The 87,491-nt window shown below is 73.2% G+C and carries 75 protein-coding genes and 1 riboswitch (1 of these 76 running past the window's edge); of the genes, 44 read left to right on the forward strand and 31 right to left on the reverse strand.

From position 1 onward, the window contains the following. Positions 1–435, reverse strand: the start of a protein-coding gene (locus DEH69_RS28655; RefSeq protein ID WP_113689895.1) for a YifB family Mg chelatase-like AAA ATPase. Its footprint begins 1,176 nt before the window's first position; the window shows 435 of its 1,611 coding nt (coding positions 1–435); it begins with the start codon at positions 433–435; its stop codon lies off the left edge, out of view. Further along, positions 435–821, reverse strand: a complete 387-nt coding sequence (locus tag DEH69_RS28660; protein WP_113689896.1) for a YraN family protein — start codon at positions 819–821, stop codon at positions 435–437. Before DEH69_RS28660 ends, DEH69_RS28655 begins: the two co-directional genes overlap by 1 nt. 352 nt (positions 822–1,173) lie before the next feature. Between DEH69_RS28660 and rpsB the strand changes: the two genes are divergently transcribed. The 11 genes from rpsB to DEH69_RS28715 all read left to right on the forward strand — a co-directional run bounded on the left by rpsB (position 1,174) and on the right by DEH69_RS28715 (position 12,889). Next, positions 1,174–2,049 carry a 30S ribosomal protein S2 gene (gene rpsB / locus DEH69_RS28665; RefSeq protein WP_113689897.1) on the forward strand — a complete coding sequence of 292 codons (876 nt, stop codon included), beginning with the start codon at positions 1,174–1,176 and terminating at the stop codon, positions 2,047–2,049. 46 nt (positions 2,050–2,095) lie between these two features. Further along, the gene (gene tsf, locus DEH69_RS28670) at positions 2,096–2,932 is read left to right on the forward strand and encodes a translation elongation factor Ts (RefSeq protein ID WP_113689898.1); all 837 of its coding nucleotides are present in this window, start codon (positions 2,096–2,098) and stop codon (positions 2,930–2,932) included. Positions 2,933–3,133: 201 nt separating this feature from the next. Next, positions 3,134–3,871, forward strand: coding sequence for a UMP kinase (gene pyrH / locus DEH69_RS28675; protein ID WP_113689899.1), 738 nt, complete (start codon positions 3,134–3,136; stop codon positions 3,869–3,871). Between the two features lie 54 nt (positions 3,872–3,925). Further along, the gene (gene frr / locus DEH69_RS28680; RefSeq protein ID WP_113689900.1) at positions 3,926–4,483 is read left to right on the forward strand and encodes a ribosome recycling factor; all 558 of its coding nucleotides are present in this window, start codon (positions 3,926–3,928) and stop codon (positions 4,481–4,483) included. Positions 4,484–4,503: 20 nt separating this feature from the next. Beyond that, entirely contained in the window at positions 4,504–5,517 is a 1,014-nt protein-coding gene (locus DEH69_RS28685) for a phosphatidate cytidylyltransferase (protein WP_113689901.1), read from the forward strand. A gap of 29 nt (positions 5,518–5,546) precedes the next feature. Next, on the forward strand, positions 5,547–6,656 hold the full coding sequence (gene rlmN, locus DEH69_RS28690) for a 23S rRNA (adenine(2503)-C(2))-methyltransferase RlmN (protein WP_113689902.1): 1,110 nt from the start codon (positions 5,547–5,549) through the stop codon (positions 6,654–6,656). 91 nt (positions 6,657–6,747) lie between these two features. Beyond that, a riboswitch (TPP riboswitch) is annotated at positions 6,748–6,853 on the forward strand. Between the two features lie 38 nt (positions 6,854–6,891). After that, complete coding sequence (locus tag DEH69_RS28695; RefSeq protein WP_113689903.1) at positions 6,892–7,989, forward strand: thiamine ABC transporter substrate binding subunit; 1,098 nt, start codon at positions 6,892–6,894, stop codon at positions 7,987–7,989. After that, positions 7,986–9,656 (forward strand): iron ABC transporter permease, encoded by a 1,671-nt coding sequence (locus DEH69_RS28700; protein WP_258535031.1) that lies wholly within the window; start codon positions 7,986–7,988, stop codon positions 9,654–9,656. Before DEH69_RS28695 ends, DEH69_RS28700 begins: the two co-directional genes overlap by 4 nt. Continuing rightward, on the forward strand, positions 9,644–10,708 hold the full coding sequence (locus DEH69_RS28705; protein WP_181727644.1) for an ABC transporter ATP-binding protein: 1,065 nt from the start codon (positions 9,644–9,646) through the stop codon (positions 10,706–10,708). The genes DEH69_RS28700 and DEH69_RS28705 overlap by 13 nt, the downstream gene beginning before the upstream one ends. A gap of 212 nt (positions 10,709–10,920) precedes the next feature. After that, entirely contained in the window at positions 10,921–11,217 is a 297-nt protein-coding gene (locus tag DEH69_RS28710) for a hypothetical protein (RefSeq protein ID WP_147255904.1), read from the forward strand. A gap of 112 nt (positions 11,218–11,329) precedes the next feature. Further along, on the forward strand, positions 11,330–12,889 hold the full coding sequence (locus DEH69_RS28715; RefSeq protein WP_113689907.1) for a family 10 glycosylhydrolase: 1,560 nt from the start codon (positions 11,330–11,332) through the stop codon (positions 12,887–12,889). A gap of 67 nt (positions 12,890–12,956) precedes the next feature. Here the strand turns inward: DEH69_RS28715 and DEH69_RS28720 are convergent, their stop codons facing one another. Together DEH69_RS28720 and DEH69_RS28725 are read right to left on the reverse strand one after the other, a co-directional pair. Further along, positions 12,957–14,138 (reverse strand): hypothetical protein, encoded by a 1,182-nt coding sequence (locus DEH69_RS28720; RefSeq protein WP_113689908.1) that lies wholly within the window; start codon positions 14,136–14,138, stop codon positions 12,957–12,959. Continuing rightward, a complete protein-coding gene (locus DEH69_RS28725; RefSeq protein WP_113689909.1) occupies positions 14,120–14,827 on the reverse strand; it encodes an ABC transporter ATP-binding protein in 708 nt (235 codons plus the stop codon). Before DEH69_RS28725 ends, DEH69_RS28720 begins: the two co-directional genes overlap by 19 nt. A 308-nt stretch (positions 14,828–15,135) precedes the next feature. Here DEH69_RS28725 and DEH69_RS28730 point away from each other — a divergent pair, with 308 nt between their 5' ends. Further along, positions 15,136–16,569 carry a gamma-aminobutyraldehyde dehydrogenase gene (locus DEH69_RS28730; RefSeq protein ID WP_113689910.1) on the forward strand — a complete coding sequence of 478 codons (1,434 nt, stop codon included), beginning with the start codon at positions 15,136–15,138 and terminating at the stop codon, positions 16,567–16,569. Between the two features lie 16 nt (positions 16,570–16,585). Here the strand turns inward: DEH69_RS28730 and DEH69_RS28735 are convergent, their stop codons facing one another. After that, positions 16,586–17,278, reverse strand: coding sequence for a glycerophosphodiester phosphodiesterase (locus DEH69_RS28735; RefSeq protein ID WP_113689911.1), 693 nt, complete (start codon positions 17,276–17,278; stop codon positions 16,586–16,588). Beyond that, a complete protein-coding gene (locus DEH69_RS28740) occupies positions 17,266–18,288 on the reverse strand; it encodes an adenosine deaminase (RefSeq protein WP_113689912.1) in 1,023 nt (340 codons plus the stop codon). The genes DEH69_RS28735 and DEH69_RS28740 overlap by 13 nt, the downstream gene beginning before the upstream one ends. 97 nt (positions 18,289–18,385) lie before the next feature. Between DEH69_RS28740 and DEH69_RS28745 the strand changes: the two genes are divergently transcribed. After that, positions 18,386–19,174 (forward strand): hypothetical protein, encoded by a 789-nt coding sequence (locus DEH69_RS28745; RefSeq protein ID WP_113689913.1) that lies wholly within the window; start codon positions 18,386–18,388, stop codon positions 19,172–19,174. Positions 19,175–19,340: 166 nt separating this feature from the next. Further along, a complete protein-coding gene (locus DEH69_RS28750; RefSeq protein WP_113689914.1) occupies positions 19,341–19,799 on the forward strand; it encodes a hypothetical protein in 459 nt (152 codons plus the stop codon). 267 nt (positions 19,800–20,066) lie between these two features. Here the strand turns inward: DEH69_RS28750 and gabT are convergent, their stop codons facing one another. Beyond that, entirely contained in the window at positions 20,067–21,416 is a 1,350-nt protein-coding gene (gabT, locus tag DEH69_RS28755; protein WP_113689971.1) for a 4-aminobutyrate--2-oxoglutarate transaminase, read from the reverse strand. 189 nt (positions 21,417–21,605) lie between these two features. Continuing rightward, entirely contained in the window at positions 21,606–22,952 is a 1,347-nt protein-coding gene (locus DEH69_RS28760) for an ABC transporter ATP-binding protein (RefSeq protein WP_113689915.1), read from the reverse strand. Between the two features lie 181 nt (positions 22,953–23,133). Here DEH69_RS28760 and DEH69_RS28765 point away from each other — a divergent pair, with 181 nt between their 5' ends. The 3 genes from DEH69_RS28765 to DEH69_RS28775 all read left to right on the forward strand — a co-directional run bounded on the left by DEH69_RS28765 (position 23,134) and on the right by DEH69_RS28775 (position 28,894). Beyond that, complete coding sequence (locus tag DEH69_RS28765) at positions 23,134–25,569, forward strand: ATP-binding protein (RefSeq protein ID WP_258535032.1); 2,436 nt, start codon at positions 23,134–23,136, stop codon at positions 25,567–25,569. A gap of 159 nt (positions 25,570–25,728) precedes the next feature. Further along, positions 25,729–27,276: a PucR family transcriptional regulator gene (locus DEH69_RS28770; protein ID WP_113689917.1), complete on the forward strand. Its 1,548-nt coding sequence runs from the start codon at positions 25,729–25,731 to the stop codon at positions 27,274–27,276. A 163-nt stretch (positions 27,277–27,439) separates the two neighbouring features. Further along, complete coding sequence (locus tag DEH69_RS28775; protein ID WP_113689918.1) at positions 27,440–28,894, forward strand: aldehyde dehydrogenase family protein; 1,455 nt, start codon at positions 27,440–27,442, stop codon at positions 28,892–28,894. On the opposite strand, the gene DEH69_RS28780 is transcribed toward DEH69_RS28775, so the two are convergent. Continuing rightward, the gene (locus DEH69_RS28780) at positions 28,875–29,957 is read right to left on the reverse strand and encodes a TRM11 family methyltransferase (RefSeq protein WP_113689919.1); all 1,083 of its coding nucleotides are present in this window, start codon (positions 29,955–29,957) and stop codon (positions 28,875–28,877) included. The genes DEH69_RS28775 and DEH69_RS28780 overlap by 20 nt on opposite strands. A gap of 33 nt (positions 29,958–29,990) precedes the next feature. Further along, complete coding sequence (locus DEH69_RS28785; RefSeq protein ID WP_113689920.1) at positions 29,991–32,840, reverse strand: glycoside hydrolase family 3 C-terminal domain-containing protein; 2,850 nt, start codon at positions 32,838–32,840, stop codon at positions 29,991–29,993. 330 nt (positions 32,841–33,170) lie between these two features. On the opposite strand from DEH69_RS28785, the gene DEH69_RS28790 reads away from it, so the two are divergent. The 5 genes from DEH69_RS28790 to DEH69_RS28810 are packed head-to-tail and all read left to right on the forward strand — an operon-like array spanning position 33,171 to position 39,612. Beyond that, complete coding sequence (locus DEH69_RS28790; protein WP_113689921.1) at positions 33,171–34,844, forward strand: extracellular solute-binding protein; 1,674 nt, start codon at positions 33,171–33,173, stop codon at positions 34,842–34,844. Positions 34,845–34,846: 2 nt separating this feature from the next. Next, positions 34,847–35,899 carry a sugar ABC transporter permease gene (locus DEH69_RS28795; RefSeq protein ID WP_258535033.1) on the forward strand — a complete coding sequence of 351 codons (1,053 nt, stop codon included), beginning with the start codon at positions 34,847–34,849 and terminating at the stop codon, positions 35,897–35,899. Beyond that, a complete protein-coding gene (locus DEH69_RS28800) occupies positions 35,896–36,882 on the forward strand; it encodes a carbohydrate ABC transporter permease (RefSeq protein ID WP_113689922.1) in 987 nt (328 codons plus the stop codon). Before DEH69_RS28795 ends, DEH69_RS28800 begins: the two co-directional genes overlap by 4 nt. Positions 36,883–36,928: 46 nt before the next feature. Beyond that, positions 36,929–38,938 carry a beta-galactosidase gene (locus DEH69_RS28805; protein WP_113689923.1) on the forward strand — a complete coding sequence of 670 codons (2,010 nt, stop codon included), beginning with the start codon at positions 36,929–36,931 and terminating at the stop codon, positions 38,936–38,938. Further along, positions 38,935–39,612: a hypothetical protein gene (locus tag DEH69_RS28810; RefSeq protein ID WP_113689924.1), complete on the forward strand. Its 678-nt coding sequence runs from the start codon at positions 38,935–38,937 to the stop codon at positions 39,610–39,612. Before DEH69_RS28805 ends, DEH69_RS28810 begins: the two co-directional genes overlap by 4 nt. A gap of 128 nt (positions 39,613–39,740) precedes the next feature. Here the strand turns inward: DEH69_RS28810 and DEH69_RS28815 are convergent, their stop codons facing one another. After that, complete coding sequence (locus DEH69_RS28815; RefSeq protein ID WP_113689925.1) at positions 39,741–40,793, reverse strand: LacI family DNA-binding transcriptional regulator; 1,053 nt, start codon at positions 40,791–40,793, stop codon at positions 39,741–39,743. A 270-nt stretch (positions 40,794–41,063) separates the two neighbouring features. Between DEH69_RS28815 and DEH69_RS28820 the strand changes: the two genes are divergently transcribed. From DEH69_RS28820 to DEH69_RS28830, 3 genes are all read left to right on the forward strand, one after another. Continuing rightward, the gene (locus tag DEH69_RS28820; protein ID WP_113689973.1) at positions 41,064–42,983 is read left to right on the forward strand and encodes an acyl-CoA dehydrogenase family protein; all 1,920 of its coding nucleotides are present in this window, start codon (positions 41,064–41,066) and stop codon (positions 42,981–42,983) included. Positions 42,984–43,016: 33 nt separating this feature from the next. Then, the gene (locus DEH69_RS28825) at positions 43,017–43,292 is read left to right on the forward strand and encodes a hypothetical protein (protein WP_113689926.1); all 276 of its coding nucleotides are present in this window, start codon (positions 43,017–43,019) and stop codon (positions 43,290–43,292) included. A gap of 109 nt (positions 43,293–43,401) precedes the next feature. Next, on the forward strand, positions 43,402–43,689 hold the full coding sequence (locus tag DEH69_RS28830; RefSeq protein WP_113689927.1) for a DUF397 domain-containing protein: 288 nt from the start codon (positions 43,402–43,404) through the stop codon (positions 43,687–43,689). Between the two features lie 37 nt (positions 43,690–43,726). Here the strand turns inward: DEH69_RS28830 and DEH69_RS28835 are convergent, their stop codons facing one another. Further along, positions 43,727–44,422, reverse strand: coding sequence for a class I SAM-dependent methyltransferase (locus tag DEH69_RS28835; protein WP_220131357.1), 696 nt, complete (start codon positions 44,420–44,422; stop codon positions 43,727–43,729). Positions 44,423–44,740: 318 nt separating this feature from the next. On the opposite strand from DEH69_RS28835, the gene DEH69_RS33210 reads away from it, so the two are divergent. Next, positions 44,741–47,305, forward strand: a complete 2,565-nt coding sequence (locus DEH69_RS33210; RefSeq protein WP_258535034.1) for an SCO5717 family growth-regulating ATPase — start codon at positions 44,741–44,743, stop codon at positions 47,303–47,305. 40 nt (positions 47,306–47,345) lie between these two features. Here the strand turns inward: DEH69_RS33210 and DEH69_RS28845 are convergent, their stop codons facing one another. The 8 genes from DEH69_RS28845 to rimP all read right to left on the reverse strand — a co-directional run bounded on the left by DEH69_RS28845 (position 47,346) and on the right by rimP (position 55,333). After that, positions 47,346–48,290 (reverse strand): bifunctional riboflavin kinase/FAD synthetase, encoded by a 945-nt coding sequence (locus tag DEH69_RS28845; protein WP_113689928.1) that lies wholly within the window; start codon positions 48,288–48,290, stop codon positions 47,346–47,348. 94 nt (positions 48,291–48,384) lie between these two features. Continuing rightward, positions 48,385–49,278, reverse strand: coding sequence for a tRNA pseudouridine(55) synthase TruB (gene truB / locus DEH69_RS28850; protein ID WP_113689929.1), 894 nt, complete (start codon positions 49,276–49,278; stop codon positions 48,385–48,387). Positions 49,279–49,285: 7 nt separating this feature from the next. Beyond that, positions 49,286–49,774 (reverse strand): 30S ribosome-binding factor RbfA, encoded by a 489-nt coding sequence (gene rbfA / locus DEH69_RS28855; protein WP_113689930.1) that lies wholly within the window; start codon positions 49,772–49,774, stop codon positions 49,286–49,288. A 57-nt stretch (positions 49,775–49,831) separates the two neighbouring features. Continuing rightward, a complete protein-coding gene (locus DEH69_RS28860; RefSeq protein ID WP_113689931.1) occupies positions 49,832–50,128 on the reverse strand; it encodes a DUF503 domain-containing protein in 297 nt (98 codons plus the stop codon). Positions 50,129–50,202: 74 nt separating this feature from the next. Continuing rightward, the gene (gene infB / locus DEH69_RS28865; protein ID WP_113689932.1) at positions 50,203–53,220 is read right to left on the reverse strand and encodes a translation initiation factor IF-2; all 3,018 of its coding nucleotides are present in this window, start codon (positions 53,218–53,220) and stop codon (positions 50,203–50,205) included. Between the two features lie 152 nt (positions 53,221–53,372). Next, complete coding sequence (locus DEH69_RS28870) at positions 53,373–53,657, reverse strand: YlxR family protein (RefSeq protein ID WP_113689933.1); 285 nt, start codon at positions 53,655–53,657, stop codon at positions 53,373–53,375. 117 nt (positions 53,658–53,774) lie between these two features. After that, positions 53,775–54,824, reverse strand: a complete 1,050-nt coding sequence (gene nusA / locus DEH69_RS28875; RefSeq protein WP_113689934.1) for a transcription termination factor NusA — start codon at positions 54,822–54,824, stop codon at positions 53,775–53,777. A 2-nt stretch (positions 54,825–54,826) separates the two neighbouring features. Continuing rightward, entirely contained in the window at positions 54,827–55,333 is a 507-nt protein-coding gene (gene rimP / locus DEH69_RS28880) for a ribosome maturation factor RimP (RefSeq protein ID WP_113689935.1), read from the reverse strand. 304 nt (positions 55,334–55,637) lie between these two features. Between rimP and DEH69_RS28885 the strand changes: the two genes are divergently transcribed. The 3 genes from DEH69_RS28885 to DEH69_RS28895 are packed head-to-tail and all read left to right on the forward strand — an operon-like array spanning position 55,638 to position 57,452. Then, on the forward strand, positions 55,638–56,102 hold the full coding sequence (locus tag DEH69_RS28885; protein ID WP_258535035.1) for a hypothetical protein: 465 nt from the start codon (positions 55,638–55,640) through the stop codon (positions 56,100–56,102). Next, positions 56,099–56,545, forward strand: a complete 447-nt coding sequence (locus DEH69_RS28890; protein WP_113689937.1) for a ferritin-like domain-containing protein — start codon at positions 56,099–56,101, stop codon at positions 56,543–56,545. Before DEH69_RS28885 ends, DEH69_RS28890 begins: the two co-directional genes overlap by 4 nt. A gap of 1 nt (position 56,546) precedes the next feature. After that, positions 56,547–57,452 (forward strand): aminoglycoside phosphotransferase family protein, encoded by a 906-nt coding sequence (locus DEH69_RS28895; RefSeq protein ID WP_113689938.1) that lies wholly within the window; start codon positions 56,547–56,549, stop codon positions 57,450–57,452. A 10-nt stretch (positions 57,453–57,462) separates the two neighbouring features. Here DEH69_RS28895 and DEH69_RS28900 read toward each other — a convergent pair whose 3' ends face one another. From DEH69_RS28900 to eccE, 7 genes are all read right to left on the reverse strand, one after another. Then, complete coding sequence (locus DEH69_RS28900) at positions 57,463–58,029, reverse strand: GNAT family N-acetyltransferase (RefSeq protein WP_113689939.1); 567 nt, start codon at positions 58,027–58,029, stop codon at positions 57,463–57,465. Between the two features lie 74 nt (positions 58,030–58,103). Then, positions 58,104–58,952, reverse strand: coding sequence for a GNAT family N-acetyltransferase (locus DEH69_RS28905; protein WP_113689940.1), 849 nt, complete (start codon positions 58,950–58,952; stop codon positions 58,104–58,106). A 42-nt stretch (positions 58,953–58,994) separates the two neighbouring features. After that, a complete protein-coding gene (gene ispG / locus DEH69_RS28910; RefSeq protein WP_113689941.1) occupies positions 58,995–60,149 on the reverse strand; it encodes a flavodoxin-dependent (E)-4-hydroxy-3-methylbut-2-enyl-diphosphate synthase in 1,155 nt (384 codons plus the stop codon). Between the two features lie 61 nt (positions 60,150–60,210). Continuing rightward, a complete protein-coding gene (locus tag DEH69_RS28915; protein ID WP_113689942.1) occupies positions 60,211–61,515 on the reverse strand; it encodes an RIP metalloprotease in 1,305 nt (434 codons plus the stop codon). Next, the gene (dxr, locus tag DEH69_RS28920; protein WP_113689943.1) at positions 61,512–62,786 is read right to left on the reverse strand and encodes a 1-deoxy-D-xylulose-5-phosphate reductoisomerase; all 1,275 of its coding nucleotides are present in this window, start codon (positions 62,784–62,786) and stop codon (positions 61,512–61,514) included. The genes DEH69_RS28915 and dxr overlap by 4 nt, the downstream gene beginning before the upstream one ends. A 60-nt stretch (positions 62,787–62,846) precedes the next feature. Then, complete coding sequence (locus tag DEH69_RS28925; protein WP_113689944.1) at positions 62,847–63,530, reverse strand: hypothetical protein; 684 nt, start codon at positions 63,528–63,530, stop codon at positions 62,847–62,849. Then, positions 63,530–64,810: a type VII secretion protein EccE gene (eccE, locus tag DEH69_RS28930; RefSeq protein ID WP_113689945.1), complete on the reverse strand. Its 1,281-nt coding sequence runs from the start codon at positions 64,808–64,810 to the stop codon at positions 63,530–63,532. Before eccE ends, DEH69_RS28925 begins: the two co-directional genes overlap by 1 nt. Before the next feature lie 94 nt (positions 64,811–64,904). On the opposite strand from eccE, the gene eccB reads away from it, so the two are divergent. The 3 genes from eccB to DEH69_RS28945 are packed head-to-tail and all read left to right on the forward strand — an operon-like array spanning position 64,905 to position 68,074. Further along, positions 64,905–66,362: a type VII secretion protein EccB gene (gene eccB, locus DEH69_RS28935; RefSeq protein ID WP_113689946.1), complete on the forward strand. Its 1,458-nt coding sequence runs from the start codon at positions 64,905–64,907 to the stop codon at positions 66,360–66,362. Between the two features lies 1 nt (position 66,363). After that, on the forward strand, positions 66,364–67,629 hold the full coding sequence (gene mycP, locus DEH69_RS28940; protein WP_113689947.1) for a type VII secretion-associated serine protease mycosin: 1,266 nt from the start codon (positions 66,364–66,366) through the stop codon (positions 67,627–67,629). A 31-nt stretch (positions 67,630–67,660) separates the two neighbouring features. Next, positions 67,661–68,074: a hypothetical protein gene (locus tag DEH69_RS28945; protein ID WP_113689948.1), complete on the forward strand. Its 414-nt coding sequence runs from the start codon at positions 67,661–67,663 to the stop codon at positions 68,072–68,074. A gap of 215 nt (positions 68,075–68,289) precedes the next feature. On the opposite strand, the gene DEH69_RS31860 is transcribed toward DEH69_RS28945, so the two are convergent. Further along, entirely contained in the window at positions 68,290–68,454 is a 165-nt protein-coding gene (locus DEH69_RS31860; protein WP_181727645.1) for a hypothetical protein, read from the reverse strand. 1,154 nt (positions 68,455–69,608) lie between these two features. Here DEH69_RS31860 and DEH69_RS28955 point away from each other — a divergent pair. The 3 genes from DEH69_RS28955 to DEH69_RS28965 are packed head-to-tail and all read left to right on the forward strand — an operon-like array spanning position 69,609 to position 71,433. Continuing rightward, positions 69,609–70,727 (forward strand): S8 family serine peptidase, encoded by a 1,119-nt coding sequence (locus DEH69_RS28955; RefSeq protein WP_258535037.1) that lies wholly within the window; start codon positions 69,609–69,611, stop codon positions 70,725–70,727. Between the two features lie 43 nt (positions 70,728–70,770). Then, positions 70,771–71,130: a WXG100 family type VII secretion target gene (locus DEH69_RS28960; RefSeq protein ID WP_113689951.1), complete on the forward strand. Its 360-nt coding sequence runs from the start codon at positions 70,771–70,773 to the stop codon at positions 71,128–71,130. Between the two features lie 12 nt (positions 71,131–71,142). Next, the gene (locus DEH69_RS28965; protein ID WP_113689952.1) at positions 71,143–71,433 is read left to right on the forward strand and encodes a WXG100 family type VII secretion target; all 291 of its coding nucleotides are present in this window, start codon (positions 71,143–71,145) and stop codon (positions 71,431–71,433) included. A 100-nt stretch (positions 71,434–71,533) separates the two neighbouring features. Here DEH69_RS28965 and eccCa read toward each other — a convergent pair whose 3' ends face one another. After that, positions 71,534–75,493: a type VII secretion protein EccCa gene (gene eccCa, locus DEH69_RS28970; protein ID WP_113689953.1), complete on the reverse strand. Its 3,960-nt coding sequence runs from the start codon at positions 75,491–75,493 to the stop codon at positions 71,534–71,536. A gap of 112 nt (positions 75,494–75,605) precedes the next feature. Here eccCa and eccD point away from each other — a divergent pair, with 112 nt between their 5' ends. The 6 genes from eccD (at position 75,606) to DEH69_RS29000 (ending at position 82,688) form a co-directional block, all read left to right on the forward strand. Next, positions 75,606–77,048, forward strand: a complete 1,443-nt coding sequence (eccD, locus tag DEH69_RS28975; protein ID WP_113689954.1) for a type VII secretion integral membrane protein EccD — start codon at positions 75,606–75,608, stop codon at positions 77,046–77,048. Between the two features lie 184 nt (positions 77,049–77,232). After that, positions 77,233–77,523: a 30S ribosomal protein S15 gene (rpsO, locus tag DEH69_RS28980; RefSeq protein WP_113689955.1), complete on the forward strand. Its 291-nt coding sequence runs from the start codon at positions 77,233–77,235 to the stop codon at positions 77,521–77,523. Positions 77,524–77,808: 285 nt separating this feature from the next. Next, positions 77,809–80,040, forward strand: a complete 2,232-nt coding sequence (locus DEH69_RS28985; protein ID WP_113689956.1) for a polyribonucleotide nucleotidyltransferase — start codon at positions 77,809–77,811, stop codon at positions 80,038–80,040. Then, on the forward strand, positions 80,037–81,410 hold the full coding sequence (locus DEH69_RS28990; protein ID WP_113689957.1) for a pitrilysin family protein: 1,374 nt from the start codon (positions 80,037–80,039) through the stop codon (positions 81,408–81,410). The genes DEH69_RS28985 and DEH69_RS28990 overlap by 4 nt, the downstream gene beginning before the upstream one ends. Before the next feature lie 36 nt (positions 81,411–81,446). Further along, on the forward strand, positions 81,447–82,202 hold the full coding sequence (dapB, locus tag DEH69_RS28995) for a 4-hydroxy-tetrahydrodipicolinate reductase (protein ID WP_113689958.1): 756 nt from the start codon (positions 81,447–81,449) through the stop codon (positions 82,200–82,202). A gap of 3 nt (positions 82,203–82,205) precedes the next feature. Further along, a complete protein-coding gene (locus DEH69_RS29000; protein ID WP_113689959.1) occupies positions 82,206–82,688 on the forward strand; it encodes a hypothetical protein in 483 nt (160 codons plus the stop codon). A gap of 12 nt (positions 82,689–82,700) precedes the next feature. Here DEH69_RS29000 and DEH69_RS29005 read toward each other — a convergent pair whose 3' ends face one another. Together DEH69_RS29005 and DEH69_RS29010 are read right to left on the reverse strand one after the other, a co-directional pair. Next, complete coding sequence (locus tag DEH69_RS29005) at positions 82,701–83,186, reverse strand: hypothetical protein (RefSeq protein WP_258535038.1); 486 nt, start codon at positions 83,184–83,186, stop codon at positions 82,701–82,703. Positions 83,187–83,291: 105 nt separating this feature from the next. Further along, a complete protein-coding gene (locus tag DEH69_RS29010) occupies positions 83,292–83,498 on the reverse strand; it encodes a hypothetical protein (protein ID WP_113689961.1) in 207 nt (68 codons plus the stop codon). Positions 83,499–83,662: 164 nt separating this feature from the next. Here DEH69_RS29010 and thyX point away from each other — a divergent pair, with 164 nt between their 5' ends. The 3 genes from thyX to DEH69_RS29025 all read left to right on the forward strand — a co-directional run bounded on the left by thyX (position 83,663) and on the right by DEH69_RS29025 (position 87,308). Then, a complete protein-coding gene (gene thyX, locus DEH69_RS29015) occupies positions 83,663–84,385 on the forward strand; it encodes an FAD-dependent thymidylate synthase (protein ID WP_113689962.1) in 723 nt (240 codons plus the stop codon). Between the two features lie 197 nt (positions 84,386–84,582). Beyond that, positions 84,583–85,482, forward strand: coding sequence for a 4-hydroxy-tetrahydrodipicolinate synthase (gene dapA / locus DEH69_RS29020; RefSeq protein ID WP_113689963.1), 900 nt, complete (start codon positions 84,583–84,585; stop codon positions 85,480–85,482). A 140-nt stretch (positions 85,483–85,622) separates the two neighbouring features. Then, the gene (locus DEH69_RS29025) at positions 85,623–87,308 is read left to right on the forward strand and encodes a ribonuclease J (RefSeq protein ID WP_113689964.1); all 1,686 of its coding nucleotides are present in this window, start codon (positions 85,623–85,625) and stop codon (positions 87,306–87,308) included. The last annotated feature ends 183 nt before the right edge of the window (positions 87,309–87,491 follow it).

Here is an 87,491-nt window from a genome sequence, read left to right on the forward strand (position 1 = left end):
CGCCGCCGTCTGCTCGGGCACCACCACCTGGCGGTACCCGGCCTCGGCAGCGGTCAGCACCGCGGGCAGCACGCCCCTGACCGGGCGGACCCGCCCGTCGAGCCCCAACTCGCCGATCATCATCACGTCCTCGATGACCCTGGGGTCGATCCGCTCGGCCGCGGCCAGCACGCTGCACGCCACCGCCAGGTCGAACCCGCTGCCCGTCTTGGGCACCGCCGCCGGGTTCAGCCCGACCGTCAGCTTCTTCTGCGGCCACTGGGCCCCGGAGTTGATCACCGCGGCCCTGACCCGGTCCCTGCTCTCGCTCAGGGACTTGTCCACGAGCCCCACGAGGGAGAAGGTCGCGACGCCGGGCTCCAGATCGGCCTGGACCTCGACCACCACCCCCTCGACGCCGACCAGGGCCACCGCGCACGTGCGGGCGAACGCCATCACGCCACCCCCCTCACATGCTCGACCTGGGGCGCGCCCCGCTCCGGCAGCAGCACCCCCACCATGTCGATCCGCACCCCACCGGGCGGCGGCTCCCCGTGGACCGCGAGCCACCGCTCGCTCAACCACCAGTCCGCCAGCCTCCGCAGCCGCGCGATCTTGTCGGGCGTCACCGCCGCCATCGGATGCTGGAACGCGCCTCCCCGCCGGGTCTTCACCTCGCACACCGCCAGCGCGCCCCCGCGCTCCCGCGGGTCCTGCGCGACGATGTCGATCTCCCCGCCGCGACAGCGCCAGTTCCGCTCGATGACGGCCATGCCCGCCTCCCGCAGTCTGCGGACCGCGAGGTCCTCCCCGAAGCGGCCGAGCCCTCTGCGTCGATCCATCTGTGTGTCACCTCCGTCACCGAGGGTGCGGCAACGCCCGGACAGAAGTGGATCTTGGTGGAAAAACCTCCCCCTGTGGAAAACTCCCTCACTCCTTCGGGGAGATCGACGGCCTGTCGCCCGGGGATGTTCCGGTCCCGTACACTTCTGGTGGCGATCCGGGGTCCCGGATCGACCTCGCATGCCCCGCCGCTTCGGCGTTCCGGCCCGTCCGTGGCGCCGCGGTGGCCGCGTCTCTCGGTCCGTGGAGCGGCCTGTCACCAGGCGGTTCCACGGCGGGCGCGCCGGGGCGTCAGGGGCGCCCGCCCGCCCGGGCGGCGCCGACAACCGAGCGTGAACAAGGAGAACGGCCATGGCCGTCGTCACGATGCGGGAGCTGCTGGAGAGCGGCGTCCACTTCGGGCACCAGACCCGCCGCTGGAACCCCAAGATGAAGCGATTCATCTTCACGGAGCGCAACGGCATTTACATCATCGACCTGCTCCAGTCGCTGTCGTACATCGACCGCGCCTACGAGTTCGTCAAGGAGACCGTCGCCCACGGCGGCACCGTGATGTTCGTCGGCACCAAGAAGCAGGCCCAGCAGGCCATCGCGGAGCAGGCGGCCCGGGTCGGGATGCCCTACGTCAACCAGCGCTGGCTCGGCGGCATGCTGACCAACTTCTCGACCGTGCACAAGAGGCTCCAGCGTCTCAAGGAGCTGGAACAGATCGACTTCGACGACGTGGCCGCCTCGGGCCTCACGAAGAAGGAGCTGCTCGTCCTCTCCCGAGAGAAGGCCAAGCTGGAGAAGACCCTGGGCGGTATCCGCGACATGCAGAAGGTGCCGAGCGCCGTCTGGATCGTGGACACCAAGAAGGAGCACATCGCCGTCGGCGAGGCCCGCAAGCTCAACATCCCGGTCGTCGCGATCCTCGACACCAACTGCGACCCGGACGAGGTCGACTACAAGATCCCGGGCAACGACGACGCGATCCGCTCCGTCACCCTGCTGACCCGCGTGATCGCCGACGCCGTCGCCGAGGGCCTCATCGCCCGTTCCGGCGCCGCCGAGGCCAAGGGCGGCGAGAAGTCGGCCGGTGAGCCCCTGCCCGAGTGGGAGCGCGAGCTGCTCCAGGGCGCGGAGGCCAAGGCCGAAGAGAAGCCCGCCGACGAGCAGCAGCCCGCCGCCGCGACCGCCGAGGCCACCGCCCCGGCCGCGGCCGAGGCGCCCGCCGAGCAGAGCTGACCCCCGCCTTTTCGAACGACGACTTCCGGAAGAGAATCACGTAACCATGGCGAACTTCACCGCCGCCGACGTCAAGAAGCTCAGGGAGCTGACCGGCGCCGGCATGATGGACTGCAAGAAGGCTCTCGACGAGTCCGGGGGGGACGTGGCCAAGGCCGTCGAGATCCTCCGCGTCAAGGGCCAGAAGGGCGTGGCCAAGCGCGAGAGCCGCACGGCCGAGAACGGCGCGGTGGTGGCCCTGATCGCCGACGACCGGGCCTCGGGCGTGCTGGTCGAGCTGAAGTGCGAGACGGACTTCGTCGCCAAGGGCGAGAAGTTCCAAAAGGTCGCCCAGGCCATCGCCGAGCACGTCTTCGCGACCGCCCCGGCCGACCTGGCGACGCTGCTCACCTCGGAGATCGAGGCGGGCAAGTCCGTGAAGGACTACGTCGACGAGGCCAACGTGAGCCTGGGCGAGAAGATCGTCCTCGACCGCTACGCCCGCTTCGCCGGCACCTATGTGGGCTCCTACCTGCACCGCACCAGCCCCGACCTGCCGCCGCAGGTCGGCGTCCTGGTCGAGCTGGCCGAGGAGAACGCCGATGTCGCCAAGGACGTGGCGCAGCACATCGCGGCGTTCGCGCCGAAGTTCCTCACCCGTGAGGACGTCCCGGCCGACGTGGTGGAGAGCGAGCGCCGCATCGCCGAGGCGACGGCGCGCGAGGAGGGCAAGCCCGAGGGCGCGCTCCCGAGGATCGTGGAGGGCCGGGTCACCGGCTTCTACAAGGAGAACGTCCTCCTCGACCAGCCCTTCGCCAAGGACAACAAGAAGACCGTTCAGAAGGTGCTCACCGAGGCCGGCGCCACGGTGAAGGGCTTCGCCCGCTTCCGCGTCGGCGCCTGACCCGGCGCACGCACCGCGCCGCCGTGCCTCGGTCGGCGGCGGAACGGACGTTACCCGGCTATTGTCGGGCGGAAGGCCGTCCGGCCGGGGCCACCCGGTCGTGGCGACCGCAGTTGTGACGAGGAGGCCATTGCCCAGCAGGGGAGCCGCATGGATCCACTGGCAGTGGCCTCCTTGGCGTGTGTGCACGAGGAGACATCCATGAATCAGGACGACAAGCCCCGGCGTTTCCTGCTGAAACTGTCGGGTGAAGCCTTCGCGGGCGGCGGCGGGCTCGGTGTCGATCCCGATGTCGTGCACAAGATGGCGCGCGAGATCGCCGCGGTGGTGCGGGACGGCGCCCAGATCGCCGTCGTGATCGGCGGCGGCAACTTCTTCAGGGGCGCCGAGCTCCAGCAGCGCGGCATGGACCGGGCCCGCTCCGACTACATGGGCATGCTCGGCACCGTCATGAACTGCCTTGCCCTCCAGGATTTCCTGGAGAAGGAGGGCATCGACTCCCGCGTGCAGACCGCCATCACGATGGGCCAGGTCGCCGAGCCGTACATCCCGCTGCGCGCGGTGCGCCACCTGGAGAAGGGCCGGGTCGTCATCTTCGGCGCCGGCATGGGGATGCCGTACTTCTCCACCGACACCACCGCCGCCCAGCGCGCCCTCGAGATCGACGCCGAGGCGCTGCTGATGGGTAAGAACGGCGTCGACGGCGTCTACGACTCGGACCCCGCGAAGAACCCCGACGCCGTGAAGTTCGACGCGCTCGACTACGGCGAGGTCATCACGCGCGACCTCAAGGTGGCCGACTCCACGGCGATCACCCTGTGCCGGGACAACAAGCTGCCCATCCTCGTCTTCGAACTGCTGGCGGAGGGCAATATCGCCCGCGCCGTGAGGGGTGAGAAGATCGGCACACTCGTCAACAGCCAGGGTCGGCGGGCCTGAAGCCGCCAGCCCCCGCCCCGCATTCCGCTCACCCCATCGAACCAGGAGCACACGGTGATCGAAGAAGCCCTCCTCGAGGCTGAGGAGAAGATGGAGAAGGCCGTCCTGGTCGCCAAGGACGACCTGGCCGCCATCCGTACCGGCCGCGCGCACCCGGCGATGTTCAACAAGATCGTTGCCGAGTACTACGGCACCATGACCCCGATCAACCAGCTGGCGTCGTTCTCGGTGCCCGAGGCCCGCATGGCCGTGGTGACCCCGTTCGACAAGAGCTCCCTGCGCAACATCGAGCAGGCCATCAGGGACTCCGACCTCGGCGTCAACCCCACCAACGACGGGCACCTCATCCGCGTGGTCTTCCCCGAGCTGACCGAGGAGCGCCGCCGCGAGTACATCAAGGTGGCGCGCGCCAAGGGCGAGGACGCCAAGATCTCGATCCGCGGCGTCCGGCGCAAGGCCAAGGAGATCATGGACAAGGCCATCAAGGACGGCGAGGTCGGCGAGGACGAGGGCCGCCGCGGCGAGAAGGAGCTCGACGACACCACGGCCAAGTACGTCGCCCAGGTGGACGAGCTGCTGAAGCACAAGGAAGCCGAGCTGCTCGAAGTCTGACCGGAAAGACGCTGTCCGCTGTGAATGACTCATCCTGGGGGCTGCCCCCGGTCGCCGGCTACGTCGGTCCCCCCGCCGACCAGCCGCGCGCCGCCCCGGCGGGTCCCGTACGCGAATCGGGACCGGCGGCGCAGACTCGCCCTATGTCGAACGTGCCCGCCCCGAGCGGCGGGGAGCCTGAGAGGTGGGGCGAGAACGAGGGGCGGCAGCCGGGGAAGAAGCGGGCCGGCCGTAACCTCCGCGCCGCCGTCGGGGTCGGCCTCGGCCTCGGCGCCGTGGTCGTGGCGACGCTGTTCCTCTACAAGCCCGCGTTCCTGGCCGTGATAGTGGCGGCCGTCGTCGTGGGGTCGTGGGAGCTCTCCGCCCGGCTCGCCGAGCGCAAGCGCATCCATGTGCCGCTGCCGCCGCTCGCGGTGGGCGGCGCCGCCACGGTGGTGGCCGGATATCTCGGGGGACCCGAGGGCGCGTGGGTGGCGACGGCGTTCACCGCGCTCGCCATTCTCGTCTGGCGCATGATCCACCCCCCGGAGAACTACCTGCGGGACGTCACGGCGGGGGTGTTCACCGCCTTCTACGTGCCCTTCCTCGCCACGTTCGTCGCGCTCATGCTCGCCGCCGACGACGGCCACTGGCGCGTGCTCACCTTCCTGGTGCTGACCGTGGTGAGCGACACGGGCGCCTACGCCGTCGGCTGGCGCGTGGGGCGCCGCAAGCTCGCCCCGCGCATCAGCCCGGGCAAGACCCGTGAAGGGCTCGCCGGAGCCGTGGCGTTCGCGATGGCCGCGGGCGCGCTGTGCATGCACTTCCTGATCGACGGCGGCACCTGGTGGGAGGGTCTGGTCCTCGGCCTCGGCGTCGCGGCCAGCGCCACCCTGGGCGACCTGGGCGAGTCGATGATCAAACGGGACCTGGGCATCAAGGACATGGGAACGCTCCTCCCGGGCCACGGCGGGATCATGGACCGCCTCGACTCGCTCCTGCCCACCGCTCCCGTGGTGTGGCTGCTGCTGCTCGCCTTCGCGGGCGCGGGCTGACCGCGCGATCTGCGACACTTGGCCGCATCATGCCTGCACCAGGAGAGCTCACGTTCGTCGCGCCGCGCGGGGCGGCCAAGCCCCCGCGGCACCTTGCCGACCTCACCCCCGACGAGCGCCGCGCGGCGGTCGCCGAGCTGGGGGAGAAGCCGTTTCGCGCCCGGCAGCTGTCGCGGCACTACTTCGCGCGGCTGGCCGACGACCCCGCGGCCTGGACGGACATCCCGGCCGCGTCGCGCGAGCGGCTGGCGGGGGCGCTGCTGCCCCGGCTGATGACGCCGGTCCGCCACCTCAGCTGCGACGAGGGGGCCACGCGCAAGACACTGTGGCGCCTCCACGACGGGACGCTCGTGGAGTCCGTGCTGATGCGCTATCCGGACCGCGTGACGATGTGTGTCTCCTCACAGGCGGGCTGCGGGATGAACTGCCCGTTCTGCGCGACCGGTCAGGCCGGGCTCGACCGCAACCTCTCGACCGCCGAGATCGTGCACCAGATCGTGGACGGCATGCGCGCGCTGCGCGACGGCGAGGTCCCCGGCGGCCCGGCGCGGCTCTCCAACATCGTGTTCATGGGCATGGGCGAGCCGCTGGCCAACTACCGCAGGGTGACCGGCGCGATCCGCCGCCTCACCGACGCGGACCCGGACGGCGTGGGCCTGTCCCAGCGCGGGATCACCGTGTCCACCGTGGGCCTGGTGCCCGCGATGCTGCGCTTCGCCGACGAGGGCTTCTCGTGCCGCCTCGCGGTCTCGCTGCACGCCCCCGACGACGAGCTGCGCGACACCCTCGTCCCGGTGAACACCCGCTGGAAGGTGCGGGAGGTGCTTGACGCGGCATGGCGGTACGCCGACAGGTCGGGCCGCCGCGTCTCTATCGAGTACGCGCTGATCCGCGACATCAACGACCAGGCGTGGCGCGCCGATCTGCTGGGGCGGCTGCTCAAGGGCCATGGGGCGCACGTCAATCTGATCCCGCTCAACCCCACGCCCGGGTCGAAGTGGACCGCCTCGCGCCCCGAGGACGAGCGGGCGTTCGTCGCGGGGCTCGAGGCGCACGGCGTCCCGGTCACCGTGCGGGACACCAGGGGCCAGGAGATCGACGGCGCGTGCGGTCAGCTGGCCGCGGCGGAGCGGGAGTAGCCGGGGCCGGGGTGGCCGGGGCGAGGGGTGCCCTCGGGTGCCCGAGGGCACCCCCTGCTATCGTGACGCGGTACAACCATAAAACCGTCACACATTCCGACAGGGGAGCGCTCGCAGCGCTGAGAGTGCGGCACCGGCCGCAGACCCTCGAACCTCGCCCAGGTCATGCTGGGTAGGAAGTTCGGATCTTCTCTCGCGTGCTGCCGTCGTGTGTCCTGTCACGAAAGCGGCACCCATGAAGCGCACCCCCATAGCCGGTCCCCTCCTGCCGGGCCTCGCCCTGGTCGTCGGCGCCGGGCTGCTGACCGCCTGCGGGGACGACGGCGGGGACGACAACGGCTCGGGGAACGATGCGGGCCCCGGCGGGGGCACGGTCACGGTGGTCACCCATGACTCGTTCCTGGTCTCTGACGACGTGCTCGCCACGTTCACCGAGGAGACGGGCCACACGGTGGAGATCCTGCGTGGCGGCGACGCGGGCGTGATGGTCAACCAGGCGGTGCTCTCCGCGGGCAACCCCCAGGGCGATGTGATCTTCGGCCTCGACAACACCCTGCTCTCCCGCGCCCTCGACGCCGGGATCCTGACCCCGCACACCGCCCAGGGGCTCGACGCCGTCCCCGACGCGTACCAACTCGACCCGGACGAGCACCGGGTGACCCCCGTGGACACCGGGGACATCTGCGTCAACTACGACCGCGCGTGGTTCGCCGACGCGGGGCTCGCCCCGCCCGAGACGTTCGAGGACCTGGCCGACCCCGCCTACCGCGACCTGCTCGTGGTGCAGAACGCCGCCACCTCGTCGCCCGGCCTCGGCTTCCTGCTCGGCACCGTCGCCGCCTTCGGCGAGGACGGCTGGGCCGACTACTGGCAGAGGCTCGCGGACAACGGCGTGGAGGTCGTGGACGGCTGGGAGCAGGCGTACAACGAACGCTTCTCTGGCGCGGGGAACGGCGACCGCCCGCTGGTCGTCTCCTATGCCTCGTCGCCGCCCGCCGGGGTGGTCTACGGCGGCGAGGAGCGGCCCGACGAGGCGCCGACGGGCGTGGTCACCGGGACGTGCTTCCGGCAGGTCGAGTTCGCCGGGCTGCTCGAGGGGGCGGCCAACCCCGAGGGCGGGAGGGCGTTTCTCGACTTCCTGCTGACGCGGGACTTCCAGGAGGACATGCCGCTCCAGATGTTCGTCAACCCGGTGGTCGACGGGGCCGAGGTGCCCGAGGAGTTCACGCGGTACGGGGCGACGGTCGACGACCCGCTGACGATGGCGCCCGACGACATCACGGCGGGCCGCGAGCGGTGGATCGAGGAGTGGACCTCCCTGGTCGTCAGGTGAGGCGCGGCGCGGGGCGCGGAGCCGCCGCCCGGCTGGCGCTGCTGGCCGTGCCGCTGGCGTTTCTCGCGCTGTTCTTCGCCTACCCGGTCGCGGCCATCACCGGGCGCGGGCTGCGCGGCGACGGCGCGTGGCAGCTCTCGCGCGCCGTGGATGTGCTCACCGCGCCCGGGATCGGCGACGTGCTGTGGTTCACGCTGTGGCAGGCGGCGGCCTCCACCGCGCTCACGCTGGCCCTCGGCCTGCCGGGCGCCTACGTGTTCGCCCGCCTCGACTTCCCGGGCAAACGGCTCCTGCACGCCGTCGTCGCCGTGCCGTTCGTGCTGCCGACCGTGGTGACGGGCGCGGCGTTCCTCGCCCTGCTCGGGCGCGGCGGGCTGCTGGAGACGCGGTGGGGGATACGCCTCGACGACGGCGTCTGGGCGATCCTGCTGGCCCACGCCTTCTTCAACTACGCGGTCGTCGTGCGCACCGTCGGCGGGCTGTGGGCCCAGCTCGACCCGCGCCAGGAGGAGGCGGCGCGGGTGCTCGGCGCGGGCAGGTTCGCCGCGTGGCGCCGTGTGACGCTGCCCGCGCTCGGGCCCTCGGTGGCCGCGGCGGGGCTGCTGGTGTTCCTGTTCACCTTCACCTCGTTCGGCGTGATCCAGATCCTGGGCGGGCCCCGCTACGCCACGCTGGAGGTGGAGATCTACCGGCGGACCGCGCAACTGCTCGACCTGCCGACCGCCGCGGTGCTTACGCTGCTCCAACTCGCCCTCGTCGCCGCGCTGCTGGGGGCGCACGCGCTGATCACGCGCCGTGCGGAGTCCGCCCTGGCGCTCACCGACCCCGCGGGCAACGCCGCGCGCCCGCGCGGGGGAGCCCAGTGGGCGCTGCTCGGCGGCACCCTCGCGGTGATCGCCCTGCTGCTCCTGCTGCCGCTCGCCGTCCTGGTCGAGCGCTCCCTGTCGGTGAACGGCGGCTATGGCCTCGCGCACTACAGGGCGCTCGCGGGCACCGAGAGCGGAACGTTCGTCGTGGCCCCCTGGGAGGCCATCGGGACGTCGCTGCGCTACGCCGCCGTCGCCACCGCGATCGCGCTCGCCGTCGGGGGCCTGGCCGCGGCGGCGCTGACCCGGCGCGCGGGGCGTTTCACGCGCGGCTTCGACGCGCTGCTGATGCTGCCGCTTGGCACGTCGGCGGTCACGGTGGGCTTCGGCTTCCTGATCGCGCTCGACGAGCCGCCGCTCGACCTGCGCTCGTCGTGGGTCCTGGTGCCGCTGGCCCAGGCGCTGGTGGGCGTGCCCTTCGTGGTGCGGGTGCTGCTTCCCGTGCTGCGTGCGGTGGACGAGCGGCTGCGCGAGGCGGCCGCGGTGCTTGGCGCCTCGCCGCTGCGCGCGTGGCGCGAGGTGGACCTGCCGCTGGTGCGCAGGGCGCTGCTGGTCGCGGCGGGGTTCGCGTTCGCGGTGTCGCTCGGCGAGTTCGGGGCGACGGTGTTCATCGCGCGGGCCGACTCCCCGACGCTCCCGGTGGCCGTGGCGCGGCTGCTCGGCCGGGCGGGGGAGCTCAACTACGGGCAGGCGATGGCGCTTTCCACGGTGCTGATGCTGGTGTGCGCGCTGACCCTGCTCGCGCTGGAGAGTCTGCGCCCCGCGACAGGGCGCGGGGGACGAGGGGAGTGGGTGGTGTGAGCGCCCTTCTGAGGGTGTCCGCGGTGTCCGTGGCCTATGGCGGGCGCACCGCGCTCGACGCCGTGGACCTCGCGGTCGCCGAGCACGAGACCGTGTGCGTGCTCGGCCCCAGCGGCAGCGGCAAGTCCACGCTGCTGCGCGCGGTGGCGGGGCTCACCCAGGTGGACGCGGGAACGATCCTGCTCGAGGGCCGCGACCAGGCGGGGGTGCCGACGCACCGGCGCGGGGTGGGGCTGATGTTCCAGGACCACCAGCTGTTCCCGCAGCGGGACATCGCGGGCAACATCGCGTTCGGCCTGCGCATGCGCGGGGTCGCGCGCGCCGAGGCGCGCCGGCGCGTGGCCGAGCTGCTCGACCTCGTCGGGCTCCCGGGCGCCGAGCGCCGCGCCGTCTCCGCGCTCTCCGGGGGGGAGCAGCAACGGGTCGCGCTCGCCCGGGCGTTGGCGCCCCGGCCGCGGCTGCTGATGCTGGACGAGCCGCTGGGGCAGCTCGACCGGGACCTGCGCGAGCGGCTCGTCGTGGAGCTGCGCCAGCTGTTCAGGGCCCTGGGCACCACCGTGCTCGCCGTCACCCATGACCAGGGGGAGGCGTTCGCGCTGGCCGACCGCGTGGTGGTGATGCGCGAGGGCCGCGTGGCCCAGTCGGGCACCCCGGTGGAGGTGTGGCGGCGCCCCGCCGACGCGTTCGTGGCCCGCTTCCTCGGCTTCCGCAACGTGGCCGAGGCGACCGTGCGCGCCGCCGAGCCCGTCGCCGACACGCCCTGGGGCCCCGTGCCGGTCGCCCTCGGCACGCCGCCGGGGCCAGGGCGGCTGCTGATCCGCCCCTCGGGCGTGCGGCTCGCCGCGGCGGGGGCGGCTCGGGGGGCGCCTGCGGCGGCGCGCGCGGTGGTGCGGGGGCGCACCTTCCGCGGGGACCATGTTCTGCTGCTTCTCGAGCCGGAGCGCGGACCGGCGCTCGAAGCGGCGTGCGCGCTGGTGGACGCGCCGACGGAGGGCGCGAAGGTCGGCCTGGCCTTCGACGCGGCGGATGTCGTGACCCTGCCGGGCGACTGACCGCCGCGCGCCGGTCGCGGGCGCGGGCGAACGTTCCGCCCCGGTTCTCCGTCCTAGCGGGGTCGCGGGGAGAGCCGCGGGGGAACGACGAGGGGGCCGCGGACGAGGGGGCCGCGGACGACGGGACGGGTGACGGCACGGGCCTGACCCCGGCCGACGAGGCGCGGCTGCGGCTCGCACTCGCGCTGATCGCCGAGGGCGATGTGCCGGCCGTGCGGGACGCGCCCGAGCCGGGGCGGCTGCGCGTGACGTTCGCCGTCGACGACTGGATCAGGCCCGCGGAAGGCGGGGCGCGGGTCGATCTCGACGTGGCGGACCCGCGCGTGGACGGCCTCGGCGCGCCGTGGGACGAGGGCCCCCACGCGCTGATCGTGGTGCCCGCCAGGGAGGACCTGATCGTCGACGTCTTCGAGGCCCCCGAGCTGGCCGAGCGGCGCGCCGAGATCGAGGCCCTGCTCCCCGTGACCGGGGACGTCCCGTGCCCGCCGCCCTGGCGCGAGACGCCCTGAGCGCCCAACGCCGGGGAACGCGCCGGAGATTGATGAAAGTTTTCATCTAGGCGGGGTGGCGGCGGCGAAGTAAATTGTCGGCTCGCACCCCCAACTTCCGGGAGAAGCCCGCATGAGACGGATCCTGCCCACCCTGCTCGCGTGTCTCGGCCTGCTCTGCGGCGGCCTGGCCGCCGCGGGGCCCGCCGCGGCCGACGACGGCAACCCGCCCGAGCAGTGGCGCAGTTACTGGGTCGACGCCTTCAACGAGGGCATATACACGCCCGACCAGGTCGACGCGCTGATCGACGACGCCCTCGCCGTCAACGCCAACGCCCTCGTCGTGCAGACGGCCCGCCGTTACGACTGCTTCTGCAACCGTGCGCTCTACCCCCGCACGGACGCCGCCATCGACCCCGCGCCCTACGACCCGCTCGAGCACGTCATCGACCGGGCCCACGCCGTGGGCCTCGAGGTGCACGCCTGGGTCAACGTCAACACCATGTGGAACAGCGTCACTCCGCCCACGTCGCCCGACCACGTCTTCAACCAGCACGGCCCCACCGCCCAGGGCGCCGAGCGCTGGCTCAACAAGAAGGCCGACGGCACCGAACTCGTGGGTGCCAACGCCTACATCGACCCCGGCCACCCCGCGGCCGTCGAGTACATCGTCTCCGCGATCCAGAGCATCGTCGCCGAGTACGACGTGGACGGGATCAACCTCGACTACATCCGCTACCCCGACGGCAGCGCCCAGACCACCCACAGCGACTGGGGCTACAACGACGTCTCCGTGGCGCGCTTCCAGGCCGCCACGGGCCGCACCGACGTGCCCGACCCCGCCGACCAGCAGTGGGGCGACTGGCGCCGCGACCAGGTGACGGGCCTGGTGCGCCGCATCTACCTCGGCCTGTGGGAGACCGACCCGACCGCGCGCCTGTCGATGGACGCCATCACCTATGGCTACGGCCCGCAGTCCGTCGGCGGCTGGGAGGGCACGCGCACCTACGCGGAGGTGCTCCAGGACTGGGACGGCTGGCTGGACGAGGGCATCATGGACACCGTCGTCACCATGAACTACAAGCGGAACTGGCAGCCCGACCAGGCCAGGATGTTCAGCGAGTGGTCGGAGTACCTGGCCGACGCGCAGGGCGACCGACAGGCGGTCAACGGCCCCGCCCTCTACCTGAACTCGGTCGACGACAGCCTCGCCCAGGTCACCGAGGCCCTCGCCCCCACCGAGGCGGGCAACACGGCGGCGGGCTGGAGCGGCTACTCCTACGCGAGCCCCAGCCTTGACGCGGCCACCGCGGGCGCGGACGCCGAACGGCAGCGGCTGGCCGAGGCGTTGACGACCGGCCCCGACGCGCCGTTCGCCCAGGAGGCGGCGGTGCCGGGCATGGACTGGAAGGAGGCGCCCAGGGAGGGCCATGTCACCGGCGAGTTGACGCTGCGGAACGGCACCCCGCTCGATGGCGCCGAGGTCACCCTCACCCCGCTCGTGGGCGGCGGCGAGCTGACGCGGTCGGCGGACGGCTCGGGCTGGTTCGGCTTCGCCCATGTCGACCCCGGGCTCTACCTGGTCACCGCCGACCTGCCGCGCGGCGTGGTCGGCGCGCCGGTCACGGTGGTGAGGGTCACGCGGGGCGAGATCGCGGAGGCGGACTTCCCGCAGTTCATCGGCCTTCCCTGACGCGCGGCCAGGGCCCGCCGCGTCCCCGCGGGCCCTGGCCGTGGCGTTTCCCCTGGGCCCGGAGGGCTCAGCCGCCCGCGGGCAGCGTCAGCAGAAACGCCGTCAGCCACGCGAGCGGCAGCAGCAGCCCGAGCAGCGTGGCCGCGCGCAGCGCCGCGGCGCCCCGCAGCATCCCGCGCGGGGCGCCGAGCCGCAGCAGCGTCGCGGTCGCCGAGCGCCGCGCCGCCCGCGCGTCGTCGGCCACGGTCGCCACCGTGCCGAGCGCGCACGCCAGGACCACCCCGGTGCCGAGCGTGCCGAGCGGCCCGAACTCGGCCAGACCGTCCAGCTCCACGGCCGCGAGCAGCGCACCGGCCACGGCGGCCAGCGCGCCCAGCGGGCGGCCCAGCCGCCTCGACTCGTCCTGGAGCGTGCGCCCGGCCAGCAGCCGCATCACCCCCGGCCGCCCCGCGCACAGCAGCATCCCCGAGAGGTGGACGACCCCGGGCCCGGCCAGCACGATCCCGGCCGCGATCAGCAGCCAGCCCCCGACCACGCCCGCGGCCACGCCCCCCAGCTGCCCGGTGAGCGGCAGCCAGCCGTCCGCGGGCGCGTCGTCGCCGCCGTAGGCGCACAGCGCGATGCCCGCCGTGGCCAGCGCGGTGCCCCAGGGCAGCCCCGCGGGCGCGGGGGTCGGGGGAGTGGCGCGGGCGACGGCGGCCGGGTCGCCGACCGGGGGCAGGTCCCGGCGCGGCGGCGGCTCGGGGCGGCGCACGGCGAGCGCGCTGGCCGCCGCGGCCACCCCCGGCACCACGGCGAGCAGGGTGAGCATGCCGCCGAGCGGCAACGCCTCCCCCGCGGCCAGGGCCTCGGCCGCCGCCCCGTGCAGGGGCAGCCCGCCGAGGTCGCCGCGCAGGTGCAGGAAGACGAGCAGCGCGAGGCCCGTGCCGAGCAGCGCGGCCACCGCAGCGGACGCGGCGGCGAGCGCGGGCAGCCTGGCCGGGCCCATGCCCGCCACCGCGAGCCCGGCCCTCGGCCGCGCGGACGGGTCGGCCCTGGCCACCGCGACGGCCAGCTGGACGGTCGCGGCGAGCGGGACCGCGCACCACGCGAGCCGCAGCACCGAAGCCCGCCCGCCCGCGGGGTCGGCCGCGGCGTGGGCCAGCGCGGCGAGCAGCAGGAACGCGACGCACCCCGCCGCGCCTGTCAGCAGCAGCCTGCGGAACAGCGCGAGCGGGGCCGAGCCCCGGGCTAGGCGGAGAGCGAGCATGCGGCCTGGTCCGTCGCTCCGGCCTCCCGGCCGTCGACGACGGTGACGGTGCGGTCCGCGAGGGTGGCCACCTCGGCGTCGTGGGTGGCGAGCACCACGGTGATGCTGTGCGAGCGGCCCGCGGTGGTCAGGGTGCGCAGCACCTGCGCCCGGTCCGCGCAGTGCAGCGGCGCGGTCGGCTCGTCGGCGAACAGCACGTCGGGCTGATGCACCAGGGCGCGGGCGATGGCGACGCGCTGCCGCTGGGACTGGAGCAGCGCCGCGGGCCGCTTCCTGGCGCACTCGCCGACGTCCAGCCGTTCGAGCCACTCGAGCGCCGTGCGGCGGGCCTGACGGGGCGCGCCGCCCGCGAGCAGCAGCGGGAGCGCCGCGTTCTCCCACGCGGTCAGCTCCGGCACCAGCTGCGGGGAGTCGCCGATCCAGCCGAAGCGGTCGCGGCGCAGCCGCTCGCGTGAGGTGGCGGTGAGGGTGTGCACGGGCATGCTGTTGAACCACACCTCGCCCTCGTCGGGCACCAGCTGTCCCGAGAGGCAGCCGAGGAGGGTGGTCTTGCCGCAGCCGCGCGGGCCCGTCACGGCGAGGATCTCGCCCTGCCGCACGCCGAGGGTGACTCCGAGGAGGGCGGGTGAGCCGTTGTGTGCATAGTGCAGATCGCGTGTCCACAGCACGTCGTTGTCGGGTGGGGCCATGGGGGCGGCACCTCCGCTCGTTGTCGCTGCTATCGCTCGTCTCCCCCGTGACGCTGGCACAGGGCCGCCGACGGTCCGCGGGCGACTCGGCGAGTAGTCCGAAGAATCCTCCGGACGGTGCAGACGCCCGGCGCCATGGCGAAGAATCTCTCTCCAGCGGTGATTCCGGACGCCGTTTTTCCGTGTCTCACCCGCATAGGGCGGCGGATCTATGGTCCGTGCCGGTGTTGTGTGACCGGGCTGGGGGCATAGGCTGCCCAGGAGATCAGGGGGTCCCCAGCATCGGACCGGGAAGGCAGGAGGGTGCCGTGACGACCGAGCCACGCCGTTTGCGCAACTACATCGACGGGGAGTTCAGGGACGCCGCGGACGGGCGGACGATGGAGGTGGCGGATCCCACGACCGGCGAGGCGTACACCACCGCCCCGCTGTCGGGCGCCTCGGACGTGGACGCCGCGATGGAGGCCGCCGCGCGGGCGTTCCCCGCCTGGCGCGACACCACCCCCGCGGAACGCCAGCTGGCGCTGCTGCGGATCGCGGACGCGTTCGAGCGCCACGCCGACGAGCTGCTCGCCGTCGAGTGCGAGAACACCGGCAAGCCCTTGGAGGTGACCCGCCAGGAGGAGCTGCCGATGATGCTGGAGCAGATCCGGTTCTTTGCGGGCGCGGCCCGCATGCTCGAGGGCAAGTCGGCCGGCGAGTACATGGAGGGGCTGACGTCGTTCGTGCGCCGGGAGCCGGTCGGCGTGTGCGCGCAGGTCACGCCGTGGAACTACCCGGTGATGATGGCCGTGTGGAAGTTCGCCCCCGCGCTCGCGGCGGGGAACACCGTGGTCATCAAGCCGTCCGACACGACGCCCGCGTCCACGGTGTTCGTCGCGGGGCTGATGGGCGAGATCCTGCCGCCCGGTGTGTTCAACGTCGTGTGCGGGGACCGCGACACCGGGCGGCTCATGGTCGAGCACCCGGTCCCCGCGATGGCCTCCATCACCGGCTCGATCCGCGCGGGCGTCGAGGTGGCCGCCGCCGCGGCCAAGGACCTCAAGCGCGTCCACCTTGAGCTCGGCGGCAAGGCGCCCTGTCTGGTCTTCGAGGACGCCGACCTCGCCGCCGCCGCCGAGGGCATCAGGGACGCGGGGTTCTTCAACGCCGGGCAGGACTGCACCGCCGCCACCCGCGTGCTGGTGCACGCGTCGGTCCACGACGCGTTCGTCGCCGCGCTCACCAAGGCCACCGACGAGGTCAGGACCGGCGATGTGAGCGACCCCGACTGCACCTACGGCCCGCTGAGCAGCGCGGGGCACCTGGCCAAGGTCGAGGGGTTCATCGAACGCCTCCCGGCCCACGCGACCGTGGTGACGGGCGGCCACCGGGTGGGGGAGCGCGGCTGGTTCTACGCGCCCACCCTGGTCACGGGCTGCCGCCAGGACGACGAGATCGTCCAGCACGAGGTCTTCGGCCCGGTGATCACCGTGCAGAGCTTCGCCGACGACGACGAGGCGACCCGCTTCGCCAACGGCACCGACTACGGCCTCGCCTCCTCCGTGTGGACGAGGGACCACGGTCGCGCGATGCGGCTGTCCAAGGCGCTCGACTTCGGCTGCGTCTGGATCAACACGCACATCCCGCTGGTCGGGGAGATGCCGCACGGGGGGTTCAAGAAGTCCGGCTACGGCAAGGACCTCTCCGCCTACAGCCTGGAGGACTACACGCGCGTCAAGCACGTGATGACCCAGCTGTAGCGCGCGCCGCCCCCCGCTACCCGCGGGAGGGGCGGTCGAGCTCCCGGCGCAGCGCCGCGATCCTGTTGGTGGTGATCGCGGTGACGCCGAGGCCGGTCAGCCGCCGCATCGTGCGGCGGCTGTCGACCGTCCAGGCCGCGACCCGGTACCCCTCGGCCCACGCGGCCAGCACGGTGGCCCGGGTGACCAGGCCCCAGCGGTAGTTCAGCCAGCGGGGCCGCACCTCGGCCAGCAGGGAGGCGCGCGGGCGCGAGGCGCGTTTCCAGGTAAGCGCGATCTCCGCGTCGGCGTCCGCCGCCCGCACCGCGCGCAGCGCGCCCGGGTCGCCGCAGTAGTACACGCGCTCCTCCGCGCCCAGCTCCCGCACGGTCGCGACCGCCGCGCGCGCGGTCACGGGAAGTCGCTCGGGCAGGTCGATCAGCGTGCGCACGGGCGCGGTGACGGTCAGCGCCTCGGCGAGCGTCGGGACGCCACCGCCCGTTAGCCGGGCGACCTCGCGCGCGGTCAGCTCGGCCACCGCGGCGCGGTGGCCCCACAGGCGTTCGAGCGTGGCGTCGTGCACCACCACAGGGACGCCGTCCGCCGTGGCGCGCACATCCAGCTCGATCGCGTCGGCGCCCGCCGCGACGGCCGAGGCGAACGACGCCAGGGTGTTCTCGCGCGCCACGTACGGGTCGCCGCGGTGGGCGACCGCGATCACCCCCGCCACGCGGCCAGGTGCGCGTCGATCTCGCCCATGAGGCGCGCCTTGCCCGCCTCGTCGAGGAACGAGGCGGCCACGGCGTTCCTCGCGAGCGCCGCCACCCCGGCCTCGTCCAGGTCGAGCAGCCGGGCCGCGATGGCGTACTCGGCGTTGAGGTCGGTGGAGAACATCGGCGGGTCGTCGCTGTTGATCGTCACCAGCACCCCGGCCTCGACCATGCGCCGCAGCGGGTGCTCGTCGAGGGACGCCACGGCCTTGGTCGCGACGTTGGACGTCGGGCATACCTCCAGCGGGACGCGGCGCTCGGCCAGATAGGCGAGCAGCTCGGGGTCGTCGGCCGCGCTGGTGCCGTGCCCGACGCGCTCGGCGCGCAGCTCGCGGATCGCGTCCCACACCGTTTCCGGGCCCGTGGTCTCCCCCGCGTGCGGGACGCTGTGCAGACCGGCCGCGAAGGCCCGGTCGAAGTACGGCTTGAACTGCGGCCTCGGCCAGCCGATCTCGGGCCCGCCGAGGCCGAAGCCGATCAGTCCCTCGGGGCGCAGGTCGACGGCCATCCGCGCGGTCTCCTCAGCGGCGGGCAGGCCGAGCTCGCCGGGGATGTCGAAGATCCAGCGCAGCACGACGCCCAGGTCGCGCTCGGCGGCGGTCCTGGCGTCCTCGATGGCCTCCATGAACGCCTGGTCGGGGATGCCGCGCAGCACGGAGGTGTGCGGGGTGACGGTCAGCTCGGCGTAGCGGATGTTCTGCCTGGCCATGTCGCGCGCGACCTCGTAGGTGAGCAGCCTGACGTCCTCGGCGTCCCTGATCAGCTCGACCACGGCGATGTAGATCTCGATGAAGTGCGCGAAGTCGCGGAACGTGAAGAACTCGGCCAGCGTCTCCGGGTCCTTGGGCACGCGCGAGTCCGGGTGGCGCGCGGCGAGCTCGGCGACGATGCGGGGCGAGGCGGAGCCCACGTGGTGGACGTGCAGCTCGGCCTTGGGCAGCCCGGCGATGAAGGCGGTGAGATCGGTCAACGGAGCCTCCGGGGCGAGTCGGTGCCCGCACATCGTAGGCGGGCGCCGCGCGGCCGCGACACGGCCTTAAGGTATGGCCAACGATGGGGGAGGGACTGTGACCGCTGACCCGTACGCCGGGTGGCCGCCGCCGCAGGGGGCGTACCCCGCGCCGCCGCCCGCGCCCGCCCGGCCGCGCAACGGCGTCGGCACGGCCGCGCTGCTCATGGGCGGCGGGGGCGCGTGGCTCTGCTGGACGTTCGCGGCCAGCGCCCTCGGCCTCGCCTGCGGGCTGCTGGCCACCGCCCTCGGCGCGTGGGGCGTGGTGCGCGCCCGGCGCGGGATCGCGAGCAACGGGGGCGAGGCGCTGGGCGCGATGTGGCTCGGCATCGGCTCGACGGTCATCTCGGCCGTGCTGACCGTGCTGTTCGTGGCCTGGCTGCCCGGGACCACCGGGGTGGTCTCCGATGCGGGCGACGCCTACCTGGCCGCGGCGGGCGATGAGGTCGCCTTCGACGACGGGGTCACGGTCGTCATCGCCGAGCCGCTGCCCACGGGCGGCGCGGGCACCGTCTCCCTTGAGATCACGGTCGTCAACGGCGCCGATGGGCCGCTCGACATGGGCGAGGGCGCGCTGCGGGTGTTCACCGGCGACGAACGGGTGCCCAACGAGCTGCTCGAGCTGACCGCGCCCGCCCCCGCCGAGCTGGTGACCGGGGAGTCGGCGCGGCTCACGTACCGCGTCCCGCTGCCGGACCCCGGCGCGGGCTATCTGTCGGTGGACTTCGCGCCGGGCGAGGACCACGCGTTCGGCTACTGGGACCTCGCCCTGGGCGACGGCGGATCGCGGGACCCCGAGGAGCGCGAGGACGCGGACGACGCGGGGGGTCCCGAGATCTCCGTCTGAGCGCGGCGGGGCCCGGCGCGGGGCGCGGGGGCGTGGGGCACGGGGCGTGGGGCACGGGGCGTGGGAGAAAGCCCCGCGAAGTCGCGTAAGGATCCGGCCTCTTCCCCGTCCCTCACCCTGACCCGACCGGTTCGCGCCTGGGCCGGCGGGGGTGAGGAGGAGCGCGATGACCGCGAGTGGCCGGATCAGGTCGGCGATCGAGTGGCTGGCATCGGCGGCGCCCGAGCCCGAAGCCTGCCGCTGGGAGTGGGAGCGGCACCCGATGGGGGTGGCCCTCCTGCCAGCGGGCCGCATATGGGATGTGCTGATCCTGCCGGGAACGCTCGGCTACCCCACGTACGACGTGCTGAGCCGGGTGATCGAACGGCCGGGGCCCGTGCTCGCCGACCACGCCAACGCCAGGATCGGCTTCTTCGTGCCGCCCGGCACGGCGGGCCGGTGGCTCGGCACCGGGGTGCGCGCGGCGGGGCGGGGCAGCTGGGTGGTGGTGCCGCACCCGATGCGCACGGCCAACGGGGTGCGCTGGCTCGTGCCGCCCGACGGCTCGGGGGTGCTCACCGACCCGGCCGTGCTGGAGCTGGCCATGCACGAGGCCGCGGCGATCGTGGGGCGGGAGCCCCGCTGACGCACGACCGCCCCGGAGCCTTGGGGGAGCTCCGGGGCGTGGTGTCGTCGCCGCGCGGACGGCCGCTCGCCCCGGGGGGTGTGGGGCGGGCGGAACCGGTCCGAAGGAGTGCGGGAGTCTGGCTGCTCTCGCCACGGCTTCGACGGTACGGCAGGTCAGCGCCCCGGGAAGCCGCCCGCCGCGTATCCGCATCACATCCCCGCAGCTTCTCCATGGTGGAACGGCCGTGGGCACAGGGGCTTTCCTGATCCGCGCCCGTCCCCGCGCTCACGCGCCGGCGACGGCCTCGGCGACGATGTCGAGGCCCTCGCGCAGCAGGTCGTCGCCGATCACCAGGGGCGGCAGGAACCGCAGGACGTTGCCGTAGGTGCCCGTGGTGAGGACGACCAGGCCCGCGCGGTGGCAGGCCGCGGCGACGGCGGCGGTGGCGGCGGGGTCGGGGTCCTTGGTGCCGGGCTTCACGATCTCCACGGCGAGCATCGCGCCGCGCCCGCGCACGTCGCCGATCAGCGGGTGCTTCTCGGCCAGCGCGAGCAGCCGCGGCTTCATGATCTCCTCGATGTGCCTTGCCCTCGCCGCCAGGTCGAGCTCGCGCATCGTCTCGATGGCGCCGAGGGCCGCCGCGCACGCCACGGGGTTGCCTCCGTAGGTGCCGCCGAGGCCGCCGGAGTGGACGGCGTCCATGACCTCGGCGCGCCCGGTGACGGCGGCGAGCGGTAGGCCGCCCGCGATGCCCTTGGCCGTGGTGATCAGGTCGGGCACGATGCCCTCGTCCTCGCACGCGAACCACTGCCCCGTCCGGCAGAAGCCCGACTGGATCTCGTCGGCGATCAGCACGATCCCGTGCTCCTTCGCGAACGCGGCGACGCGCGGCAGGAAGCCCCGCGCGGGCACGATGAACCCGCCCTCGCCCAGCACCGGCTCGACGACGATCGCGGCGGTCTCCGAGGCCCCGATCTGCTTGGTGATCTGGTCGATGACCTGGGCCGCGGCCTCCTCGGCGCAGTGCTCGGGGCCGGTCGGCCAGCGGTACGGGTACGCCATCGGCACGCGGTAGATCTCGGGCGCGAACGGGCCGAAGCCGTGCTTGTAGGGCATGCTCTTGGCGGTCAGCGCCATCGTGAGGTTGGTGCGGCCGTGGTAGCCGTGCTCGAAGACGACGACCGCCTGGCGCTTGGTGTGGTAGCGGGCGATCTTGACGGCGTTCTCCACCGCCTCGGCGCCCGAGTTCAGCAGGATCGACTTCTTGGCGTGGTCGCCCGGGGTCAGCGCGGCCAGCTCCTCGCACACCTCGACATAGCCCTCGTAGGGCGTGACCATCGCACATGTGTGGGTGAAGCGCGCCAGCTGCTCGCCCGCGCGCCGCACCACGGCCTCTGCGCTGTTGCCGACGGAGGTGACGGCGATGCCAGAGCCGAAGTCGATCAGGCTGTTGCCGTCGACGTCCTCCACGACGCCGCCGCCGGCCCGCGCGGCGAAGACGGGCATCACCGTGCCCACGCCCGCGGCGACGGCGGCCTGCTTGCGCGCCATCAGCTCCCGCGAGAGCGGTCCCGGGATCTCGGTGACGAGCTTGCGCCGCTGGGGGAGGGAAGGGCCACCGGACAGTTCGGTCATGGCGGTCATGCGTGCACTCCTCGTCGCGAAAGGGCCTGTTGTGCTCACTCCTGGCAGGCCAGGCTAGGGCCCTTCCCCGCGCTCCGGCATGCTCCACCCCGGAGTGGTCGGGGCGTGGGGTTGTCCGCCGCGGAGGGCTCGGCGGCGGTGTCGACGGCGGAGTCGGGGGCGGTGTCGGCGGCGGAGCTGTCAGCGGTCGAGCTGCGGGACGCGGCCGCCCTGGGCCGGGGATATGCGGCGGCCCTCGCTGTCGAAGACATAGAGCTGGTCCAGGTCGAGCAGCAGCGGAACGCGCTCGCCGAGCCGGGGCTGCACATCCATCCCGGCCCGCACCACCAGGCCTTCGCTCACCCGGCCCGACGGCGTGGGCGACGGCGGCTCGGGCGCCCGCTCGGCCGCACCGCCCGCTCCGGGGCGCGCGCCGGACGCCGAGCGCCCCCCGCGGCCGAGCACCTGCCACACCCGGTGCTTCCTCGGCCGCCTGCCGTGGCCGCGCGCGACCGGCGGGCGTGGCGCCTCCAGGCCGTCCACCTCGGCGTGCCTGGCGCCGGTGCTCACATGGACCAGCGACTCGTGGCCCTGGTACTCGACGTGCTGCACCACCCCGTTGAGCAGCGCCTCGCTAGGGCGCATCTCGCCGGGGGCCGCGATCCGCACCGCCTCCGAGCGCACCCCCACCGTGATTGAGCGGCCCATCTGCACCCGCAGCAGCTGGTGGTCGTCGCTCAGCGGCTGGGGCAGCATGATCCGCTGGGTGCCGAAGTCGATCGACATGCGCCCGTCGAGCGGCGCGTACACGGTGGCGCGCAGCAGGTTGATGCGCGGGGTGCCGACGAACGCCGCCACGAAGACGTTGTCGGGAAGGCGGTAGACGTCCCGCGCGGTGCCGGTCTGCTGGAGCACCCCGTCGCGCATCACCGCGACCCGGTCGCCAAGGGACATCGCCTCGGACTGGTCGTGCGTCACATAGACCGTCGTCACGCCCAGGTGCCGGGTGAGGGTGGCGATCTCGGCGCGCAGCCGGTTGCGGAGCTTGGCGTCGAGGTTGGACAGCGGCTCGTCGAGCAGGAACGCCGTCGGCCTGCGCACGATCGCCCGGCCCATCGCCACGCGCTGCCGCTCGCCTCCGGAGAGCTGGGCGGGGTAGCGGTCCATCAGGTCCTCGATGCCCAGCAGGCGCGCCGCCTCGTTCACCCGCGGCCCGTCGTCGAGGCGCGGCGCCTCGATGCGCAGCGGGAAGCCGATGTTCTGGCGGCTGGTCATGTTGGGGTAGAGCGCGTAGTCCTGGAAGACCATGGCGAGCTGGCGCTGTCCTGGCGGCAGGTGGTTGGCGTACTCGCCGTCCAGCAGCAGCCTGCCCGAGGTGATGTCCTCGAGGCCCGCGATCATCCGCAGGACGGTGGATTTCCCGCAGCCCGAGGGGCCGAGCAGCACGACGAACTCCCCCGGGGCGATGTCCAGGTTGAGCCGGTGCACGGCGACGACGTTCCTGGGGAACGTCTTGGTGACGTCTCGGAGCGAGATGGCGCGAGTCATAGAGGGTTCAGCCCGGGGTCTTCGTTGAGCCAGCTGTGGTCCTGGAACGTAGCGCACCAGTTGTCCCAGCGGAACGGGTATGCACAGGTTGGCCCATCGCATATTCGACGGCTCGCCCTGCACTAGATTGGATCGACGACGCTCGGCCAGCCGGTGGCACTGTCAGGGGGCTCGGCACCGCATGAACAGCAACGGCGCGTGGAACGCGCGGCAGACGCCAGGGGGGGACCGCGAGGCCGTCCCCTTTGCCGGGGGTGCCCCGCCCGCGCCCCGGCGCCCGCCCGAGCCTGACGCCCCGCCGCTCGTGCGCTGGATGCGCACGCCACGCCCCGCGGCCAGGCCCGGGGTGTGGCGCCCCGGGCACGTGCCCAAGCCGCCCGAGGACCCGGGCAGGCTGAGCGACCGCGAGCTGCTGGGCTCGGCCCTGCTCGCGCTGGTCTGCGGCTGGACGCTCTACGCCCTGTGCCTGACCTATCTCGACTTCTACGCCTGGCCCGCGATCTGGGTGACGCCGCATCACTGGCGCGTGGCCCCCGAGCACCTCCCCGAGAACGCCACCGCCGACGACGTGCTGGTCGCCTGGCAGACGACCATGCAGATCTACGACATCCTCTTCGCCGTCGCGCTCATCTGCGTCTTCGGCAGGCTGGGCCACGGGCCCGAGGTGTGGCGCCGCTACGCCCCCGCGCCGATGCGCCGCGCGTGGTCCGCGCTGGTCTCCCCGTTCGGCTGGGTGTCCACCTACCGGCGCCAGCTGATCGCCGTGCTGATCGGCGGGGTGATCTGGACGGCGTGCTTCACCGGCAACTGGATGCTGTGGCTCGAGCCGCTGTTCCTCGCCGTGCCCGACACCTGGTGGGAGGACGGCGACACCCTCACCTACCGGGTGGTCTACAACGTCTACTACGTCCTGTTCACGCTGCTGCTGCTCACCGCCGTGTGGTCCCTGGGCAATCTGCGCGCCATCCCGCGGCGGATCCGCTTCGGCGTGCGCCCCGGCGAGCGCCGCGACCCGGGGGGCGGGGCGCCGGGCGTCACGGGCAGTGAGATCGTGCCGCGCGCCGGGCTGACCGAGTGGGCGGCGCTGCGCCGCGCCGGGGCCCCCGACGCCGCCGACCGGCTCGCCGACGACGCCAGGTCCGGCGTCATGTCTGACCTCGACTACGCCCGCATCGAGCACGCGTGGCGGGCCGTCAGGGCCAGGCCCACCGAGCTGCCCGCGTTCGCCGCCGCAGCCGAGGCCCAGGGCGCGGGCGCGTTCCCGCACGCCTCGGGCCGCCGCGACCTGACCGTCCGCACCGCGCGGCACGACCTGCTGACGCGTCAGGTCCGCATCGGCCACGCCCCCGACGAGGAGCGCAACCCCTACGACTACCGCGGCGAGGACGTCGCCCTCGACCCCGCGGTGCTGGGCACGTCGCTGCTCGCCGTTGGCCCGCCGGGCTCGGGCAAGACCGGACGCGTCATCAGGCCCGTCACCGAGTCGCTGTGCCTCCAGGCCCTCGCCAACCAGGCCACCGTCGTCGCCGTCGGTAGCGCGTCGAGCTCGCTCGGCCCCGACGACGCGTTCGACGTCATCCTGCGCATCGGCGACCCGGCGAGCGCCTACCGGCTCGACCTGTGGGGCGGCGCCACCGACATCGACGGGGCCGCGGCGCTGCTGGCCGAGGCCCTGGTGGGCGGCTCGCGCGTGGAGCCGAGGGACGCCGCCGCGGTGCTGAGCCAGCTCATCGGCCCCTACTACGCGGCGTTCGGGCGGCTGCCCGGGCTCGCCGAGCTGCGCGCCATGCTGGACGGCGCGCCCGCGCTGCTGCGCACGCTGGCCGAACGCCTCGACCACGCCCCCGACCAGCGCCGCGACCTTGAGGCACGGCAGCGGCAGGCGCGGCGGCCCGACGACATCGGCCCGTATCTCGCCGACTGGCTCGCCCTGGTGGACCGCGCGGGGCTCTCGCCCCGTCCCGCGCCGGGGGCGCGGGGGCCCGAGGTGTTCTCGCTCAGCGCCCTGACCAGGCCGCTGCGGGTGCGGATCGACCTGCCCGCCACCGGGCACGCCGAGGCGGGCCGGATCATCACGCGGCTGGTCCTCGCCCAGTTCACGGCGGCCGTGACCGCGCGCCCCGACCGCTCGCTCTTCGCGTGCCTCGTGCTGGACGACGCCACCGCCGCGATCACCCAGGGCGCGGTGCGCGGGCTGACGCATCTGCGCCCGGCCAACGCCGGCGTGGTGCTGGCGCTGCGCACGCTCGACGACGTTCCGGCCGACCTCCGGGCCGGGCTGCTCGGCGCGGTCGGCTGCCGCATGGCGTTCTCCGGCATCACCACGTGGGACGCCGAGCACTTCGCGCGCGCCTGGGGCACCGAGTGGCAGGAGGACGTGGAGACCACCCGCACCCCGGACCGCGCGGGCGGCGGGCTGCGCCGCCTGGTGCGCGGGGTGCGCAGGCTGGCCACGGGGCGCGACACCACGGTGGACGCGGTGACGGTGCGCCGCGTGGAACGCGAGCGCTGGTCCGCGTCCGAGCTGGCGCACCGCGTCCCGCCCCGGCACGCGGTGATCTCCCTGACCACCGTCTCGGGCGAGCCGGGCCCGCCCACCCTGGTGCGCCTGGGCTGACACCGGCCGCGCACTGGCCGCGCACTGGCCGCGCGGCGGTCGTTCATCGGCCGCAAACCGGTCGCGTACCGGCCGCATATGCCCCGGGCGGGATCGAGTGGCCGCGACCCCTGCCTGTACGGTGAGGTGACGTGTCGCTACACGCCCTCAAGGTGATCCATGCACCCGACGCTCGCCTCACTCGTCCAGCACACCTCGCTCAAGCTCGGCGTGCTCACGGGCGAGGACCGGCTGGACACCCCCGTGCGCTGGGCACACGCCAGTGAGCTCGCGGATCCCACCCCCTGGCTCGACGGCGGCGAGCTCCTGCTGACCACCGGGCCGCACCTGGCCGTGCACGACGAGGCCGAGACGCGCGCCTATGTCGCGCGGCTCGCCGACGCGGGCGTCGTCGGCCTGGCCTTCGGCGTCGGCGTCAACCACCCCGAGGTGCCGCCCGCACTGCTCGCCGCCGTGCGCGAGGCCGGGCTCCCGCTGCTCGAGGTGCCGCGGCGCACGCCGTTCATCGCGATCGGCAAGGCCGTCTCGGCCGCGATAGCCGCCGAGCAGTACCGGGCGGTCACCGCGGGGTTCGCCGCCCAGCGCGAGCTGACCAGGGCCGCGCTCTCCGGCGACCGGCCCGAGGCGCTGCTCGCCAGGCTGGCGGGGCACGTCGGCGGCTGGGTCGCCCTCTACGACCTGTCGGGCGCGGTCACCGCCGTCGCCCCCGGCTGGGCGATGCGCCGCGCCGCCCGGCTCACCGCCGAGGTGCGGCGCCTTGGCGACCGGCCCGCGCCCGCGAGCGTCGTCTGCGCCGCGGGGCCCGAGGACGACCGCGTCGAGCTCCAGACCGTCGGCACGGGGCAGGTGCCGCGCGCCGCGCTCGCGGTCGGCACCGACGCGCCGCTCGGCACGGCCGAGCGGTACGCCGTCCAGTCGGCCGTCGCCGTGCTGACCCTGCTGACCGAGCGTTCGAGGGCCTACCGCGGCGCCGAGGCCAGGCTGGGCGCGGCGGTGCTGCGCATGCTGCTCAGCGGGGAGCCCGACCACGCCAGGGCCGTGGCGGGACAGCTCTACGGCGGGCTGCTCGACGCCCCGCTGCGCGTGCTGGTCGCGTCAGGGGAGCCCAAGGCGCTCGAATCACTGGGCGCCGCGGCCGAGTCGGCCGCCATCCGCACCGGGGAGTCGGTGCTCTCGGCCCCCGACGGCGACGGCCTGGTGCTGCTCGCCTCGGACGGCGGCGGCGCGCTCGCCGCGTGCCGGGCGTTCGCCGCGGGGCACGACGCGGTGGCCCTCACCCTGGGGATGTCGGCGCCGACCGGGCCCGCATCGGCCGACGCCGCCTACCAGCAGGCGCGCGAGGCGCTGCTGGTCGCGCGCCGCCGAGGGCGCGCGCTGGTCGAGCACGAGGACGTGGCCACCGGCACGGTGCTCTCCCTGCTCAACGACGACGCCGTGCGCGCGTTCGCCGACGGCATGCTGCGCGCGCTGCGCCACCACGACGAGCACGGCAGGGGCGACCTGGTGGCGTCGCTGCGCGCGTGGCTGGCCCGGCACGGGCAGTGGGACGCCGCGGCGGCCGACCTCGGGGTGCACCGGCACACGCTGCGCTACCGGATGCGGCGCGTCGAGGAGATCCTGGAGCGCTCGCTCGACGACCCGGACGTCCGCATGGAGCTGTGGCTCGCGCTCAAGGCCACCGACCGCACCGCGCTGGACACGCCCTGAGGAGCGCCCTCCGGAGCGGCACCCCCTGAGCAACGGGGCCAGACGCCGGGGTGGCGCGCGGCGGGCGCGTTTTGCGACACCGCGGACAACATCGCCGCGGGCGCCCAGCGCCTACCGTGGAGGGCGCGAAGCGGAAGCGACAACCTCGGAAGGCGGCATCGCGATGACCACGACTGGATCCCCGCGCCCGTTCTGGCTCGCGGGCCGGGAGGCGACCGGCGAGAGCACCGTGGAGGTCACGTCGCCGTGGGACGGCTCGGCCGTCGGCGCGGTCAGCGTGCCCACCGCGGCGCAGACGGAGGAGGCGGTGGCCGCCGCGGCGGCCGTGGCCGACGCGTTCGCCGCGTCGCCCGCGCATGTGCGCGCCGCCGCGCTCGACCTGGTGTGCCGCCGGGTGGGCGAGCGGGCGGACGAGATCGCGCGGCTGATCTCGGCGGAGAACGGCAAGCCCATGAAGTGGGCGCGCCTCGAAGTGGCGCGCTGCGTCTCGGTGTTCCGCTGGGCGGCGGACGAGGCCAGGCGGTTCAACGGCGGGATCGCGCAGCGCCTCGACGCGGACGCCGGGGGCACGGGGCGGCTCGCGCTCACCCGCCGCGTCCCCTACGGCCCGGTGCTCGGCATCGCGCCGTTCAACTTCCCGCTGAACCTGTGCGCCCACAAGGTCGCGCCCGCCCTCGCGGCCGGGGTGCCGATCATCCTCAAGCCCGCGCCCGCGACCCCCCTCTCCGGGCTGCTGCTCGGCGACCTGCTCGCCGAGACGGACCTGCCCGCGGGGGCGTGGAGCGTGCTGCCCGTGCCCAACGACGCGATGCCCGCGCTCGTCCAGGACGAGCGGCTGCCGATCATCTCCTTCACCGGCTCGGTGCCCGTCGGCTGGTCTATCCGCGACGCGGTGCCGCGCAAGCGGGTCACGCTCGAACTCGGCGGCAACGGCGCGGCGATCGTGCTGGCCGACTACGCCTCGGACGCGGACCTCGACTGGGCGGCGCAGCGGATCGCGACGTTTTCCAACTACCAGGCGGGGCAGTCCTGCATCTCGGTCCAGCGCGTCATCGCCGACGACGCGGTGTACGACCGGCTCGTGCCCCGGCTGATCGCCGCCGTGGAGGCGCTGGTCACGGGCGACCCGTCGGACGAGGCCACCGACGTGGGCCCGCTGATCAACGAGGACGCCGCCCGGCGCGTGGAGTCCTGGGTGGACGAGGCGACCGCGGCGGGCGCCAAGGTGCTCACCGGGGGCGCCCGGGAGGGCGCGAGCTATGTGCCGACCGTGCTCGAAGGCGTGCCGACCGACGCCAAGGTGGCCACCGAGGAGGTGTTCGGGCCCGTCATGGCCCTCACCAGGGTGAGCGGCGAGAAGGCGGCCTACGCGGCGGCGAACGCCTCGCGGTTCGGCCTCCAGGCGGGCCTGTTCACGCACGACGTGCACGCGGCGTTCCGCGCCCACCGGGCCCTCGAGGTGGGCGGCGTGGTGGTGGGCGACGTGCCGTCCTACCGCGCCGACCAGATGCCCTACGGGGGCGCGAAGCAGTCGGGCGTGGGGCGCGAGGGCGTGCGGTTCGCGATGGAGGACTACACCTACGAGCGGGTGATGGTGCTCACCGGTCTCGATCTGTAGCCGCGGGCCCCACCGCACGGCCGCGGCCCGCCGGGAGGCGGGCCACCACGAGGTCGCGGACGATCGCCTGGTCCACCCGGTGCCGGAAGCCCTGGTGCGCCTCGCTGTCCGCGACCTCGAAGCCGTGGTCGGCGAGCAGCGAGGCCAGCTCGGAGCGGCGCGCGACCAGGGTGTTCCACGCGATGCCGATGGCCCCGCCAGGCCGCAGCAGCCGGGCCCACACCGGCAGCGCCGACGTCAGGAGCGGCATCGGGCTGCGCGAGACCTGGGCGCGCGCCGTCGCGCCGTGCTGCACGCCGTAGGGCGCGTCGGTGACGATCAGGTCGAACGACGCGGACCTGAAGAAGTCGCCGCTCGCGGCGGTGTCGGCGTTCACCATGGTGACGTCGATGGACTCGCCCCGCTTGTACGCCTCCTTGGTCGCGCCGAGCTCGCAGTGGAAGCGGCGGCCAAGCGACCTGCGGTCGCGGCGCACCGTGGTGGTCTGCGCGCGGTGCTTGATCCTGCTGTTCTTGAGCCACTGGCGCAGGAAGGCGGCGTAGGCGTCGAAGCTCTTGCCGTCGCGCTCGACGCCCGCCGCGTCGAGGCCGTACATCACCGCCTGGTTGAGCGTGGTGCCCCGGCCGCACAGCGGGTCGAGGACGCGCAGCTCGCGCCTGAGCAGCCGCTCGGGGTCGGCGCACGCCATCGCGGTCACATTGAGCAGGAGCTTGGTGAAGTCCTCGTTGGTCTTGCCCGCGTACTTCTGGATCGTGATCAGCTCGCTGCCGAACGTGTCGAGCCGCGTGAGCTCCACGGGCGCGAGGCGGCCGTCCTCGATCTCGAACAGGGCGTACAGCGACGACAGGTTGGCGAGGGCCGCCACCTCACCCTCGGTCAGCGGCTTCTCGGTCGCGAAGGTCACGTACGGCACCCCGGCGAGTGCCGTCTCGGCCACGTCCCTGATCCGGCCGCCGAGCAACGCGTCCCCGGTGACCAGGAGTTCCGCCCTGGCCAGGTCCACGGAGGCGCGGGCGTAGACCCGGTTGTGGGAGGGGAGCAGCAGCATTCCGTACGTTCTCATCGCGCCGGAGTGTAGTCGTTCACCTTTCAGCTTTCAGCCGAAATCCAGGCGGTCCACCCTGACCTGGCCCCTGAGGGTCAGGCGGACGTCGTGGACCCCCGCGGGCGGCCCTGGCAGCTCGGCGGTCACCGTCGTCCAGGCGTAGCGGTCGCCGGTGGACGGGACGCGCAGCGTGACGCGGCAGCCGGTGCCTGGGACGCGCAGCTCGACCGTGGCGCTCCCCGGCTCGGCGCGGGCCGCCCGCAGCCGCACCTCGCGCGCGCCCGCGCCGAAGTCGCAGCGCCTGAACAGCAGCTCGCCCGGCGCCTCGGCGCCAGCGGCGACGGCGTCGCCCGACACCCGCGTGGTGTCGACGAGTTCGGTGCCCTCGCTCTCGTCCCAGTCGGCGGCGGCGAGCCCCGCGGTCATCACGGGCCTTGGCCCAGGGCGTTCGCCCTCCACCGTCAGCCCGGCCACCACCCGCGGGTCGCCGCTGGACGCGCCGGCGGCCACGGTGTACGCGCCCGGCTCGACGCACCAGCGGCCGTGCGCGACGTCCCAGAAGCCCAGCGCCTCGTCCGCGGGCACGGCGAACGTCACCTCCCGGCTCTCCCCAGGCGCCAGATGGATCCTCCGGTGCCCGGCCAGCCAGCGGTGCGGGCGCGGCACGCTCGGCGCGACGGCGGAGAGATACAGCTGCGCCACCTCGTCGCCCGCCACCGCGCCCGTGTTGGTCACCCTCACCGTGGCGGTCAGCGTTCCGTCCACGACCTCGGCCGCGAGGTCCGCGTAGCCGAACGCCGTGTACGAAAGGCCGTGGCCGAACGGGTAGAGCGGCGCGCCGTCGTGGTACAGATACGTGGCGCGCGCCGTGATCAGGTCGTAGTCCAGCAGCCCCGGCAGGTCCTCGTCCCGCGCGTACCACGTCTGGGGCAGCCGCCCCCCGGGCGAGACGTCCCCGCACAGCACCCGCGCCAGCGCCTCGCCCGCGGCCTGCCCGCCGTGCGCGGTCCACAGCAGCGCGGGCAGCGCCGCGTCCGCCTCGGGCACGGCGTACGGGTACGACGAGACCAGCACGAGCGCGGTGCGCGGGTTGGCGGCGTGCGCGGCGCGCCACAGCGCCTCCTGGCGCGGCGGCAGGGCCAGCGTCGAACGGTCCTCGGTCTCCCGGCCGTTGATGTGCGGGTCGTTGCCCGCCACCACCAGGACGACATCGGCGGCCGCGGCAGCGGCGCGCACCGCGTCCTCGCCCCGCTCGACGGTCTCGACGTGGAAGGGCTCGCCCCGCCCGCCCACCGTCAGCTCCCCGTCGGCCACGCCCACCAGGCCGCCGGTGCCACGGTGCCGCAGCAGGTGCGCGTCGCCGCGCGGCTCGAGCGTGAACGTCTCCCGCACCACCCAGCCGCCAGGCCGCTCCGCCGAGGCCCGCACCAGGCCGTCCTCGGCGACCGACAGATACCGCCCGTCGGGCGCCCGCAGCGTGAGCACGCCATGGCCCCAGTCGGTCAGGGTGAACGGTGTGGCGCCCGGGGCGGGGCCCACGGTCAGCGGCGGCAGGTCGGTGCGGCCGCCAAGTAGCGCGGGGTCGAGCGCGGCGGCCTGGCCGCCCGCCCCGGTGTCCCCCTCCGCGGTCTCGGGCACGGTGACCCAGCCGCCGCCCGTCCGCAGCCGCACGACGTCCGCGCCCTCGGCGAACTCGGCCGAGGCGATGGCCGGGTGGGCCCGCAGCCCGGCCAGCGGGGTGGTGCGGCGCAGCAGCGCGCCGCTGTACCAGTCGAGCTTCACCTCGTCGGCCAGCGGCCCCACCACGGCGATCCGGGCGCCGGGGCGCAGCGGCAGCAGCCCGTCGTTCTTGAGCAGCACCACCGCCTGCTCGGCGGCGGTCAGCGCCAGCGCGCGGTGCTCGGGGGTGTCGAAGGCGGCCTCGTCGTCGAAGGGGTCGGGTCCGGGGTCGAACGCGCCGAGCCGGATGCGCATCGCCAGCAGCCGCGCGGCCGCGGCGTCGATGTCGGCCCGGGTGATCAGGCCGCGCTCCAGCGCCGCGGTCAGCCGCGCCACGGTGGGCGCCGCGTCGGTGCCGTGGTCGGTGAAGCTGTCCACGCCCGCGGTGAGTGCGGCCGCCAACCCCTGTACGTGGTCGGGGAGATAGCCCTGGGAACCGGCGATGTTGCTGGGCGCGTAGGCGTCGGAGCAGACCACGAGCGGCAGGTCGGTCCAGGTGCGCAGGGCGCTCGCCAGCAGGGGGGAGAGGTGGTTGGGGCGGCCGTTGACCAGGTTGTAGGCGGGCATCACCCCGGCGACGGCGCCCGCGCGCACGGGGCCGCGGAAGGCGGGCAGCTCGTACTCGTGCAGCACGCGGGGGCGCAGCGACGTGGAGGCGGTGTCGCGGTCGCGCTCGTGGTTGTGGGCCAGCCAGTGCTTGAGCACGGGCGCGGTGCGCCAGCGCTCGGGGTGGTCGCCGCGCAGGCCGCGCGTGTAGGCGGTGGCCAGCGCGGCGGTCAGCCGCGGGTCCTCGGAGTAGCCCTCCTCGTTCCTGCCCCACAGCGGGTGGCGCAGCGGATTGATCGTGGGGGCCCAGACATTGAGGCCCACCCGGGGGTCGGCGGCGCGCATCGCGCGGATCTCGCGGCCCACCGCCTCGCCGACGCGGCGCAGCAGGGCGTCGTTCCAGGTGGCGCCGAGGCCCACCGCCTGCGGGAAGACGGTGGCCGGCCCCATCCAGGCGACCCCGTGCAGCGCCTCCTGCCCCGTGCGGAACGCGGGCATGCCCAACCGCTCGACGGCGGGGGCGTGTTGGTGGAGCATCGAGATCCGCTCCGCGGGCGTGAGCCGCGCCAGCAGATCGGCGGTCCTCGCCTCGGCGCCGAGGCCGGGGTCGCGGAAGGGCGGGGGGCTTGCGGTCACGGGCGGTCCCGGAGTCGGCGGCGGCTGGCGGCGCTTGCGAAGGGCGCGGCGCCGCCCACGCGTCCCACGGTGGGAACGGGCCGCCTTCGAAGCGCTTCGATGCTGATTTCCCGTGCTCGTCCTGTCAAGGGACCGTCCGTCAACTGCGGGCGGATTCCCGGAATCTTCGGGGGCAACGCCGGGCCGACGGGCTCATGGGAGCGCGCCCATTTTTCTGTCGTCCCAGGGCTTGTGCCGCCCGCTGACCCGTCTTAGCCTCAGCGGACATCGAAGCGCTTCACCTAGGGGCGCTCCGGCCTGCGCCGTCGCGAGCCACGAAGGGTTGCCGCCATGCCCAACTCCCCGTCAGGACTGAGTCGCAGACGCTTTCTCGCCTCGTCGGCCGCGGTGGCGGCGGCGACCGCGGGCGGCCTTCCGCTGCTGACCGCCTGCGGCGGCGACGGGGGCGGCTCGGGCGGCGGCGAGGGCCGGGCCAGCGAGGAGCAACTGCGCGACATCCTGCCGACGTTCCGCGCCTCCGAGTCCGCCGTCGCGCCCGATATCCCCGGCGAGAACGGCGTGAGCCCCGGCTACACCACCTGGCTCCCCACCGGCGAGCTTGGCGTCTCGGTGCCCGAACCCCGCGGCGGCGGCGGCTCGTTCAGCGCCATGACCCCGCTGTGGGGCACCCCGCCCTCGCGCGGCAACGCGTTCTGGACCGCCATGGACGAGGCCATCGGCGTGAGCATCGACTGGCAGACGCAGGACGGCAACACCTATGGCGAGAAGCTCGGCGCCGTGCTCGCGGGCAGCGACATTCCCGACCTGGTGTGCGTACCGGGCTGGGAGCTGACGGGGCAGATACCGCAGGCCATCGCGAGCCGCTTCGCCGACCTCGGCCCCTACCTCTCGGGCGACGCCGTCCTCGACTACCCCAACCTCGCCGCGATCCCGACCCCCGCCTGGGAGTCCTCCGTCTTCGGCGGCGCGCTGCGCGGACTGCCGATGCCCGCGCCCACCATCGGCAGCGTGGTGCCCTACTACCGGCAGGACGTCTTCGACGCCAACGGCTGGCAACCGCCCACGTCGCCCGGCGAATTCCTCGACCTCTGCCGGGAGATCACCTCGGCCCGCAACCGGGTGTGGGCGTGCGAGGACATGAAGTGGTCCGCGTTCATCATCTTCGGCGTCCTGCCAGAGAAGCCCCGCTACTGGATGCGCGGCGACGACGGCAGGCTCGTCAACCGCTACGAGACCGACGCCTACCTCGAGGCCCTCGAGTGGACCAGGTCCCTCTACGCGGCCGAGGTCGTCCACCCCGACGCGGTCGCCGTCTCGGGCGACGCCGCCCAGCGCTTCACCGCGGGCGAATCGCTCATCTGGAACACCGGCGACGGCACATGGCACGTCACCACCGTCGAACAGCGCGCCACCAACCCCGACTTCCACATGAACGCCTTCGACTACTTCGGCGCGGGCGGCAACGACCCCGTGCTGTACGCGGCCAACGGCGCGGGGATCTGGACGTTCCTCAACAAGAACCTCTCCGAGGAGCGTATCCGCGAGGCGCTCCACATCGCCGACTTCACCGCCGCGCCCTACGGCACCCGCGAACAGCGCCTGCGCGCCTACGGGATCGAGGGCACCCACTGGACCGTCGAGAACGGCCTGCCCACCCGCACACCGCAGGGCGAGGAGGAGGTCGTCCCCGAGACCTACCCGTTCATCGCCACCGCGGGCCATGTCATCGCCCACCCCGACACCCCCGAGGTCGTCGAGGACTGGACGGGCTGGCAGGCCCGGCAGATGCCGTATGTCCAGGAGGGCCTTTTCCACGGCCGCCAGATCCAGGAGCCCGCCCGGCTCACCAACCTCAACGACGGCTTCGAGGACCTGGAGGACGACGTCGTCCGCGGCCGTCAGTCGATCGACGACCTGCGCGAAGCCGTCGCCGAGTGGCGCCGCAACGGCGGCGACGAACTGCGCGACTTCTACCAGGAGCTGCTCGACACGGAAGGCGCCTGACGGTGGCGCGCGACCAGCGCGTCGCGGAGCCGCCGGTGGAGCCGCCCACCGAGGCGCGGCCCGGCGCGTCAGGCCCGCAGGACCCGCCCGGCGCGCCAGGCCCGCGGGAGCGGCGGCGCGGCGGGATGCGCCTGACCCACCGGCTGCGCCGCGACGGCGCCCTGATCCTGATGACGCTGCCCGCGCTCGCGCTGCTCGTGGTCTTCGCGTACATCCCGATCGCGGGCAACGTCATCGCGTTCCAGTTCTACAGCCCCTACGCGGGCGACGGCTTCATCGACTCGATGGCCAACAGCGCCTGGACGGGGCTGGAGAACTTCGAACGCCTCCTGGACGACCGGGACTTCTGGAACGCCGTCCGCAACACCCTGATGTTCTCCTCGCTCCAGCTGCTGTTCTACTTCCCCGTCCCCATCGCCCTCGCCCTGCTCATCAACAGCGTGCTGCACAGCAAGGTCAGGGCCTGGTCCCAGGCCGTCCTGTACCTGCCGCACTTCTTCTCCTGGGTGCTGGTCATCACCGTCTTCCAGCAGATGTTCGGCGGCGCGGGCCTGGTCGCCCAGCTGCTGCGCGACTGGGGGCTCGCCGACAGCTTCGACCTCATGACCGACCCCGGCTTCTTCAAGTGGCTCATCACCGCCCAGGTGATGTGGAAGGACGCGGGCTGGGGCATCATCGTCTTCCTCGCCGCGCTCTCCACGGTCAACCAGGAGCTGTACGAGTCCGCCGCCGTGGACGGCGCGGGCCGCTGGCGCCGCATGTGGCACGTCACCCTGCCCGCCCTGCGCCCCGTGATCGCCCTGCTGCTGGTCCTCCAGGTCGGCAACATGCTGACCGTCGGCGGCGAGCAGTACCTCATCCAGCGCACGGCCGTGGGCCCGGGAGCCGCCGAGGTGCTCGACACCTATGTCTGGCACCGGGGCATCGAGGGCGGCGACTTCAGCTACGCGGCGGCCATCGGCATCGTCAAGGGCGTCTTCAGCCTGCTGCTCGTCCTGACCGCCAACCGAGTCGCCCACGCGATGGGCGAGCAGGGGGTGTACGCACGCCGATGAACGCCACCGCCACGCGCGCCACGGGGAAACGCGCCCTCCGCCGCCCCACCGCACCCGCGACCGGGGGACCGCCGGGAGGGCGCGGACCACGGAGCGGCAGGCGCCCCGTGTGGGAGGAGCCGCCCACCCGCGTGGGCCTCACCGCCAAGGGCGCCATCCTCGCCATCGCGCTGCTCGCGATCCTCTTCCCGCTGTGGATCGTGGTCGTCACCAGCGTCTCCGACGCCCGCACCATCGCCGAGACCGGGGGCCTGGTCGTCTGGCCGAGGGGCGTCACCCTCGACGCCTACCGCGAGCTCCTCAGCGGGGGCGAGGTCTCCCGCGCCATGGTCGTCTCGATCGGCGTGACGGTGGTCGGCACGGCGTTCAGCATGGCCGTCTCCGTGCTCGCGGCGTACGGCCTGTCGCGCCTGGGCTCGCTCTGGCACCGGCCGATCCTGTTCACGCTGCTCGCCACCATGTTCTTCGGCGGCGCCGGGATCATCCCCACCTATCTGCTGATCCAGAGCCTCGGCCTGATGAACACCTACGCGGCGCTCATCCTGCCCATGGCCGTCAACGTCTTCAACATCCTGGTGCTGAGGGCGTTCTTCATGAACGTCGGCCAGGAGATCATCGACAGCGCCCGCATCGACGGGGCGGGCGAGTTCCGCATCCTGTGGCAGATCGTCCTGCCGCTCTCGCGCGCGGTGCTCGCCGTGATCTCGCTCTTCTACGCCGTCGCCTACTGGGGCAACTGGTTCGCCGGGTTCATCTACATCACCGACCAGGAGAAGCTGCCGCTCCAGAACGTGCTCCAGCAGATCGTCATCGGCAACGAGCGCCCCGCGGGCATGGCCCAGGTCATCGGCACGGGCCAGATCCCCAGCATCGCCGTGCAGACCGCAGTGATGGTGCTGGCGCTGCTGCCGGTCGCGGTGCTCTCGCCGTTCGTCCAGCGCCATTTCAAGAAGGGCATGCTCATCGGCGCCGTCAAGGGCTGAGACACGGGACACCGAGGACGGGACACGGGGCCGGAAGGAGCGTGACATGGTCGGCCTGCACGACGCCACCAGAGGGCGGCTGCTCTACGGGGGCGACTACAACCCCGAGCAGTGGCCCGAGAGCGTCTGGGCCGATGACGTCAGGCTGATGCGCGAGGCGGGCGTCACCCTCGCCACGGTCGGCGTCTTCTCCTGGGCCACCATCGAACCGACCCCCGGCGCCTACGAGTTCGGCTGGCTCGACCGCGTGCTCGACCTCCTGCACGACGCGGGTATCGGCGTCTGCCTCGCCACCCCCACCGCCGCGCCCCCTCCCTGGCTCGCCGCCCGCCACCCCGGCACGCTGCCGCGCGACGAGAACGGCACGGTGCTGTGGTACGGCTCGCGCAACCAGTTCTGCGCGTCGTCGCCCGAGTACCGCGACCACGCCGCCCGCGTCACCGAGGCTCTGGCCCGACGCTGCGCCGCGCACCCGGCGTTGCGCCTGTGGCACATCAACAACGAGTACGCGACCGCCTGCTGGTGCGACGCCACCGCCGCCCACTTCCGCGTCTGGCTGCGCGCCAGGTACGGCACGCTCGACGCCCTGAACACCGCGTGGGGGACGGCGTTCTGGAGCCAGCGCTACGCGGGCTGGGACGAGATCCTGCCGCCCCGCCGCGCGCCCTATCTCGTCAACCCCGCCCAGCGCCTCGACTTCCGCCGCTTCACCAGCGACGCGCTGCTGGAGTGCTTCACCGCCGAGCGGGACATCGTCGCCGCCCACAGTCCGGGCGTCCCGGTCACCACCAACTTCATGCCGCTGTTCGTCGGCCAGGACGGCTGGCGCTGGGCCGCCGAGGAGGACGTCGTCTCCGTCGACATCTACCCCGACCCCGCCGCGCCCCACGACGACCCCGCGGGCCCCGCGCACGGCGCCCTCGTCCAGGACCTCACCCGCTCCCAGGCGGGCGGCCCCTGGGCGCTGATGGAGCAGGCCGCGTCCGCCGTCAGCTGGCGCCCCGTCAACCGTCCCAAGCCGCCAGGGCTGATGCGCCTGTGGTCCCTCCAGGCGGTGGCCCGCGGCGCCGACGCCCTGTGCTTCTTCCAGTGGCGCGCCTCGCGGCAGGGCAGCGAGAAGTTCCACTCGGCGATGCTCCCGCACAGCGGGCAACGCTCCCGGACCCACCGCGAGATACGCGCCCTCGGCGCCGAACTCCCGCGCCTGGCACCGGCCGTGGGCACCCGCACCCACGCGGACATCGCCGTGCTGCACGACTGGGACGCCTGGTGGTCCGCCGACCAGCCGGGGCGTCCCTCCGCCGAGGTCCGCTACCCCGAGCTGCTCGCCGCCTGGCACCACGCCCTGTGGCGCCGGAACCTCACGTGCGACCTCGCCCACCCCGAGGCCCCGCTCCAGGACTATCGGATGCTGGTTATCCCGCATCTGCCGCTCCTCACCGACGCCGCGCTCGACGGGCTCGACCGCTGGGTGCGCGACGGGGGGACTCTCGTGTGCGGCTTCTTCACCGGCGTCGTCGACGGCGACGACCGGGTGCGCGAGGGCGGCACCGACGCCCGGCTGCGCGCGGCGCTCGGCCTGGCGGCCGTCCACGAGTGGTGGCCGCTCGCCCCCGGCGCGACGGTCGGGCTCGACGACGGGACGGCGGGCTCGGTCTGGAGCGAGGACGTCGAGCCCTCGGGCGCCGTGACCGTCGCCGCCTATGCGGAGGGCGAGCTCGCGGGGCGCCCCGCCATCACCCGCCACCGCCATGGCGACGGCACCGCCTGGTATGTCTCGACCCTGCCCCAACCGGCCGCGCTCGCCGCGCTGCTGGCCGACGCCGCGCGGGGCGCGGGGGTCGCGCCCGCCCTGCCCGGCGCCCCCGAAGGGGTGGAGGCGGTGCGGCGCGGGGCGCTGCTCTTCGTCCTCAACCACACCCGCGCCCCCGCCGCCGTCCCCCTGTCCGCCCCCCACACGGACCTCCTGACCGGCACGACCCACCCGGCCACCCTCACGCTCGACGGCTTCGGGGTGGCCGTCCTGACCCCCCACACCCAAGGGAGCCGCACATGAACATCCTCGCCCCCCTCCTCACCGCCGCCCTCGCCGCGGGCCCGGCGACCCCGACCGCCGTCTGGGAGTCCTGCGACCAGTGGGGCAACTGGGAGCCAGGCGACGGCTACATCGTCTACAACAACATCTGGGGCTCGGGCGCGGGCTCCCAGTGCATCGAGGCCGACTCCGGCTCGCGGTGGTCCGTCACGGCCGACCACCCGAACACCGGCGGCATCAAGTCCTACCCGAACGCCAAGTGGATCGTCGGCGAGCCGATCTCCGCGATCGACTCCCTGTCCGCCACGTACGACGTCACGGTGCCTTCGACGGGCGCGTACAACACGACGTTCGACCTGTGGGACGACGACTACGACCACGAGATCATGCTGTGGCTCAACTGGACGGGCCCGGTCGGCCCCCTGGGCACCCAGGTCGGCACGGCCACCCTCGGCGGCCACACGTGGGACGTCTACACGGGCAGCAACGGCAGCAACAACGTCTACTCGTTCCTGCGCCACGGCGACTCAAGCCGGGGCGAGATCGACCTGGTCCCGATCCTCGACTGGATCACCGCGCAGGGCTGGATGAGCGCGTCGGAGGTGATCGGGGACGTCCAGTTCGGCTACGAGATCACGTCGTCGGCGGGCGGCCTGACGTTCACGACGAACAACTTCGAGGTCAACGAGGGCTGACCCCCACCCGCCCGCCCCCTGCCCCAGGGGGCGGGCCCCGCCCCCTGCCCCTCCTCGACCACAGCCGCGCCCCGGGCCGCCCCGCCCGCCGCGCCAGGCCGGGCGGCCCGGCCCGGCAGGGGCGCCGCTCAGCGGGCCGCAGGCCCACCGCGGGCCGCGGGCCCACCGCGGGCCGCGGGCCCCGTACTCGCCCGCGCCGTCAGGCGAGGCGGCAGCAACTCCACGCGTGCGGGCACGGCGCCAACGGCGCCGTCAAGCTTGGCCATCACGAGCTCCACCGCGCGCCGCCCCATCTCCTGCGCGGGGATGGCCACGGAGGTGAGCGCCACGGACTGGGAAGTGGCCACCTGCTCGGGGCACACGGCCACCACCGAGATGTCCTCGGGAACGGCCCTGCCCTGCTGGCGCAGCAGCCCGAGCAACGGCCCGATGGCCGCCTCGTTCTGCACGATCACCGCGCTCGTGGCGGGCCGTTCGCCGAAGACCCGCGCCAGCGTGCCCGCCACCGACTCGTAGCTGCCCTCGCACGGCCGGTGCAGCACCCGCGCGCCCAGCTCGGCGGCGCGCTCCCGCACGCCCTGGAGGGTGCGTTCGGCGAACCCGGTGCGCCGCTCGTACACCGCCGCCGCCTCGCCGACCACCGCCACGTCCCGGTGCCCAAGCCCGGCCAGGTGGTCCACGCACAGCCGCCCGGTGGCGGTGAAGTCCAGGTCCACACAGGTGAGTTCGCCGGTGTCGGCGGGCAGCCCTATGAGCACGGCTGGCCGCGGCGCCTCGCGCACCAGCGGCAGGCGGCGGTCCTCAAGCTCCACATCCATCAGGATCATCGCGTCCGCGAGCCCGCTGCCCACCACCCGCCGCACCGCCTCGGGGCCCTCGTGCCCCGTCAGCAGCAGCACGTCGTGGCCCCGCTCGCGCGCCGTCGTGGCCACCGCGATGGCGATCTCCATCATCACCGGCACATACATGTCGGTCCGCAGCGGCATCATGAGCGCGATGATGTTCGACCTGCTGCTGGCCAGGGCGCGGGCGCCCGCGTTGGGGTGGTAGCCCAGCTCCCTGATGCTGCGCTCGACGCGCTCCCTCGTCGGCGCCGAGATGGTCCGCTTGCCGCTGAGGACATAGCTCACCGTGCTGGCGGAGACGCCCGCGTGCCTGGCGACCTCGGCGAGGGTGACCATCGGCTCTCCCGTGCTGTGGTGAGGGGCGCCGCCGCCGGGGGGACAGCGCGCGCCGCGCGAGGGCGGAAGTGAAGCGCTTCGACAGCGGAGGATGACAGTGCGACCGCGTTGACCCTAGACCGAGCGGCGTGCCGTGTCCAGGGATGTGTTGAAGCGCTTCAATAGCCGTCAACAGGCCGTTGCCGCCCTGGACTTCACGACCCTGGACCACAGCCTGTCATCAGGGCGTCACCGCGCGGGAAAACGGGTACACACGCAGTGGAGTCCTTCATGGGGCGAGGTGTGATGATGACCGTCTCGGAACGGGAAGCCCGCCGGGTCCTCGAAGCCGCGAGGCCGCCCGACTGGTCGGGGCCCAGCTTCGCCAAGGAGCTGTACCTCGGCCGACTGCGCATCGACCTCCTCCACCCCCGCCCCGAGCCCGACCGCGCGGCCGAGCGCTCCGCCGCGCGATTCCTCGAGAGGCTGCGGGCGTTCTGCGCCACCGAGATCGACGGCGGCCTCGTCGAGCGCGAGGCCCGTATCCCCGACGAGGTCATCAACGGGCTGCGCCGCATCGGCGCGTTCGGCATGCGGATCCCCGAGGAGTACGGCGGCCTCGGCCTCGGGCACGTCCACTACCACCGCGCGCTCGCCCTCGTCGGCTCGGCCAGCCCCGCCGTCGGCGCGCTGCTCTCCGCGCACCAGTCGATCGGCGTGCCGCGGCCGTTGGAGCTCTTCGGCACCGACGAGCAGCGCCGCGCGTTCCTGCCGCGCTGCGCGGGGGGCGCGATCTCCGCGTTCCTGCTGGCCGAGCCGGACGTCGGCTCCGACGCCGCGCGCCTGGCCACCACCGCGGTGCGCGACGGCGACGACTACGTGCTCGACGGCGTCAAGCTCTGGACGACCAACGGCGTCATCGCCGAGCTGCTGCTCGTCATGGCCTCCGTGCCCGACCACGGCATCACCGCGTTCGTCGTCGAGGCCGCGTCCCCCGGCATCACGGTCGAGCACCGCAGCGCGTTCATGGGCCTGCGCGGCATCGAGAACGGCGTCACGCGCTTCCACCGCGTGCGCGTCCCAGCCGCCCACCGCATAGGCGCCGAGGGCGAGGGGCTGCGCATCGCCCTTGCCACGCTCACCACGGGGCGTCTCGCCCTGCCCGCGCTGGGCGTCGGCGCGGGCAAGTGGTGCCTGAAGATCGCCCGCGAGTGGTCGCGCGCCCGCGTGCAGTGGGGCAAGCCCATCGCCGAGCACGAGGCGGTCGGCGCCAAGGTCTCCTTCATCGCCGCCACCACGTTCGCCCTCGAGGCCGTCGTCGACCTGACCGGCGAGCTGGCCGACGAGGGCCGCGCCGACATCCGCATCGAGGCCGCCCTCGCCAAGCTTTACGGCGGCGAGATGGCCTGCCGTATGGCGGACGAGCTGGTCCAGCTGCGCGGCGGGCGCGGCTTCGAGACCGCGGCCTCGCTCGCCGCCAGGGGCGAACGCGGCGTCCCCGCCGAGCAGTTGCTGAGGGACCTGCGGATCAACCGCATCGTGGAGGGCGGCTCCGAGATCCTGCGGCTGCTCATCGCCCGCGAGGCCGTGGACGCCCATCTCAGGGTGGCGGGCGGCCTGGTCGACCCCGACGCCTCGCTCACCAGGAAGCGCAGGGCCGCGACGGCCGCTGGCTCGTTCTACGCCCGCTGGCTGCCCTCCCTCACCACGGGGCGCGGTCATCTCCCGCTCTCCTACGGCGACTTCCACATCTCCCGGCACCCCAACCTCGCCGCCCACCTGCGCTATGTCGAGCGCGGCGCCCGCAAGCTCGCCCGCGCCACCTTCTACGGCATGTCCCGCTGGCAGGGCCGCATGGACGCCAAGCAGCGCTTCCTCGGCCGCGTGGTCGACATAGGCGCCGAGCTGTTCGCGATGACCGCCGCGTGCGTCCACGCCGAACGCCTGCGCACCCGCGCCGACCACGGCCGCGAGGCGTACCAGCTCGCCGACGCCTTCTGCCGCCAGGCCAGGGTCCGCGTCGACGACCTCTTCCCGCTGCTGTGGCACAACACCGACGCGACCGACCACGCCGTGGCCGCTTCCGTCATCGCCGCCGACCACACATGGCTCGAGGAGGGCATCGTCGACCCCTCGACCGATGGCCCCTGGATCGCCGACGCCTCCCCGGGGCCCGCCGTGAAGGCCGACGTGCGCCGCACCGTTCCCTGACGCGCACGCGGGGCGAACGCCTATGCTGCTGTCGTGACTTCGACACAGGGGGGCCTCACCCCGCGCCAGGCGAGACGGCTGCGGATGGCCATCGCCGGGGTGGCGATGGTGGCCATGGCGGTCGTGCTCGTCATCCAGCTCGGCGACGGCTCGTCCCTGCGGTCCGTCGGCCTGTATGGCGCGGCGTTCATCCTCTCGGGCGCCGTCATCGAGATGAGCAGGCGCGGCAGGACGAGGCTCGGCATGGCCGTGCTGGTCACGGGGTTCGTGCTGCTGCTCGGCGCCGAGTGGTGGCTGCGCACCCGCTGACGCCCTCCGCCGCCCCGGCGTACCGGTGTCGGTGCGCTGCGTTACGATCCCGGCACGGGCACGCGTTCTTCAGGCCCGTCGACCCGACCGCATGAAGGGGGCCCCGCCGATGGCCGCGACCGAGACGCCGGACGAGATCGCCGCGCGCAAGGAGCGCGAGAAGAACGAGCTGTATTCCCGGGACATCTCGGGCGTCGAGTGGCTCAGCGCGCCCGGCGGCCCCGAGGACGAGAAGGTGGAGATCGCCTATCTCCCGGGCGGCGGCGTTGGGATGCGCAATTCCAAGGATCCCGACACCGTGCTGCGGTTCACCCCCGCCGAGTGGGAGGCGTTCGTGCTGGGCGCCAGGGACGGGGAGTTCGACATCGACCCCGCCCCGGGGCGCCCGGGGGAGTGAGGCGAGCCGGGCCCGTTCAGCGCCTGACGCACGTGGTTCAGCGCCTGACGCACGTGTACGCGCCGAAGACCTCCGCCGCGTAGTCGACGCGCACGATGTCGAACCCCGCGCGCTCCAGCATCGGTTCGAGCAGCCAGCGGTAGGTGCTGTGCTCGGTGCGGATGTGCTCGGCGTAGTCCTCAGCCGTGTAGCCCGCCGCCGGGTCCTCCGACGCCCCGTCCATCCACCGCCGGAAGACCTCGGCCGCCCGGGACGGCGGGAAGTCGTAGACCAGGTCCCGCAGGCGCAGCACCCCACCGGGCCGCAGCAGCCCGGCGATCCGCTCCAGGGCGACCGTCTTCCAGAAGTCCGGCAGCTGGTGCAGCGCGTGGCGCGTGAACACCGCGTCGGGCGGCGGCCCCACGTGCGCGTACGTCAGAAAGCCCGCCCGCACCGCCTCGACCCGGCTGGCCCCGGCCCGCGCCGCCCGCCCCCGGATCACCTCGACCATCGCGGGGGAGACGTCCACGGCCACCACACGGGCGAACGCCTCGGCCGCCGCGAGCGCGAACCTCCCCGTGCCCGCGCCCAGATCCACCACCGTGGAGTGGGGGCCGAGGCCGCGCGCGGTCAGCTCGGCGATGTCGTCGGCCGGATCGGGGAAGCCCTGCTTCCGGTCGAAGCCCGCGACGAAGTCGGGGTCGAGGTGCTCCGGCCCGGCGTGCGCCAGCTCGTCGGGCATCCAGGTGGGCATCAAGCCGGGTGTCCAGGGCGCGTCCATGGCCCGACCCTGGCACGCGCCGCGGCGCGGCGGCCACCTGATTCTCCGCGGGTGCCCGTTCGGCCACGGCGTTCCTTCATGCCATGGTTGAGCGTGATTTGGGGGGCGGTGCGCCCGGGGAGGGCTAGGGGAGTGCGGCGGCGACGATTAGGGTGAGGGTGGGCATGGCACAACTGCCGTAAGCAATGACCTGAGCCACATCGGGGGAACCGCCCGGGGGAGTCCGCCCGTCATCCGCCGCGCGGGCCGAAAGACGCGGTTCGGGAAGCAATATCACGAGCGGGAGGCGTCGTGAACAGCGATCGGGATGGGGTTCGCACCGCGGGGGAGACCGCCGGTGACGAACGCTCCGATGACGGACTCCTCGCGGAGGAGGAGTCGGAGAGCACCGGGCAGTTCACCGTCGACTACACACCGCCCGCCTGGTACTCCGGTGGCGCCCCCGCGCCCGGGGGCCAAGCGGCCGACGGGGACGAGCCCGCCGACGCCGCGCCCGGCGACGTGGTGAGCGGCGACACGATGCAGATCTCGGCCGCGGCCGTGCGCAAGGCCGCGGCTCCCGCCGAGCCACCGGCCCCTTCCCCGCAGCAGGGCGCTCCCGAGCCCGCGCGCGACGAGGGCCCCGAGCCCGTGCGGGACGCGGCGCCGCCGCCCGCCGCCCCGCCGCAGGCCCCGCCCGGCGCGGGCCTGCCGGGCGGACTGCCGCCGCTGCCCCCGGACTTCAGGCTGGAGCCACCGGCGCCCAGCGCGCCGCCCTCCGCGCCCCCCGGCTTCCCACCCGCGCCCTCGGCGCCCGCCGCCGAGCCAGCCGAGCCCGCGGACGCGGCGCCCGGGCAGCGCGAGGTCAAGGTCGAGTTCACCAGGCCCGCGTCCCCGCCCGAGATCGAGGTGGAGGACGAGGTGCTGGAGGCGCGGCCCGAGGACGAGCCGCGCGACGCCGCCCCCGAGGCCAAGGGACCGCCCGCGCCTCCGCTCGGCCTGTCCCTGCCCCCGGTGCCCTCGGCGCCCAAGTCCCCCGCGTCGCCCAAGTCCCCCGCGTCGTCCGCGCCGTCCGCGTCGCCCGCCGCGCAGGACCAGGACGCCCCCGAGCAGGCCACGGCACCGCCGCCCGTCGTGGGACCGCCCCCGGTCGTCGGGCCCCCGCCCGTGGTGCCCCCCCAGGCCGCGGCCCAGCCGTTCCCGCCGAAGGACGAGCCCTCCGCGGCCCAGCCCTCCGCGGCCCCGCCGCCCGCCGCGCCCTCTCCGGTGCAGTGGCCCGCCGCGCCGCCGCGGTCGCCCCAGCAGCACACGCAGATCGCGGGGCCGCCGACATCGGCGCCCTTCCCCTCGCCCGCCACGGGCACGCCGTTCACGCCGCCCCAGCAGCAGCCCCGGCAGCCCCGGCAGCCGCGGCCCCCGACCCCGCCGCAGGCCCCGCAGGGGCAGCAGCCGACGCCGTTCCCCGGGCAACAGCAGGCCGCGCCAGGCCCGTTCACCCCGCCGCAGCCGCCGCAGCCCGACCCCGCGCAGCCGCAGCCGTTCCCCCCGCCGCGGCAGGGCGCGGCGCTCCCCGCGCCGTACACGCCCCCGCAGCAGCAGCCACCCCAGCCGCACCAGCCACAGCCCCCGCAGCAGCCCGGCGGCTGGCAGGGCCAGCAACACCAGCAACAGCAGCAGTACGGCAACCAGATGCAGCCCGGCACCCTCGGCTACAGCGCCTCGGTCGACCTCTCGTCCGACCGGCTGCTCCAGGACAAGCGCCGCAACAAGGTGCGCTCCCAGCCCGCGAGCAGGCCGAGCGGCCGCTTCCGCATCGGCGGCAAGTCCGCCGACGCCGAGCGCCAGCGCAAGCTCGAGCTGATCCGCACCCCGGTGCTCTCGTGCTACCGCATCGCCGTCATCAGCCTCAAGGGAGGCGTCGGCAAGACCACCACGACCACCGCCCTCGGCGCCACGCTCGCCAGCGAGCGCCAGGACAAGGTCATCGCGATCGACGCCAACCCCGACGCGGGCACGCTCGGCCGCCGCGTGCGCCGCGAGACCGGCGCCACCATCCGCGACCTGGTGGGCGCGATCCCCTACCTCAACAGCTACATGGACATCCGCCGGTTCACCTCACAGGCCCCCTCGGGCCTGGAGATCCTGGCCAACGACGTGGACCCGGCGATCTCCACGACGTTCAACGACGAGGACTACCGCCGCGTCATCGACGTGCTCGGCAAGCAGTACCCCATCATCCTCACCGACTCGGGCACCGGCCTGCTCTACAGCGCCATGCGCGGCGTCCTCGACCTGGCCCACCAGCTGATCATCGTCTCCACCCCGTCCGTGGACGGCGCGAGCAGCGCGAGCACGACGCTCGACTGGCTGGCCGCGCACGGCTACGGCGACCTCGTCCAGCGCAGCGTCACCGTGATCTCAGGGGTGCGGGAGACCGGCAAGATGGTCAAGGTCGACGACATCGTGGCCCACTTCAGGACCCGCTGCCGCGGCGTCGTCGTCGCCCCCTTCGACGAACACCTCGCCGCGGGCGCCGAATTGGACCTCGACCTGATGCGGCCCAGGACCCGGCAGGCGTACTTCGACCTGGCCGCGCTGATCTCCGAGGACTTCGTCAGGGCTCAGCAGGAGCAGGGCCTGTGGACGCAGGACGGCGGGATGCCCCCGCACATGGCACCCCCGCTGCCCGGCCAGCAGGGCCACCCAGGCCAGCCGCCGCAGGGCTATGGCTATCCGCGGCAGCCCCAGCAGCCGCCGCCCCCGCAGCAGCCCAGCTACGGCTACCCGCAGCAGCCCTCTCAACAGCCCCCGCCCCAGCAGCCATACGGCGGCTACCCCCAGCAGCCAGGGCCCTGGCAGCCGCCGCCCCCGCAGTAGGAAGGACGCCGCACCCCCGCCCGGCCCCCGGGCGGGGGCCTCAGCCCTCGCCCGTCCGCTCGCGCACCACGCGCAGGTCGTCGGCGATCCGCTCGAGCAGCCCGTCAAGCGAGTCGAACGTCTCCTGGCCCCGCACGAACGACCCGAACTCGATCGCCGCCCACTGGCCGTACAGATCCAGGTCGTTCCGGTCGAGCGCGTGCCCCTCGACCGTCCGCACCGTGCCGTTGAAGTGGGGGTTCGTCCCGACCGAGACGGCCGCTGGCATCCGTTCCCCCGCCGCGATCAGCCAGCCCGCGTACACGCCGTCCGCGGGGATCGCCGAGTGCGGCACCGTGTCGATGTTCGCGGTGGGGATCCCCAACTCCCGCCCCCGGCGCGCCCCGTGCACCACCGTGCCCTCGACCCGGTGCGGGCGGCCCAGCACCTCGGCTGCGCCCGCCACGTCGCCCTCGCCGATCAGCCGCCGCGCCAGCGACGAGGAGAACGCCTCACCCCCGCCCGCCGCGCCCCGCTCGTACAGGTCGACGACCTCCACGTCGAAGCCATAGGTTCCGCCCAGCTCGGTCAGCGTCGCGACCGTCCCCGCCGCCTTGTTCCCGAAGCGGAACGTCGGCCCCTCCACCACCGCCCGCGCGTGCAGCGTCTCCACCAGCACCTTCACCACGAACTCGGCGGGCGACAGCTGCGAGAACTCCTTGGTGAACGACAGCACCAGCACCGCGTCCACGCCGAGCCCCTCGAAGAGCTCGGCCCGCCGCGGGTGCGGCGCGAGCAGCGGCGGGTGGGTCCCCGGCCTGGTGACCTCCTTGGGGTGCGGGTCGAAGGTGACCACGACCGAGGGCACCCCGCACTCCCTGGCGCGCGCCACCGCGCGCCCGATGATCGCCTGATGCCCCCGGTGCACGCCGTCGTACGAACCGATGGTGACGACGCTGCGCCCCCAGTCCTCGGGGATGTCCGCCATGTCACGCCAGCGCTGCACCGTTCGCTCCTCGCCGTCTCACTCTCGGCCACCTGCCGATCAACGGTACCCGCCGCAGCTCCCGCGGCAGGCGGGCGGTCGGCCCGCAGGCCGTTCAGGCGAAGACGGCCAGGCTGCGCGCCCGTTCGTCCGCCGCGTCGATCAGCGCGATGAACCGCTCCTCGGGCCCGAACACCGCCACAGGCCCTGGCGGCAGCGGGGGAGTGGGGATCCGCGCGCCATGGCCCAGCAGGGTCGCCTGCCGGTCGTCCACGTCCCAGCGGGGGAACGCCGCCGCCGCGGCCTCACCGAGCGGCAGCACCGCCAACTCCTCACGCAGCCGCTCGAGCGTGTGCGCCGCGCCCAGGTCATACGGGCCGACCCGGGTCCTGCGCAGCGCCGTCAGATGGCCACCGGTGCCGAGGGCCGCGCCCAGGTCGCGGGCCAGCGCCCTGATGTACGTGCCCGACGAGCACACGACCGACACGGACAGGTCGAGCACGGCCGCGCCGTCCCCCGCGGTCGCCGCGGCGATGTCGCCGACCGTGAACTCCCGCACGGTGACGGGCCGGGCGGGGATCTCCACGTCCTCGCCCGCCCGCACCCTGCGGTAGGAGCGCTTGCCGTCGATCTTCACCGCGCTGACCTTGGCGGGCACCTGCATGATGGCGCCCGTGAGACCGGCCACGGCGGTGTCGATCGCGGCCCGCTCGACGCCCGCGGCCCCCGCGCTCGCGGTGACCTCGCCCTCGGCGTCGTCGGTCACCGTGGTCTGGCCCAGCCGGATCGTGCCGGTGTACTCCTTCTCGGTCAGCGCCAGATGCCCGAGCAGCCGGGTGGCCCGGCCGAGGCCGAGCAGCAGCACCCCGGTGGCCATGGGGTCGAGCGTTCCCGCGTGCCCCACGCGGCGGGTGCGCGCGATGCCGCGCATCACGGCGACCACGTCGTGCGAGGTGAAACCGGCGGGCTTGTCGACCACCACAAGCCCGTCGGCGGTGCTCCCTGCCATCCCCCGATCAGTCCTTGTCCCGGCCGTCGCCGTCGGTGCCCGCGTCGGTGTCCTGGGCGTCCTCGTCCACGTCGTCCTCCCTGACGTGGTACGGGTCCGCGCCACCGGCGTACTCGGCGCCCGCCGAGGCCCGCCTGACCTCCTCGTCCCGCTCCCGCGCCCTGCTGAACAGGTCGTCCAGGTTCCGCGCGGTCTCGGGGAGCGCGTCGGGCACGAACTCCAGGCTCGGCGTGTGCTTCACGCCCGCAGCCGCGCCCACCGCCGAGCGCAGCACGCCCCTGGCGCTGCGCAGCCCGGCGGCCACCTCCTCGCGGTCGGACTCGTCGCCGTACACCGTGTAGAAGACGGTCGCCTCCCGCAGGTCCCCGGTGACCCGGGTGTCGGTGATGGTCACCCGCGTGCCGAGCCTGGGGTCCTTGATGTCCCGGTGCAGCTTCTCGGCGACCACCTCGCGGATGAGGTCCGCCAGCCTCTTGGCCCGTGCCTTGTCGGCCACTGGTCCGTCTCCTTGTTCGAGCTGTCGGTGCTGGGTTCCGTCGGCCTCGTCGCCGCGCTACTCGTCGTGCTCGCCGTGGATGCGGCGCCGCACGGACAGCAACTCCACCTCGGGGCGGGCGGCGACCCAGCGTTCGCACCGGTCCAGGATCTCGGTCAGGTGCCCGGCGTCCCCCGACACCAGGGCCAGCCCGATCTCGGTGCGCCGATGCAGGTCCTGCGCGCCCACCTCGGCGACGCTGACGGCGTATGTACGTTGCAGCTCCGCCACGATCGGCCGCACCACGGAGCGCTTCTGCTTGAGCGAGTGGACATCCCCGAGCAGCAGGTCGAAGGACAACGTCCCGGTATACATGCGGTGATCGTAACGGGAGCGGCCGGGGCCGATCGACGGGGTTTCCCCCGGCCGACCGGCCCCGGCCGGCTGTGTCACACGCGGGGCTTCTCCCGCATCTCGAAGGTCGCGATGACGTCGTCGACCTTGATGTCGTTGAAGTTCCCGAGGTTGATGCCGCCCTCGAACCCTTCGCGGATCTCGGTCACGTCGTCCTTGAAGCGGCGCAGCCCCTCGATCGTGAGGTTGTCCGCCACGACCTTGCCGTCGCGCAGCACGCGGGCCTTGGTGTTCCGCCTGACCTCGCCCGAGCGGATGAGCACACCCGCGATGTTCCCGAGCTTGGAGGAGCGGAAGACCTCGCGGATCTCCGCGGTGCCGAGCTCGACCTCCTCGTACTCCGGCTTCAGCAGGCCCTTCAGGGCCGCCTCGATCTCCTCGATCGCCTGGTAGATGACCGAGTAGTACCGGACGTCCACGCCCTCGCGCTCGGCCGCCTGCGTGGCACGCCCCTCGGCGCGCACGTTGAAGCCGATGACGATGGCGTCGGAGCCCGCCGCCAGGTCGATGTCGGTCTCGGTGACCGCGCCGACGCCGCGGTGCAGGACCCGCAGGTCGACGCCGTCGCCGACGTCGAGCTGGAGCAGCGAGGACTCCAGGGCCTCGACCGAGCCGGACGCGTCGCCCTTGAGGATGAGGTTGAGCTGCTGCACCTCGCCCGCCTTGAGCACCTTGTCCAGGTCCTCGAGCGAGACCCTGCGGGTCCGCTTGGCGAACGCGGCGTTCCGCTCGCGGGCGGCGCGCTTCTCGGCGATCTGCCGCGCGGTGCGGTCCTCGCCGACCACCAGGAAGTTGTCCCCGGCGCCCGGCACGTTGGTCAGACCCTGCACCAGGACGGGCGTCGAAGGCCCGGCCTCCGTGAGGTTTCGGCCAGCGTCGTCCAGCATCGCTCGCACGCGGCCGTGGGCGTCGCCCACCACCATCGTGTCGCCGACTCGCAGTGTGCCGCGCTGCACCAGCACGGTGGCCACGGCGCCGCGGCCGCGGTCGAGGTGCGCCTCGATCGCGATGCCCTGGGCGTCCTGGTGGGGGTTGGCCCGCAGGTCGAGCGAGGCGTCCGCGGTCAGGATGACGGCCTCGAGCAGCCCCTCGATGTTGGTGCCCTGGCGCGCGGAGATGTCGACGAACATCGTGTCGCCGCCGTACTCCTCGGCCACAAGACCGTACTCGGTGAGCTGGCCGCGCACCTTGGTCGGGTCGGCGCCCTCGACGTCGATCTTGTTGACGGCGACGACGATCGGCACGTCGGCGGCCTTGGCGTGGTTGAGCGCCTCGACCGTCTGCGGCATCACGCCGTCGTTGGCCGCCACCACGAGGATCGCGATGTCGGTCGACTTCGCACCGCGGGCCCGCATGGCGGTGAACGCCTGGTGACCCGGGGTGTCGATGAAGGTGATCGCGCGGTCCTCGCCGTTGACGTCGATCGACACCTGGTAGGCGCCGATGTGCTGGGTGATGCCGCCAGCCTCGCCCTCGATGACGTTGGTCTTGCGGATCGCGTCGAGCAGGCGCGTCTTGCCGTGGTCGACGTGGCCCATGACGGTGACGACCGGCGGCCGCGAGGCCAGGGCCTCCTCGCCGCCCTCGTCCTCGCCGAACTCGATGTCGAACGACTCGAGCAGCTCGCGGTCCTCCTCCTCGGGACTGACGATCTGAACCGTGTAGTTCATCTCGTCGCCCAGGAGCTGGAGCGTCTCGTCGGAGACCGACTGCGTCGCCGTGACCATCTCGCCCAGGTTGAACATCACCTGGACCAGCGAGGCCGGGTTGGCGTTGATCTTCTCGGCGAAGTCGGTCAGGGACGCGCCACGGGAGAGCCTGATGGTCTCGCCCTTGCCGCGCGGCAGCATCACGCCGCCGATCGACGGGGCCTGCATGGCCTCGTACTCCTGGCGCCGCTGCCGCTTCGACTTCCGCCCGCGCCGCGCGGGACCACCGGGACGCCCGAACGCGCCCTGCGTACCGCCGCGGCCACCGGGACCACCGGGACGGCCACCGCCACCGGGGCCGCCGCCGAAGCCGCCCGGGCGACCCGCGCCGCCGAAGCCGCCACCGCCACCGGGGCGCGTGCCGGTGCCGGGACGGCCACCGCCGCCGCCGAAGCCACCGCCGCCCCCACCGGGACGCGGGCCGCCGCGGCCGCTGAAGCCGCCGCCACCGCCGCCAGGACGCGGGCCGCCGCCCCCACCGGGACGGCCACCGGGGCCGCCTCCACCGGGGCGTCCGCCAGCCGGCGGACGCTGCGGCATCATGCCGGGGTTCGGGCGGTTACCACCGGGGCCGGGGCGCGGCCCCGCGGGACCGCCCTGCGGACGCGGCATGTTCCCCGGGGTGGCGCGGCCGCCACCGGGAGCCTGCGGACGGGGACCGGGGCGGTCCTGACCGCCACCGGGCCGGGGGCCCGGACGCTCCTGGCCACCGGGACGTGGCCCGGGGCCCGGGCGCGGCGCCTGCTGCGGGCGCGCCATGCCGGTCGAACCGCTGGTCGTGAAGGGGTTGTTGCCCGGACGAGGGCCCGCGGGCCTGCCGCCGGGCTTGGGGGCGTTCGGCTTGGCGGGCGCGGGCTTCGGCCCGCCGCCAGGCTTGGGCGCCCCGGAACGCGCGCCAGGGCGCGGCGCCTGCTGGCCCCCGCCGCCACCGGGCCGCGGGGCGGCCTGGCGCTGCGGAGCCGGTGCCTCGGCGGCGTCGGCGGGCGCGCTGAACTCGGGAGCCGCGGGAGCGGCGGGACCCGGCCTGGCGCCGGGCTTGGGGGTGGGACGGGGCGCGCCCGGCTTCGGGGCGACGCCACCGGGGCGCGGCGCGCCCGGCTTCGCGGTCACGGCGCCCGGCTTGGGCGCCGGGGGACGCGGCGAGGGGGCACCCGGCCTGGCGGACCTGCGGCCGCCACTGCCGTTCCCCGTGCTGAACGCGTCCGTCAGCTTGCGTACTACGGGCGCCTCGATCGTCGAGGACGCCGAACGGACGAATTCACCAAGCTCTTGGAGCTTGGCCATGACGACCTTGCTCTCGATTCCAAGCTCCTTGGCGAGCTCGTATACCCGGACCTTAGCCACTTCGCTCCTTTACGGTCCGGGGTCGGTCGTCCGCCGGACCTTCGCTACTTCACGGGCGTACTCATCGCGTACTCATCGAGTGCTCATCGCAATCTCGACCTACTTCCGACTCGCGAGGTACCTGGCCGCGCGGACCGTCCGCGCGGCGTTTCTTACGTCTTACGGTCTGCCTGGCCGACCACCTGTCGCAGCTCTCCGGTGTCAAGCGGCCCCTGGACCCGCAGGGCCCGGGGAAACGCCCGACGCCGTACCGCCAGCTCCAGGCAGGCCGGTGTGGGATGCAGATACGCACCCCGACCGGGCAGCGTACCCCGATGATCGGGGACACAGCGATCCTCGATCACCACCACACGCAGCAGCCCCGATCGGGCCGTGCGCTGGCGGCACCCCACACAGGTGCGCTCAGGGCAGGCCTGGGCCCGGGTCCGGCCAGACACTTGTGATTCTACCTCCCCGCGTGCCCTGCCCCGAGGGCGGGCTCACGCCACAGTTCCCCAACGCCACGCGCGCCGACGGCATTCCCGCGCCCGCGCGCCGCGCCCGCCGCGGGGGCCTCATCCGGTGGGCTGCTCGCTCGGCTCCGTGTCCGGCCTGATGTCGATGCGCCAGCCGGTGAGCCGGGCGGCGAGGCGGGCGTTCTGCCCCTCCTTGCCGATGGCGAGCGAGAGCTGGTAGTCGGGCACGGTCACCCGCGCCGACCTGGCCAGCTGGTCGACCACGTCCACCTTGGTGACCCGGGCGGGGGACAGCGCGTTGGCCACGAGCTCGGCCGGGTCGTCCGACCAGTCGACGATGTCGATCTTCTCGCCGTGCAGCTCCGCCATCACGCTGCGCACCCGGCCGCCCATGGGCCCGATGCAGGCGCCCTTCGCGTTGAGCCCGGGGCGCAGCGAGCGCACCGCGATCTTGGTCCTGTGCCCGGCCTCGCGGGCGATCGCCGCGATCTCCACGGACCCGTCCGCGATCTCGGGGACCTCGAGCTCGAACAGCTTCTTGACCAGATTGGGATGCGTGCGTGACAACGTGACCGAGGGGCCGCGCGCCCCCTTCACCACCCGCACCACGTACGAGCGCAGGCGCGCGCCGTGCGGATAGCTCTCGCCTGGCACCTGCTCCTGGGGCGGCAGGATGGCCTCCAGCCTGCCGATGTCCACCAGCACGCTCTTGGGGTCACGGCCCTGCTGCACGATCCCGGCGACCACGTCGCCCTCGCGCCCCGCGTACTCGCCGAAGGTGATGTCCTCCTCGGCGTCCCGCAGCCGCTGGAGGATCACCTGCTTCGCCGTGGTGGCGGCGATCCGCCCGAAGCCCTGCGGGGTGTCGTCGAACTCCCTGGGCTTCACGGGCTCTCCGGCCTCGCCCGAACCGTTCGGCTCGGCGCCCTCCGCGGGGGCGCGCAGCTCGGCCAGCTCGTCGGCGTCCTCGCGGGCCCACACCGTCACATGCCCGGTGGAGCGGTCGAGCACGACCCGCGCCTGGCGCCTGCTGCCCTCGGTGCGGTGGTACGCGATGAGCAGGGCCGACTCGATGGCCTCCACCAGCACGTCGAAGGAGATCTCCTTCTCCCGCACGAGCGCCTGAAGCGCCTTCATGTCGATGTCCACGGCTACGCCTCCTTGGTGCTCTCGTCGTCGGCGGGCCTGCGGCTGAACTCGACCTCGACGCGCGCCGACGCGACCTCGGCGAGGTCGACCCGGCGAGCCGTGCCCTTGCGGCCCTTCTCCCCGGGGATCTCCAGATCAAGCCCGGTGTCGTCCACGGCGACCAGCCGCGCGGCCAGCTCGCCGCCCCCGGTCAGCCGCAGCCGCACCAGCCGCCCCACCGAACGCCGGTAGTGCCGGGGCTCCGTCAGCGGGCGCTCCGCGCCCGGCGAGGTCACCTCGAGCACATAGGGGGCGCCGCCCATGAGGTCGCTCTCGTCCAGCGCCTCGGACGCGGCACGGCTCAGCTCGGCACAGGCGTCCAGGCCCACACCCTTGTCGGTGTCCACCACGACCTGGAGAACGCGCCGCCGCCCGGCCGGGGTGATCTTCACGCCCTCGAGGTCCATCCCGCGCTTGGCGGCCAGCGGCTCAAGCAGCTCCCGCAGCCTGTCGATCTGGGTGGTGCTCATCCGGGTGACTCCTCGGCCGCGTCTGCTGTTGTCTCGGTGCCTTTCGCGCGTGTCGGCGCGTCCGGCCAACAGCCTATCGCCTGTGGCACGGTACGCGGACCGACCGGAGGGGCGGGGCTGGCGCGCCGTGGACGGGGTGGCGCAGGGATGGGCGGAGCGCACGGGTACGCTCACGGGGCGGTGATCTCTTCCGACCGCCCGCGGCTCTCGGGGGCCCCGGGGCGCGGAGGCCGCCGCATACGCCCACGGCCCACCGCGAGAAGGGGAAGTGCGGGGAACCATGTCTCCTGCCGTGCCCTCTACCGTGTCCCGACGTTCCCTGCTGACCGGCATCGTCCTGGTCGGCGCCCTGACCGGATGCACCTCGGGCGGCGACGAGGCGGCCGGTCGTGCCGCCGCCGCGAGCGACAGAGGGCTACGCCGCCGCGTGGCGAGGGACAGCACCGCGCTCCTGGCGCGTTACGACGCCACCGTCTCGGCGCACCCCTCGCTCGCCGGCGCGCTGACGCCGTTCCGCGAGGTCGTCACCGCCCATGTCACCGCGCTCGACGAGCCCGGCGAGGCCACGACCGGCGTCGCGGGCGCCGCCCCCGAGGTGCCCGCGAGGCAGGACCGCGCGATCGCCGCGCTCGTCGACGCCGAGCGCCGCGCCGCCGAGGAGCGGCTTGCCGCGCTGGCCGACGCCCCGCCCGAGCTCGCCAGGCTGCTCGCCTCCCTGGCCGCCGCCGGCGAGGTCCAGGCCCACCTCCTGAACGAGGTACGCCCATGAGCGAGACACCGTCCGAGCTGGACGCCGCGCAGGCCGCGCTCGCCGCCGAGCACGCCGCCGTCTACGGCTACGGCGTGGTCGGCGGCCGCATCGGCGAGGAGCGCGGGCGCGAGGCCCGCGAGGCGCACGACGCGCACCTGGCCCGCCGCGACGCCCTGCACCGCACCGTTCGCGACCTCGGCGGCTCGCCGGTCGCCGCGGCCGCCGGATACGCGCTGCCGTTCGAGGTGACCGACAGCGCGAGCGCCGTGGAGCTGGCCGTCGAGCTGGAGACCCGGCTGGCTGGCGCCTACGCGGACCTTGTGCTGGTCGGCGCGGGCGACGTCCGCCGCGACGCCGCCGACGCGCTGCGCGACGCGGCGGTGCGCGCCGCCCGTTGGCGCGGCCATGGCGAGCCGTTCCCCGGGCTCGCCGAGTACGCGGAGCGGGAGGGGACCGGCTGACATGGCGGCCCCCGTGCACCATCCCAAGCCCCCGCCGCGGCTGGCCCGCGCCCAGGAGGCGGCCGCGGGCGGCTGGCTGGCCGGGCTGCCCGCGCTCGTCGACGACGTGTGCGCCCGCTGGAAGCTGACCGCCGAGCGGGTCGTGGAGCCGGGCGGCAGCAGCAGCATGACCGTGCTGGTCACCGCCGCCGACGGCGGACGCGCGGCGCTGAAGATATCCCCGCCCGACGGCTCGGCCGCCGCCGAGGAGGCCGCGTTGCGCCGCTGGAACGGCCTGGGCGCCGTCCGCGTGCTGCGATCGGCGCCCGACGCGGGGGCGCTGCTCCTCGAACGGCTGCGCGGCGAGACCTCGTTGCGCTCGCTCCCCGACGCCAAGGCCATGCTCGAGGCCGTCTCGGTGGTTCGGCGGCTGTGGGTGGACCCGGGGGAGGGCCACCCCTTCCCGACCGTGGGGGAGCGGACCGCGGCCCGGGCCGCGCTCATGCGCGCCGCCGCCGACGACGAGACGGGCCCCCTGGTCGATCAGGCCCTGCGGCACCACGGGGAGCTGATGGCCGCGCCGGGCGAACGGCTGCTGCTGCACGGCGACTTCCGCCAGGGCATCGTGCTGGCCTCGGACGCGGAGCGCTCCCCCTGGCTCGCCGTCGGGCCCGAGCCGCTCGTCGGCGAGCGGGCCTACGACCTGGCCCGGCTGGTCCGCGACCGCCTGCACGACCTGGTGGCCTCCCCGGGCGCCGCCGCGATCACCCGCCGCCGGGTGACGCGCCTGGCCGAGTCGGTGGACCTCGACCCCGACCGGCTGCGCGCCTGGTCCCACTTCCGCGCCGTGGAGTCGGCGCTGCGCAACCTCGACCAGGGGCGGACGGCGGACGCGGAGATGCTTCTGGAGTTCGCCACGTGGCTGTGAGCCCGGCCGGTCAGCGGCGCAGCGGCAGGGGGGCGCCCATCACGGCGTAGGGGCAGGGCGCCGAGGGAAACAGGACCCGGCGGGCGAGATCCTGGTAGCCCAGCTTGTGGTAGAGCGCGCGGGCCGGGCTTTCGGTGTCGATGGCCGAGAGGATCGAACGCGGCTCCGTGGCCCCGTCGGTGAGCGTGGTGATCAGCCTGCGGCCTATCCCGCGGTGCTGGAACTCCGGCAGCACGTGCAGCTCGGTGATGGCGAAGGAGCCGTCAAGCCACGCGTCGTTGCCCGCCCGCCGCAGATACGGCTCGACCACGGTGGACCACCACTGCGCGCGGTCGTTGGGCATGCCGTAGACGAAGCCGACGAGCCGGCCCTGGCCGACCGTGGCCCCCAGGGCGCGGGCGCCGGGGCTGGCGAGGTGGCGGAGCACGATGTGGCGGCGCACCCCGACCTCCTCGGCGCTGAGCCCGAACGCCGCCGCCTGCACGGCCAGCGCCTCGTCCACCCGGGCCGCGAGGTCGAGCGGACCGATGGCGATGTCCCGGACGTCGGGGAAGGCCCCACCGGCGGATGCTGTCATGCGGGGAGGCTAACGCGCCGCGCCGACGAAGTCGCGCCCGGTACCGCGAATGGCCCGGCCGGGACGGGGACGGTTCAGAACAGCACGCTCATCAGCGTCCCGGTGCGCGTGAAGCCGAGGCGGCGGTAGACGGCGAGCGCGGGTGCGTTGAAGTCGTTGACGTACAGGCTCACCACGGGCGCGGTCTCGGCGAGGGCGTGCGCAAGCACGGTGGCGAGCCCGGCTGTGGCCAGGCCCTGGCCGCGCCGGTCGGGGGCCGTCCAGACGCCCTGGAGCTGGCAGATGTCGGGGGTGACCGCGCCGATCTCCGCCTTGAACACCACCCGCCCTTCCTCGACCCTGGCGAAGCAGCGGCCCGTGCCGAGGCTCTCGGCGACCCGCGACTGGTAGGCCAGGCCGCCGTCGTGCGCGTCGAGCGGCGAGATGCCGACCTCCTCGGTGAACATCGCCACGGCGGCGGGGAAGACCAGGTCCATCTCCGCCTTGCCAAGGCGCCGCACCAGCGGGTCGGGGGTGATGCCACGCGGCACCGCGCCGGTGACCAGCAGGGGCTGGCGCGGGCGCAGTTGACGCGCGGGGCCCCAGTGCGGCTCGAGCCTGGCCCACAGGCGCGCGGTGGGCCCGGCCGGGCCCACGATCGAGGAGCAGCGGCGGCCCTCGCGCAGCGCGCGGTCGGCGAACGCGCGCACGGCGCCCGCGTCGGCGCTGATGGGCACGAGGTTCGCCCCCGCGTAGCAGAGGGAGGTGAGCTTGCCCCGGCGGTAGTAGCCCCACATCTCGCCCCCGAGATAGGGGGCTTCGAGCCCGGAGTCGAGCACCCGGGCGGTGACGAAGGCGTTGGCGGGCGGGTCCTGGTGGAGCACGGCGAGGACGTCGTCGAGCTCGGGGGAGCCCAGGACCCGAGTGGTGGGTGTGGTCAGCACGGACAGGGCCTTCGAAGGGTCGGGGACAGGAGCGGGCAGGGGTCAGGTGACCGTGACCGTGGGGTCGCCCGAGGGGACGCCCTCCTTCTCCATCGACTCGGCGATCTTCATGGCCTCGTCGATCAGCGTCTCCACGATCTTGGACTCGGGCACGGTCTTGATGACCTCGCCCTTGACGAAGATCTGGCCCTTGCCGTTCCCCGACGCGACGCCGAGGTCGGCCTCCCTGGCCTCGCCTGGCCCGTTGACCACACAGCCCATGACGGCCACGCGCAGCGGGACTTCCATGCCGGTCAGCCCGGCGGTGACCTCCTCGGCCAGCTTGTAGACGTCGACCTGGGCGCGGCCGCACGACGGGCAGGAGACGATCTCGAGGCCGCGCTCGCGCAGGCCGAGCGACTCCAGGATCTGCGTGCCGACCTTGACCTCCTCCACCGGAGGGGCGGAGAGGGAGACGCGGATGGTGTCGCCGATGCCCTCGCTGAGCAGGGCGCCGAACGCCACCGCCGACTTGATCGTGCCCTGGAACGCCGGGCCCGCCTCGGTGACGCCGAGGTGGAGGGGGTAGTCGCAGCGCTCCGCGAGCAGCCGGTAGGCGTTGACCATGATCACCGGGTCGTTGTGCTTCACGGAGATCTTGATGTCGCGGAAGCCGTGCTCCTCGAAGAGGGAGCACTCCCACAGCGCGGACTCCACGAGCGCCTCGGGCGTCGCCTTGCCGTACTTGGCGAGCAGGCGCTTGTCGAGGGAGCCGGCGTTGACCCCGATGCGGATGGGGGTGCCGGTGTCCGACGCGGCCTTGGCGATCTCGGCGACCTTGTCGTCGAACTGCTTGATGTTCCCGGGGTTGACCCGGACCGCGGCGCAGCCGGCGTCGATCGCCGCGAACACGTACTTGGGCTGGAAGTGGATGTCGGCGATGACCGGGATGCCCGACTTGCGGGCGATCACGGCCAGCGCGTCCGCGTCGTCCTGCGTGGGCACGGCGACCCTGACGATCTGGCAGCCCGACGCGGTCAACTCCGCGATCTGCTGCAATGTCGCACCGATGTCCGAGGTGCGTGTCGTCGTCATCGACTGTACGGAGACCGGCGCTTCACCGCCTACGGCGACGGATCCGACCTGGATCTGGCGGCTGACGCGGCGCGTGGCCAGCTTGGTCGGGACGGACGGCATTCCCAGCGAGATGGCTGTCATGTGATTCGTGCAACCCCACGGTAAGGACGGGCGGGCTCCAGGGCTTCGAGCCTACGGCACCTCACCCGGTCAACCGCACCGGGTTGACAATATCCGCGGCGAGCACCAACAGGGTGAAGCAGATGAACACGCCCGCCACTACGTACGCGACCGGCATCAGCTTCGCGACGTCGAAGGGGCCGGGGTCGGGGCGCTTGGTGACCCTTGCCCAGCCGCGGCGCACCGACTCCCACACGGCGCCCGCGATGTGGCCGCCGTCCAGCGGAAGCAGCGGCAGCATGTTGAAGAGGAAGAGCGAGAGGTTGAACCCCGCGACCAGGAACAGCGCCGTCGCCACCTGCTGGCTCGCCGGGATGTCCAGGGTGAAGATCTCGCCGCCCACGCGGGCCGCGCCGACCACGCCCATCGGGGAGTCGGGCTCCCGCTCGCCGTTCCCCAGGGCGGCGTTCCACAGCCCAGGGATCTCCGACGGGATGTCCACCAGCGCCTGCACGCCCGTGGTCATGATGTCGCCCATGCGCTCGACGGCCTGCGGGAAGTCCTGCCTGACGATGCCTCCCGCGGGCGAGAAGCCGAGGAACCCGGCGGTCACGAACTCGCCCTCGACATAGCCGCCGTCGCCGTCGGTCCTGGCGACCTGGTTCTCGATGAGGTCGGCCTGGAGGTCCATCTCCCGCCCGTCGCGCTCGACGGTGATGGTGGCCGCGCCCGTGGTCTCCCTGATGCGCTCCTGGAGCGTGCCCCACTCGTCCATGCGCTCGCCGTTGAACGCCACGATGACGTCCCCCGCGCGCAGCCCGGCCGCCGCGGCGGGCGCGGGCCGGTCGGTGTCCTGGCAGTCCCTGGGCTCCTCGCTCTGGTCGATGACGCACTCGGAGACCGTGCCCACGGTGGTCGTCTGGGTGTTGATCCCGAAGCCCATGAGCACGCCGAGGAAGATCGTCACGGCCAGGATGAGGTTCATCCCCGGGCCCGCGAACATCACGATCACGCGCTTCCACGGCTTGCGCGTGTAGAACAGCCGCTTCTCGTCGCCCGGCTGGAGCTCTTCGAACGCGGCGGCCCTGGCGTCCTCGATCATCCCCCGGAACGGCGACGTGGAACGCTGCCGGATCGCGCCGTCGTCGCCCGGCGGGAACATCCCGATCATGCGGATGTAGCCGCCGAGCGGGATCGCCTTGACCCCGAACTCCGTCTCCTTCTTCTTCCGCGACCAGATCGTCGGCCCGAAGCCGACCATGAACTGCGGCACCCTGACCCCGAACATGCGCGCGGTGGAGAAGTGCCCCAGCTCGTGCCACGCGATGGAGAAGAGCAGCCCGAAGACGAAGACGAGTATGCCGAGGATGAACATCAACGCCGTCATGCGGTCACTGCCTCCGTCGTGGTCCCGCCCGCCGTCCCGGCGAGCTCGCGGGCACGCTGCCGCGCCCTGGTCTCCGCTTCGAGGACGTCCGACAGGGTCAGGGAGGTTCCGGGAGAGGAGTCGCCCTGCTCCTCGACGACCCGGGCGACGGTGTCCACGATCCCGGTGAACGGCAGCAGCCCGGCGAGGAACGCGTCGACACACTCCTCGTTCGCCGCGTTGAACACCGCGGGCGCGGTACCGCCGAGGCTACCCACCTTCCGGGCGAGCGGCACCGAGGGGAAGGCATCGGTGTCCAGCGGCAGGAACTCCCACGTGTGCGCCCGCGTCCAGTCGCACGGCGCCGCCGCCCCCGGCACCCGCTCCGGCCAGCCGAGCGCGAGCGCGATCGGCATCCGCATGTCGGGCGGGCTCGCCTGCGCCAGCGTCGACCCGTCGGCGAACTCCACCATCGAGTGCACATACGACTGCGGGTGGACCACGACCTCGATCCGCTCGAACGGGATGCCGTAGAGCAGATGGGCCTCGATCACCTCAAGGCCCTTGTTGACCAGCGTCGCGGAGTTGACCGTGATCACCGGGCCCATGTCCCACGTGGGGTGCGCCAGCGCCTCCCTGGGCGTCACCCCGGCCAGCTCGCCGCGCGACCTCCCGCGGAACGGGCCGCCGCTCGCCGTGACCACGAGCCGCGCCACCTCGGCGCGGGTGCCGCCCATGAGCGCCTGGAAGAGCGCCGAGTGCTCGGAGTCCACGGGGATGATCTGGCCCGGCTTCGCCAGCGACGTCACCAGCGGGCCGCCCACGATGAGGGACTCCTTGTTCGCCAGGGCGAGGATGTGGCCCGCCTCCAGCGCCGCCAGCGTCGGCGCGAGGCCGATCGAGCCGGTGATCCCGTTCAGCACGGTGTGACACGGGCCCGCCGCCAGCCGCGTCGCCGCGTCGGGGCCCGCCAGGATCTCCGGGATCGGCTGCCCCACGCCGTACTGCGCCCGCAGCGCCTCCCGCAGCTCGCCTGCCCTGTCCTCCCTGGCGATCGCGACCGTCCGCACCTGGAGCCGGTGCGCCTGCCCGGCCAGCAGGTCGATCCGCCCGCCCGCGGCCGAGAGGCCCGTGACCCGGAACAGCTCGGGATTCCGCAGCACCACGTCGATGGCCTGTGTCCCGATCGACCCCGTCGACCCCAGGACCACGATGTCCCTCGGCCCTTCGGGCGGCGGCTCGGCCGGGTAGCGCGCATGCGGATCGGCGAGACAGACGGCGCTCAAGGTCATCCTCCCATTGTCACTGCTCCCCACGGTGCCCCGGACAGGGACCCCGTCACGGCCCCTCCCCTACCCATGACCCACATCGAGCCGACTGGGGTTGCCCAGCAGTCCCGTTTCGCTGTCCGTCGGCACCATCCGCACCAGCAGCCTGGCCGTCCTGGTGCACCACAGCGTGGCGTTCTCGGCGAACGTCGGCAGCGCTTCGGCCTGCACCTCGGGCAGCGCGAGCAGCCGCCCGACGACCCGCGCCTCGTCGGGCGACACCCGCTGCACCCCCACGAGCGCCGCCCGCTCCACCAGCCGGTGCGACACCTGGCTCAGATACGGCAGCAGCGTCAGCACCGGCTGCCACGGCGCCGAGGCGACCCGCCCCCGCGGCGGCTTGATCCCGCAGTCCCGCACGACGAGCACCGGGCTGCCGAGCGTCGCCCCCAGCGGAGGCACCCGGCCCACCTCGTGCAGCGTCATGCACTCGAGGCCGCCGTTCGCCGCCTGCGCCAGCCGCGTCCACAGCTGCGGGCGGCCCGTCTCCACCACGACCCGCGCCCCCGTCGCCACCGCCCGCAGCGCCAGCACCTGCGCCGCCCACACCCCGCCGATCAGCACCACGTCGTACGGCACCGGGTGGTGGATCCCCAGCACCGCGGGCCGCGACCTGCTGTCCACCCCGACGATGATCCCGTCGTCCCCGACCGGCAGCGCCAGCGCGTCGAGCTCATCGGCCGACAGCACGTGCCCCGCGCCGCCCATCAGCGCCCACCCCCGAGCGGCAGCGTCGCCCGCAGCCCCGAAAGCTGCCGCCGGTCCATCCGCGCCAGCCCCACCCGGGCGGCCCGCGCCGCCCGCACCAGCTGACGGCTCGCCTCGCGCAACTCGCCCTCGCCGCGCCCCGTGACCCGCACATGACCACTCAGCACGGCGCCGCCCCGCCCCTGGCCCCGCAGCGTCAGCGCGAACGTCGTGGCGAACGCGGGCAGCGACGTCAGCAGCGCCACGAGGCCCGGCAGCGGTGTCGCACCGGGGCCGAGCTCGGGCCACCGCGCCACCCGGAACGTCGTGTGCCACCGGTCGTCGCACCGCCAGGCCCGCAGCCCCTCCGCCGTCCTGCGCGGCCTTTGCCCCTCGCTCCGGCCTATCAGCGCCGTCGCCGCGGGATTCGAGCTCGTGCACGCCGCCACCGCGGAGAGCAGCTCGGCCTCGCTCAGCACCGTCGCAGTGAACCCCGCCCCGGTCAGCCTGCTCGCCAGCTGATCGGCCGCGCGCGTCAGACAGCGCTGCGCGCCGGGAAGCCCCCCGCCGCGCTCCGCCACCGCATCGGGGCACAGCTCGGGATCGAGCCGCAACGCCACCCACGTCAGCCGCAGCGCGGGCGCGTCACCCTCCCGCTGCAACAGCGTGTAACTCGTCCCCGCGACCGACCTGTCCGGCAGCACGGGCGCTGGCGCGGGCTGCGTGTACTGCACCGACTGCACCGACTCCAGGCGGATCCCGTCCGTCTCGAGCGCCCCGTACAGCAGCGAGAGGGGCAACGGGCGCACCGCGCGCCCGGGTTGCAGCGGGGCCATCGCGGCCTCGACGCGCAGCACCGCCGTCAGCGTCCCGCCGTCCTCCGCCATCCCGACCTCGCGCCGCTCCCTGCCGTCCCGCCCACCGCGCGCGGCCACCGCGTAACTCCGCAGCCCGGGGCGGCACTCGGCGGCCAGCGCGAACAGCGGATCCGCGCCAGGCGGCGGCGCATCGGCCGCCGCCCGCTTCGCCCGCCGGTCCACCAGCGCCGCGCCGAGCCACCCCGGCAGCGTCTCCCCCCGCCGCCAGGCCACCACCACGAGCACGAGCAGCGCCGACGGCACCACCGCGAGCGCCCCGAGCGCCCAGCTCCCCGCGGCCCACCCGGCCGCCACCAGCCCACCGGCCGCCTGCACGCACAGCAGCGGCCCCAGCGGGACCGGCCCACCCGGCCCCGGCACGGCCCGCGGCAGCACCGCGCGCCCAGGACCTCCGGCCGTCCGCGTCGTGGCGTTCGCCCGCATCTCGCCCCCCTCCCGACAGTGATCGAACCGTCACCCGGCATAGTAGATCCTCGGTCTGACGTCCGGTCACGGGCAGGGGGAGGGGCGGACACCCATGGCGTCACGCAAGGACGAGCTGAACGCGTACACCTTCGCCAAGCGGCGCACGGTCGCGGCGTTCCTCCAGCCCGCGCCCACCGTGACCGAGGAGGGCGCGCCGCGCCCTCTGCGCGCGGTGCTGCCCGGCATGGTCGTCGGCGCGCTGATCCTGGCGGGCTTCGGCGCGTGGGGGATGTTCCGCCCCTCCGTCCCCGAGGGCTGGGACGAGCCGGGGCGCAACATCATCATCGGCAGCGACTCCACCACCCGCTACGTCGTCCTGGAGACCGAGGGCCGCGCCCAGCTCCACCCCGTGCTCAACCTCGCGTCCGCCCGCCTCCTCCTCGACGACCCCGACTCGTTCGACATCGTCGAGGTCGACGAGTCCGAGCTGGACAGCGGCGCCATCCCGCGCGGCCCCACCCTCGGCATCCCCTACGCCCCCGACCGGCTCCCCGCCACCGACGAGGCCGCCGAGGCCAAGCGCTGGGCCGTCTGCCTGCGCCCCGGTGGCGGCGAGGGCGACATCCAGCAGGCCACGTTCGTGCTGGCCACGGACGACACCGACCGCGTCGAGGGCGACGAACGGCTCACGGGCCGCGATGTCCTCTTCGTCGAGTCGGAGGGGACGCCCTACCTCGTGGACCCCTCGGGCACCCGCTACCCCCTCGCCGAGGAGGGCCGCGAGGTGCTGCTCCGCCTGCTCACCCGGGGCGATCCGCAGCCCGTGAGCGAGGAGTGGCTGGCGACGTTCGCCGAGGGCGACACCATCGGCTTCCCCGAGCTGCCCGACGTGGGCGCACCGGCCGGGGTCCCCGGCCTCGTCGAGGCGGCGAACACCGTCGGCATGGTCGTGCGCGCCCCCACGGGCGCTGGCCCCCAGCACTATGTCGTCCTGCCGGGACGGGTCGTCCCCGTCACCGACTTCACCGCCTACCTGGTGCTCAACAGCCCCGCCACCGAGATCCTCGGCCAGCAGGGCGACGCCCTGGCACTCAGCGCGCAGAACATCACCCCGGCCCCACCGGACGCGAGCGTCGAACGCGACTGGCCCGAGCCCGTCACCGAGCAGGTCAACGGCGCGGGCCGGGACACCGTCTGCTCCGTGCTCCACGACGTGGACGACCGCGACGGCGGCACCGAGGTCACCGCGTGGGCGGGCGATGACTACCCCGCCACCATCGCGTCGGGGGCGGCCAACGCCTATGTCACCCCCGGCTCCGGCCTGCTCTACCGCCAGGTCACGGGCGAACAGGCCGACGCGGGCCGCGTCTTCCTCGTCACCGACACCGGCCTGCGCTACCCCGTCCAGGCCACCGCCACCTCCACCGAAGGCGAGCCCGACGACCGGGCGCACATCCGCCTCGGCTACGGCGACGTCACCCCGGTCCCGGTCCCCGCCCACTGGTCGGAGTTCCTGCCGACGGGGCCGAGCCTCGACACCACCAACGCCAAGCAGCCGCAGGGTTCCTGACATGGCACGCCGCATTCGCATCCATGACCGCGTCCGCATCGGTGACCGTGTCCGCGTTCGCGCCGCGCTGACCGCCCTGCTGCTGACGGCGCTGGGCACCGCGGGCGCCCCGCCCGCCGCCCACGCGGACGGGGGGCGCTGCGCGTTCCCCGCCGAGAACATCGAGGAGCGCCCCTGGGCGCTGCAACGCGTCCTCCTCGACCGCGTCTGGCAGGAGAGCCACGGCGGGAACGTGAGCGTCGCCGTGATCGACACCGGCGTCGACACCGCCCATCCGCAGCTCGCCGGTGCCGTGGACGCCGCGCGCGGCGCGGACTTCACCGACGCCGATGGCGACCACACGACGGACACGGTGGGCCACGGCACCAAGGTCGCGGGCATCATCGCCGCCCGCCCGCACGACGCCACGGGCTTCGTCGGCCTGGCGCCCGAGGCCACGATCGTCCCCATCCGGCAGAACGACGCGGAGGGCAGCGGCTCCGTCGCCACCCTCGCCCAGGCGATCGACCACGCGGTCGGTGTGGGCGTGGACATCATCAACATCTCCCAGGACAGCGACGCCGCCCCCGGCGAGGAGTCCGAGCTGGCCAGGGCGGTGAACGCCGCGCTGGACGCGGACATCGTGGTCATCGCCTCCGTCGGCAACGACGGCGCCGACGGCGAGCGCCGCCTCACCTACCCCGCCGCCTACGAGGGCGTCCTCGCCGTCGCCGCGTCCGACCGGAACAACGAGCGCGCCCCGTTCTCCCAGTCAGGCGACTTCGTCGGCATCGCGGCGCCCGGCGTTGACATGGTCTCCACGGTCCCCCGCGGCGGCCACTGCGTGGACAGTGGCACGAGCTTCGCGGCCCCGTATGTCGCGGGCGTCGCGGCCCTGTTGCGCGCCGCACAGCCGGACTGGACGGCCGAACAGGTCGTCACCCACCTCAAGCAGACGGCGGAACGGTCCCAGCCGGGCCCCGACGAGGACCTCGGCTGGGGCGTCGTCGACCCCGTCCGCGCCCTCACCCAGGACACCTCGCCCCCGGGCCCCACCCCGGTCCCCGACCCTCCCGCACCCGCGGCCCCTGCCCCCGACGTCGAGCCCCTCGACCTGGGCGAGACCCACGCCGAACGCGCCGAACGCCTCGGCACCTTCGCCATCCTGACGGCCACTCTGCTGACGGCGGCCCTGGCGGGCACGGCCCTGATCGTCCGTGACTATCGCCACCGTAACGGCCTTGCCTCAATGCGTAGCGATCGGCATAAGATGGGATCTCCACGGTGACTGAGGGGGCACCGGTGGAGGGGAGGGTGGGATGACAACGGATTCGGTCCAGCCGCCGAGTCAGCCGGATTTGTATCTCGCGGACGGTGAGCTGAGAGAGTTCTCGAGCTGGCTGAGCTTACTGTTGGACAAGCTGAACGGCTCCGGCGTGAGCGGCGAGCAGGTCAGCGTCCTGAACACCGCGGAGCACCACTTCGGTGAATCGCCCGCGGCGGCAGAGATCTTCGCCGAGTACGAAAGGGTGCGCGCACGCCTCGAGGAATTCGTGCGCCTTCAGCAAGAGGCCATCGAGATGCTGAGTATCTCCACCGCTGCGATGGAGAACGACTATGTGACTGCCGACCAGGAGGAGTTCGAGCGGTTCCAGCAGATCAGCGCGAACTTCGACTCGCTGTACGACAGGGGCAGGGGTTCCGGCTCCGGGCCAGGGGACGTGCTTCTGTGATGGGGGGTCGGGGCGATGAGTGAGCACGAGTCCGCGTCGCACGAGGCGTTGGTGGCCATGATCGCCAATGGCGCCCCCGAGGCGCTCACCTCCCGGGCGGAGATCCTCATCGAGATGGCGCCCTACCTGGAGACGGTGGGGAACTTTATCTGGATGCGGATCGCGACCATGCCGTGGGAGGGGGAGGCGGCCGAGACGATCCGGGCGTGGGGCGATCACTTCCGGCGTGAGTCGGCGATGCTGAGCAAGTACGCGTCGGTCACGGGCAACGCCATGCAGATGGCGGGGGAGGCGCTTGCCCAGGCCAAGTCCTCGATGCCCCCGGTCCCCGACTCGCCGCTTGGCCCCGTGGAGACCGGCACGGTGGCGGACCTGATCACGGCGGGTGTCGAACGCGAAGAGGCCATCGGCGTGATGGACCGCCTGGCATCCTCCTACCGCATCGCGGCGAACACGATGTCGAGGGCGGTAGAGCCGCAGTTCGAGGGTCTGGCTCCCAGAGGCTTTCGGGCCCCTTCGCCCGGCCCCGCGGGTGACTCCCCGGTGGCGGGGACCATGCCACCTGGCGGCGCGTCCGAGCCCGTCGGTTGGTACGGGGCGACGCCGGGAGGCGGCGGGACGCCGTCCTCTCCCGATGCCTTCCAGTCACCACTCCCGGCTGAGACAGGCCAGGCGGTGTCGGGGGCGCCGATCCGGCCCGCCATCGGGGGCGCCGACGAGCGCATCGGCACTTCGTTGGACTCCCTCACCACGGCCCCACCTTCGGCACCACCAGCCGGTCCGCCGTCACCTGTTGGGCCCACGCCCACGACTCCGCCGCTTGACCATGGCGGCGGACCGCTGATCCCGCCCGGGGGGCCACCGGCACGGTTGGGGCCCGGCCTCGGCGGCCCGGTGGCCAAGCCGCCGAGCGCTGGACCTCCGGCGAGCGGGCCGCCTCCTGTGGGGAGGTCGCCTGTCGTCGGCCCGGGGCACGGCCCGGCCGTTCCCGGCCCGGCAGGGCATTCCTCCATGGTGGGGCGCCCACCGATGGGCGGCATGCCGAGCAACGGCGCTCTCATTCCCCGAACGCCAGCCCAGAGCGGGATCTACGGGGGAGTGCCGCGCCCCGCGGAACGGCTCAGCCGAGGTCTGCCCCTGGGCAACGCCATCGGTCTGGGGGCGGTTCCGGCGATGCGTGATCCAGCCACAGGGGCGGTCCACGGGCCCGGAGGTGGTCTGGTCGGACGACCTGTCGGCGCGGTGAACGCCAGCCCTCACCGGCCCACACCGCCTTCCCAAGCGCCCCGGGTGACGGGGCGGCCTCTGGTGCCGAAGCCCGGTCGCCGCCGCAGGAGGAAGCTGGACGATCGCGAACGACACGACAAGGACCGCTGATTCGATGACTCCCCCCACGCCCTCAACTCACCGACGTGGTAAGTCCCTCTCGCTGTTATTGGCGGGGATGGTCTTCTGCGGCACGGCTCTGGCTCCGCACGCGGCTGCCGAAGGTCCCCAGGACCCCTGGTACATGAGCACGTGGCGGGTCCAGGAGATGTGGGAGCAGACGAGAGGGGAGGGCGTCACGGTGGCGGTTCTCGACTCCGGGGTGGATGCGTCCCTCCCACACCTTGAGGGTCAGGTCATGGAAGGTGCCGACTTCACCCGCGACCCCGAGGGGGCTCATTACGACACCGAAGGCCATGGCACCGTCATGGCGGGGGTCATCGCGGGTACCGGTGAGGGGGGCGGAATCCAGGGGCTCGCTCCCGGGGCCGAGATCCTTCCTGTTCGGGTCGCCGACAGCGCCAGTTGGGACTTCGGTCTGGAGGACCGTTTCGCCGAGGCGATCCAATACGCCGTCGACTCCGGCGCCAAGATCATCAATATTGCGGTGGGTTCGGAGGTGGCCAGCGGCAATCCCGAGGAGCTATATGCCGCTATCGATGAGGCAGTACGCAGCGATGTGCTGATCTTCGCGGCTGCTGGAAATTCCGCCGAGTACTCGAATCTGGTCAGCCAGCCTGCGAATTATGACGGAATCGTCGGTATCGGAGCGGTTGACAGAAATGGTGACCGCGCTGTCTATTCGACTCCCAGCCCTTATGTAGCGCTCTCCGCACCCGGCAATGATGTGCCGGGATACTGCCCCGACCGGTCATGGGAGGAGGCCTGCCTCGTCGAACGTGGCGGCACCAGCGTTGCTACGGCCCTCACCTCCGCCTCGGCGGCTCTCATCTGGTCCGCTCATCCCGACTGGACCAAGAACCAAGTGCTTCGCGCGCTGGCGCAGACCGCCGAGGGGGATGGTCGGAGGGATGACAACGTCGGGTTCGGGATGATCCGGCCCGATCGGGTGATCCTCGACGAAGGGGTGGATCCCGGAGAGCCGGACGTCAATCCGATGTTCGACGCCTACGAGCGATCACTCGACCCCCCCGTCTCACCCGAGCCGGTCCCCGATGAGGAGCCCGCGGGGGAGCCCGAGGAAGAGGAACCGGCCGATGAGGACGCCGTTCCTGAGGGGGAGGAGCGGAGCGACGCGTCCGCCAGTGGAGCCGGGGGCGACGGTGGTGGCGGCAACGCGCCCGCGCTCATCGGCGTCATCGGGGGGTTGATCATTCTGGGCGGCGTGGCTGCCGCGGTGATCGTGAACCGCCGCAGAACCGCCTAGCCGTTCACAGCAAGAACAGCACTCACACAAGGGGAGGGTATGCATGTCCGACCAGATGCCTACGGACAATCTTCGGTTCAGCAATGAAACCATCCAGGCGCTGATCAATTCGCTCAACCAGGAGATCGAGCTTCTTCAGGGCAGCAAAGGCAAGCTGGAGGCCACGACGACGGAGGTCATGGCTGGCTGGCAGGGCCAGGCGGGCTCCCGCTTCGGCGCGGGCCAGCAGGAGGCCAACCTCAACCTCGACCGCCTCATCAGGTCACTGGAGAACCTACGCGGGCTGGTCGAGATGAGCCGGAACGACTTCGACGACCTGGAGCAGCAGCAGCTCGACGACATGCTGCGCGCCCAGTCGGGCCTGGCCAACATCAACAGCTCCGGCTTCGAGAACCTCGCCTGAGGGGAATGGGACATGAGCGATTTCACCAGCGTCAACTACTCCGCGCTCAGCGGTGGTTCCGAGGGCCTGACCGTCGAGGAGCGCCAGCTGCTCGACCGCCTCGAGGCACTGAAGGCGGCCCTCAGGTGGGCCGCCGAGGGCTGGACCGGTGAGGCGCAGCGCGCCTTCGCGATCAACATGAACGCCTTCTCCGAGGAGCTGGACAAGCTCCGCGTCGTCCTCGGCTCCACGGGCAACGCCCTAGAGACGGCCGGGATCAACTACCGGGCCGTCGACCTCCGTTCCGCCAACCGCATGGGCTGACCCACCGCATGGGCTGACCCACCGCAGGCACCCGAAGGGGGTGGCGCCGCGAGCCGGTGCCACCCCCTTCGGCGCCCCTCGCGCACGCGCGGCGGCCCGCCTACTGCTCCGGCAGCCACCCCAGCTGGACCAGCGGACGCCCTCGCCGTCGCGACGCGAACTGCGCCCGGCCCGGCGGCAGCGGCCGCGCCCGCATCGAGGGGAAGATCTCGCCCTCCTTGGGATCCCCGGACAGGACCAGCCCCTGGGCCCCCAACTCCCTCAGCCGCTGCACGAACGGCTCGAACATCGCCCGTGAGACGCCCGCCGCGCTCCGCGCCACGACGAAGTGGATGCCCACGTCCCTCGCGTACGGCAGGTGCTCCACCAGGTGCGCCAGGGGATTCCGGCTGGTCGCCGAGACCAGGTCGTAGTCGTCGACCACGACGAACAGCCGCGGCCCCGACCACCACGAGCGTGCCTTCAGCTCCTCGATGCCGATGTCCTCCTTGGGCGCCCGCTTCTCGAAGATCTTGTCGAGCGAGACGACGTCCTGCGTCAGCCGCGTCTCCGTCGTCGAATAGCTGGCGATGTACTCCTGCGGCGCCGCCGCCATCAGCGTCCTGCGGTAGTCGGTGACGATGAAGCGCACGTCCTCCGGCGTGTACCGCTCGACCAGCTTGCGCATCACCAGCCGCAGCGCCGACGACTTCCCCGACTCGCTCTCGCCGATCACCATCAGGAACGGGTCCCGGTCGAAGTTGACGAAGACCGGCTCCAGATCGTCCTCGCCCACGCCGATCGCGATGCCGTCCTCGGGCCGTTCGAAGCCCTTCGGCAGGTCCTCCGCGGCCAGCCGCCGCGGCAGCATCCGCACCGCGGGCGCCTCGGGCCCCCGCCACCCGGCGCGCACCGCCTCGATCAACGACGCCGTCCCCTCGGCCAGATCGGCCGTGCGGCCCGCCCCGTCGAGGCGCGGCAGCGCCACCATCCAGTGCAGCCGGTCCGGCGTCTGCCCGCGCCCCGGCACGTCCGCGGGGATCGCCGCGGCCACCTTCCTGTCGAACTCCGAGTCGAGCGTGTCGCCGAGCCGCAGCTCCAGGCGGTTGGTCAGCTGATCCTTGAGCGCCGGGCGCATCTCCATGTACCGGGACGCCGTGACCACCAGATGGACGCCGTACCCCAGGCCGCGCGCCGCGATGTCGTTGATCACCGGCTCGAGCGCCATGTCGTAGTCCTGCTTGAACGCCGCCCACCCGTCGATCAGCAGGAAGACATCGCCCCACCGCTGGTCGGCCAGCTGGCCCGCGCCGCGCATCCGCCGGTAGGTGTCCATCGAGTCGATGCCCTGCCTGCGGAACAGGTCCTCGCGCGCCGCAAGCACCCCGGCGACCTCCGACACCGTCCGCCGCACCCGGTCGGGGTCGAGTCGCGACGCCACCCCGCCCACATGCGGCAGGTCCCCCATCGCGGCAAGACCGCCCCCGCCGAAGTCGAGCCCGTAGAACTGCGCCTCCGCCGACGTGTGCGTCAGCGCGAACGAGGCGATCAACGTCCGCAGCAGCGTGGACTTCCCCGACCTGGGCCCGCCGACGATCAGCATGTGCCCGCCCGCGCCCGAGAAGTCGCGGAACAGCACCTCCCTGCGCTGCTCGAACGGCTTGTCCACCACGCCGAGCGGGACCGTCAACGCCGCCTGCCCCGACGCCTGGAGGCCGCGCCCCTCCACCACGTGCAGCTCGGGAAGCAGCTCGTCCATCGTCACGGCCGCGTCAAGCGGCGGCAGCCACACCTGATGGGCCGCCGGGCCCTGCCCCTCGATCCTGCGGACGATCACGTCGAGGACCGTCTCGGCCAGCGCGTCGTCGGCGCCGCCCGCCCCGCCGCCCGCCGCCGCGGCGGGCTCGGGCTCAGGGTCCGCGTACCGCACCGGCACCGGTGCCGCCGTGAACACCACGGGCCGCCTGCTGACCGGCCGCAACGCCCCCACCTCGGCCCGCTGGGACGGCTTGCGGTAGGGGCCGGACACATACGCCGCCTTGAAGCGCGTCATCTGCTCCGTGCCCGACTTCAGCAGCCCCGAGCCCGGCACCTGGGGCAGGTGGTACGCGTCCGGCACGCCGATCGCCGTCCGCGACTCGGCGGCCGAGAACGTCCGCAGCCCGATCCGGTACGACAGATAGGTGTCGAGCCCCCGCAGGCGCCCCTCCTCCAACCGCTGCGAGGCCAGCAGCAGATGGACCCCGAGCGACCGGCCGATGCGGCCGATCTGGATGAACATGTCGATAAAGTCGGGCTTGGCCGACAGCAGCTCGCTGAACTCGTCGATCACCAGCACCAGCGAGGCCAGCGGCTCGAGCCGGGCCCCCGCCGCCCGCGCCCGCTCGTAGTCGTGGAGATTCGCGTAGTTCCCCGCCGCGCGCAGCAGCTCCTGGCGCCGCTGCAACTCCCCCCTGATGGAGTCGCCCATGCGGTCCACCAGCGTCAGGTCGTCCGCGAGGTTCGTGATGACCGCCGACACGTGCGGCAGCCCCGCCATGCCCGTGAACGTCGCGCCGCCCTTGAAGTCGGCCAGCACGAAGTTCAGCGTCTCGGAGGTGTGCGTCACGGCGAGCCCGAGCACCAGCGTGCGCAGCAGCTCCGACTTGCCCGAGCCGGTCGCCCCGACGCACAGGCCGTGCGGACCCATGCCCTCACGCGCCGCCTCCTTGAGGTCCAGCATCACCGGCTGGCCCTCCTCGTCCACCCCGATCGGCACCCGCAGCTGCTCGCCCGCCGACCGCGGCCGCCACGTCCGCGCCACGTCGACCGACGCCGGGTCGCCGAGGCCGAGCAGCTCGGCGAAGTCGAGGTTCGCCAGCAGCGGCTCGTCCTCGTCAGCCGCCGCGCTCAGCCGCAGCGGCGCCAACTGCCGCGCCAGCGCCTCCGCCGCCGCCACCGGCAGCACGTCGGGCTCCCCCTCGAACACCATGCCGTCCTGCGCTTCGAGGCGCAGCGCCCCCGCCCGGCAGCTGATCGCCAGGCCGCCCCGCCCCGGGTCGGCGTCGCCCCGCACCAACTCCACGACGGTGACGCCCTGGAGCCCCTCAGCCGAGGCGAACGCCGACATCGGCGGAATCCGCGCCCCGTCGAGCACCAGCACCACATGCGGCTGGTCGAGCACCGGCTTGCCCCCGGGCGAGAACCGCCCCCGCCCCTCCATGCGCCCCGCCAGCTCCTGCTCCACCTCGGCCACCGAGCCGAGGATCAGCCGCCGCGAGCCCGCCCCGTCCTGCGAGGGAAGCTGCGCGTGCGGCAGCCACTTCGCCCACTCCCAGCGCTCCGCCGCCTCGCCCGAGACCCCCACCGCGATCACCACGTCCTCCGGGGAGTGCAGCGCCGCCAGTGCGCACACCAGCGAACGCGCCACCCCCTGGGCCGTCTCCGCGTCCCCCGACAGCGCGAGCCGGTAGAAGCCGCGCAGCGACACGGCCATCGGCAGCCCGTCCACCGTGCTGTGCGCGTCGAGGAAACGCCGCATGGCCCCCGCAGTCAGCGGCTCCAACTCGTCCACGGGCGCCGTCTGAGGCTCTACGAGCGGCGTCGCAAGACGGTGCTCGCCCACCCCGATCCGCACCTGCCCGAAGTCCGCATCCCCGGCCCGCCGTTCCCACACCCGGCTGCCCTCGGCGACCAGCGCCCACAGCTGCTCGGGCCGCGGATGCAGATAGAGCTGCGCGTCCCGCTGCCGCGCCGCGGTCTCCCGCACGGCGGCCCGCGTCCGCGCCAGATACTTCAGGTAGTCCCGCCGCAGCTGCGCCATCTGCCCCTGAGTCCCCCGCCGGAACCGCACGATCATGGCCACCACCATGCCCACCGTGGAGACCATCATCAGCATGCCCATGATGCGCATGAACGGGTGGGCGCCCGGCATGAAGAAGAACACCACCGAAGAGCCCATGCCGAGCATCGGCACGACCTGCATCAGCACGCCCTCCTGCTGCCCCTTGGGCAGCTCGGGAGGCGGCAGCAGCTGCACCGCCTCTCCGGGCATCTGCTCGGGAAGCGCCCTCGGCGGGCGCTTGACGACGATCTGGCTCATCCGAATTCCCCCCGGAAGAACGGCCTGTGACGCGGCGTCGATCCTAGTGGCCGCCACTGACACCACGCCGGGTAGGGTGGCGGGCGCAGTCCGTGCCCAAGGGGAGGGGAGCATGACCGTGAGCACGACCGCGTCCACCGGGGCCACCGGCTTCTGCCGGGTCACGATCGCCGCGCCGACCAGCCGTATCGACATGGCGCTGCCCTCGGACTTCCCGCTGGCCGAGCTCTACCCGGAGATCCTGCGCCTCACCGGCCTCACGCCCGAGCGCGGCGCCCCCGTCGGCTACCACCTGGTGCGCCGCGACGGCACCGTCCTCGACGGCGCGCGGACCCTGGGCGGCCAGCGGATCCTCGACGGCGACGTGCTGGCGCTGCGCCCGTTCGCCGACTCCCTGCCCCCGCCCGTCCACGACGACGTCACCGACGCGGTGGCCCACGCCGTCGCCCACGACCGGCGCCTGTGGCATGAGGGCATGCTGCGCGTCGCCGGGCTCTCCGCCGCGGGCGTCCTGGCCGCGTCGGCCGCCGTCGTCCTGTGGTACGGCGAGCCCGACCGCCACGAGATGCACGGCCTCCCCGGCGTCGTCGCGGGGCTGCTCGCCCTGCTCCTGATCGCCTTCGCCGGCGTTCGCGCCCGGGTGTACGGCGACCACGCCGCCGCCGTGGCGTTCGGGCTCGCCGCCCTGCCCCACGCGTTCGTCGGCGGCACCGGCGTCCTGCCGCTCGACGCGGGCCACGGCGTCGGCCGCCTCGAGCTGCTGCTCGGCTGCGCCGCCGTCCTGCTCGCCTCGGTCGCGCTGCTCGCCGCCGGTCCAGGCGCCACGAGCTGGTTCGCCGCGAGCGCGAGCGCCGCCGCCCTCGGCGCGCTCGCCACGTTCGGCGCCATCGTCGCCGACGCCTCGGCCGTCTCGGCCGCCGCCGTCTGCGCCCCCGTGGCGCTGGGCGCGCTGGCCTTCCTGCCCGCGCTCTCCGCCGCCCTGGTCCGCCTGCCCATCGGGTACACCGCGCCGCCCACCGGCTACGACGACGCCCCCGACCAGCAGGCCATGTCGCCGGTCGACACCGAGCGCGTCGCGGCCCAGGCCCGCCGCGGCCACCAGCTCCTGCTCGGCCTCACCGGCGGCTGCGCGGTCCTGGCCACCGCGGCCGCCGCCGTGCTCGGCTTCTCGGACAACGGGTGGGGCCGCCTCCTCGCCCTGGCCACCGGCGTCGCGCTGCTCACCCGCGCCCGCCTCTTCCGGTATGCCGTGCAGGTGACGGTCCTGCTGATCGCCGGGCTCGGCTCCCTCGCGCTGCTGGTCATCGGCTTCGCCGCCGACACCTCGGCCGCCGGCGGCTCACCCGACCTGCGGACCCTGTGGCTGTCCGCCGCCCTCACCGCGGGCGCCGCCGTGCTGGCCGCCGTCGCGCTGATCGTCCCGCGCGCGGGGCTCACCCCGTTCTGGGGGCGGGTGCTCGACCTCACCGAGAGCGCCGTACTGTTGTCGCTCATCCCGCTCTGCCTGGCCGCCCTCGACGTGTACAGCGAGGCCAGAGGACTGACCAGCGGCTGATGACCACCGGATGTGCTCACCGCGCCATCCTGCTGTAGCCTGCTTAGCGGCCGTTTGCGTACGCGCCCCCGGATTCTTCTGGAGGAAGCGCTCAGCGGACCCCGCCTCCCGAGTTCAGGAAGCTCCCCCCAGGATCAGCCGAGGGGCACTCGGTGGCTACATCGGATACCGCCAAGGAGTACGTGTGTCGTCGCTCGACGTCGCCACGAAGCAGAAGATCATCGCCGAGTTCGCCACCAAGGAGGGCGACACCGGCTCCCCCGAGGTCCAGGTGGCCCTGCTGTCCCGCCGCATCTCGGACCTCACCGAGCACCTGAAGACCCACAAGCACGACCACCACTCCCGCCGGGGCCTGCTGCTCCTGGTCGGCCAGCGCCGCCGCCTGCTCCAGTATCTGGCGCGCAAGGACATCCAGCGCTTCCGCACCCTGGTGGAGCGCCTTGGCATCCGCCGCGGCGCGGCGGGCGCCAGGTAAGACGCCGAAGAGGGAGCGGCCACCCGCGCGGGGCCGCTCCCTTCGCCGTATCCGGTCCGGCACGGACCGAAACCGCGCCCGGGGCCGCCCGCCTTTGTAGGCTGGTCCCACGACACAACGGAAAACGACGCATGCATGAGGCGGAGCGCCTTCTCACCGTCGCCGGTCCTCGGTAGTGGCCCCCGGGCTGCTCTCCCGGAGGCTTCGATCGATGGCCGGCCCGTCGGGAGGTGCTCCACCCGCTGCCCCGCACCGCGCGGGGCGCAGAAGAGGAGATTCACCAAGGTGGAGAACGAGACCCACTACGCCGAAGCCGTCATCGACAACGGCGCCTTCGGCACCCGCACCATCCGCTTCGAGACCGGCCGCCTTGCCAGGCAGGCCGCCGGTTCCGCGGTGGCCTACCTGGACGACGACACCATGGTTCTTTCGGCCACCACGGCATCGAAGAACCCCAAGGACCAGCTGGACTTCTTCCCGCTGACCGTCGACGTGGAAGAGCGCATGTACGCCGCGGGCAAGATCCCCGGCTCCTTCTTCCGCCGCGAGGGCCGCCCCTCCGAGGACGCCATCCTCACCTGTCGCCTGATCGATCGCCCGCTGCGCCCGTCGTTCAAGAAGGGCCTGCGCAACGAGATCCAGATCGTCGAGACGATCATGGCGCTCAACCCCGACCACCTCTACGACGTGGTCGCCATCAACGCCGCCTCCTGCTCCACGCAGCTGGCGGGACTGCCGTTCTCCGGCCCCATCGGCGGCACCCGCGTCGCGCTCATCCGCGGCCAGTGGGTGGCGTTCCCGACCCACACCGAGCTGGAGGAGGCCGTCTTCGACATGGTCGTCGCCGGCCGCGTGCTGCCGGACGGCGATGTCGCGATCATGATGGTCGAGGCCGAGGCCACCGACAAGACGATCGAGCTGGTCAAGGGCGGCGCCCAGGCTCCGACCGAGGAGGTCGTGGCCGCCGGGCTCGAGGCCGCGAAGCCGTTCATCAAGGTGCTGTGCCGGGCGCAGTCCGACCTCGCCGCCAAGGCGGCCAAGCCCACCGGCGAGTTCCCCGTCTTCCTCGACTACCAGGACGACGTCTTCGACGCGCTGTCCCAGGCCGTCCGCGGCGAGCTGGCGCAGGCCCTCACCATCGCGGGCAAGCAGGAGCGCGATGGCGAGCTCGACCGCATCAAGACGGTCGCGGCCGACAAGCTGCTGCCGCAGTTCGAGGGGCGCGAGAAGGAGATCTCCGCCGCCTACCGCTCGCTGACCAAGGAGCTGGTGCGCGAGCGCGTCATCCGCGACAAGGTCCGCATCGACGGCCGCGGCGTCACCGACATCCGTACCCTGGCCGCCGAGGTCGAGGCGATCCCGCGGGTGCACGGCTCGGCGCTGTTCGAGCGCGGCGAGACCCAGATCCTGGGCGTCACCACGCTGAACATGCTGCGCATGGAGCAGCAGCTCGACACCCTCTCGCCGGTGACCCGCAAGCGCTACATGCACAACTACAACTTCCCGCCCTACTCCACCGGCGAGACCGGCCGCGTCGGCTCCCCCAAGCGCCGCGAGATCGGCCATGGCGCCCTCGCCGAGCGCGCCCTGATCCCGGTGCTGCCGAGCCGCGAGGAGTTCCCCTACGCGATCCGCCAGGTGTCCGAGGCCCTTGGCTCCAACGGCTCGACGTCCATGGGCTCCGTGTGCGCCTCCACGATGTCCCTGCTGAACGCCGGTGTGCCGCTCAAGGCGCCGGTCGCGGGCATCGCGATGGGCCTGATCTCCCAGGAGATCGAGGGCGAGACGCACTATGTGACCCTGACGGACATCCTCGGCGCCGAGGACGCCTACGGCGACATGGACTTCAAGGTCGCTGGCACCCGCCAGTTCGTCACCGCGCTCCAGCTCGACACCAAGCTGGACGGCATCCCCGCCTCCGTGCTGGCCGCCGCCCTCAAGCAGGCCCGCGACGCGCGGCTGCACATCCTCGACGTGATGAACGAGGCGATCGACGTCCCCGACGAGATGTCGCCCAACGCCCCGCGCATCATCACGGTGAAGATCCCGGTCGACAAGATCGGTGAGGTCATCGGCCCCAAGGGCAAGATGATCAACCAGATCCAGGAGGACACCGGCGCTGACATCACCATCGAGGACGACGGCACGATCTACATCGGCGCCGCCGACGGCCCCTCGGCGGAGGCCGCCCGCACCACGATCAACGGCATCGCGAACCCCACGATGCCCGAGGTCGGCGAGCGGTACCTCGGCACCGTGGTGAAGACGACGACCTTCGGGGCGTTCGTCTCCCTGCTGCCGGGCAAGGACGGCCTGCTGCACATCTCGCAGATCCGCAAGCTGGCCGGGGGCAAGCGCGTGGAGAACGTCGACGACGTCCTGGGCGTCGGCCAGAAGGTGCAGGTCGAGATCGCCGAGATCGACCAGCGCGGCAAGCTCTCCCTGATCCCGGTCCTCGATGAGGACACGGCCGACGGCGACGCGGCCGAGGCGGGGAAGGACGCTGCCGAGAAGTGAGGCGCACCACCCGTACCACGACGGCCCGTCCCACCACCTCGGTGGGGCGGGCCGTGCCCGGTCAGCGCCGCGCCGACGGCGGCAGGGGCGCCGTGCGCAAGACGGTCCTGCCCGGCGGACTGCGGATCGTCACCGAGGCCGTTCCCGGCGTCCGCTCCGTGACGTTCGGCATCTGGGCGCGCGTCGGATCCCGCGACGAGACCCCCGCCCTCAACGGCGCCACCCACTATCTGGAACACCTGCTGTTCAAGGGCACCGAGCGGCGCTCCGCCCTGGACATCTCCTCCGCGGTGGACGCGGTGGGCGGCGAGATGAACGCCTTCACCACCAAGGAGTTCACCTGCTACTACGCCCGCGTCCTCGACGTGGACCTGCCGCTCGCCATCGACATCGTCTGCGACATGCTCACGTCATCAGTGATTGCGCCCGATGAGGTGGAGGCGGAGCGCGGGGTCATCCTCGAGGAGATCGCGATGACCGAGGACGACCCGAGCGACACGGTGCACGACCTGTTCGCCACGACGCTGCTGGGCGACAGCCCTCTGGGCCGCCCCGTGCTCGGCACCGTCGAGACGGTCAACGAGCTGACGCGCGACCGCGTCGCCCGCTTCTACCGCCGCCACTACCAGCCGCCCCGCCTGGTCGTCACCGCGGCCGGGAACGTGGCGCACGACGCCGTGGTCGACGCGGTGGGCGCCGCGTTCGAACGCGCGGGGGCGCTCTCCCGCGGCGACGCCGAGCCCGTGGGCCCGCGCACCGGCCACCGCGCCCTGCGCTCCACGGGGCGTGTCGAGGTGCTCGAACGCCCCACGGAGCAGGCCCACATGGTGCTCGGCATGCCCGGGCTCTCTCGCCACGACGAGCGCCGCTGGGCCCTGGGCGTGCTGGCCACGGCGCTGGGCGGCGGCATGAGCTCGCGCCTGTTCCAGGAGGTCAGGGAGAAGCGCGGCCTCGCCTACAGCATCTACACGCACACCTCGGGCTTCGCCGACTGCGGCCTCTTCGGCGTCTACGCGGGCTGCCGCCCCGACCGCCTCCCCGATGTCCTCAAGATCTGCCGCGAGCAGCTGGCCGATGTCGCCGAGCACGGCATCGGGGACGACGAGGCGCGCCGCGCGATCGGCCAGCTCACCGGCTCGACCGTCCTGGGCCTCGAGGACACCGGGTCCCTGATGCACCGGCTCGGCAAGAGCGAGGTGTGCTGGGGCAGGCAGCTGTCCGTCGACGACATGCTCGACCGCATCGCCGCGGTCACCCCCGACGACATCCGCCTCGTCGCCCGCGACCTCCTGGGCCGCCGCCCCTCCCTGTCCGTCATCGGCCCGCTCGACGACCGGCAGGCCGCGCGCCTGTCCGACGCGACCGTCTGAGCCCGCCCCACCCCGCAGAGCTGGAGAGAGAACGCGATGAGCAAGCTGCGCGTGGCCGTGATCGGCGCCCGAGGACGCATGGGCGCCGAGGCCGTCAGGGCGGTGAACGCCGCGGACGACATGGAGCTGGTCGCCGCGCTCGGCCGCGACGACAAGCGCGAGACGCTGACCGAGGCGGGTGCCGAGGTCGCCGTCGAGCTGACCCACCCGGACGCCTCACCCGCCAACGTCGCGTTCTGCGTGCGCCACGGCATCCACGCCGTCGTCGGCACCACGGGCTGGACCGCGGAACGCCTCGCCACGCTGCGCGGCCAGCTCGCCGACGCCCCGGGCACGGGCGTGCTGATCGCCCCCAACTTCGGCATCGGCGCCGTTCTCACGATGCGGTTCGCCCAGCAGGCGGCGCGCTTCTTCGAGTCGGTGGAGATCGTCGAGCTGCACCACCCCGGCAAGGCCGACGCCCCCAGCGGCACCGCGGTCCGCACCGCCGAGCTCATCGGCGAGGCCCGCGCGGCCGCCGGGCTGCCCGCCCAGCCCGACGCCACGAGCTCCGCGCTCGACGGCGCCCGCGGCGCCGACGTCGCGGGGGTGCCGGTGCACGCGGTGAGGCTGCGCGGCCTGGTCGCCCACCAGGAGGTGCTGTTCGGCGACGAGGGGGAGACGTTCACCCTCAGGCACGACTCCATGAACCGGGGCTCGTTCATGCCCGGCGTGCTGCTCGGCGTGCGGCGGGTCGGCGGGGCGCCGGGGCTCACCCTCGGCCTGGAGCACTTCATGGACCTGGACGGCTGAGCCGTGCGCGACCGGATCGTCCACGCGCTGCTGTGCGGTGCCCTGCTGGTCTACTTCGGTCTCGTCGGGCACCGCGGGGTGCTGCTCATCCAGGAGGGCACCCCGGTGACGGTCGGCCTGGGCGCCGCCGTGCTGGTGCTGCCGCTGATCGGCGGCTGGTTCCTGTGGCGCAGCCTCAGGTTCGTGATGAACGCCAACCGGCTGGCCCGCGAGCTCGACGCCGAGGGCGGGCTCCCCGTGGACGACCTGCCGCGCACCCCCAGCGGCCGCGTGGACCGTGCGGCGGCCGACGCGGCGTTCGCCGTGCGCAAGGCCGAGACGGAGGAGCGGCCCGACGACTGGCGCTGCTGGTTCCGTCTCGCGGTGGCCTACCACGACGCGCGGGACACGCCACGCGCCCGCAGGGCGATGCAGCACGCGATCGACCTGCGCGCCGCCGCGGGAACGCCCGCCGCGGGAACGGCCGGGGAGCGGGCGCCGCGCTGACGGTGCCCCGCGTCAACGGTGCTCAGCGGCCCACGCCTCCAGCACGTCGGCCGCCCGGTCGAACGCCTCGGGCCTGGCCAGGAAGTCGGCGTTGTGGTCGGTCAGCAGGGTGCGCAACGCCTCACCGCGCCGCCGCTCCACCTGGAGGGCCTGGCCTTGGACGCTGCGCGGCAGGCCGAGCCACTTCACGGGCTGCTGCACGGTGCTCACCCGGGAGACCTCACGCCAGCGCACGGTCTGGGTCCACAGCAGGCCCACGCGGCGCAGCCCACGCGCGCTGACCCAGATGCCCATGCGCAGCAGCCGCAGCGCGAACGCGATCACGACGGCGGCGGCCACCAGGGTGGCGACGGCGCCGGTGGGCGATCCGGCCAGCACGATGATCAGCGCGGAGATGAGCAGATAGGCCGCGATCAGCAGCGTCACCGCGGCGGCGCCGACGCGCCAGGGCCCTGGGCGGTAGGGGCGGCGCCAGGAGTCGGGACCCGCGTGGGGCAGGGCCGTCTCCGAGAGAGGGCCGGCGGAGTCGCGATCGGCCGCGAGAAAGTTCAGGGGCACGGCTGGTCCTCGTTTGTGTCACAGGCGGGGCTGTGAACGGTGAGGCTACCGCGCCGTGCTGCCGTCGGCTGCGCTCGGGGCCTCGGGAAGCGGCGGCTGCTCGACATCGAGGGCGGGACGGGCGAGCAGGAGGGTGCCTATCAGGCTGGATATCACGACAAGCCCGGTCAGCACCCCGCCGAGTATGTGGCCGGGGGAGGGGCGGGAGCGCGGCAGGGCCACATTCCCGTGAAAGTCGTCGTGCTGGACCATGAGGACACTCCTCATCTGATGAGACCACTAACAAAGGTATCAGCTGAACAATCCGACACATCGGTCACGGTCCTCTTTATCCCGTTACCCGACCCGGAATCCGGCGCCGGGACGGCCGTCACTAGGGTTGAGCCGCTCAGCCGTTACGTGGAAGGGACCCCCTGGTGACCGAGACCCCGAGTTTCCGCAGCGACATCACCGTCGAGCTGGTCAAGCACAGCGCCTCGGACACCGACGTCCTCTGGGCCGCCCGGGTCTCCACGGCGGGGGAGCAGTCCATCGACGAGATCGGCAAGGACCCCGAGCGGTCCAGGGGCCTGCTCAACTTCCTGATGCGCGACCGCCACGGGAGCCCGTTCGAGCACAACTCGATGACCTTCCTGATCACCGCCCCGATCTTTGTCTTCCGCGAGTTCCACCGGCACCGCGTCGGCTGGTCGTACAACGAGGAGAGCGGCCGGTACCGCCAGCTTCAGCCGGTGTTCTACGTCCCGGGCCCCGACCGCAAGCTGGTGCAGCGCGGCCGCCCTGGGAAGTACGAGTTCGTGCCGGGCAGCGACGAGCAGCACGCGGTCGTCGGCAAGGTGATGGAGGAGTCCTACCGGCAGGCGTACGCCGCGTACCAGGAGATGCTCGCCGCGGGCGTCGCCAGGGAGGTCGCGAGGGCCGTCCTGCCGGTCGGCCTCTTCTCCTCCATGTACGCCACGTGCAACGCCCGCTCGCTCATGCACTTCCTCGGCTTGCGCACGCGCGACGAGCGCGCCACGGTGCCGACGTTCCCCCAGCGCGAGATCGAGATGGTCGGCGAGCGGATGGAGGAGGAGTGGGCCCGCCTGATGCCCCTCACTCACGCCGCGTTCAACGCGAATGGCCGCGTCGCCCCCTAGAGATCTCCCCCTAGAACCTGTGCGGTCGTGGGCCCCAGCCCACCCGAAGTGTCCATATTGCGACATTTCGCGAAGTTCATTTAGGGTGAATGAACGGACCCGGCGCTGCCTGAACCCCCGAGCAGGCAGCGCCGGGATCCACAGGATGCCCGCCCCGATGGATCCGAGCATGCTGAGCTGCGAGTAGCGTGGAACCTATGGCTTCGACCTCCACTCCGCAGACCCCCTTCGGGCGGGTCTTGACCGCCATGGTCACGCCATTCACGGCGGACGGCGCCCTCGACACGGACGGCGCCCAGCGGCTCGCCACCCACCTCGTGGACGCGGGCAACGACGGCCTGATCGTCAACGGCACCACCGGCGAGTCCCCGACCACGAGCGACGCGGAGAAATCACGGCTGGTACGCGCCGTGGTCGAGGCCGTCGGCGATCGCGCGCACGTCGTCGCGGGGGTCGGCACCAACGACACCCGGCACTCCGTCGAGCTGGCGAAGGCCGCCGAGGACGCCGGGGCCCATGGGCTCCTCACCGTCACCCCGTACTACAACAAGCCCCCACAAGAGGGCCTTTACCAGCACTTCACCACCGTCGCGGACGCCACAGGGCTGCCGGTGATGCTCTACGACATCCCCGGGCGCAGCGGAGTGCCGATCAACACCGAGACCATGGTCCGCCTCGCCGACCACCCCCGCATCGTCGCCAACAAGGACGCCAAGGGCGACCTCGGCCGCGCCAGCTGGGCCATCGCCACGACCGGCCTCGCGTGGTACTCGGGCGACGACATGCTCAACCTCCCGCTGCTGTCCGTCGGCGCCGTCGGCTTCGTCTCCGTCGTCGGCCATGTGGTGACCCCCGAGCTGCGCGCTCTCGTGGACGCCCACACCAGCGGCGACGTCGCCAAGGCGACCGAGATCCACCAGAAGCTTCTGCCGGTCTTCACCGGCATGTTCCGCACCCAGGGCGTCATCACCTCCAAGGCGGCCCTGGCCTTCCAGGGCCTGCCAGGCGGCCCGCTCCGCCTCCCCCTCGTCGGCCTCAGCCCCGAGGAGACCGAGCAGCTGAAGCGGGATCTCGCCGCCGGCGGGGTACAGAACTGAAAACACACGAACGTTGCCCGCGCGACGCGCATCACCGCGCGCCGGGTGATAACTGAATACCGACCAGTGCACACAGTCACGCGCGCCACGTGCCCCCCGTTACGACCGGGGCAGGTGGCGCGCGTGGTCAGGAGAGTCTCTTGAGTCATCCGCACCCAGAACTCGGCCGTCCGCCGAGGCTTCCTGAGGGTGGCCTACGCGTTACCCCGCTCGGCGGCCTGGGCGAAATCGGCCGCAACATGACCGTCTTCGAATACGGCGGACGGTTGCTCATCGTCGACTGCGGCGTGCTCTTTCCCGAGCAGGAACAACCCGGAATCGATCTGATTCTGCCGGACTTCAGCTCGATCAAGACACGCCTCGACGACATCGACGGCATCGTCCTCACCCATGGCCACGAGGACCACATCGGCGGCGTCCCCTTCCTGCTCCGTGAGAAGCCGGACATCCCGCTCATCGGCTCCAAGCTCACCCTCGCCCTGCTCGAGGCCAAGCTCCAGGAGCACCGCATCCGCCCCTACACGCTCGAGGTGAGCGAGGGCCACCGCGAGCGGATCGGGCCGTTCGACTGCGAGTTCGTCTCCGTCAACCACTCGATCCCCGACGCGCTCGCCGTCGCCATCCGCACCCCCGCGGGCCTCGCCGTGCACACCGGCGACTTCAAGATGGACCAGCTGCCGCTCGACGGCCGCCTCACCGACCTGCGCGCGTTCGCCCGCCTCGGCGAGGAGGGCATCGACCTGCTGCTCGCCGACTCGACCAACGCGGAGGTCCCCGGCTTCGTCCCGCCCGAGCGCGAGATCTCCGGCGTGCTGCGCCAGGTCTTCGCCCGGGCGGAGAAGCGCATCATCGTGGCCAGCTTCGCCAGCCATGTGCACCGCATCCAGCAGATCGTCGACGCGGCCCATGAACACGGCCGCCGCATCGCGTTCGTCGGCCGCTCGATGGTCCGCAACATGGGCATCGCCCGCGACCTCGGCTACCTTCGCGTGCCCGCGGGACTCATCGTCGACGTCAAGGCGCTCGACGACCTGGCCGACCGCGAGGTCGTCCTCGTCTGCACCGGCTCCCAGGGGGAGCCGATGGCCGCGTTGTCGCGCATGGCCAACCGCGACCACCAGATCAGGATCGTCGACGGCGACACGGTGATCCTCGCCTCCTCTCTGATCCCGGGGAACGAGAACGCCGTCTACCGCGTGATCAACGGTCTGACCAGGTGGGGTGCCAACGTCGTCCACAAGGGCAACGCCAAGGTCCACGTCTCCGGACACGCCTCCGCGGGCGAGCTGTTGTACTTCTACAACATCTGCCAGCCGAAGAACCTCATGCCCGTCCACGGCGAATGGCGCCACCTGCGCGCCAACGCCGAGCTGGGCGCGGCGACCGGCATCCCCGCCGAACGCATCGTCATCGCTGAGGACGGCGTCGTCGTCGACCTGGTCGACGGCAAGGCGAAGATCGCGGGCAAGGTGCAGGCCGGATACGTGTATGTGGACGGCCTGTCGGTCGGCGACATCACCGAGTCGAGCCTGAAGGACCGTCGGATCCTGGGCGACGAGGGCTTCATCACCGTCTTCGTCGTCGTGGACAGCAGCACCGGCAAGATCGTGAGCGGCCCCAGCATCCACTCGCGGGGCTCCGGTATCGAGGACTCCGACTTCGCCGCGGTCATCCCCAAGATCGACGAGGTGCTGGCCAAGTCCGCCCAGGACGGAGTGGTCGAGCCCCGCCAACTCCAGCAGCTGGTACGGCGAACGGTCGGCAAGTGGGTCTCGGACACCTACCGCCGACGCCCGATGATCATGCCCGTGGTCATGGACGTCTGACCCCTTCGCGGGCCCCATCTGGCAGCGGAGCGCCAGGATTTGCATCCAGGCGCTCCGCTCCAGTACGTTTACGACACCGCCGCAACGGGAAGCCGAGGTCGGCGGCCGGAGGCGCCCTCCACGGGAGCGTCCGTTCCTTGAGAACTCAACAGCGTGCCAAAAGTCAATGCCAGTTTATTGATG

This window comes from Streptomyces sp. PT12 (assembly GCF_003311645.1).
Taxonomy (GTDB): Bacteria; Actinomycetota; Actinomycetes; order Streptomycetales; family Streptomycetaceae; genus Streptomyces.

What these genes read in the sequence shown, in the direction of transcription:
- eccCa (WP_113689953.1), bottom strand. Translation starts at nt 75,493, where the DNA reads ATGAGCCAGATCGTCGTCAAGCGCCCGCCGAGGGCGCTTCCCGAGCAG.
- dxr (WP_113689943.1), bottom strand. Translation starts at nt 62,786, where the DNA reads ATGACCTTGAGCGCCGTCTGTCTCGCCGATCCGCATGCGCGCTACCCG.
- DEH69_RS28830 (WP_113689927.1), top strand. Translation starts at nt 43,402, where the DNA reads ATGGCCGCGACCGAGACGCCGGACGAGATCGCCGCGCGCAAGGAGCGC.
- DEH69_RS28965 (WP_113689952.1), top strand. Translation starts at nt 71,143, where the DNA reads ATGAGCGATTTCACCAGCGTCAACTACTCCGCGCTCAGCGGTGGTTCC.
- dapA (WP_113689963.1), top strand. Translation starts at nt 84,583, where the DNA reads ATGGCTTCGACCTCCACTCCGCAGACCCCCTTCGGGCGGGTCTTGACC.
- DEH69_RS28915 (WP_113689942.1), bottom strand. Translation starts at nt 61,515, where the DNA reads ATGACGGCGTTGATGTTCATCCTCGGCATACTCGTCTTCGTCTTCGGG.
- DEH69_RS28955 (WP_258535037.1), top strand. Translation starts at nt 69,609, where the DNA reads ATGTGGGAGCAGACGAGAGGGGAGGGCGTCACGGTGGCGGTTCTCGAC.
- DEH69_RS28750 (WP_113689914.1), top strand. Translation starts at nt 19,341, where the DNA reads ATGACCGCGAGTGGCCGGATCAGGTCGGCGATCGAGTGGCTGGCATCG.
- ispG (WP_113689941.1), bottom strand. Translation starts at nt 60,149, where the DNA reads ATGACAGCCATCTCGCTGGGAATGCCGTCCGTCCCGACCAAGCTGGCC.
- mycP (WP_113689947.1), top strand. Translation starts at nt 66,364, where the DNA reads ATGGCACGCCGCATTCGCATCCATGACCGCGTCCGCATCGGTGACCGT.
- DEH69_RS28720 (WP_113689908.1), bottom strand. Translation starts at nt 14,138, where the DNA reads ATGCTCGCTCTCCGCCTAGCCCGGGGCTCGGCCCCGCTCGCGCTGTTC.
- pyrH (WP_113689899.1), top strand. Translation starts at nt 3,134, where the DNA reads ATGAATCAGGACGACAAGCCCCGGCGTTTCCTGCTGAAACTGTCGGGT.
- eccD (WP_113689954.1), top strand. Translation starts at nt 75,606, where the DNA reads ATGACCGTGAGCACGACCGCGTCCACCGGGGCCACCGGCTTCTGCCGG.
- DEH69_RS28900 (WP_113689939.1), bottom strand. Translation starts at nt 58,029, where the DNA reads ATGACAGCATCCGCCGGTGGGGCCTTCCCCGACGTCCGGGACATCGCC.
- DEH69_RS28960 (WP_113689951.1), top strand. Translation starts at nt 70,771, where the DNA reads ATGTCCGACCAGATGCCTACGGACAATCTTCGGTTCAGCAATGAAACC.
- eccE (WP_113689945.1), bottom strand. Translation starts at nt 64,810, where the DNA reads ATGCGGGCGAACGCCACGACGCGGACGGCCGGAGGTCCTGGGCGCGCG.
- DEH69_RS28820 (WP_113689973.1), top strand. Translation starts at nt 41,064, where the DNA reads ATGGGGCGAGGTGTGATGATGACCGTCTCGGAACGGGAAGCCCGCCGG.
- DEH69_RS28660 (WP_113689896.1), bottom strand. Translation starts at nt 821, where the DNA reads ATGGATCGACGCAGAGGGCTCGGCCGCTTCGGGGAGGACCTCGCGGTC.
- DEH69_RS28770 (WP_113689917.1), top strand. Translation starts at nt 25,729, where the DNA reads ATGCACCCGACGCTCGCCTCACTCGTCCAGCACACCTCGCTCAAGCTC.
- DEH69_RS28925 (WP_113689944.1), bottom strand. Translation starts at nt 63,530, where the DNA reads ATGGGCGGCGCGGGGCACGTGCTGTCGGCCGATGAGCTCGACGCGCTG.
- DEH69_RS28810 (WP_113689924.1), top strand. Translation starts at nt 38,935, where the DNA reads ATGAACATCCTCGCCCCCCTCCTCACCGCCGCCCTCGCCGCGGGCCCG.
- rpsB (WP_113689897.1), top strand. Translation starts at nt 1,174, where the DNA reads ATGGCCGTCGTCACGATGCGGGAGCTGCTGGAGAGCGGCGTCCACTTC.
- DEH69_RS28765 (WP_258535032.1), top strand. Translation starts at nt 23,134, where the DNA reads ATGAACAGCAACGGCGCGTGGAACGCGCGGCAGACGCCAGGGGGGGAC.
- DEH69_RS28890 (WP_113689937.1), top strand. Translation starts at nt 56,099, where the DNA reads ATGAGCGAGACACCGTCCGAGCTGGACGCCGCGCAGGCCGCGCTCGCC.
- rlmN (WP_113689902.1), top strand. Translation starts at nt 5,547, where the DNA reads ATGCCTGCACCAGGAGAGCTCACGTTCGTCGCGCCGCGCGGGGCGGCC.
- DEH69_RS28835 (WP_220131357.1), bottom strand. Translation starts at nt 44,422, where the DNA reads ATGCCCACCTGGATGCCCGACGAGCTGGCGCACGCCGGGCCGGAGCAC.
- DEH69_RS28945 (WP_113689948.1), top strand. Translation starts at nt 67,661, where the DNA reads ATGACAACGGATTCGGTCCAGCCGCCGAGTCAGCCGGATTTGTATCTC.
- rimP (WP_113689935.1), bottom strand. Translation starts at nt 55,333, where the DNA reads ATGAGCACCACCCAGATCGACAGGCTGCGGGAGCTGCTTGAGCCGCTG.
- DEH69_RS28860 (WP_113689931.1), bottom strand. Translation starts at nt 50,128, where the DNA reads ATGTATACCGGGACGTTGTCCTTCGACCTGCTGCTCGGGGATGTCCAC.
- tsf (WP_113689898.1), top strand. Translation starts at nt 2,096, where the DNA reads ATGGCGAACTTCACCGCCGCCGACGTCAAGAAGCTCAGGGAGCTGACC.
- truB (WP_113689929.1), bottom strand. Translation starts at nt 49,278, where the DNA reads ATGGCAGGGAGCACCGCCGACGGGCTTGTGGTGGTCGACAAGCCCGCC.
- eccB (WP_113689946.1), top strand. Translation starts at nt 64,905, where the DNA reads ATGGCGTCACGCAAGGACGAGCTGAACGCGTACACCTTCGCCAAGCGG.
- DEH69_RS28800 (WP_113689922.1), top strand. Translation starts at nt 35,896, where the DNA reads ATGAACGCCACCGCCACGCGCGCCACGGGGAAACGCGCCCTCCGCCGC.
- DEH69_RS28780 (WP_113689919.1), bottom strand. Translation starts at nt 29,957, where the DNA reads ATGAGAACGTACGGAATGCTGCTGCTCCCCTCCCACAACCGGGTCTAC.
- DEH69_RS28695 (WP_113689903.1), top strand. Translation starts at nt 6,892, where the DNA reads ATGAAGCGCACCCCCATAGCCGGTCCCCTCCTGCCGGGCCTCGCCCTG.
- gabT (WP_113689971.1), bottom strand. Translation starts at nt 21,416, where the DNA reads ATGACCGAACTGTCCGGTGGCCCTTCCCTCCCCCAGCGGCGCAAGCTC.
- DEH69_RS29010 (WP_113689961.1), bottom strand. Translation starts at nt 83,498, where the DNA reads ATGGTCCAGCACGACGACTTTCACGGGAATGTGGCCCTGCCGCGCTCC.
- DEH69_RS28715 (WP_113689907.1), top strand. Translation starts at nt 11,330, where the DNA reads ATGAGACGGATCCTGCCCACCCTGCTCGCGTGTCTCGGCCTGCTCTGC.
- DEH69_RS28760 (WP_113689915.1), bottom strand. Translation starts at nt 22,952, where the DNA reads ATGACTCGCGCCATCTCGCTCCGAGACGTCACCAAGACGTTCCCCAGG.
- DEH69_RS28725 (WP_113689909.1), bottom strand. Translation starts at nt 14,827, where the DNA reads ATGGCCCCACCCGACAACGACGTGCTGTGGACACGCGATCTGCACTAT.
- dapB (WP_113689958.1), top strand. Translation starts at nt 81,447, where the DNA reads ATGAGCAAGCTGCGCGTGGCCGTGATCGGCGCCCGAGGACGCATGGGC.
- DEH69_RS28775 (WP_113689918.1), top strand. Translation starts at nt 27,440, where the DNA reads ATGACCACGACTGGATCCCCGCGCCCGTTCTGGCTCGCGGGCCGGGAG.
- DEH69_RS28790 (WP_113689921.1), top strand. Translation starts at nt 33,171, where the DNA reads ATGCCCAACTCCCCGTCAGGACTGAGTCGCAGACGCTTTCTCGCCTCG.
- DEH69_RS28895 (WP_113689938.1), top strand. Translation starts at nt 56,547, where the DNA reads ATGGCGGCCCCCGTGCACCATCCCAAGCCCCCGCCGCGGCTGGCCCGC.
- DEH69_RS28815 (WP_113689925.1), bottom strand. Translation starts at nt 40,793, where the DNA reads ATGGTCACCCTCGCCGAGGTCGCCAGGCACGCGGGCGTCTCCGCCAGC.
- DEH69_RS28805 (WP_113689923.1), top strand. Translation starts at nt 36,929, where the DNA reads ATGGTCGGCCTGCACGACGCCACCAGAGGGCGGCTGCTCTACGGGGGC.